100 protein-coding genes and 1 pseudogene (2 of these 101 cut by a window edge) are annotated in these 112,715 nt (G+C 69.6%); 50 read left to right on the top strand and 51 right to left on the bottom strand.

Features of this window, described 5'->3' with window-relative positions; all coding sequences use genetic code 11:
• The 5 genes and pseudogenes from PHN62_RS17405 to PHN62_RS02260 form a co-directional block, all read right to left on the bottom strand.
• A pseudogene (locus PHN62_RS17405) lies at nt 1–792 on the bottom strand (amino acid ABC transporter permease); its annotated part reaches 72 nt to the left of the window's first position; the annotation flags it as partial.
• On the bottom strand, nt 789–1,421 hold the full coding sequence (locus tag PHN62_RS02275) for a GNAT family N-acetyltransferase (RefSeq protein ID WP_300145703.1): 633 nt from the start codon (nt 1,419–1,421) through the stop codon (nt 789–791). The gene PHN62_RS02275 and the pseudogene PHN62_RS17405, both read right to left, overlap by 4 nt.
• Complete coding sequence (locus PHN62_RS02270) at nt 1,418–2,620, bottom strand: M20 aminoacylase family protein (RefSeq protein WP_300145700.1); 1,203 nt, start codon at nt 2,618–2,620, stop codon at nt 1,418–1,420. The genes PHN62_RS02275 and PHN62_RS02270 overlap by 4 nt, the downstream gene beginning before the upstream one ends.
• A complete protein-coding gene (locus tag PHN62_RS02265; protein ID WP_300145697.1) occupies nt 2,617–3,972 on the bottom strand; it encodes an LLM class flavin-dependent oxidoreductase in 1,356 nt (451 codons plus the stop codon). Before PHN62_RS02265 ends, PHN62_RS02270 begins: the two co-directional genes overlap by 4 nt.
• A gap of 31 nt (nt 3,973–4,003) precedes the next feature.
• Nucleotides 4,004–5,002 (bottom strand): MsnO8 family LLM class oxidoreductase, encoded by a 999-nt coding sequence (locus tag PHN62_RS02260; protein WP_300145694.1) that lies wholly within the window; start codon nt 5,000–5,002, stop codon nt 4,004–4,006.
• Between the two features lie 876 nt (nt 5,003–5,878).
• On the opposite strand from PHN62_RS02260, the gene PHN62_RS02255 reads away from it, so the two are divergent.
• The 11 genes from PHN62_RS02255 (at nt 5,879) to PHN62_RS02205 (ending at nt 17,399) form a co-directional block, all read left to right on the top strand.
• Nucleotides 5,879–6,391 (top strand): flavin reductase family protein, encoded by a 513-nt coding sequence (locus PHN62_RS02255; protein WP_300145691.1) that lies wholly within the window; start codon nt 5,879–5,881, stop codon nt 6,389–6,391.
• A gap of 57 nt (nt 6,392–6,448) precedes the next feature.
• Nucleotides 6,449–7,546: an LLM class flavin-dependent oxidoreductase gene (locus PHN62_RS02250; protein WP_300145688.1), complete on the top strand. Its 1,098-nt coding sequence runs from the start codon at nt 6,449–6,451 to the stop codon at nt 7,544–7,546.
• A complete protein-coding gene (locus PHN62_RS02245) occupies nt 7,543–8,748 on the top strand; it encodes an acyl-CoA dehydrogenase family protein (RefSeq protein WP_300145685.1) in 1,206 nt (401 codons plus the stop codon). The genes PHN62_RS02250 and PHN62_RS02245 overlap by 4 nt, the downstream gene beginning before the upstream one ends.
• A 34-nt stretch (nt 8,749–8,782) precedes the next feature.
• A complete protein-coding gene (locus tag PHN62_RS02240) occupies nt 8,783–9,763 on the top strand; it encodes a ketopantoate reductase family protein (RefSeq protein WP_300145681.1) in 981 nt (326 codons plus the stop codon).
• A gap of 53 nt (nt 9,764–9,816) precedes the next feature.
• Nucleotides 9,817–10,350, top strand: a complete 534-nt coding sequence (locus PHN62_RS02235) for a TetR/AcrR family transcriptional regulator (RefSeq protein ID WP_300145678.1) — start codon at nt 9,817–9,819, stop codon at nt 10,348–10,350.
• Entirely contained in the window at nt 10,347–10,961 is a 615-nt protein-coding gene (locus PHN62_RS02230) for a 2-hydroxychromene-2-carboxylate isomerase (protein ID WP_300145675.1), read from the top strand. Before PHN62_RS02235 ends, PHN62_RS02230 begins: the two co-directional genes overlap by 4 nt.
• Before the next feature lie 59 nt (nt 10,962–11,020).
• Nucleotides 11,021–12,397: an FAD-linked oxidase C-terminal domain-containing protein gene (locus PHN62_RS02225; RefSeq protein WP_300145672.1), complete on the top strand. Its 1,377-nt coding sequence runs from the start codon at nt 11,021–11,023 to the stop codon at nt 12,395–12,397.
• Nucleotides 12,398–12,953: 556 nt separating this feature from the next.
• Entirely contained in the window at nt 12,954–14,102 is a 1,149-nt protein-coding gene (locus tag PHN62_RS02220) for an ABC transporter substrate-binding protein (RefSeq protein ID WP_300145668.1), read from the top strand.
• On the top strand, nt 14,099–15,196 hold the full coding sequence (locus tag PHN62_RS02215) for an iron ABC transporter permease (protein ID WP_300145665.1): 1,098 nt from the start codon (nt 14,099–14,101) through the stop codon (nt 15,194–15,196). Before PHN62_RS02220 ends, PHN62_RS02215 begins: the two co-directional genes overlap by 4 nt.
• A complete protein-coding gene (locus tag PHN62_RS02210) occupies nt 15,193–16,059 on the top strand; it encodes an ABC transporter ATP-binding protein (protein ID WP_300145662.1) in 867 nt (288 codons plus the stop codon). Before PHN62_RS02215 ends, PHN62_RS02210 begins: the two co-directional genes overlap by 4 nt.
• A gap of 11 nt (nt 16,060–16,070) precedes the next feature.
• Complete coding sequence (locus tag PHN62_RS02205; protein ID WP_300145659.1) at nt 16,071–17,399, top strand: NtaA/DmoA family FMN-dependent monooxygenase; 1,329 nt, start codon at nt 16,071–16,073, stop codon at nt 17,397–17,399.
• A 69-nt stretch (nt 17,400–17,468) separates the two neighbouring features.
• On the opposite strand, the gene PHN62_RS02200 is transcribed toward PHN62_RS02205, so the two are convergent.
• The 6 genes from PHN62_RS02200 to pstS form a co-directional block, all read right to left on the bottom strand.
• Entirely contained in the window at nt 17,469–18,533 is a 1,065-nt protein-coding gene (locus tag PHN62_RS02200; protein ID WP_300145656.1) for a hypothetical protein, read from the bottom strand.
• A 23-nt stretch (nt 18,534–18,556) separates the two neighbouring features.
• Entirely contained in the window at nt 18,557–19,159 is a 603-nt protein-coding gene (locus PHN62_RS02195) for a 5-bromo-4-chloroindolyl phosphate hydrolysis family protein (protein ID WP_300145653.1), read from the bottom strand.
• Nucleotides 19,156–19,443, bottom strand: a complete 288-nt coding sequence (locus tag PHN62_RS02190; RefSeq protein ID WP_300145650.1) for a hypothetical protein — start codon at nt 19,441–19,443, stop codon at nt 19,156–19,158. The genes PHN62_RS02195 and PHN62_RS02190 overlap by 4 nt, the downstream gene beginning before the upstream one ends.
• A 24-nt stretch (nt 19,444–19,467) precedes the next feature.
• Complete coding sequence (locus tag PHN62_RS02185; RefSeq protein WP_300145647.1) at nt 19,468–20,757, bottom strand: substrate-binding domain-containing protein; 1,290 nt, start codon at nt 20,755–20,757, stop codon at nt 19,468–19,470.
• Nucleotides 20,758–20,998: 241 nt separating this feature from the next.
• Nucleotides 20,999–22,735, bottom strand: a complete 1,737-nt coding sequence (locus PHN62_RS02180) for a Na/Pi symporter (protein WP_300145644.1) — start codon at nt 22,733–22,735, stop codon at nt 20,999–21,001.
• A gap of 108 nt (nt 22,736–22,843) precedes the next feature.
• Nucleotides 22,844–23,923: a phosphate ABC transporter substrate-binding protein PstS gene (gene pstS / locus PHN62_RS02175; protein WP_300145641.1), complete on the bottom strand. Its 1,080-nt coding sequence runs from the start codon at nt 23,921–23,923 to the stop codon at nt 22,844–22,846.
• A 351-nt stretch (nt 23,924–24,274) separates the two neighbouring features.
• On the opposite strand from pstS, the gene fabI reads away from it, so the two are divergent.
• Genes fabI through PHN62_RS02155 form a run of 4 tightly spaced genes read left to right on the top strand, consistent with a single transcriptional unit; the run spans nt 24,275 to nt 30,166 of the window.
• Nucleotides 24,275–25,039: an enoyl-ACP reductase FabI gene (gene fabI, locus PHN62_RS02170; protein ID WP_300145639.1), complete on the top strand. Its 765-nt coding sequence runs from the start codon at nt 24,275–24,277 to the stop codon at nt 25,037–25,039.
• Nucleotides 25,040–25,050: 11 nt separating this feature from the next.
• Nucleotides 25,051–27,552 (top strand): DUF3141 domain-containing protein, encoded by a 2,502-nt coding sequence (locus PHN62_RS02165; RefSeq protein WP_300145636.1) that lies wholly within the window; start codon nt 25,051–25,053, stop codon nt 27,550–27,552.
• A gap of 5 nt (nt 27,553–27,557) precedes the next feature.
• Complete coding sequence (locus PHN62_RS02160; RefSeq protein ID WP_300145633.1) at nt 27,558–28,940, top strand: bifunctional enoyl-CoA hydratase/phosphate acetyltransferase; 1,383 nt, start codon at nt 27,558–27,560, stop codon at nt 28,938–28,940.
• Entirely contained in the window at nt 28,937–30,166 is a 1,230-nt protein-coding gene (locus PHN62_RS02155; RefSeq protein WP_300145631.1) for an acetate/propionate family kinase, read from the top strand. Before PHN62_RS02160 ends, PHN62_RS02155 begins: the two co-directional genes overlap by 4 nt.
• Here the strand turns inward: PHN62_RS02155 and PHN62_RS02150 are convergent.
• From PHN62_RS02150 to PHN62_RS02120, 7 genes are all read right to left on the bottom strand, one after another.
• Nucleotides 30,150–30,728: an SCO family protein gene (locus tag PHN62_RS02150; protein ID WP_300145629.1), complete on the bottom strand. Its 579-nt coding sequence runs from the start codon at nt 30,726–30,728 to the stop codon at nt 30,150–30,152. The genes PHN62_RS02155 and PHN62_RS02150 overlap by 17 nt on opposite strands.
• A 3-nt stretch (nt 30,729–30,731) precedes the next feature.
• Nucleotides 30,732–31,337, bottom strand: coding sequence for an SCO family protein (locus PHN62_RS02145; RefSeq protein ID WP_300145626.1), 606 nt, complete (start codon nt 31,335–31,337; stop codon nt 30,732–30,734).
• On the bottom strand, nt 31,330–31,836 hold the full coding sequence (locus PHN62_RS02140; RefSeq protein ID WP_300145623.1) for a copper chaperone PCu(A)C: 507 nt from the start codon (nt 31,834–31,836) through the stop codon (nt 31,330–31,332). Before PHN62_RS02140 ends, PHN62_RS02145 begins: the two co-directional genes overlap by 8 nt.
• Nucleotides 31,837–31,848: 12 nt before the next feature.
• Nucleotides 31,849–33,453 carry a CopD family protein gene (locus tag PHN62_RS02135; RefSeq protein ID WP_300145621.1) on the bottom strand — a complete coding sequence of 535 codons (1,605 nt, stop codon included), beginning with the start codon at nt 33,451–33,453 and terminating at the stop codon, nt 31,849–31,851.
• Between the two features lie 63 nt (nt 33,454–33,516).
• Nucleotides 33,517–34,038 carry a YcnI family protein gene (locus PHN62_RS02130; protein ID WP_300145619.1) on the bottom strand — a complete coding sequence of 174 codons (522 nt, stop codon included), beginning with the start codon at nt 34,036–34,038 and terminating at the stop codon, nt 33,517–33,519.
• A gap of 34 nt (nt 34,039–34,072) precedes the next feature.
• Nucleotides 34,073–34,465 (bottom strand): hypothetical protein, encoded by a 393-nt coding sequence (locus PHN62_RS02125; protein WP_300145616.1) that lies wholly within the window; start codon nt 34,463–34,465, stop codon nt 34,073–34,075.
• A gap of 445 nt (nt 34,466–34,910) precedes the next feature.
• The gene (locus PHN62_RS02120; protein ID WP_300145614.1) at nt 34,911–35,300 is read right to left on the bottom strand and encodes a hypothetical protein; all 390 of its coding nucleotides are present in this window, start codon (nt 35,298–35,300) and stop codon (nt 34,911–34,913) included.
• A gap of 702 nt (nt 35,301–36,002) precedes the next feature.
• On the opposite strand from PHN62_RS02120, the gene PHN62_RS02115 reads away from it, so the two are divergent.
• The 3 genes from PHN62_RS02115 to PHN62_RS02105 are packed head-to-tail and all read left to right on the top strand — an operon-like array spanning nt 36,003 to nt 44,006.
• Nucleotides 36,003–41,990 carry a hypothetical protein gene (locus PHN62_RS02115; protein WP_300145611.1) on the top strand — a complete coding sequence of 1,996 codons (5,988 nt, stop codon included), beginning with the start codon at nt 36,003–36,005 and terminating at the stop codon, nt 41,988–41,990.
• Nucleotides 41,991–42,034: 44 nt separating this feature from the next.
• The gene (locus PHN62_RS02110) at nt 42,035–43,030 is read left to right on the top strand and encodes a hypothetical protein (protein ID WP_300145609.1); all 996 of its coding nucleotides are present in this window, start codon (nt 42,035–42,037) and stop codon (nt 43,028–43,030) included.
• 46 nt (nt 43,031–43,076) lie between these two features.
• Complete coding sequence (locus PHN62_RS02105; RefSeq protein ID WP_300145606.1) at nt 43,077–44,006, top strand: MYG1 family protein; 930 nt, start codon at nt 43,077–43,079, stop codon at nt 44,004–44,006.
• A 4-nt stretch (nt 44,007–44,010) separates the two neighbouring features.
• Here the strand turns inward: PHN62_RS02105 and mprF are convergent, their stop codons facing one another.
• From mprF to PHN62_RS02055, 10 genes are all read right to left on the bottom strand, one after another.
• Nucleotides 44,011–46,653 (bottom strand): bifunctional lysylphosphatidylglycerol flippase/synthetase MprF, encoded by a 2,643-nt coding sequence (gene mprF / locus PHN62_RS02100; protein WP_300145604.1) that lies wholly within the window; start codon nt 46,651–46,653, stop codon nt 44,011–44,013.
• 112 nt (nt 46,654–46,765) lie between these two features.
• Complete coding sequence (locus PHN62_RS02095; RefSeq protein WP_300145602.1) at nt 46,766–47,674, bottom strand: DMT family transporter; 909 nt, start codon at nt 47,672–47,674, stop codon at nt 46,766–46,768.
• A 179-nt stretch (nt 47,675–47,853) separates the two neighbouring features.
• Nucleotides 47,854–49,482 (bottom strand): hypothetical protein, encoded by a 1,629-nt coding sequence (locus PHN62_RS02090; RefSeq protein ID WP_300145599.1) that lies wholly within the window; start codon nt 49,480–49,482, stop codon nt 47,854–47,856.
• The gene (locus tag PHN62_RS02085) at nt 49,476–50,351 is read right to left on the bottom strand and encodes a tetratricopeptide repeat protein (RefSeq protein ID WP_300145597.1); all 876 of its coding nucleotides are present in this window, start codon (nt 50,349–50,351) and stop codon (nt 49,476–49,478) included. The genes PHN62_RS02090 and PHN62_RS02085 overlap by 7 nt, the downstream gene beginning before the upstream one ends.
• Complete coding sequence (locus PHN62_RS02080) at nt 50,348–51,289, bottom strand: VWA domain-containing protein (protein ID WP_300145595.1); 942 nt, start codon at nt 51,287–51,289, stop codon at nt 50,348–50,350. Before PHN62_RS02080 ends, PHN62_RS02085 begins: the two co-directional genes overlap by 4 nt.
• Nucleotides 51,286–52,269: a VWA domain-containing protein gene (locus tag PHN62_RS02075; protein ID WP_300145593.1), complete on the bottom strand. Its 984-nt coding sequence runs from the start codon at nt 52,267–52,269 to the stop codon at nt 51,286–51,288. Before PHN62_RS02075 ends, PHN62_RS02080 begins: the two co-directional genes overlap by 4 nt.
• Entirely contained in the window at nt 52,269–52,721 is a 453-nt protein-coding gene (locus tag PHN62_RS02070) for a DUF4381 domain-containing protein (RefSeq protein ID WP_300145957.1), read from the bottom strand. The genes PHN62_RS02075 and PHN62_RS02070 overlap by 1 nt, the downstream gene beginning before the upstream one ends.
• Nucleotides 52,722–52,737: 16 nt before the next feature.
• Complete coding sequence (locus PHN62_RS02065; RefSeq protein WP_300145590.1) at nt 52,738–53,691, bottom strand: DUF58 domain-containing protein; 954 nt, start codon at nt 53,689–53,691, stop codon at nt 52,738–52,740.
• 19 nt (nt 53,692–53,710) lie between these two features.
• Nucleotides 53,711–54,709: a MoxR family ATPase gene (locus PHN62_RS02060; protein WP_300145588.1), complete on the bottom strand. Its 999-nt coding sequence runs from the start codon at nt 54,707–54,709 to the stop codon at nt 53,711–53,713.
• Between the two features lie 144 nt (nt 54,710–54,853).
• Nucleotides 54,854–55,171 carry a GNAT family N-acetyltransferase gene (locus tag PHN62_RS02055; RefSeq protein ID WP_300145585.1) on the bottom strand — a complete coding sequence of 106 codons (318 nt, stop codon included), beginning with the start codon at nt 55,169–55,171 and terminating at the stop codon, nt 54,854–54,856.
• 230 nt (nt 55,172–55,401) lie between these two features.
• Between PHN62_RS02055 and PHN62_RS02050 the strand changes: the two genes are divergently transcribed.
• The 15 genes from PHN62_RS02050 to PHN62_RS01980 all read left to right on the top strand — a co-directional run bounded on the left by PHN62_RS02050 (nt 55,402) and on the right by PHN62_RS01980 (nt 67,775).
• Nucleotides 55,402–56,736, top strand: coding sequence for an FAD-dependent oxidoreductase (locus PHN62_RS02050; RefSeq protein WP_300145584.1), 1,335 nt, complete (start codon nt 55,402–55,404; stop codon nt 56,734–56,736).
• Entirely contained in the window at nt 56,720–57,214 is a 495-nt protein-coding gene (locus PHN62_RS02045) for a thiosulfate oxidation carrier protein SoxY (protein WP_300145581.1), read from the top strand. The genes PHN62_RS02050 and PHN62_RS02045 overlap by 17 nt, the downstream gene beginning before the upstream one ends.
• Nucleotides 57,215–57,224: 10 nt before the next feature.
• A complete protein-coding gene (locus PHN62_RS02040) occupies nt 57,225–57,557 on the top strand; it encodes a thiosulfate oxidation carrier complex protein SoxZ (RefSeq protein ID WP_300145578.1) in 333 nt (110 codons plus the stop codon).
• Nucleotides 57,558–57,626: 69 nt separating this feature from the next.
• Nucleotides 57,627–58,451, top strand: a complete 825-nt coding sequence (gene panB / locus PHN62_RS02035) for a 3-methyl-2-oxobutanoate hydroxymethyltransferase (protein ID WP_300145576.1) — start codon at nt 57,627–57,629, stop codon at nt 58,449–58,451.
• A 197-nt stretch (nt 58,452–58,648) separates the two neighbouring features.
• The gene (locus PHN62_RS02030; RefSeq protein WP_300145574.1) at nt 58,649–59,512 is read left to right on the top strand and encodes a sulfite exporter TauE/SafE family protein; all 864 of its coding nucleotides are present in this window, start codon (nt 58,649–58,651) and stop codon (nt 59,510–59,512) included.
• A 160-nt stretch (nt 59,513–59,672) separates the two neighbouring features.
• A complete protein-coding gene (mauB, locus tag PHN62_RS02025; protein WP_300145572.1) occupies nt 59,673–60,956 on the top strand; it encodes a methylamine dehydrogenase (amicyanin) large subunit in 1,284 nt (427 codons plus the stop codon).
• A gap of 10 nt (nt 60,957–60,966) precedes the next feature.
• Nucleotides 60,967–61,527, top strand: coding sequence for a MauE/DoxX family redox-associated membrane protein (locus tag PHN62_RS02020; RefSeq protein ID WP_300145570.1), 561 nt, complete (start codon nt 60,967–60,969; stop codon nt 61,525–61,527).
• Nucleotides 61,524–62,141 carry a methylamine dehydrogenase accessory protein MauD gene (gene mauD, locus PHN62_RS02015; RefSeq protein ID WP_300145567.1) on the top strand — a complete coding sequence of 206 codons (618 nt, stop codon included), beginning with the start codon at nt 61,524–61,526 and terminating at the stop codon, nt 62,139–62,141. The genes PHN62_RS02020 and mauD overlap by 4 nt, the downstream gene beginning before the upstream one ends.
• 30 nt (nt 62,142–62,171) lie before the next feature.
• On the top strand, nt 62,172–62,732 hold the full coding sequence (mauA, locus tag PHN62_RS02010) for a methylamine dehydrogenase (amicyanin) small subunit (RefSeq protein ID WP_300145564.1): 561 nt from the start codon (nt 62,172–62,174) through the stop codon (nt 62,730–62,732).
• Between the two features lie 169 nt (nt 62,733–62,901).
• A complete protein-coding gene (locus tag PHN62_RS02005; RefSeq protein ID WP_300145562.1) occupies nt 62,902–63,783 on the top strand; it encodes a methylamine utilization protein MauJ in 882 nt (293 codons plus the stop codon).
• Nucleotides 63,784–63,795: 12 nt separating this feature from the next.
• Nucleotides 63,796–64,875, top strand: a complete 1,080-nt coding sequence (locus PHN62_RS02000; RefSeq protein ID WP_300145559.1) for a cytochrome c peroxidase — start codon at nt 63,796–63,798, stop codon at nt 64,873–64,875.
• Nucleotides 64,876–64,898: 23 nt separating this feature from the next.
• The gene (locus PHN62_RS01995; RefSeq protein ID WP_300145557.1) at nt 64,899–65,399 is read left to right on the top strand and encodes a hypothetical protein; all 501 of its coding nucleotides are present in this window, start codon (nt 64,899–64,901) and stop codon (nt 65,397–65,399) included.
• A 44-nt stretch (nt 65,400–65,443) separates the two neighbouring features.
• On the top strand, nt 65,444–66,109 hold the full coding sequence (gene napG / locus PHN62_RS01990; protein ID WP_300145554.1) for a ferredoxin-type protein NapG: 666 nt from the start codon (nt 65,444–65,446) through the stop codon (nt 66,107–66,109).
• Nucleotides 66,106–67,008 (top strand): quinol dehydrogenase ferredoxin subunit NapH, encoded by a 903-nt coding sequence (napH, locus tag PHN62_RS01985; RefSeq protein WP_300145551.1) that lies wholly within the window; start codon nt 66,106–66,108, stop codon nt 67,006–67,008. Before napG ends, napH begins: the two co-directional genes overlap by 4 nt.
• A 158-nt stretch (nt 67,009–67,166) precedes the next feature.
• A complete protein-coding gene (locus tag PHN62_RS01980; RefSeq protein WP_300145549.1) occupies nt 67,167–67,775 on the top strand; it encodes a TetR/AcrR family transcriptional regulator in 609 nt (202 codons plus the stop codon).
• Between the two features lie 25 nt (nt 67,776–67,800).
• Here the strand turns inward: PHN62_RS01980 and cobS are convergent, their stop codons facing one another.
• The 3 genes from cobS to cobU are packed head-to-tail and all read right to left on the bottom strand — an operon-like array spanning nt 67,801 to nt 70,056.
• The gene (cobS, locus tag PHN62_RS01975) at nt 67,801–68,556 is read right to left on the bottom strand and encodes an adenosylcobinamide-GDP ribazoletransferase (RefSeq protein WP_300145546.1); all 756 of its coding nucleotides are present in this window, start codon (nt 68,554–68,556) and stop codon (nt 67,801–67,803) included.
• The gene (gene cobT, locus PHN62_RS01970; RefSeq protein WP_300145543.1) at nt 68,549–69,565 is read right to left on the bottom strand and encodes a nicotinate-nucleotide--dimethylbenzimidazole phosphoribosyltransferase; all 1,017 of its coding nucleotides are present in this window, start codon (nt 69,563–69,565) and stop codon (nt 68,549–68,551) included. Before cobT ends, cobS begins: the two co-directional genes overlap by 8 nt.
• On the bottom strand, nt 69,562–70,056 hold the full coding sequence (gene cobU / locus PHN62_RS01965) for a bifunctional adenosylcobinamide kinase/adenosylcobinamide-phosphate guanylyltransferase (protein WP_300145954.1): 495 nt from the start codon (nt 70,054–70,056) through the stop codon (nt 69,562–69,564). Before cobU ends, cobT begins: the two co-directional genes overlap by 4 nt.
• A gap of 73 nt (nt 70,057–70,129) precedes the next feature.
• On the opposite strand from cobU, the gene PHN62_RS01960 reads away from it, so the two are divergent.
• Entirely contained in the window at nt 70,130–70,702 is a 573-nt protein-coding gene (locus PHN62_RS01960; protein ID WP_300145539.1) for a histidine phosphatase family protein, read from the top strand.
• A 7-nt stretch (nt 70,703–70,709) separates the two neighbouring features.
• Here the strand turns inward: PHN62_RS01960 and PHN62_RS01955 are convergent, their stop codons facing one another.
• Nucleotides 70,710–71,834, bottom strand: coding sequence for an anhydro-N-acetylmuramic acid kinase (locus PHN62_RS01955; protein ID WP_300145536.1), 1,125 nt, complete (start codon nt 71,832–71,834; stop codon nt 70,710–70,712).
• 142 nt (nt 71,835–71,976) lie between these two features.
• Between PHN62_RS01955 and PHN62_RS01950 the strand changes: the two genes are divergently transcribed.
• Both PHN62_RS01950 and PHN62_RS01945 read left to right on the top strand, forming a co-directional pair.
• Nucleotides 71,977–73,065 carry a PAN domain-containing protein gene (locus tag PHN62_RS01950; RefSeq protein WP_300145533.1) on the top strand — a complete coding sequence of 363 codons (1,089 nt, stop codon included), beginning with the start codon at nt 71,977–71,979 and terminating at the stop codon, nt 73,063–73,065.
• Nucleotides 73,066–73,235: 170 nt separating this feature from the next.
• Nucleotides 73,236–74,840 carry an ABC-F family ATP-binding cassette domain-containing protein gene (locus tag PHN62_RS01945; RefSeq protein ID WP_300145530.1) on the top strand — a complete coding sequence of 535 codons (1,605 nt, stop codon included), beginning with the start codon at nt 73,236–73,238 and terminating at the stop codon, nt 74,838–74,840.
• A 30-nt stretch (nt 74,841–74,870) separates the two neighbouring features.
• Here PHN62_RS01945 and cysS read toward each other — a convergent pair whose 3' ends face one another.
• Complete coding sequence (gene cysS / locus PHN62_RS01940; RefSeq protein ID WP_300145527.1) at nt 74,871–76,244, bottom strand: cysteine--tRNA ligase; 1,374 nt, start codon at nt 76,242–76,244, stop codon at nt 74,871–74,873.
• 300 nt (nt 76,245–76,544) lie between these two features.
• Here cysS and PHN62_RS01935 point away from each other — a divergent pair, with 300 nt between their 5' ends.
• Nucleotides 76,545–78,203: an electron transfer flavoprotein-ubiquinone oxidoreductase gene (locus tag PHN62_RS01935; protein ID WP_300145524.1), complete on the top strand. Its 1,659-nt coding sequence runs from the start codon at nt 76,545–76,547 to the stop codon at nt 78,201–78,203.
• Nucleotides 78,204–78,306: 103 nt separating this feature from the next.
• A complete protein-coding gene (locus PHN62_RS01930; RefSeq protein ID WP_300145522.1) occupies nt 78,307–78,744 on the top strand; it encodes a hypothetical protein in 438 nt (145 codons plus the stop codon).
• Between the two features lie 4 nt (nt 78,745–78,748).
• Here the strand turns inward: PHN62_RS01930 and PHN62_RS01925 are convergent, their stop codons facing one another.
• Nucleotides 78,749–79,789: an alpha/beta hydrolase gene (locus PHN62_RS01925; protein ID WP_300145520.1), complete on the bottom strand. Its 1,041-nt coding sequence runs from the start codon at nt 79,787–79,789 to the stop codon at nt 78,749–78,751.
• Nucleotides 79,790–79,810: 21 nt separating this feature from the next.
• Nucleotides 79,811–80,758: a glutathione synthase gene (gene gshB, locus PHN62_RS01920; RefSeq protein WP_300145518.1), complete on the bottom strand. Its 948-nt coding sequence runs from the start codon at nt 80,756–80,758 to the stop codon at nt 79,811–79,813.
• Between the two features lie 270 nt (nt 80,759–81,028).
• On the opposite strand from gshB, the gene rsfS reads away from it, so the two are divergent.
• Together rsfS and rlmH are read left to right on the top strand one after the other, a co-directional pair.
• Entirely contained in the window at nt 81,029–81,409 is a 381-nt protein-coding gene (rsfS, locus tag PHN62_RS01915; RefSeq protein ID WP_300145952.1) for a ribosome silencing factor, read from the top strand.
• Between the two features lie 10 nt (nt 81,410–81,419).
• A complete protein-coding gene (gene rlmH, locus PHN62_RS01910; RefSeq protein WP_300145515.1) occupies nt 81,420–81,887 on the top strand; it encodes a 23S rRNA (pseudouridine(1915)-N(3))-methyltransferase RlmH in 468 nt (155 codons plus the stop codon).
• A 406-nt stretch (nt 81,888–82,293) separates the two neighbouring features.
• Here rlmH and PHN62_RS01905 read toward each other — a convergent pair whose 3' ends face one another.
• Complete coding sequence (locus PHN62_RS01905) at nt 82,294–83,781, bottom strand: DEAD/DEAH box helicase (protein ID WP_300145512.1); 1,488 nt, start codon at nt 83,779–83,781, stop codon at nt 82,294–82,296.
• Between the two features lie 391 nt (nt 83,782–84,172).
• Between PHN62_RS01905 and PHN62_RS01900 the strand changes: the two genes are divergently transcribed.
• From PHN62_RS01900 to PHN62_RS01890, 3 genes are all read left to right on the top strand, one after another.
• Nucleotides 84,173–86,176 (top strand): protein meaA, encoded by a 2,004-nt coding sequence (locus PHN62_RS01900; RefSeq protein ID WP_300145509.1) that lies wholly within the window; start codon nt 84,173–84,175, stop codon nt 86,174–86,176.
• A 176-nt stretch (nt 86,177–86,352) separates the two neighbouring features.
• Nucleotides 86,353–86,970, top strand: coding sequence for a glutathione S-transferase N-terminal domain-containing protein (locus PHN62_RS01895; RefSeq protein WP_300145506.1), 618 nt, complete (start codon nt 86,353–86,355; stop codon nt 86,968–86,970).
• A complete protein-coding gene (locus tag PHN62_RS01890; RefSeq protein ID WP_300145504.1) occupies nt 86,967–88,472 on the top strand; it encodes a VOC family protein in 1,506 nt (501 codons plus the stop codon). The genes PHN62_RS01895 and PHN62_RS01890 overlap by 4 nt, the downstream gene beginning before the upstream one ends.
• 68 nt (nt 88,473–88,540) lie before the next feature.
• On the opposite strand, the gene PHN62_RS01885 is transcribed toward PHN62_RS01890, so the two are convergent.
• The 3 genes from PHN62_RS01885 to PHN62_RS01875 all read right to left on the bottom strand — a co-directional run bounded on the left by PHN62_RS01885 (nt 88,541) and on the right by PHN62_RS01875 (nt 93,644).
• Entirely contained in the window at nt 88,541–89,974 is a 1,434-nt protein-coding gene (locus tag PHN62_RS01885) for an NAD(P)(+) transhydrogenase (Re/Si-specific) subunit beta (protein WP_300145500.1), read from the bottom strand.
• A 10-nt stretch (nt 89,975–89,984) separates the two neighbouring features.
• Entirely contained in the window at nt 89,985–91,559 is a 1,575-nt protein-coding gene (locus PHN62_RS01880) for a Re/Si-specific NAD(P)(+) transhydrogenase subunit alpha (RefSeq protein WP_300145498.1), read from the bottom strand.
• A 345-nt stretch (nt 91,560–91,904) separates the two neighbouring features.
• Entirely contained in the window at nt 91,905–93,644 is a 1,740-nt protein-coding gene (locus tag PHN62_RS01875) for a tetratricopeptide repeat protein (protein ID WP_300145496.1), read from the bottom strand.
• Between the two features lie 277 nt (nt 93,645–93,921).
• Between PHN62_RS01875 and PHN62_RS01870 the strand changes: the two genes are divergently transcribed.
• From PHN62_RS01870 to PHN62_RS01840, 7 genes are read left to right on the top strand one after another with little or no spacing between them, the layout of a single operon-like run.
• Entirely contained in the window at nt 93,922–94,932 is a 1,011-nt protein-coding gene (locus PHN62_RS01870) for a MoxR family ATPase (RefSeq protein WP_300145493.1), read from the top strand.
• The gene (locus PHN62_RS01865; RefSeq protein ID WP_300145490.1) at nt 94,916–95,767 is read left to right on the top strand and encodes a DUF58 domain-containing protein; all 852 of its coding nucleotides are present in this window, start codon (nt 94,916–94,918) and stop codon (nt 95,765–95,767) included. The genes PHN62_RS01870 and PHN62_RS01865 overlap by 17 nt, the downstream gene beginning before the upstream one ends.
• Nucleotides 95,754–96,128, top strand: coding sequence for a hypothetical protein (locus PHN62_RS01860; protein WP_300145487.1), 375 nt, complete (start codon nt 95,754–95,756; stop codon nt 96,126–96,128). Before PHN62_RS01865 ends, PHN62_RS01860 begins: the two co-directional genes overlap by 14 nt.
• On the top strand, nt 96,125–97,090 hold the full coding sequence (locus PHN62_RS01855; RefSeq protein WP_300145484.1) for a VWA domain-containing protein: 966 nt from the start codon (nt 96,125–96,127) through the stop codon (nt 97,088–97,090). The genes PHN62_RS01860 and PHN62_RS01855 overlap by 4 nt, the downstream gene beginning before the upstream one ends.
• Nucleotides 97,087–98,049 (top strand): VWA domain-containing protein, encoded by a 963-nt coding sequence (locus PHN62_RS01850; RefSeq protein ID WP_300145481.1) that lies wholly within the window; start codon nt 97,087–97,089, stop codon nt 98,047–98,049. Before PHN62_RS01855 ends, PHN62_RS01850 begins: the two co-directional genes overlap by 4 nt.
• Complete coding sequence (locus PHN62_RS01845; RefSeq protein WP_300145479.1) at nt 98,046–98,645, top strand: hypothetical protein; 600 nt, start codon at nt 98,046–98,048, stop codon at nt 98,643–98,645. The genes PHN62_RS01850 and PHN62_RS01845 overlap by 4 nt, the downstream gene beginning before the upstream one ends.
• Complete coding sequence (locus PHN62_RS01840; RefSeq protein WP_300145476.1) at nt 98,639–99,874, top strand: hypothetical protein; 1,236 nt, start codon at nt 98,639–98,641, stop codon at nt 99,872–99,874. Before PHN62_RS01845 ends, PHN62_RS01840 begins: the two co-directional genes overlap by 7 nt.
• 148 nt (nt 99,875–100,022) lie before the next feature.
• Here the strand turns inward: PHN62_RS01840 and PHN62_RS01835 are convergent, their stop codons facing one another.
• From PHN62_RS01835 to PHN62_RS01780, 12 genes are all read right to left on the bottom strand, one after another.
• A complete protein-coding gene (locus PHN62_RS01835; protein WP_300145474.1) occupies nt 100,023–100,286 on the bottom strand; it encodes a formate dehydrogenase subunit delta in 264 nt (87 codons plus the stop codon).
• Complete coding sequence (fdhD, locus tag PHN62_RS01830) at nt 100,276–101,067, bottom strand: formate dehydrogenase accessory sulfurtransferase FdhD (protein WP_300145949.1); 792 nt, start codon at nt 101,065–101,067, stop codon at nt 100,276–100,278. Before fdhD ends, PHN62_RS01835 begins: the two co-directional genes overlap by 11 nt.
• Nucleotides 101,068–101,108: 41 nt before the next feature.
• Complete coding sequence (gene fdhF / locus PHN62_RS01825) at nt 101,109–104,003, bottom strand: formate dehydrogenase subunit alpha (protein ID WP_300145471.1); 2,895 nt, start codon at nt 104,001–104,003, stop codon at nt 101,109–101,111.
• Nucleotides 104,000–105,526, bottom strand: coding sequence for an NADH-quinone oxidoreductase subunit NuoF (locus PHN62_RS01820; RefSeq protein WP_300145468.1), 1,527 nt, complete (start codon nt 105,524–105,526; stop codon nt 104,000–104,002). The genes fdhF and PHN62_RS01820 overlap by 4 nt, the downstream gene beginning before the upstream one ends.
• Complete coding sequence (locus PHN62_RS01815; RefSeq protein ID WP_300145465.1) at nt 105,523–106,011, bottom strand: formate dehydrogenase subunit gamma; 489 nt, start codon at nt 106,009–106,011, stop codon at nt 105,523–105,525. Before PHN62_RS01815 ends, PHN62_RS01820 begins: the two co-directional genes overlap by 4 nt.
• A 108-nt stretch (nt 106,012–106,119) precedes the next feature.
• On the bottom strand, nt 106,120–106,995 hold the full coding sequence (locus PHN62_RS01810) for a substrate-binding domain-containing protein (RefSeq protein WP_300145462.1): 876 nt from the start codon (nt 106,993–106,995) through the stop codon (nt 106,120–106,122).
• Complete coding sequence (locus PHN62_RS01805; RefSeq protein ID WP_300145459.1) at nt 106,992–107,567, bottom strand: c-type cytochrome, methanol metabolism-related; 576 nt, start codon at nt 107,565–107,567, stop codon at nt 106,992–106,994. Before PHN62_RS01805 ends, PHN62_RS01810 begins: the two co-directional genes overlap by 4 nt.
• Nucleotides 107,568–107,742: 175 nt before the next feature.
• Nucleotides 107,743–109,575 (bottom strand): methanol/ethanol family PQQ-dependent dehydrogenase, encoded by a 1,833-nt coding sequence (locus tag PHN62_RS01800; protein ID WP_300145456.1) that lies wholly within the window; start codon nt 109,573–109,575, stop codon nt 107,743–107,745.
• 207 nt (nt 109,576–109,782) lie between these two features.
• A complete protein-coding gene (fghA, locus tag PHN62_RS01795; protein WP_300145454.1) occupies nt 109,783–110,622 on the bottom strand; it encodes an S-formylglutathione hydrolase in 840 nt (279 codons plus the stop codon).
• Nucleotides 110,622–111,752, bottom strand: a complete 1,131-nt coding sequence (locus tag PHN62_RS01790) for an S-(hydroxymethyl)glutathione dehydrogenase/class III alcohol dehydrogenase (protein ID WP_300145451.1) — start codon at nt 111,750–111,752, stop codon at nt 110,622–110,624. Before PHN62_RS01790 ends, fghA begins: the two co-directional genes overlap by 1 nt.
• A 211-nt stretch (nt 111,753–111,963) precedes the next feature.
• Nucleotides 111,964–112,545 carry an S-(hydroxymethyl)glutathione synthase gene (gene gfa / locus PHN62_RS01785; RefSeq protein ID WP_300145448.1) on the bottom strand — a complete coding sequence of 194 codons (582 nt, stop codon included), beginning with the start codon at nt 112,543–112,545 and terminating at the stop codon, nt 111,964–111,966.
• Nucleotides 112,546–112,652: 107 nt separating this feature from the next.
• Nucleotides 112,653–112,715, bottom strand: the 3' end of a protein-coding gene (locus PHN62_RS01780) for a hypothetical protein (protein ID WP_300145445.1). The gene runs 285 nt beyond the window's last position; the window shows 63 of its 348 coding nt (coding positions 286–348); its start codon lies off the right edge, out of view; its stop codon occupies nt 112,653–112,655.

Here is a 112,715-nt window from a genome sequence, read left to right as displayed (position 1 = left end):
GACCTCCAGATTGCGGCGATAGATGATCTGGATGGTGTAGAACAATTCCGGCAGCGCCAGCACGTAGACCATGGACGTGCCCTTGGCCAGGCCGATGATCTCGTTGAAGGCGGTGGGCAGGATGGCGCGCATCGCCTGAGGCAGCACGATCCGCCGCGCCTGACGACCTTTCGGCAGGCCCAGAGCGGCGGCGGCTTCATGCTGGCCCTGATCCACCGAGAGGATGCCGCCGCGGATGACCTCCGCCGAGAAGGCGCCGAGGTTCAGCGTCAGGCCGATCACCGCCGCGAGAAAGGGCGTGACGAGCGCCGTGGTGGAGTAATCGAAGAGCTTGTAGTCGGTGAAGGGCAGGCCCAGCGAAACCCGCTCGTAGAGATAGCCGAGGTTGTTCAGGATCAGCAGCAGCACGATCAGCGGAATCGAACGGAAGAGCCAGATGAAGCCCCAGGCCGTGGCGGCCAGCAGCGGCGCGCTCGACACCCGCGCCAGAGCCAGCAGCGTCCCGAGCGCGAAGCCGAAGATGGAGCCGAGCAGCGTCAGCAGCAGCGTGCGTCCGAGTCCGGCGAGAACCGGCTCGGCGAAGAACCATTCCGCGAAGACGTCCCAGCCCCAGCGCGGATTCCCCAGCACCGAATTCAGCAGGAGCAGCAGGATCGCCGCGCCGAGCAGGCCGCCTGCGAGTCTTCCGTAATTGCGCGCGGGCACGATGGTCAGGTTACGGAGATCCTGCGGGGCGGAGGCTTCCTGAGCGGCGGAGGAGCGGCTTCGGGGGAAATCTGAAATGCTCGTCATCGGGCTTGGACCTCCAGTCTGGAGCGGGCGCGCAGAGCCGCGAGGGCTTCCGGAGAAACCGTCACGCCGAGTTGCGCGGGAAGATCGGGATCGGGCGCCTTGAGCGGCGCGGAGCCGGGCTTTCCGGCCTCGACGCCGATGTGCTTTTCAAAGGGGAGGGTCTTGTAGAAAGCCGGATCGAGATCGGGCTCGAAGAGCGGCCGATAGCCGTCGGTGAGATAAAGTCCGGCGGCTTCGGGCTGACGGAATCCGGTGGTGAGGTAAACGCGGGTGTAGCCCTGAGCGGCGGCCTGCTCCTCCAGCGCCCGCACGATCCGCCGCGCCAGACCCTGGCGGCGCAGATCCCTGCGAGTCCAGATGCGTTTGAATTCGGCGGCGCCGGGATCGGCGTGACGCATGAAGGCCCCGCCTGCGATGGCCTCGCCATTTCGCAGGAGCAGCAGGAAATTCCCCTCCGGCGGCGCGAAGGCCTCGGGCGGATAGCGGTAGACTTCGGTCTTCGCCCCGTCGCGGTCGAAGAGCGTTCCGTAGCGCGAGTCATATTCGCGGATGAGATCCTCGACCAGAGGCCGGGCGCGCGGATCCGTGGGGCCGCTCTCGATCAGGAGGTCGGGAAGGAGATCGGTCATGCGGGGCTCTCCTGAAGAAAGCGTTCGGCCAGCGCGGCCCAGAAGGTCGCGGCGGGAGCCAGAATCGCGTCGTTGAAGCGGTAGGCGGGGCTATGGAGGGGCGCGCCCTCGCCGATCCCGACGAAGAGATAGGCCCCGGGGCGCGCCTGAAGCATGTAGGCGAAGTCTTCGCTGGCGGTGCGGGGACGGAAATCCGTCAGGACCGCCTCCGGCCCGAGCGCCTCCTCGGCGACCTCCTGCGCGAAGGCGACCTGCGCCGCCGGATTGATCAGGCTCGGGAATCCGGTCTTCAGCCGGACCTCCGCCTCGGCGCCGAAGACCGCCGCCGCGGCCTTGACGACGGCGGGGACGCGCTCTTGCAGGAAGGCGCGGTTCTCCGGGGTGAAGGCGCGCAGAGACAGCCGCAGATCCACGAAGTCCGGGATGACGTTGGCGGCCGCCCCGCCATGGATCGCCCCGACCGTGACCACCGCCATCTCGCGCGGATCGACGTTGCGCGAGACGACCGATTGCAGCGCCGTGACCACATGGGCCGCCGCCAGAACCGGGTCGATGGTTTCATGGGGCTCGGCGCCATGGCCGCCCCGGCCCTGGATGCGGACTTCCGCCAGATCCACCGAGGCCATGGCCGGCCCCGTCACGAATCCGAACTTCCCGACCGGAACGCCCGGCCAGTTATGCAGCCCGAAGACGGCGTCCACGGGGAAGCGCGTGAAGAGCCCTTCCTCGATCATCTTCTTCGCGCCCGCGCCGATCTCTTCGGCGGGCTGGAGGATCAGGCGCAGAGTCCCGGAGAATTCGCCTTCCTCGGCCAGCCAGCGGGCGGCGGCGAGCAGGATCGCCATATGTCCGTCATGGCCGCAGGCGTGCGAGACGCCCTGATTCAGGCTGGCCCAGTCGAGGCCTGTGGTCTCCTGGATGGGCAGGGCGTCCATATCGGCGCGCAGCCCGAGGATGCGGCTTCCCGAGCCGCGCGTCAGGCTGGCGACGAGGCCCGTTCCGGCGATCCCGGAGGCCACGTCATAGCCCCAGCCGCGCAGGAGCCCCGCAAGGCGCTCGCTGGTCTCCTGCTCTTGAAAAGCCAGCTCGGGGCGCTGATGCAGCTCGCGGCGCAGCTCGACGAATTCCCCGATCCGGGCCTCGACGGCGCGGCGACGGCTCAGCGCGCGCGCCGAGAGCGGGGCGAGGTCGCGGCTCATGCGCTGCGGCTCCGGGAGGCTTCGCCCGAGGGCGCCGCATGGCGGCTGACCTTGAAGGGCAGGCCGAGCCGGTCGCGCAGGGTCTCGCCGGGAGCGGCGCGGTCATAGCGGCCCCTGGCCTCCAGTTCGGGCAGGACATGGCGGAGGAAATCCTCCAGCCCCTCCGCCGAGACCGCGAAGCCGAGGATGAAGCCGTCCGCCGCGCCTCCGTCGAGCCAGCGGAGGATTTCCTCCGCCACCTCGGCGCCCGAACCCAGGAAGGCGCTGCGCGGAGAAGTCTCCTCCAGCGCGACCTGACGCAAGCTCAGGCCGCGCGCCCTGGCCCGGGCCTTGATGCGGTCGGTGGTGGAGCGGAAGCTGTTGCGTCCGATTTCGCCGAGTTCGGGGAAAGGCGCGTCAGGATCATATTGCGTGAAGTCGTGATGATCGAAATAGCGCCCGAGATAGGCGAGGGCCTCCTCCAGGCTCACGAGGGCCTGGATCGCGGCGTATTTGGCTTCGGCCTCTTCGCGGGTGGCGCCGGTGATCGGGTGGATCCCCGGATAGATCTTCACCTCCTCGCGGGCGCGGCCATGAGCCACGGCGGCGTCCTGAACGCGGGCGCGGAAGGCGCGGGCCTCCTCCAGATCGGCGGCGTTGGTGAAGATCGCCTCGCCATATCTCCCCGCCAGAGAAATTCCCGCGTCGGAGGCTCCTGCCTGAAAGATCACCGTCTGACCCTGCTTCGAGCGCGGCGCGTTCAGCGGCCCTTCGATCTGGAAGAAGCGGCCTTTATGGTCGAGGCGATGGAGCTTGTCCGGATCGAAGAAGCGCCCCGTCTCGCGGTCGCGGATCACGGCGTCGTCGTCCCAGCTGTCCCAGAGGCCTTGGGTCGCCTGAAGATATTCCTCCGCGATTTCATAGCGCAGGGCGTGTTCGGGGTGAGGCCGCGAGTAATTGCGCCCCGAGCCCTCCAGAGGCGTCGTCACCACGTTCCAGCCCGCCCGCCCGCCGGAGATCAGATCCAGAGAGGCGAATTGCCGGGCCACGGTGAAGGGGTCGGAATAGGAGGTCGAGACCGTGCCCACCAGCCCGATCCGCGTCGTCACCGCCGCCAGAGCCGAGAGGATCGTCAGGGGCTCGAAGCGGTTGAGGAAATGCGGAATGGATTTCTCGTTGATGTAGAGCCCGTCCGCCACGAAGACGAAGGCGAATCCGGCTTCTTCGGCCTTGCGGGTCTGCTCGACGTAGAAGGGGAGATTGACGCTGGCGTCGGCGGGCCCGGAGGGATGACGCCAGGAATTCATGTGGCCTCCGGCGCCATGGAGCATCAGGCCGAAGGAAAGCTTGCGAGGGGCGGTTCCGGCGCTCATGACGCGGTCCTTTGTCTTGAAGATCAGGGGATCAGGCGGCGGCTTGAGCCGGAACGCCCGCCAGAAGCTCGATGGCGGCCAGACGCGGCGCGGCCTCGGCGATGGGGCTGTCGAGGATGAACTCCTTGACCCCGAAGCGGCGGCTGAGCTCGTCGAGCCGCGCGCGGACCTTCTCGGGCGTGCCCACCAGAGCCTCGGGGCGCTTTTCGACGATCTGGAAATCCTCGGCGCCGAGTTGGCGGGCGTATTCCTCCGCGCCCTCCGGCGAGCCGAGATTCACGCCATGTCCGTTCGGCAGGGTGAGGCGGAAGACCCGCGCGCCCTCGGCGAGGCGCTCGGCCTCGGCCTGGCTGCGCGCCACCACCGCCAGAAGCGCCAGCTTGGGGCGCTCGCCCGCAATGGCCTCGTAGGCGGCGAGGCTGCGCTCGACGGCTGCGGGATCGCCGTCGTGATGCCCGGCGTAGGTGAAGCTCCAGCCCAGCCGCGCCGCGAGTTCGGCGCTCTCGACGCTGGCGCCGAGCAGGATGCGTTCGGGGAGGACCTCCGCGCGGGGCAGGGCCTCGGCGGCGGGCGCGCCCTCAGGCGGAGCGCCGCGCAGCCAGGCGTCGAGATCGGTCAGGCGCCTGGCGAAATCCTCACGGGGCGCCGCCGGAGAGGCGAAGCCGCGCAGGGCTTGCGTGCTGAAGGGGAATCCGCCCGGAGACTTGCCGATCCCGAGATCCACCCGCCCCGGCGCGAGACTGGCCAGCACGCCGAAGATCTCGGCGACCTTGTAGGGGCTGTAATGCTGGAGCAGCACGCCGCCCGATCCGATCCGGATGCGCCGCGTCCTGGCGAGGAGATGCGCGGCCAGCACCTCGGGGGCGGCGCTGGCGAGGCCCGGAAAGCCATGATGCTCGGCCAGCCAGAGGCGGCTGTAGCCCAGTTCGTCGGCGCGCCTGGCGTAGGCGACGCTCAGCGCCAGAGCCTCCGCAGGAGAGGCGCCGGGCGCGACGGGGCTTTTGTCCAGCAGGCCGATTTCATATCCCATTTTCGGGTCTCTTTTTCACAAAAAAGCATGAGAGGGAGAATCTGCGTCTGGGGATCTTATGCGGCCGGAAACCCCTGTAAAGAGGGGGAGGCGGCGTCATCCGGCGCGATCAGGAATGTGATCTTCCGGATCATCCATCTGATATTGCTTTATTATCATGGATATTCACGGAATCTCCCGTCGCAGGGCCCCTCTCGGAGAGGCCGCGCCCCGGAGGCGCGAAAAAGCCTGATCTTTCAGAGCGCAGCGCAGCGCAAACCGGAATGAGCGGCGGATCTGATCGTATTTGAAATGATATTTTCGCATGATGAAAGCGGATCAAATCATTGGACGCCCTGCGGCCCTCATGCGATGCGGCAGGATGGACCGTCTCTCCGCAAGCCCTGTCGGGCAGGGCCGGAGACGACCCCGGATTCCCTCCGTCGGGCGATGCGTCCCGGCGAGCGCCCTGACGAGAGATCGCGAGGCGGTCCCCGGAAGGCCGCCGATCCGTCCTGACCGGAGATCTCCGCCGCCATCCGGGATTCCAGAAACCTCCATCTCGAATCCTTCTATGGATCTGACGAAAAAATAGAAAGACAGGTCTTTCTCTTTCGCCCGAATCCCGGCTAGGCTGCCCCCGGCATCCGCAAGAGCATCCGCCTTCCGGAGATGAAACGCCCTGCGCCTCTTGCCTGAAACAGGGCGCGAATTCCCGCCAGACTGGATCCCGTGGGTGAACATTCGAAGAAATTATTCGAGCATGCGAAGATGAATTCGCCCTTCACATCATGATGATCCCGAAACATAAGAAAATGATTTCTAATGATTGGACGAAATGGACGGGATGTCATGTCTGTTTCATCAGCCCGCTCGCAACGACTTCAGGATTCGAACATGAACATATCCGTGACGCCGCCGAACTCCTTCGCCCCTGACGGAGAAGACATGAAGCGCGCCTTGCGGCGTCTGGCCGGCGGCGTCTCCGTCGTGACGACCGGCTCCGGCGACCGGCGCACCGGCGCGACCGTCACTTCGGCGCAATCCTTTTCGGTGGCGCCTCCGGTGATGACGGTCAGCCTGAATCGCGGTTCCTCCGCATGGCGCGAGTTGCGCGAAACCGGAGTCTTCTGCATCAACGCCCTGTCCGAATCGCAGCGTTTCGTCGCGGAACGCTTCTCCGGCCAGGGCGGGATTCAGGGTCCGGCGCGCTACGAAGGCGCGGAATGGACCACCCTCGCGACGGGCGCGCCCGCTCTGATCCATGCGCTTTTCGCCGCCGATTGCGAGGTGGAGGAAATCGTGGAGCGCCATAGCCACGCCCTGATCTTCGGCAGGGTGCGCGCTCTTCGGATCGGCTCCGGCGCGCCCCTGATCTACGCCGAAGGGAGCTACGGCTCCTTCGTCTGACTTCCGCGCGGCTCCAAGCCCCCCTTTCCCCGAACCCGACAGGACCGGAGGCCCTCCATGACCGTCGAATTCATCAGCGCGACCTTTCCGAACGCCTCCAGCGATCTGGATCCCCAGCCGGGCGCGCCCGTCGACCTCGCCTATCTGATCCGCTACGCGCGGGCTCTGGACGACGCGGGCTTCGACTACACGCTTCTGCCCTATCACTCCTCCTCCTTCGACCCCTTCACGCTCGGCGCGACGGTGGCGGCTCATACGAAGCGCGTGCGTCCGATCATCGCGCTGCGTCCGAACACGGTCTATCCGACGGTGGCGGCCAGAGCCCTCGCCACCCTGGACCAGCTCAGCGGCGGACGCGTGGTGGTGCATTTCATCGCGGGCGGCGACGACGTCGAGCAGGCGCGCGAAGGCGACTTCCTGAACAAGGAGGAGCGTTACGAGCGCCTCGAGGAATACATCCGCATCCTCCGGCGGGCCTGGTCCTCCTCGGAGCCCTTCGACTTCGAAGGCGAGCATTATCGCTTCAAGGGCTTCAGCAATGCGGTGCTGCCCGCGAAGCGCCGGATTCCCGTTTCGGTGGGCGGCTCCTCGGATGCGGCCTATCGGGTCGGCGGATCTCTGGCGGACATCTTCGGCCTCTGGGGCGAGCCCCTTGCCGAGACGAAGGAGCAGATCCGGAAGATCCACGCCGCCGCCGAGAAATCCGGCCGCACGGATCGTCCGCGCATCTGGGTGACCTTCCGGCCCATCCTCGCCGAGACCGAAGACCTCGCCTGGGCCAAGGCCCATCGCGTGCTCGACAGCCTGAAGGCCAACGCCGAGAAGAACCTCGCGCGCCGCCCCTTCTCCGAGGGCGCGCCGCAGAACGTCGGCTCGCAGCGCCTGCTGGAGATCGCGAAACGCGGCGAGGTGCAGGACCGCGCGCTCTGGTATCCGACCGTCACGGCCACCAATGCGCGGGGCGCCTCGACGGCTCTGGTGGGCTCGCCGCAGACCATCGCGGAGTCCATCGTGGATTACGTGGATCTCGGGGCGGACCTGATCTCGATCCGCGGCTATGACAACTTCAACGACGCCGTGGATTACGGACGTTACGTCCTGCCTCTGGTGCGTTCGATTCTGGCGGCGCGCGAATCCTCCCAGGCCGTCGCATGAGCGCCCCGGCCAGACGCGCCGCGGCGCGCAGCGGCGGCCTCTCCGCCGAGGACCTGGACGGACTCTCCGCCGCTCTGGCTGCGGCGGCTCCGGCGGCGGACGCCTCGGGCGCCTTCCCCTGGGAGGGCGTGCGGGCCGTCCACGCCAGCGGCGCCCTCGAGGCTCCGGTGGGGCGGCGCTACGGCGGCGCCGGGGCCTCCCTCGTCGAGACCGCGCGGATCCTGACCGCTCTCGGGCGGGGAGATCCCTCCGTGGCGCTGATCGCCGCGATGACGATGTTCACGCATCATCGCCAGGCGGAGGGCGACCTCTGGCCCGAACCGCTGTATCACCGGATTCTGGCCGAGGCGCGCGCGCAGCCGGTGCTGATCAACGCCGCCCGCGTCGAGCCTGACCTTGGCTCTCCGGCGCGGGGCGGCCTGCCGGAGACCATCGCCCGACGCACGGCGCGGGGCTGGTCGATCTCCGGGACGAAACGCTTCGTGACGGGATCCACGGGCCTGACCTATCTGATCGTCTGGGCGCGCACCGACGAATCTCCGGCGCGGGTGGGCAGCTTCGTGGTTCCGGGCTCGGCGCCGGGGATCGAGGTCCGCGAGACCTGGCGCAGCCTCGGCATGCGGGCCACCTGTTCGCATGACGTGGAGTTCTCGGAGGTCGAGATTCCGCATGAGGACGTGCTCGGCCTCGTCGAGAGCGGCCTCGGCCAGCAGGACAACCGGCTCGGCGCCGCCTCCGGCCTGGCTCTGACGGCGCTCTATCTCGGGGCGGCCCGGAGGCTTCAGGAGGGCTTCCTCCGCTTCGCGCATGAGCGGGTTCCGGGGAATCTCGGCCATCCTCTGGCGCGGACGGAACGCTTCATCGGCCTGGCGGGCGAGATCGATCTCCTGATCTCGGGCGCCGAACAGCTGATCTTCCAGAATCTGGAGCAGGCCGCCGATCAGCCCGAAGCCCTCTTGCGGGCGCGGATTCTCGCCGGACGCCAGATTCTCGGCGCGGCGCGTCTGGCGGTGGGGGCTCTGGGCAATCCGGGCCTGAGCGCCGACAATGATCTGGAGCGCCCCTTCCGCGACCTGCAATCCACGCTGGTCCATGCGCCTCAGGAAGACGTGGTGCTGGCGATGCTGGGACGGGCGTCCTTCGCAGCTTCGGCGCCTCCTCCTCAGGCTCTTCCCGCGAGCCGGATCGGGCTCACGGCGTGACCTTCCTCCCGGATCCTTCTCAGGAGTTTCCCCTATGACCCGTCATGTGATCATCGGCGCGGGCGCCGTGGGCGCGAGCCTCGCCGCGCAATTCGAGGAAGCGGGGGTTCCTTACGCCCTCGTGGGGCGCGGCGCCCAGATCGCCCATATCCGGGCTCAGGGCCTGACCTATCGGCGCCCTTCCGGCGCGCGCGATCTGCGGCTGAACGCCTTCGACGCGGAGGAGCCTCCGGAGCTTTCGGCCGGAGACGTCCTGCTGCTCACGGTCAAGACCCAGGACGTGGAGGCGGCGACGGCCTTCTGGGCGCGGCGTCCCCTGCGCGAGGGCGGAACGGCGGGCGGAAGCCTGCCCATCGTGACCTTCCAGAACGGCCTTGCGGCGGAGACCATCGCGCTGCGCCGCTTCGCGCGGGTCTACGGCGCCAGCATCCTGACGCCCTCCGTCTACACGCAGACGGGCGAGGTCTCCTGTTTCGGACATCCCCAGGCGGGCGTCGTGACGCTCGGGCGCTATCCCGGCGGCCTCGACGCCCTCGCCGAGGGCCTCGCCGCGGATCTGGTCAAGGCGGATTACATCGCCGAGGCCCGCGCCGACATCCCGCGCTGGAAGGCGGCCAAGCTGCTGCACAACGTCAGGAACGTGGTCGAGCTCTTCGACGCCGATCCCGAAAGCGCGGCGGCCTTCGGCGCGGCGCTCTCGGAGGAGGCGGCGCGGGTGCTCAGGGCGGCGGGCCATGAGGTCTCCGATCCCTCGGAGCGGCGCGTGAGCCTTGCGGGCTGGTCGAAGGCTCCGGGATCTCCTTCGGGACAATCGACCTGGCAGAGCGTCGCGCGGGGCGCGCCCCACGAGGTGGATTATCTCAACGGCGAGATCGTGCTTCTGGGGCGTGCGCATGGCGTCGGGACGCCCTATAACGCGGCGGCTCAGGAGGCGGCGGCGGAGCTGACCCGCACAGGAGCGGATTTCGGCGCCTTGCGCGCCCTCGCCGACCGTTTCGCGCAGGCGGCGGCCTGAAGCTTCAGTGCAGGACATTCATGAGATCTCCCGTCCGAGAAGGCATTCTGAGCGTGGCCGGCGCCCTGTTCTACCGGGAGGGCGTGCGGGCCGTCGGCGTGGACCGCATCATCGCGGAGGCGGGCGTGGCCAAGGCCACGCTCTACCGCCATTTCCCCTCGAAGGAGCATCTGGTCGCCGCCTGTCTGAGCGAGCGCCACGAACGCGTGCTGGAGGCGCTGAAGGCGGCTCTGGAGGGCGTTTCGGGGCCTCGGGCGCGGCTGGGCGCGATCTTCGACCAGTTGCGCGCCAAGGCCGACGCTCCGGAGTTCCGCGGCTGCGCCTTCGCGCTGGCCGTCGCGGAGCATGGCGAATCCGAGCGCGTGTCGGCCATCGCGCGGACGCACAAGACGGCGGTGCGCGAGATCTTCGCCCGCATCCTCTCCGAGGCGGGGATCTCCTCGCCCCGGACGGCGGGGCATCTGGCCCTGCTCTACGAAGGCGCGCTGGCGAGCGTGGCGGTCCATCGCGATCCGTCATTCGTCGAGACCTCGCGGGACTGCGCGCTCGACGTCCTCGAATGGTCTCTCCAACAGAAGCAGACATGAAAGCGAAGCCCATGGCGGTCATCGGATATTTCTTCGGTCTGGGGTCTCCCTGGGCCTATCTCGGGCTCGACCCTCTTCTGGAGCTTTCGGCGCGTTACGGCGCGCGCCTCGATCCTCGCCCGATCTCCCTGATCGAGGAGAACGGGGGGATCTACTCCCGCAACCGGCCCGAGGTCCGCCGCGCCTACTGGTTCAAGGATCTGCGCCGCTGGGCCGAGCTCCGCGGCAAGACGCTGAAGCTCGAAGGGCGGACGGGGCTCTCCGATCCCTCTCCGGCGAATTTCGTGGTTCTGGCGGCCCTCGCGCGCGGCGAGGACTGGATCGCTCCGACGCGGATCCTCCAGAAGGCCTTCTGGGAGGAGGGCCTCGACATCGGAGACGCTCGGGTCCGGAGCGGCCTCCTGAGCGCGGCTGGCCTTGACGCCGAGGCCCTCGAAGCCGAGGCTCGGGGCGAGCGGGTCCGGAAGGCCTGGAGCGAGAACCTCGACCTGGCCCGTTCGGCGGGAGTCTTCGGGATTCCGACTCATCTTCTGGAGGGCGAGCTCTATTGGGGACAGGACAATCTGTTCTTCCTGGAGCGCCATCTGTCCCGCGTCGCGAAAGCCGCCTGAGGCGGCGCCTTCGACCCTTTCCGGGCTTGTCCCGACCGGCGCCGGGGAGGGCGCGGAACATGAGCGATCTTCCTGCGGATCTGGCGGCGGCTCTGGCCGCGCGCTTCGGCGAGGGCTTCACGACCGCCGCCGCGGCGCGCGCGCAACATGCGCATGGGGAGTCCCATCACCGGGGGCCTCCGCCGGACGGCGTGGTCTTCGCCCGCTCCACGGAGGAGGTCGCGGCGCTTCTGTCGCTCTGCGCGGCCTTCCGGGTTCCCGTGATTCCCTTCGGCGCCGGGAGTTCTCTGGAGGGGCATCTGATCGCGGTCCGCGGCGGGATCTCTCTGGATCTGACGCGGATGGACGCCATCCTGCGGGTCAGTCCGGGGGATCTCGACTGCACGGTCCAGGCGGGCGTGACGCGCGAGCGGCTCAATGCGGATCTGCGCGATCAGGGCCTGTTCTTCCCCATCGATCCGGGCGCCGACGCCACCCTCGGCGGCATGACGGCCACGCGGGCCTCCGGCACCAACGCCGTGCGTTACGGGACCATGCGCGAAAACGTGCTGGCCCTGACCGTGGTGCTGGCGGACGGCCGGATCATCCGCACGGGCTCTCGGGCGCGCAAGTCCTCGGCGGGCTACGATCTGACGCGGCTCTTCGTCGGCTCGGAGGGCACGCTGGGGGTGATCGCCGAGATCACCTTGCGTCTGCACGGGATTCCCTCCCGGATTTCGGCGGCGCTCTGCTCCTTCCCGGATGTGGTCCAGGCGGTGGAGGCCGCCATGGCGATCATCCAGCACGGGATTCCCGTCGCCCGCATGGAGCTGATGGACCGCGGCCTGATCGCCGCCGTGAACCGCCATGCGCGCCTCGACCTGCCTCTGCGCGATACGCTCGCCTTCGAGTTCCACGGCTCTCCGGCGAGCGTCGCCGAGCAGGTGGAGCTTGCGGGCGGGATCGTCCGGGAGTTCGGCGGCGAAGACTTCGCCTGGGCCGCCTCGCCCGAGGAGCGCAACCGCCTCTGGAAGGCGCGGCATCAGGCCTATCATGCGGTGGTCGGGCAGAGGCCGGGCGCGAAGGGCTGGACTTCGGACGTCTGCGTGCCGGTCTCGGAGCTGGCGGGGAGCGTCCTGCATGCGCGGGCGCTCCTGGAGGGCTGCCCTGTCCCTGCGGCGATTCTCGGCCATGTCGGCGACGGGAATTTCCATGTCGTCTTCGCCGTGGACCCCGACAGCCCGGAGGAGATGGAGGCGGTCGCGCGGATCAATTCGAGCATGGTGCGCCGGGCCGTCGAGGTGGGCGGCACCTGCACCGGCGAACATGGCGTGGGTCTGGGCAAGGCGGCCTATCTGCGCGAGGAGATGGGCGAGGCGGTCGAGGTCATGGCGCGCCTGAAGAAGGCCCTGGATCCGGAGGGGATTCTGAACCCCGGCAAGATCTTCGATCTCTGAGAGGCTGCGCGGGGCGGAAGCCTTGCGGCTCCGGGCCGGGACTGCCGTCCCGACGCGGAGACCCCCGGATTCGCGCCGCGCGCATGGGACATCCATCTCGAATCCGTCTATGGATCTGACGAAAAATAGAAAGACAGGTCATTCTCTTTTCGCCTGAGTCCCGATAGACTTCCTCTCGACGCTTCCCGGACCCTGTCCTGCGGATCTCCGGAGCGCGCATGTCCGATCCGGGGTCCGGCGGGACATGATCTTCAGAAAAACGGATGAAATTCACAGAGCGAACGGGACATATTCCCGGGCGTCGCGTCCTTGTATTCTGAATTCATCTTTCGTGATCTGAATAAATAAGAAAATCATTTCTAATTATTGGACGATCTCCCGGAGTGAATATTTCATGTCAGGGAGTTCAGAGCGGGTCTTCCGGAAGCTCCGGATCTCCCCTCCGCCAGAACCGGAGGGACCGGCCAGGCCCTCGGCGCCGCGCCGGAGCCCCGGAGGACGCCCGAACCCAAGCCCATCGCCTCCGCAGGATGCAGAAGACAGGGATATTGACATCATGATCTCCACCACCCGGCGAGACCTGGGTCTCGGCAAAAGACTGCTTCTGGCGCTCAGCTGCTCGGCGCTGCTCGCCGGAGGGGGCGCGGCCCCCGCTCTGGCCGAAGAGGACGACCGCCCCGAGACGATCATCATCGACGAACTGGGCCGCGAAGTGACCCTGCGCACGCCGATCCGGGCGGTCTATCCGGATCTCTGGTATCAGGCCGAGATCACCCGCGCCATCGGGGCGCTGGATACGATCGTCGCCATCGACCAATCGTCGAATCCGGAGAAATCCGAGCCCAACCGCGCATATTTCGCCAATCTGGCGGGGCTGCCCGACGTCGGCCATTACAACGAGCCCAATTGGGAGGCCATCGTGGCCTCCGGCGCCGAAGTCTATTTCGGCCGCCGCAACTCCCCCTGGCAGGAGGCCGTGCGCAAGCTGGAGCCTTTCGGCGTCAAGGTGGTGGTGGCCAGCGTCTGGGATCCGAAGGTCCTGCGCGCGCAACTGCCCAACATCGGCGTCATCTTCGGCAAGGAGGAGGGCGCGGCGCGTCTGGCGGGCCTCTACGACGAGATCGAAACCCTGCTGACCGAGCGTCTGAAGGATGTGGAGCGCAAGACGGTCTTCTTCGAGAACAACGCCGCCGCCGTCACGGTGGTGGCGGGCTCGGGCTGGCATGACACCATCCTGCTGGGCGGCGGAATCAACATCTTCAAGGATGTGAACATCGGAGATTCGAGCAGCGCCTCGGTGCATCAATATACGGTCGATCCGGTGGAGGTCATCACCCGCGATCCGGACGTCATCGTGCATCTGGGCGTCGACGGCCAGGTCCAGGGCTATCAGGGCTGGAGCCGCGAACTGGCCGAGGCTCAGGCGCGCCGGGTCGCGGAGCGTCCGGGCTGGAGCGGCATCAAGGCCGTCGAGGACGGCGAAGTCTACGTCGTCAACAATTTCTTCTACTCGGCGCTGGGCAAGCAATATGGCGCGCTGATCCTGGCCACCTGGCTCTATCCCGAGAAATTCGCGGATGTGGACGTGGACGCGCTCTTCGCCCAGTGGCTCGAGCTGCAAGGCGTGGAGGCGCGTCCGGTTTCGGATTACGTCCACCGCATCGGCCAGCCGGCCCCCGCCATTCAGGCCGGAGCCCTGCGATGACGAGTTCCGCCGGAACCGGTCGGGCGGGAGGTCCGCGCCTCGCGGCCCCGCCCCGACGCGACCGCTACGCCTTCCAGAACGCGGCCATCGCGCTGGGACTGGCGGCCGTGGTCTTCGCCGCGATCACCGGGGTGCGGGTGGGAAACTCCGGAGTGGGCTTCTCCGACGTCCTCCAGATCCTGTGGTCGAAGCTGACCTCGAATCCCCCCACGGACCGCGCCCAGCTTCAGGCGCACAACATCATCTGGGAATTGCGGGTGCCGCGCGTGGCGCTCGCCGTTCTGGGCGGGGCGGCTCTGGCCGTCGCGGGGGTGCTGTTTCAGGGCTTGCTGCGCAATCCTCTGGTCAGCCCCTATACGCTGGGCATCGCTCCGGCGGCGGCTTTCGGCGCCTCCATCGCCATCGTCCTCTTCGGAGGCTCGGTGCATGGCGGTCCGGCGCCTCTGGTGGTGGGAGCGCTGTTCTTCGCCTTCCTCAACACCGCGCTGGTGCTGACTCTGGCCTCGGCGCGCAACCTGAACCCCACCACGCTGATTCTGGTCGGGATCGCCCTGTCCCAGCTCTTCGGAGCCCTGACGGCCTGCATCCAGTATTTCGCCGAAGACGAGGTTCTGGCCGCCATCGTGCGCTGGACCTGGGGCTCGGTGAACAACTCCGCCTGGTATCAGGTGCTCGTGCTTCTGGCGCTTGTGGTGGCGGTCTTTCCCTATGTCCGGCTGCGCAGCGGCGTGATCAACGCCATCGCCTTCGCCGGGGACGATCCCGCCAAGAGCCTCGGGGTTCCGGTCTCGCGGGTGCGGCTGGAGTGCATCGCCATCGCCGCCACGCTCACCGCCGTGACCATCGCCTTCACCGGGATCATCGGCTTCGTGGGTCTGGTGGCGCCGCATATCGCGCGTCTGGTGGTGGGGGCGAACCATCGGTTCCTCATTCCCTTCTCCGCGATCACGGGGGCGCTCCTGCTGATCGTGGCGGATTCGCTGGGTCGGCTGGTCATCGCGCCGGGAGTCATTCCGGTGGGCATCATCGACGCCCTCGTGGGGGCTCCGATCTTCCTCTACCTCATCATCACGCGTCAGAAGGCTGTAGAATGACCCTGAGCATCTCCTCGCTTGTCGTGGGATACGGCAAGAAGACCATCATCAGACAGGCCAGCCTCGACGTCGCCAGAGGCGAGGTCGTCGGGCTTCTGGGCTCCAACGGAGCGGGCAAGTCCACGCTGATCAAGGCCATCGCCGGGATCAACCGGCATGGCGCCGGCTCGATCTCCTGGGAGGGGAGGACCGATCTCTCCAGCCTGCCCCGGCGCGAGCTGGCGAAGATCGTCGCCTATGTGCCCCAGAGCATCGGGCTGTCCTTCTCGCTGGACATCCGCGAGGCGGTGCTTCTGGGCCGCACGCCCTATTTCGGCGCCCATCCCCGCGAAGAGGATTGGCGGCATGTCGAGGAGGCCATGCGCCTCGTGGGGCTGGAGGAGCTGGGCGAACGCGCCGTCACGGAGCTGTCCGGCGGCCAGGGACAACGCGTGCTGATCGCCCGGGCTCTGGCGCAGGATCCGCAGGTGCTGCTGCTGGACGAACCCACCAGCGCGCTCGACATCCGCTACCAGTGGCAGACGCTGAACGTGCTGCGCAAGATCGCCCGCGAGCGCAACGTGGCGGTGATCGTCTCGATCCACGACCTGAACCAGGCGGCGCGCTTCACGGATCGGGTGGTCTTCCTGCATCAGGGCGAGGTGCTGGCGGCGGGGCGTCCGGCGGAGGTCTATTCGCCCGAACTGATCCGCAAGGTCTACGGCGTGGAGGTGGAGCTCGCGCATCATCGCGGCTTCGTCCAGGTCCATCCGCTGGAGGAGGAGGCTCCGGAGTCCTTCGCTCCGGTCGAGGCCATCCCCTTTCCCCTGCGCCCGGCCCCCGCCGCGGCGACGGCGCGTTTCGCGCAAACCTCTTACGCGTAAGGAATCCGGTCATGGCGGATACATGGAGCGGACGCAGCAGCGGACGCGGCGAAGGTTTCGTGCTGGGCCTGCTGCTGGGCGGCACGGGTCAGGCGCGCAAATCCGGGACGCACGGGCGCAACGACGATCTCACCGACATCTCCCTGTACATCGAGCAGGCGAAGCAGGCCGAGGCGGGCAAGATCCACACGATCTTTCTGGCGGATTCCCTCGTCGCCAGCGAGAAGGCCCCGAGGCCGGGCCTGGAGCCGGTGACGCTGCTCAGCGCCCTGGCCACCCGGACCTCGCATATCGGGCTGGTGGCCTCGGTCTCCACCAGCTTCACCGAACCCTACAACGTCGCGCGGCAGATCCTCTCGCTGGACCACATCTCGGGCGGAAGGGCGGGCTGGAACCTCGTCACCTCCTCCGCCGGAGAGCGCAACTTCGGCAAGGAGCTGCCCGCTCATGACGACCGCTACGCCATCGCCTCGGAATTCGCCGAGGTGGTGCGCGCCCTCTGGGAGAGCTGGGATCCCGACGCCGTCAGCTATGACGGCGAAGGCCGCCAGATCGTCGCCCCCGACAAGGTCCGCCGCATCGACTGGCGCAGCGAACATTACGCCGTCGAGGGGCCGCTGAACCTCTCGCGCAGCCCTCAGGACAGGCCGATCCTGGCTCAGGCGGGCTCCTCGCCCAAGGGCAAGGAGCTGGGCGCCCGCGTGGCGGACGTGATCTTCACCACCGGCCTGACCGAGATCGAGCCCTCGATCCGGGTGCTGCGCGACTACAAGACCCTCGCGCAGGCGCATGGCCGCTCGCCGGAGCGGATCAAGGTTCTGCCCGGCGTGGCCCCTGTCATCGGCTCGACCGACGAGGAGGCGCGCCGTCACTGGGAGAAGATGATCGAGACCATCGATTTCGAGGAAGGACGCCAGTCGCTCGCGGGGCAGTTCGGCGGAATCGACCTCGAAGGCGTGGATCTGGACGCGCCGATTCCTCTGGACAAGCTGCCGCAGACCGAAGCCATCCAGGGGCGTCAGTCGCGGTTCGGCGTCTTCCGCAAGCTGATCGAGAGCGGCCAGGTCCGCACGGTGCGCGACCTCATCATCTATCACAGCAGCGGAGCGGGGCACTGGTTCCCCATCGGCTCGGTGGAGAACGTCGCCGACCAGCTCCAGGAGAGATACGAGCGCGGCGCCGCCGACGGCTTCAACATCCTCGCCTTCACGCTGAAATATGATCTGGGGCTCTCGGCGATCACCGACCACCTGATCCCCGAGCTTCAGCGTCGGGGGGTCTATCATCAGGACTACGCCCACAACACCTTGCGCGGCAATCTCGGGCTTCAGGAGGCCTGAGGAGCGCGCAGGCGGGACGACGCTCCGGAGGGGGCGTCGTCGTCCGGCGCGGCTGCGCGGGAGGGCGCTTCAGGGCGCGTGGCGCAGGGCCTCGACGAGATCGAGCGTCGCCTCCGCCGAGGGCATGGGCGCGACGGCCGTGATGGTCTCGGGCAGGCGCGCGAGCCGCAAGGCCGCCGGATCGTTCGTCACGCCGATCAGGCCCGTGCGGAAGCCGTGATCCGACCAGGCGACGTCCTGGACCTCCTTGCTCCGCAGGATTCCGATCAGCCGCTGACAGGCGGGCGTCATCGCGATCATGGGATGCGAGGCGAAGACCGTCGGCTCCGGATAGATCACCCGGATCCGCGCGCGGATCAGATCGGCGGCGTCGGCGTTCTGCGCCACGAACTCCACGAGCTGATTCTCGTAGCCCGAGATCAGGGGCCGCGCGCCCATCCCCTGGGTCAGGAACCCCTCGAACATCGGGCCGGAGGACGTCTCCATGTAGCCCATGGCGTCGAAATAGGCCTTGATCGCCGGAGTCAGCGCGCGCATGCGCTCGCGGTCGGGCGGCTCGCCGCCGTTCATGCCGATGGCCAGCAGGCCCGCCCAGAGATTCCCCGAATTCGAAATGGCCGGATCCGTCGAGAGAACCCGGAAAGGCCCGAAGATCGGCAGCTTGAAGTCCTCGCGCCAGCGGGCGCCCTCCATGATCCTCCCGACGATGGCGACCGTGTCGCCGTAGAGGAAGCCGCCGCGCTCCTCGACCAGTCCGGCGGAGGTCAGGGCCGTCGCCGCCTCGTCCCAGGCGAAGAGCACGATGGGCGAGGAGAAGATCGTCTCCACCGCCACGGGGCGCTTGCCCGACAGACGCGCGATCTCCGCCGCCACGGCGCTCGAAGGCCAGATGCAGTCCTTGCCGGCCACGTCCAGGGTGGTGGCCATCTCGATGGAGCCCGCCCTCTGCAGCGACAGCGTCACGCCTTCCTTCGCGAGGATCTCCTTCAGCCGGGGATTCTCCAGAAAGGCCGTCTTCTCGCCGCCGTAGACCATCGAGACCGCCAGAGGCTCCGGGCCGCGCCGCTGGGTCAGGAAGACCGTCGCCGCAGCCACGAGGCCGAGGATGAAAAGGCCGAGAAGGGTGCGTTTCATGATGACAGAGCCTCCGCGCCGCGTCAGCGCCTGATCTGGAAGGACAAGGCCTCGACTTCGGCCTCGAGCAAGGTGAGATCCTTGCTCAGGGCCGCCCGGCCCAGGGAGTCGACGGCGGCGGGATAGGCCGCGATCTGCTCGCGCAGAACCGAAATGCGCGATTCGAGCGCCGGATCTCCGGAGCGTCCGAGCCGCAGGAAGGATTCCATGCTCTCGACCATGCGCGGCAGGAAGACCGCGATGAAGCGGCGCAAGGCGCGCAGATCGGAGGGGTCTTCGTTCAGGATGCGCTCCAGCTCCTCGACCCGGCCCGCGAGGGATTCGGCGAGTCCCCGATCCTCGACGCGGAGGGCGCCCGAGGCGGCCGCCCGCAGACGCTCCGAGGCCTCGCCGAGCTTGCGCCGCGCCTCCTGGAGATCGGCCGCCGAGACGTGATCGGCCACGAAGATCTCCGAAGGCGCCTTGCGCGTCGGGATGAGCGCCAGAAATCCGGCGTAGAGCCCCGCCGCCAGAACCAGAGCCGCCCAGGGCGAAAGCTTCAGCCCCAGATAAAGACCGAGGAAGCCCGCCGCCGCCGCCGCCGTGGCCAGAACATGACGCGCTCCATCTGGAAGACCCTGGTTCAATTATAGCCCTTCACGCTGCGCAAGGCCTCCGTCAGCCCGCGGTCGGCGCGGAAGACGCGGCCCACGGTTTTCCGGGCGAGTTCGTTCAACTGGGCGAGGTCGGCCTTTCCGAAGGCGATGGAATGGATCGGAGCCTTGGCCTCCAGCCCTCCGGCGGCCAGAAGGCGCATGAACTCCGGCGCATTGGCCGGATCTGCGACGCCGTCGGTCATGGCCACCACGGCGGGCAGATGGGTCTTCAGCAAGCCCTCCTTCTCCGCGGCGTCGAGGAGGCCCCAGGCCACCAGCAGCGCTCCGTAGAGATCGGTTCAGCCGCCCGCCTCGAGGGCCTCCACCTCGGAGAGCAGCGCCCCGAGCACCTTGGGGTCGTCGCCCTCGGCCTCCAGAGGCGCGCCGGGGCCGCTGGCGAAGGGAATCACGATGGTCACGTCGCGCGCCGAAGGCTGGAGCAGCGACAAGGCCGCCTGCTCCGGATCGAGCGCCATGGTCATGGCCCGCTTCAGCTCCGCCAGAGGCTCGCCCTGCATCGAGCCGGAGACGTCCGCGAGCCAGATCGTCAGGGAGGGTTTGCGGAGTTCGCTCTGATAGAGCCGCAGGGCCTCGCCGACCGCCTCGCCCTGAGGGAAGGGAATCGGCGACAGCACCCGCGCCGGATCCACGCCCCAGTCGCGCCGCCAGATTCCGCCCTCCGGCGCCTGGGCTCCGATCAGCCCCGCGCGCCATCCGGTCTCGACGATGCGTTTCTGAATCGCGGGGGAGAGCAGGAACTCCTGAAGCGCGAGGAAGCGCGCTTCCTGGGCCGCGTCGCCGCGATCCACATAAGCGAGCGTGCTGTCGGCGATGGCGAGGCCGTCCGCAGGATAGACGAGATGCAGCGGCTCGGCGCCGCGCGCGGTCAGCTGGCGGTCGGCGTCGAGGATCAGCGCCTCGTAATTCACCATGGAGTCATAGGCGTCGAAGCTGGCGATCAGGCTGTCCTTCAGCCAGTTCGAGGAGCCCGAGGAGCGGTCCACGCCCGCGAGGAATTCGCGCGTCCGCTCCTGAACCTCGGGGTCGCGCAGATGCTTCGTCTCGATGAGGTCCGGCCCGCCCGCGAAGGCGTGCAGGAAGCCGAAATAGGCCGAAGCGCCGGAATTGGACTGCGTCGCCGAGGTCATGGCGAGCCGCATCTCGCCCGAGGAGACGGCTGCGCCGATCTCCGCCACCGGGATTTCGCGGTCGCCGGTCCAGCCGAGCTTCTGCGCGATGGAGCGCCGCACCCCGAAGACCACCGGACTGCGCGCGATGGACTTCGCATGACGCGTCACGCGGGATTCGTCGCCGAAGGAGATCCAGAGCGAGGAGGCGGGCCAGACGGCGTCGAACTCCATGGCGCGCCCCGCGCCGAGCGCCTGGGCGATCTCCACCGAGCCGCGCGAGACCAGATCCACCCGCACGCCGCTTTCCCGCGACCAGTCGTCGAGCAGCGGCTTGAAGGTCTCGGCCTCGGAGCCCGCGAGGATGCGCAAGGCCTCTTCCTGCTTCGGCGCGCGGCCGGAGAGGGCGTAAAGCGCTCCGGCGGCGGCCAGCAGGACCAGAAGGAAGAGGAGCTTCTTCATGACGGGTCTCCGGAAGACGCGGAAGGCTTCCGGCGGGCGCTCGCGACGCCGGAAGGACGGATCCGAAGCCTGCGCGGATCGGCGCGGGAGATCCGGCGGGGCCTGGTCGTCGTCATGTTCTCAGACTTCATGGCCGGATCATGCGACGGACAGGCGACGGTTTCATGACAGACCCGACATGAAGCCGCCCGCCTCCTTGCGGAGACGGGCGGCGCAGAATCGCGGATGGAGAAGCTTCGGATCACTCGGCGGGGACGGCGTCGAAGCCCGGATCCTCGTCGCGGCGGGGGTCGGCCTGCGTCCGCGACTGGGCCCGCGTCAGGATCGCCTGACGGTTCACCGAAGCGCGCTCGGCGGCGATGCGCTGGATCAGAAGCTCCGCGCGCTCCACCGAGCCCAGAAGCGCGAGGATGGTTCCGCGCTCTCCGGCGCCGGCGTCGGGGCCGAGCGCCAGAGTGCGGGCGCGCAGCTCCTCGATCTCCGGGAAGCTCCCGTGATGGCCCGGAGGCATCACCGGATCCGGCACGCCGTAGGTCGGCAGGATCGGGCGCAGCGCGGCGTCGAGACGGTTCAGCGCGGCGTCCACGATCACCTGAGCATGAGGCCCGAACTTCTCGCGCTTCACGCGGCGCGCCACCTGATGCATCGACTCGGTGAGGGCGGCGGTGAAGTCGGCCTCCTCGATGAGGCTGGCGATCAGGTCGAGCTGCTCGTAGGGCAGATCCTCCTTCATGAGGTTCGCCGTATAGCTGCGGATGTCGCGGCTGAGGATGTCGGTCGCGAGGTAATGTTCGCCGGGGTCGGCGGGCGCCTTGCGGTCGCCGCGGGCGATGTTCAGGAACATGGCGCCGGCCTGCAGATGACGCGAGGTCTCCTGCTGCACGGCGGGGACGGCCTCGGCGAAGTCGTCGGCGAGCTTCTGGTTGAGGAATTTCGGGATCGAATAATCCTCGACGTCCTCTTCGTCCGTGCGCCCGACGTTCGAGAGCACCCGCTCGAAGACCCCCACGAAGGGGAACAGAAGCAGCGTGTTGAAGATGTTGAAGACCGTCGAATAGAGGCCCACCGCCACCGGAACCAGCGGGAAGGTCTCGTGGCCGTTGACCATCACCGCGACCGAAGGATCTCCCATCCCCAGCGCGCCCATGCCCCACTTCAGCACGCCGATGGAGACGAAGAACAGCGGCACCGTGATGCACACGCCGATCAGGTTGAAGGAGATATGCGCATAGGCCGCGCGCTTGGCGTTCTTGGAGAGGTTGAGCGAGGCCATCCAGGAAGTGATGGTCGTGCCCAGATCCGCGCCCAGCGAGAAGGCGACGGCGGTCTGCCAGTCGAGCACGCCCGCCGCGCCCAGACCCATCACGATGCCGATGGTGGCCGAAGAGGAGTGGATCAGCGCCGTGATGCTGGCCGCGATCAGCACGCACTTGATCAGGTTGAAATAGGAATCGGCGTGGAGCGTCTGGAGAAGCTCCATGACTTCAGGCATGTTGCGCAGGGGGCGCAGACCGCCGGTCATGAGGTTCAGGCCATAGAAGATCAGCGCGAAGCCCATGCAGGTCAGGGCGATGTTGCGGGTCTTCTCCTTCTTGCCGAAGCAGTAGACCAGCGCGAAGATCCCCGCGAAGATCAGTCCCAGAGGCCCCAGCGGCAGCGCGATCAGGCCGTTGCCCAGCGTGGTGCCGATGTTCGCGCCCATGATGACGCTGATGGCGGGCCTCAGGGCGACCACGCCCGCGTTGACGAGGCCCACCACCATCACCGTCATGGCCGTGGAGGACTGGATGACGCCCGTGATCAGCGTTCCCGCCATCACGCCCTTGATCGGCGTGCCCGCCGCCTTGGCGAGGAAGGCGCGCATCCGGTTGACCGAAAGGGCCTGAATGCCGTTGGCCATGAACTCGAGGCCGAGCATGAAGAGCCCGAGCCCTCCGATGACCGGGACGAGGATGTCCTTGAAGATGTCGATTTCCATGAAGTCTCTCGCTGTTGAGAGGCGGCTCTCGCGAGCCTGAGGCGCCTTCCGCAGGAGGGGTCGGCCCCCTCCGGGCGAAAGGCGGCCGGAACGGCGGAAAGGGAGGACTCAGCGCACGGCCGGGGGGACGACGCTCGCCCACCAGGCTTCGTTCTCGCCGACGAGCCGCGGCGGAACGGGGATGTAGCCGAGGGCCTCGGCTTCGTCGGCGCCCTGGCTGAAGGCGATGTGGAAGACGTCGAAGACGCGCCGCAGACGATGCGCGCCCCGATCCTGCGGCAGGACGGCGTAGGTCGCCACCGCCACCGGATAGGCGCCCGCGCCCGCCAGATTGGTCGTGTCCGCGAGGAAGCCGCGCTCGGCGCTCCAGTCCACGCCGTCGAGTCCGGCGCGGAAGCTCTCCGGGCCCGGCGCGACGAACTCGCCCGCCTGGTTCAGGAGCGCCGCCATGGGAAGCCCCTGACGCAGCGCCTGGCCGTATTCCAGATAGGCGAGGCTGTTGGGCGTCGCGGCGGCCAGAGCCGCCAGACCGCCCGAACCCTTCTGTCCGCGCCCGACGGGCCAGGCGATCAGCAGATCCGAACCCGCCTTTTCGGCCCATTCCGGGCTCGTTTCGGAGAGGAAGCTCGTGAAGACCTGCGTCGAGCCCGAGCCATCGGCGCGATGCAGCGCCGCGATCTCGGCGTCGGGCAGCTTCAGGCCGGGGTTCATCTCCGCGATGGTCGGGTCGGACCAGCTCGTGATCTCGCCGAGGTAGATCCCCGCCAGCACCGGACCCGAAAGCCGCAGCTCGCCCGAGGGAATCCCCGCCAGATTGGCCGTCGCCACGATCCCGCCCATCACGATGGGGAACTGGATCCAGCCGCGCGCCTTCAGCTCCTCGACGGTCAGCGGCGCCTCGGTGGCGGCGAAGTCCACCTCGGGCTGAGCCAGGCGCATCACGCCCGACAGGGAGCCGATGGGTTCGTAATCCACGCGCCAGTCCGGCGAGACGAAGTCGCCGCCGTCGGCGCGCAGGGCCTCGTAGTCGCGCGACCAGCGCTGGATGGCCGGAGCCGCGAAGGTCGAGCCGGCGCCCTGGATCGGCGCGGCCTGAAGGTTCGTCGCCGCCAGAGCCGCGGCGAGGCACAAGGCCCCCGCCAGACCTGTCTTCGCACCTGATGTTCGGAGGCCGTGGGCTTCGATCATGACCGATCTCTCCTTGCGTCGCCGGGAAGGCCGTGGGCCTGCGGAGGACGAAATCTTTCCGGAGATCGAACGGGAGGACTCGCCCCCAAGGAAGAGATCTTAAAAAAAGATTAATCCCGCTCCATCCGGCGCTCTGGCTAGCACTGGTCCTTGAAGGAGCCGCGACGGATTTCCTTCAGAACGATGACAGACGGAACGGAAACTTCCGGCGGCCGACCGGCGCGGAGGACGCGTCTGCGGGGCCGCTCCGATATTTCGCAGCTGCAACATGAAATCGCCGCGAAACTGAGATCAGATCGCCACAAGCCGCCTCCTAAAGCTCTGGAGATCCTGAAAGGACGGGAAGACCCCATGTTTTCGCTCGCAGGCCGCAAGGCCCTGATCGTCGGCGTCGCCAACCGGGACTCCATCGCCTGGGGATGCGCCCGGGCTCTGCGCGCGCAGGGCGCGGATCTGGCCGTCACCTGGCTGAACGACAAGGCCCGCAAGCATGTCGAGCCCCTCGCGCAGGAGCTGGAGGCCGAAATCGTCGGGCCGCTGGACGTCTCCAGGCCCGGCGAGACCGAGGAGATCTTCGAGAGGATCGAAGAGCGCTGGGGCAGGCTCGACGTCCTGCTGCATTCCATCGCCTTCGCGCCGAAGGAGGATCTGCACGGACGCGTGGTGGATTGCTCCGCCGGAGGCTTCGCCCAGGCCATGGACGTGTCTGTCCATTCCTTCCTGCGCATGATCCGTCTGGCGGAGCCGCTGATGAAGACGGGCGGCGTCTGTCTTTCGGTGTCCTTCTTCGGCTCCTCGCGGGTGGTGCGCCATTACAACATGATGGGCCCGGTCAAGGCCGCGCTCGAAAGCGCGACCCGCTACGCCGCCGCCGAGCTCGGGCCGAAGGGGATCCGGGTGCATGCGCTCTCGCCGGGGCCTCTGGCGACGCGCGCCGCCTCGGGCATAGACCATTTCGACGACCTCCTCGCCGAGGCCGCCCGACGCGCCCCCACGCATCAGCTCGCCACCATCGCGGACGTCGGGGCCATGGCCGCCTTCCTCGCCTCCGACGCGGCGCGCAATCTGACCGGCGGCGTCCATGACATCGACGGCGGCTACTCCATCACCGCCTGAAGGAGACGGACATGTCCAGCATCTTCGATCTGCTCGATCCTGCGGCGCATCCCTTCGCGGAGCGCATGGAGGCCGATCTCCAGGGCCGGATCGACCGCGTCACGGGGAGGGCCAGGGCCGAAACCGACGGCGTCGCCCGCTCCGCCGAGATCCTCGCGACGGCGGCCGCGCGCCATGTCCGGCGCATCTCCGGCACCCACGCCGAGCGCCTCCGCGAGGGGCTCGAACAGACGAGGGCTCTGGCCGGAGCCCTGCGCGAGGCCCGCGGCTCGGGCGGGCTCGGGGCGCATCTCTCGGAATATCTGCTCGACGCCGCCCAGCGCGCCGCCCTGACCGCCGACGCCCTGCGCAAGCGCGGAGACATCTTCCTGGAGCATGAGGCGGCGGATTGTCCGCCGGTGCTGATCTACGGCCACGAGACGATCATGGAAGGGAAGGATCTGCCTTTCCCCTCCAATTACAAGCTCCTGCGGATCCTGCCGCCCGAAGGCGTCGTCATCGGCGAGACCCGCCGCCCCTATGTCGTCATCGATCCGCGCGCGGGCCATGGCCCCGGCATCGGCGGCTTCAAGCCGGACAGTCAGGTCGGCGTGGCGCTGCGCGAGGGCCATCCGGTCTATTTCGTCTCCTTCGGCCGCAGGCCGGAGCCGGGGCAATATCTCTCGCACGTCACGCGCGCCGAGGCCGCCTTCCTGCGCGAGATCATGCGCCGTCATCCGGATTCTCCAAAACCCGTGGTGATCGGCAATTGCCAGGGCGGCTGGGCGACGCTGCTTCTGGCGGCCCTCAATCCCGATCTGACCGGACCCATCGTGGTCAACGGCGCGCCGGTCGCGCCCTGGGCGGGCAAGGTCGGACAGGATCCCATGCGCTACAAGGGCGGTCTGACGGGCGGAAGCTGGGTCGCGATGTTCTTCGCGGATCTCGGCGGCGGAATCTTCGACGGCGCCCATCTCGTGCGCAATTTCGAGATGCTCAATCCGGGCCGCACGCTCTTCCGCAAATACACCGACCTCTTCCGCGACGTGGACGACTGCGAAAGGACCTTCCTCGATTTCGAACGCTGGTGGGGCGGATTCTTCCTGCTCACCGAGCGCGAGATCCGATGGATCGTCGAGCAGCTCTTCGTCGGCAACCGCCTCGTGAAGAACGAAGCCCGCCTGGAGCCCGGACGCCCCATCGACCTGAAGGCCATCCGCGCGCCGATCATCGTCTTCGCAAGCCAGGGCGACAACATCACGCCGCCGCAACAGGCGCTGAACTGGATCGCCGAGACCTACGCCGACGCCGCCGAGATCCGCATCCGCGGCCAGCGGATCGTCTACATGCTCCATGAGGAGGTCGGGCATCTGGGAATCTTCGTCTCCTCGAAGATCGCCCGCAAGGAGCACGCCCAGGTCGCCTCGACGCTCAAGACCATCGAGGCCCTCGCGCCCGGACTCTACGAGATGCGCATCGAGGAGATGGTCGAGCAGAACGGCGAGAAGCGCTTCACCGTCAGTTTCGTGGAGCGCAGTCTCGACGATCTGCGCGCCCTGGACGACGGCTTCTCCGACGAACGCCCCTTCGCCGCCGTGGCCCGCCTCTCCGAGGCTCAGGCCCAGCTCTACGACGGCGCCCTGAGGCCCTGGATTCAGGCCATGGTCACGGATTCCTCCGCCGAGCTGGGCCGGGCGACGCATCCTCTGCGTCTGGAGCGGGCGCTCGTCTCCTCGCGCAATCCGGCTTCCCGGATCGTGGTCCGGCTCGCCGAGCAGGCCCGCGCGACCCGCGCCAGAGCCGCGCCGGAGAATCCCTTCCTCGCCGCCGAGGCGCTCTGGGTCCGCAACGTCGAGCAGAGCATCGACCTCTGGCGCGATCTGCGCGACATGGCGCAGGAGCTGACCTTCTTCAGCCTCTGGGGTTCGCCCTGGGCGCGCTTCTACGGCCGCAACCACGAAGCCCGCCGCACGCTCAAGACCGCCGACGAACTGCGCGGCCTGCCCGAGGTGGTCGAGACGCTGGCCGGGATCGGGAAGGGCGGCCTGCCGGAAGCCGTCCTGCGGATGCTGGTCCTGCTGGCCGAGGAGCGCAGGCAGGTGCGCCGCGACCGTCTGGAGCGTCTGTCGCGGATGCTGGAGGAGGAGGAGCCCTTCGCCTCGCTCGGCGCCGAGCGGCGGGCGCGGATCCTCCAGAGCCAGACGCTGATCGCCGCCTACGAGCCCCTCCGCGCCGTCGAGACCCTGCCCGCGCTGCTGCCCGGACGCGCCGAACGCGAACTCGCCCTGAAGGCGGCGCTCTACGTGCTCGGGCCCCTGAAGGAGGCGACGCCTCCGGCGCTCGCTCTGCTGGGGCGCATCGCGGAGGCGCTCGGGCTGCCCGAGGCGCTCGAAGATGTGACCGAAAGCCCGCTGGCCGGATTCGCCTTCCTCGACGACAAGAGGGCGGCCGAGGCTCTGCTCCCCATCGGGCCCCCGCCCGCCGAGCCGTCTCCCGCCGGGCTTCCGTCCGCCGCGCCCCTGAACGAGGTCTGACTCCGATGCGTCTTGTGAACCGCACCTACGACGAGATCGAGCCCGGCGATTCCGCCGAGCTCCGGCGGCTGCTGACGCCCGACGACCTCTATGTCTTCGCGGCCAGCTCGGGGAACTTCAACCCGATGCATCTGCCCAACGCCGACACCGACGGCGACGGACATCCCGAACAGATCGCGCCGGGACTCTTCGTGGCTTCGCTGATCTCGGCGGTTCTGGGGACGCAGCTGCCCGGACCGGGCGCGCTCTATCGCCGCCAGAGCCTCGAATTCCTCGGCTCCGCCCATCCGGGCGACGAACTGCTCTGCCGCGTCGAGGTGCTGGAGAAGCTGCCCGAAGGTCTGGTCCGTCTGGCGGTCTCCGCGACGAAGGCCGCCGACGGCGCGCCGATCCTCACAGGGGTGGCGGAGCTGCTTGCGCCTCGGGTCAAGTTCGACCGCGACGACGTCGAGGTGCCGGGGCTGATCGTCCAGCGTCACCGCCATTTCGAGGCTCTGGTGGAGCGCGCCCGCGCCCTGCCGACCGCGCCTGTGGCGGTGGTCTGCCCCGACGACGCCAATTCGCTCGGCGGAGCGCTGCTGGCGGCGAAGGAAGGGATCATCCTGCCGATCCTCGTCGGCGAGGCTTCGGCGATCCGCGCGGCGGGCGAGGCTCTGGGGGCGGATCTCTCGGGCTTCGAGATCCTCGACGTCTCCGGCGACGTCGAGGCCGCGACGGCGGCTTGCGGCCTCGTGCACGAGGGCCGGGCGGCGGCGGTGATGAAAGGCCACCTCCACACCGACGACCTGCTGCGGGCGCTGCTCGACAAGGCCACGGGCCTGCGCGCCGGACGCCGCTTCACCCATGTCTTCGTGATGGACGTCCCCGGCCGCCCCGAGCCGGTGATGGTCACCGACGCCGCGATCAACATCGCGCCGGATCTCGCGGCCAAGGTGGACATCTGCCAGAACGCCATAGACCTCGCGCTGTCGCTCGGCATGGAGCCGCGCGTGGGCGTGCTCTCGGCGGTGGAGACGGTGAATCCGGCGATTCAATCCTCGCTCGACGCGGCGCTGCTCTCGAAGATGGCGGATCGCGGCCAGATCAAGGGCGGCCTGGTGGAGGGCCCCCTCGCCATGGACAACGCCGTCGACATGGGCGCCGCCCGCACCAAGGGACTCAAGGGCGGCGTGGCCGGTCAGGCCAACATCCTCGTGGCGCCGAACATCGACGCGGGCAACATGCTGGCGAAGCAGTTCTCCTTCATCAGCCACGCCGAGGGCGCCGGTCTGGTGCTGGGGGCGCGGGCGCCGGTGATCCTCAATTCGCGTTCGGACAGCCCCATGGCGCGGCTGGCCTCCTGCGCGGTGGCGGCTCTGCATCACGCCCGCAAGGGAGGCGCGACATGACGCAGGATCAGGCGCATCAGGCCTTTCTGGTGCTGAATGCGGGCTCCTCCTCTCTGAAGGCGGCGCTCTACGGCCCTGAGGGAGAGGATCCCCTCGTCTCGGGACAGGTCGAGCGCATCGGCCCCGAGGGCGCGCTGAAGCTCAGGACGGCGGCGGGCGAGATCCTGCCCCCGCCCGAGGGCGCCGACCTGACCAGCCATGCGGGCGCCTTCGCGGCGGTCATCGCGAGTCTGCGGGCGGCCTGGCCCGATCTGCGCCTGGCGGCCATCGGGCATCGGGTGGTGCATGGCGGCGCGGCCTACACCGCGCCCGTCCGGCTGGACGCGCAGGTCATGGAGGATCTGGCGAAGCTCTCGCCTTTCGCGCCCCTGCATCAGCCGCATAATCTGGCGGGGGTGCGTCTGGCGATGGAGGCCTTTCCGGAGGCTCCCCAGATCGCCTGTTTCGACACGGCCTTCCATCGCGGACAGCCCTTCGTCAACGACACCTTCGCGATTCCGCACCGCTATTACGAGAAGGGCGTGCGCCGCTACGGCTTCCACGGCCTGAGCTACGACTACGTCACCGGCGAACTGGAGCGCCTCGCGCCGCATCTCATGTCCGGACGCGTGGTGGTGGCGCATCTGGGCAACGGCGCTTCGATGTGCGCGATCTATCGCGGACGCTCGGTGGCCTCCTCCATGGGCTTCTCGGCTCTGGACGGCCTGCCCATGGGCACGCGCTGCGGCCAGGTGGATCCGGGCGTCCTGCTCTACATGCTCGATCAGGAGAAGCTCGACACCGCGCAGATCCGCCAGATCCTCTATAACGAATCCGGGCTTCTGGGCCTTTCGGGCGGGCTCTCCAACGACATGCGGACTCTGGAGGCCGCCGACACCCCCGAGGCGCACCGCGCCATAGACTACTTCGTCTTCCGCATCCAGCGCGAGCTCGGGGCCATGGCGGCGGTGATGGGCGGCGTCGACGCCCTGGTCTTCTGCGGCGGCATCGGCGAGAATTCGCGCATGGTCCGGCGGCGCATCTGCGAGCGGCTCGGCTGGATGGGAATCGAGATCGACCACGGGCTGAACGCCAGAAGCGCCACGATCATCTCTTCGGAGTTCGCGCGGACCACGGTGATGATCGTCCCGACCAAAGAGGAGCTCGTGATCGCCCGGGCCGCCCGCGCGGCGGCCCAAGGCGTCGCGGGCGCCTCCTCCGCAGGAGAGGCTACATCAGCGCCTTGATCTTCCCGACCGCCTCCGCCTCCGAGGCCCTCCAGGGGATGGTCCCCATGAAGCGCCCCTCTCCGGAGAACATCAGCACCGAAGAGCTGTGGTCCATGGCGTAATCGCCCTTCTCGTCGACCTGCCCCTTGCTCGCGAAGACGCGGAAGGCCCGCAAGGCCGCCTCGATCTCCGGGCGCGGGCCGGTCACGCCGAGGGCCCCCGGCAGCCAGCCGACATATTCCGCCAGAACCTCCGGAGTGTCGCGTTCGGGGTCCACGGTGATGAAGAAGGTGCGGATCTCCTTCCCGGCGAGATCCCGCCAGTCTCCAATGTCGGCGAGGGTGGTCGGGCAGACGTCCGGGCAATGGGTGAAGCCGAAGAACACCAGGGAAGGGGCTCCGCGCAGATCGGCTTCGGTGAAGGGGCGGCCCTCATGGGTCGTGAGCCGATAGGCGCCGCGTCCCAGTTCGTCGGCGGCGAGGGGCTGGCCTCTGGGCGCCCCGAACCAGACCCAGGCCACGGCCGCCAGGGCCAGAACCCAGAGGCCGATGGTCAGGGTGCGAAAAAGCGGATTGCGCATGGTTCAGCCTCCCATGATCCGGCGCAGGCTCTCGGCGGCCTTCGCGGAATCCGTCTGATAGCTGAAGATCCGGTTGTAGCGGCCTTCCCTGTCGAAGAGCATGACGTAGGCGCTGTGGTCCATGGTGTAGTCTCCTCCTTCGAGGGGTCGGCGCGAGGCGATGATCTTGAAGGCGTCGAGGGCTTCGGCCAGAGCCTCGGGCGTTCCGGTGACGCCCACCGCGCCCGGCAGCCAGCCGACGTAATCGGCGAGGGCCTCGGGGGTGTCGCGTTCGGGATCCACGGTGATGAAGAAGGTGCGGATCTCCACGCCCGCGATCTCCTGCCAGTCGGCGATGTCGCCGAGGGTGGTCGGGCAGACGTCCGGGCAATGGGTGAAGCCGAAGAACACCAGGGAGGGCGCTCCGCGCAGGGTCTCCTGCGTGAAGGGCTCGCCCGAGGTGGTGGTCAGCCGATAGGCGCCCTGGCCGATCTGGTCGGCGACGGAGGGCGGACGCGGCGCGCCGCCTCCCGCGACGAAGAACCAGGAGACGCCCAGTCCCGCCGCCAGAACCGCCCCCCAGAGCGCGACCCGCAGGGCGCGCAGGCCCGTCTTTCCGGCTTCAGTCATGGCCTTTCCCCTCCTGACCTCCGTGGGCGCCGCTGTCCGGATGGCTGCGGGCGTTCATCGCGAGGATCTCGAAGGAGACGGGGATTTCGCCCGCCTTCTCGAAGACCAGCGTCAGGTCGAGAGTCTCGCCCTTCACGAGCGGCGCGGTCAAGCCGTTGATCATGATGTGATATCCCCCAGGCGTCAGGGAGACGCTGTCTCCGGCGGGAATGGGCAGGCCTTCCGGCAGCGGGCGCATGGACATCACGCCCTCCGCATGGGCCATCTCGTGGATCTCGGCGGAGTCGCCCACCGGCGACTTCACCGCCAGCAGCCGGTCGTCCTGGGCGCCGGGGTTGGCGATGGTCAGATAGGCGCCTCCCACCGGAGCCTTGGGCAGGGTCGCGCGGATGAAGGCGCCCGAGATCTCCAGAGCGGCGGGGGCATGGGCGTGGCCGGCCTCCTGCGCGAAGGCGGGCCCCGCGAGGAGGAGCGTCAGGGAGAGAAGCAGGGATTTCATGACAGGATTCCTTCAGGGGATGACGATCTCGCCCGCGATGCGGACGCGCTTGAAACGGGTGAGGCGGATCTCCAGATCGAGACTCCAGGTTCCGCGATGGGGCAGGATCAGCTTCTCGACCCGCCAGAGGCCGTCTTCGCCGCGTTCGGCGGTCCAGGTCCGGCGGTTGAGTCCATGGCCTTCATGCGCGAGGCCCAGCGTGATCCCCAGGGGTTCGGCGGGGATCATCTCGCCGTCATAGGGGAGGATCTCGACGCCGATCTGGCCGGGGCTTCCCGGCGTGAAGGTCACGTCGGCCATGGCCTCGCCGGTCCCGAAATGCGTCGTGACGGCGGGCGCGGGCGCCGCCGCCAGATCCGCCAGAGCGCGCGGCGGAGGCGTGAACCTCCAGCCCGCCGCCAGAGCCAGCACGAGCAGGACGAGGCCCGTCTCCAGACGGATCGAGCGCCCGAGCCGCGCGGCCGCCCGAGCCTCGCCCGCCAGGGCGGGCCTGGTCAGCGCGAGGCGGTTCCAGGCCGCCAGAGCGAAGACCAGAGCCAGAATCGCCAGCTTCGCCGCCAGGATGAGCCCATAGGGCGACGTCCAGAGCGCCGGATCGGGCCCAAGCTGGATCGCGGCGAGGCCGAAGCCCGTCCCGGCCAGCAGGACCACGGCCCAGGGAATCGCTCCGGAGAAGCGCCCGAGCGCGAGGGCGCCATCCTCCCGCCGCATCCAGAGCGCCAGAGGAATCAGGGCGCCGAGCCAGAAGGTCAGGGCGAGGGCGTGCCCCGCGACGAGAGGTCGGGTCAGGGCCTGAGGCGCGGCGGCTGCGGCGTGTCCGCTGGCGGCGGCGCCGAGGGCCAGAAGGCCCGCCGCGAGCCATCCGGCCGCAGGACGCCGCCTTCCGGCGAGGGCGACGGCTCCGGCGAGGATCCCCAGGGCGACGGTCGGGCCGAAGCTGGTCGACCAGCCCGCCGCCCAGGGCGCGCGGCTCGCCAGAGCGGAGAAGCCCAGGCCGAGGGCGTCGAGCCCATGCAGCCCGAGGAAAGCCGCCGAAGCCGCCATGCCGATCAGGGTCAGCAGACGGATGGGCGCTTCGGCCTCGGGAGGCGTCCCCGCGAAGGCGCGGAACAGCGCCCCCCCGATTCCGAGCGTCAGGCCGATGAGCGTCAGGGCCCGCGCGGCCCAGATCGCGCCGCGCAGGGCGGGGTCGGCTCGCGCGGCCTCCCGCGCGCCCGAGGCCGCGCCGGTGATCTCGCCGATGGAGAAGAGCAGGGCCCCCGCGATGGGATGGCCGTCGTCCGAGACGACGCGCCAGCTCAGGACCTGGGTTCCGTTCCGGTCCGGAGGGAAGGGGATGCGCAGCTCGGCGCCGCCCGAGGCTCCGGAGGTCAGGTCGAGCGCCGCGCCCTCCTGGCCGGTCAGCCGCAGGGAGAGGGGCCGCACCGGCTCGTTGAACTTCAGGATCAGATGCGGGGGCGGAGTCCGCAGCAAGGCTTCATCCGCCGGAGAGGTCGAGAGCAGCATGGCGTGCGCCTGGGCGGCGGCGGGCGCAAGCAGCGACGCAAGAAGGAAGGCCAGCAGGGAAAGCCAGCCGGACAGCCCTCGTCGCAGGGCCGCAAGAGCAGGGGGGAGCATGAAGGCGCCTCCGGTCTGGGGGGAGGGCGGCTTGCGCCGCCCTCCGGGGAGATCGGAACGGACTCAATGCGCCGAGGCGGCCGCCGGAAGCAGCTTCACGCCCGGCGCCGGGGAGCCCTCGCCGCCATCCGTGTCGATCCAGGCCTCTTCGCCGTTGGCGCATTCCTGCACCACCGGGAAATGGAGGGTCGAGCCCGCTTCGAGCTCCGTGGCGAAGGCGCCCCGGAAGACGAATTCGCCATACCAGGCGTCGGGCAGGTTTCCGCCCGACCAGACGATCTCGCGGACGCCCTCGGTCACCTGGCTGTCGCGATGGGTCACGGGGGCGTCATAGGCGCCGGTCACGGTCTCCAGGGTCCAGCCCGCGAGGGGCATGGGCTTCACGTTGACGAAGCCCTGCGGGATCTGCACCCGCAGGGTGTGGGTGGCCTCGGCGCCGCAGCCATGCGGCACGCGCACCACCGCGCGATAAGTGGAGCCCACGGCGGCTTCGCCCTGTTCGAGGGTCACATGGGCCAGGGCGGGCGCGGCGCTCGCGGCCAGAAGGCAGAAGGCGAAGGCGGAGTTCGCGAAATTGCGGATCATCGTCATGTCTCTCTGTGGAGATGGAAGGGGAAGGTCAGGCGGATCGCGCGCGGAGGGGCGGCGCGCGCGCCTGCTTTCTCCCGCGACGCCGGAGGCGCGGCGCGGGCCTCGAGAGAGACGACAGGCTCGGGATCGGAAGCGGGAGAGGAAGGAGCCGCAGGCCCGTGACGTCGGGCGGCGCGGCCAGCGCATGAGCGAAGGCCTGAGCCGGACAGAGAAGCGGCGAGGCGCCGTCCTCCAGCTCCGTTCCGTCGGGCAGACAGAGCGTCCAGTCGGAAAGGCCGCGCGCTCCGGCGAGGCGGAGCTCGCCCCCCAGACGCGAAACCTGATGCAGAGGCGCCAGCAGAACCAGCAGCCAGAACGCCAGCAACGCCAGAGCGCGGCCGACATCCCGACGCAGGGCGCGCGCCTCCGCAGAGCGGCTCATGCGCGCGCTCCGATGGGTTCTCCGGCGGGCGTCGCGCGGGAGCGGGCTTCGGGGCCCGGGGGCCCGGAGGCGGACGGGGGAGAGGCGGGCAGGGGAATCGTCATCATGAATCCTGAGGCGAGGCGTCGTCGGAGCCCGAAGGCCGCGATGCAGGGCGCATGCCGCGCCCCCGAGGGGCGACGGTCTTCAGGCTCCGGAACATCCGACGCCGCGCCATGGCCTCGGCCATGGGGGGAGGGAGCCGCCCCGGATGGAGGAGGCGCGGCGTCTGCGGCGAAGAGGGAGGGAGTCCCCTTCCGCCGGATTCCGGAGGATGTCGGGAGCAGGGGGCCGGAAGGGAGGATCCGGATCATCCCGGGCTTCGCCGGAGGGGCGGCGCGCGGGGAGGGCCAGACGGAGCAGCCTCGGGGCGAAGCCCGGAGCGCGTCGGCGTCGGCGCAGGAGTTCAGGAGAAGGCGGGAGGGGCGCGCGACTGCGCGAACATGTGAGGCGCGGGCCCATCGGGCGGACGCGCCCTGATCTGGTCCCAGACCATGTGGGCGGGCGGCAGAAGCTCGATCTCCGCGATTCCGGTCATGGGCGGGATCAGGCCGAGCTTGCCGATCCCCTGGAGGGGGCAGACGACCGCCGCCTGATCCGGATCCCCGGGGTCGGCGTCGGCCGGATTGCAGAGGGTCCAGACGACCGCCGCCTCATGGCCGCGCGCGGCGAGCTCCCGCATGAGGCTGGAGGTCTGATGCAGCGGCGCGAGGAGCGTCAACGCCCAGACGGCCAGAACGGCGAGCGCCGATCCGACTTCCCTGAACGCCGAGATCCGACCGCGTCTGTTGCGCATCTTTCCCCCTTTCGGGCAGGATAGCCGTCCGGCGAGGCGTTGCAAGGGGTTCCGGGCCGGGGGTTCGGGCGGCTTTCGGGGCGTTTCGCCGCAGATCCTTCCTCGGGCTCCGGCGAAGGCCCGGGCGCGGCGGCCCTCCCGCCAGAGTTCGGGGAGCGGGCCTGCGCAGGGCGCCTCCCCTGCCGGAGACTGCTGCGCAAGGATAGAGGAATTCGAAGGGATCTCAAGGAGATCCTGCGAGACGAACCGGGACTTCTCCGCTATCGTCGCTTTCCCGGAAGCCAGAGCCGGAACCGGATGGACGTCAAGGGGGCTTGCGCCGTAAGCAGAGATTCATACACCCGTTGTAGGGCTGGGATCGGGCGTCTCAATCGGCGAGGACGGACCCCGCGCATCCTGCGGCTTGCGTCGGGGACGGCGGGACAAGACGCGAAATCGCAAGTCGCCTTCTTCTGACCGGCCATGTCCTTGAACTCCAGGCGCGAGGGTGCGTTGAGAAACGCGGATTCGAAACAGAACGACAAGAAGGCGGCAATCATGAACGCACGCGCTCCGGACGCCGGATCCTCACGACATGCGCCCTCCCAGGGAGAGGAGCCCGCTCCGCCGAGCGGGCCCCATCCAGGCGCCGAGGCGCTGATCCGGGGCTTTCCTCAGGCCGTCGCCGCCCGGAGGAAAAAGGGGGACAAACGCCTTGACGTCGTGGCGCGTCTCGACGTCGAGGCCCTTTGCGCCGTCAGGCCGCCGGAGGGCGGGGCCTCCTTCGAGACGGCCGCCCTGGACGGGCTGGATCAGGAGCTGATCCGGCGCATCTTCCAGATCGATCCGGCCGAGCGGCGGAAATGCGCCTCCGTCTTCGCCTCCTGGATCGATCCGGCCTCGATCATGAACGACGATCTCTTTTACGCCGCGCTCGCCCGGCGGATCTCCGCGGGAGATCTGGAGCCCCTGCGCAGATATGAAGCCCTTCAGGCCGACCGGAACCGGCGCCGCAAGCGCTTCTCCATGAGGATCACCCGTCATCTGAATCTGTTCCGGATCGGCGTGGGCGCTCCGGGCGCGGGAGGGCTGAAGCTTCCGGTCTGCGCCGGAGAGGCCTTCGATCCGGCGGTCCTCTACGAGCGGGCGAAAGCGGACATCGAGAAGAACGCGACGCATCGGCTCCTCTGGAAGGTCTTCCCCTCCCTGCTCGAACCCGTCGAGGCGGAGCCGGAGAAGGAGGGGCCCGAACCCGATCCGCAGGAGTCCCTGCCGCAGGAGCCGGAGGCCATGAGGGAAGAAGAGCCGGAAGAGGAAGTGGAGGTTGCGGAGGGCTGGACGGGCCTCGCCGGAAACCTGCGGTCCAGCCTCGAACGGCTGACCTGGCCGGACCCCGTCGCCGCCCGCGAGATCCTCGCTCTGGCGCAGGAGCTCCTCGACGCCTGCGAGGACGACGCCCGGCGAGGGCTCCAGATGCGGCGCGAGGCTCTGGGCGAGCGGCTGGCCGGATCCGGCCTGGCCTTCGTCCCGATTCTGGCCGGGATGGGAGAGGAAGGGATCTCCGGACTCGAGGCGCTCGTCTCGGCCTTCGGGGAGGCTCGGGAGGGCTGCGAGGCCGCCGCCGCCGAAACGGCGCGGATCAAGCATCTGCTCGACCTGGCCAATGATCAGGATGATTTCGACGAGATCGAACGTCTCTCCGCCTTGCGCCGGGGCTCCGCCGGAGAGCTCGCCGCAGCCGAGGGCGCGCGCGACGCTCTGCGCGCGCAGATCCTCGCGGTCTTCGGAGAAACAGAGGCTGACATCGTCTCCGAGGCGGGCCCCGAAACCGGCCTCGACGTCGCGTCGCGCCATGAGGAGGAGCCTCCCGAGGAAGAGCTCCCCGAGAGGGGGGCGCCTGTCGACCTCGCCGCTCCTCCTCCCGATTCCGGACCCGCTTCCGGAGAAATCGAGGCCTCGGGGCCCGAGGCCGGAGAGGCGCCGGAAACCGCGCCTCCGGCTCTTCCCGAGACCATCGCCGAGATCGCCGAGATCATCGCCGAGGCCCCTCCCGAAGCCGCCGCCGAGGCTGCGGAGGAGGAGGCGCCCGAAGTCTTCGAGGCCCTGGCCGAACCTCCGGCCCTCCTCCCGGAGGCGGCGGCTCCTGAGCCTCCCGATGCGACGGCCGAGGAGGCGCCGCAGGAGTCCGACGGCCCGGCTCTCCTCCCGGAGGATCCCCCTGCGGCCCCGCTCTCGACGGAGGAGGCCCTCGCGCTTCGCCTGTCGCGCGGAGAAACCGCGCTCGCCTGGCATCTGGCCCGGCTGATCGGGCGGACAGGAGAGACGCCGCCTGTTCCTCCCTCGGTTCTGGAAGCCCTGGTTCTGGCTCCCACCGTCCAGGACGCCGAATATGCGCCCGACACCCACGAGCGCTCGGTCTCCCTGGAGGAGGCGCTCCAGGAGGCGCCCGCCGCTCCGGCTCCGGAAGCTTCTGCGACGCTTCTGATGGCGGCTCTGCTGCGGCCGGCCTTCTTCACCCCGGATTTCGACGCGCGCCGTCGGCTGGCCGACCTGCCGCATCTGGGAGACGCGGCGCTCTGTCTGAATCTGGCGGGGGCGCTTTCGGGGCTGGAGCATCGTTTCCGGCTCTCCACCGAGGATCTCGCCGAACTGGCGGGGCTCGACCGCGCCCGAAGGCTGCCCGCCGCGAACCGGACCCTGCGCGACTGGCTCGCGGCCGCGCGCCGACGTCATCATGTCCATTCCGCGAGCCGCCAGATCCTCTACGGAGAGCTCGACCCTCTGGGCGATCTGGGCGGCGCGATGGAGGCCGCGCTGGCGGGTCGTCCCGACGCGGAGGCCCTCGTCGAGGCCGCCATGGGCCGCATCGCCACCCGTCAGGACCGCGAGGAGCTCGTCTTCGCCCGCGAACAGAGGCTCGGGCGGCCCGCCCGGGACCGGATCGACGGCCACGCCCTCGCCTGGATCACGGATCATCTCGCGGAGGCGGCCGCCCTGCTCGCGGCCTGGCTGGAGGCCTCCCGATTCGACCAGGGAGCCTCCCGGAGCGACAGGGCGCAGCTTGCGAACGGCGTCCGGCAGGTGCGCAGGGCCGCCGAGGCCGCGCGCGCCGTCCTGCGCGACGCCCCCCCGCACGACGATCCCTTGCAGCGCGCCGCGCGTCGTCGGCTGCTCGCGGCCATCGAGGATCTGCTGACTCTGATCTCGGGCGGCGGCGTCTGGAAGGCCGCGCCGACCCGGGCGGCGCTCTTCGAGGAGCCGCTCCTGCGCCTGCCCGGCGGCTGTCAGGACTGGACCGGCGCCGAGTCCGCCATGGAGCCCGCCATGGAGCCCGCCATGGAGGAGGAGCGGCGCGCCAGAGACGAACGCCTGTGGGAGGCCCTGCATCTGAGGGACGCCCTCGCGCCGGACGACCGCGCCGCCTTCGAAAGGCATCGGCGAAACGCCGCGATCCTTCCGGCGCGCGCCCTGCTCGCCCGGATGCGCACGGCGGATCCGGAGCAGGCGGCCGCCCTCGCCCTGCTGGAGGACCAGCTGAACGGCGAGGATCTCCCCGGAGCCCGCAGGAAGGCGAAGGACAGGGTCCTGCGGCTGCGTCAGGATCTGACGAGCCTCGCCCATCTGGACGTCGGGCTTCTGCGGGCTCAGGAAGGCGCGCTCGCGCGGCTGGAGGCCGTCTTCGCGGCCCTGTCGCGCAGTCCGGAGGAGGGCGAGGTCTCGCTCCCCGCCCTGAACCGCCTGCGCGCGGCGGAGGTTCCGCCCGATTTCCCCGAACTCGACGAGGCGCTCCGGAGCCTCGAAGCCGGTCGGGATCTGCTGCGCGCCCATGTCCGGCGGGTCCAGTCGGAGGCCCTGGAGGCGCTGCGCGCCGATCCCCGGAAGGCCGCCTCCGCGGAGGCGCTTCTGGCCGCCGTCGAGCGGCTCGATCCGACGCATCTGGACGCCGCGATCGCCGATCTGCGCGGCGGCAGGGAGTCCTTCCCGCCCGAGGCCGATCCTCCGGACGGCTTCTCCCGGTTCTTCCCGGAGTTCGTGGAGCAGGTTTCGCGGCGTCCTGCGCCGCTTCCGGTGGTGTCCGACGCCATCCGCGACGGCGCGGCGGTCGGGCCGCTCGACTTCTCCCGGCTCTCTCCCGAAGCGGGGCGCCGGGCTCAGGCCCTGCACAAGGGCTGGCTCGACGCCGCCAAGGCCTTCCGCGTCACCGATCCCCGTCGTCTGGGCGAGGCCCTGAAGGGCTTCCTTCAGGATTTCGGCGCGGATTCGGTGCGGATCGAGTCCGAAAAGGATGAAATCCCCGGCAAGCTGCGCGTCTTCCGCCTGACCTGCGCGCCCTGGCGCAGCGAGGGATGTTTCGTCCCTCCCATCTATGGGAGCCTGGCTCAGGGCCGTTACGCTCTGGCGGCGGTCTCCGGAGAGGCCGCCTTCGAGGAGGTCGAGAGGCGCCTGTCGCGGCTCGGCCGCAGCCGGCCGACGCTCGCGTTGGTCTTCGGGCCTCTGGACGTCCATCGGCGGCGCCGTCTGGCCCGGCTGCTGCGGCGCGAGGGCTCCTGGACGCTCCTGCTCGACGAGACGATGCTGAATCACATCCTCATGGAGGGCGCCGCGCCGCTCGATTCCTTCCTGACCGCCGCCGCGCCCTTCAGCGGGCTCCGGCCCTACGAGACCGGTCCGGGGCGTATCTCGCCGGAGGTCTTCGTCGGCCGCGAGGAGGAGATGCGCCGCGTCGCCGCCTGCGAGGGCGGGGGCTGGCTGGTCCATGGCGGGCGCAGGATGGGCAAGTCGGCGCTGCTCGACCGGATCGGGGGCGAGCATCACCGGCCCGACGAGGGAAAGATCGCCTTCGCGCTGGAGATCGCCCAGATCGGCCGGGCGGGAAGCCCCGCCTCGGACATCTGGACCATCCTGGCGAACCGTCTGCGTCAGGAGCGCGCCTTCGCGCGCGTCGAGGGCGATCCGGACGAGATTCTCGGCGCCGTTTCGGCCTGGCTCGCCGAAGCCCCGGAGCGCCGCCTCCTCGCCATGTTCGACGAGGCGGACAGCTTCCTGAAGGCGGACCAGGCGGACGGCCATCCGAACCTGACGCGGCTGAGGCGGGCGGCGCAGGACGGCGCATGGCGCTTCAAGACCGTCTTCGCCGGTCCCGGCGATCTGCGGCGCCTGGCCCGGACGGCGGAGGCTCCGCTTCCGGCTCCGGAGGAGGCCGTCTTCGTGGGCCCCATGAACCGCAGGCCCGAAGATCGCGCCGCGCTGCGCCGACTGGCCGTCGCGCCCATGCGCGCGGCGGGCTTCGAATATGAGAGCCCGGAGCTGGTCGACGCCCTCCTGGCCCGCGCCAATCACGTTCCCGCGCTGGTTCAGGTCTTCTGCCGAGAGGCGATCGAGGGGGCGGGAAGCCGTCCGGAAGATCTGTCGGGCGAAGGTCCGCGCTGGCGGCTCGGCCGGAGCGCCCTCTTCGAGGGCGAGGCGGCGGAGCGCATCGAGCAGGAGATCCGGTCCGGCTTCCAGATGACGCTGAATCTGGATCCGCGCCATGACCTGATCGCCAGATCCCTCGCCCGACGCCGCCTCGAATCTCCGGAGACGGACCGCGCCGTCATGGAGAACGGGCTGACCCTCGGCGAGATCGGCGAGATGATCGCCGAATGGCGGCCCGCCTCCTGGCCCGCGCCCTCGGAGGAGGAGCTGGGCGAGCTGCTCGCGGAGATGGCGGGGCTCGGGGTGCTGACCGATCACGGCTCGGGACGCTTCAGCCTGCTGAACGCCCGCATCGCGCAGATGCTGGGCGGCCTCGACCAGCTGGACGACGACATCCTCGCCCTCAGCCAGCGGGAGGAGCCGCCGGAGCATGACGCGGCCCTGCTCCACCGCAGCCTCGCGCCGGAGGCGCCCGGCGAACGCGCGCCCCTCTCCGACCGAAGGCTGGAGGAGCTTCTCGACCACGGGAAGCCGGGATTGCGGATCGTCGAGGGCTTCGCCGCCGTGGCGGGGGAGGGCCTCGGCCGACGCCTCTGCGCGGCGGCGGCGCAATGGAGGACCTATCTGAAGATCCGCCGCTTCGAGAAGCAGCAGGACGACCGCCCTCCGGGCAAGGACGTCCTGGCCTGGATCAACGGCCTCGGACGGACGCAGCAGGGCCTGCTGGTGCTCGACCGCCCCTGGGATCAGAAGCTCGCCGCCGCCCTGAGCCGCCGCGAGGAGGTCGAGGAAGGTCGGCTCCTGCCGATCTGGGTCCGGCCGGATCCGGCGGAGGCCGTCCAGGAGCCCGCGACGGTCTTCCGGGCGGGCGTCTGGAGCGAAGCCATGTTGCGGCTCTGGTTGCTTGAGGAAGGGTTGTTCGTCTACGATGAACCCGAACTGCGTCGCGCGCTCGTCTCGGCCACGGGGCTGGCGCCCCGACGGATCTTCGGGATCAGGCCCGTTCTGGCGCGGAGTCTCGCTCTGGGCGCGGCGCGGCGCCGGAGCGCCGTCGAGGCCTGGACGGCGGATCATCCCCTCACGGCGGAGGAGGCGGGAGTCGGAGCGGAATTCGCTGCGGCGCTGGATCTGCTCCTCCTCGCGGACGAGGGGAGCCCCGCCGACCGCGCCGAGATCGACGCCGGAAACACAGGCGCCTCCGGGGCGTTCGAGCGGCTGGAGCTGGCCTTCTCCGACGGGAAGGGGGGTCTGTCGCCGACTCCTCTGGGCCGCCTGATCGGAAGGAGCTTGTCATGACGCCCTAGACTCTGCCAGCGAGCGAGATTCTGTTCGCCGAAGGTTTGCGGCGTCTGAAGGAGAAGGGCGTTGCGCTCTTCGCGCATGATCCTGCGGCGCCTCCGGGGCTGGAGGAGGAGTTGCGGGCCCGTCTGCGCGCCTCCTCCAGAGACGTCGAGAGGGTGGATCCGGGCCATGGGGCTCCGGTCGAGGAGCTGGCGAAGGCGCTGCACGGGCCTCCCGGATTGAGCGAACTGGCCGCCTCCGCCTCTCTGGAGCGCACCACCGCCCTGATCGACGGGGGGCGCATCGTCGACGCGCGCCGGGCTCAGGCCTGGAGCGCCTTCCTCAAGCGCTTCAGCGTGGAGCGCGCGCGTCTGGGGGGCGGTCTGGCTCTGGCGGTGGTCTCGGCGACGCCCGCCGTCGCGCCGCATGGCCCCGAGGATCTCCTGAGGTGGTCGCGGAACCTGCGCCGCTCGGATTGCATGATCTGGGCGGACCAGCATCTCCCCGACGACCGCGACGGTCTGGCGGCCTCGCTGGCCGCGAATCTGGCGGTGGAGCTCTGCGGCTGGCGGTTCGATCTGGCGAAGGAGCTGGTCCGCGCGGAGGCGCGGCATCTGGCCGATCCTCTGGCCTGGCTCAAGGGGCGGCCCGAAAAGCCCGAGCCGCGCGCGCTGCCCCTCAACGGGAGCGAATTTCCCTGTCCGCTCCACCTGCTGGGACAGGACGTCGAGGAATTGCGGCGACGGCTCTGGCGGGCGCATCTCTCCACCCTCTTCCCGATGCTGGAGGATGAGCGGATCGCGCTCGTCCGGACTCACCGGAAGCTCCTGCGCGTCGACGACCGCATGCGCGAACAGGGCGTGGAGGGCGTGGAAGGCATCGAACTGGGCCCCCTGCGCTGGCAGCTTCAGCAGCGCCTCGACCCGAGGGAGCGCCAGAGCCTCGACCCGCGTCTGGACCGGATGGTCTCGGTGCGCAACCACCTCGCCCACCGGCGGCCCGCGCAGGCGGAGGACGTGGCCTTCCTGCTGCGTCTGCGGGACAAGGCCTCCTGAACCGCCGCCTTCGCCCTCCTCCTCCCGAATTTCGCGAGACCCTTCCATGACTCCTGATTTCCTCGTCACCCATTCCGGCGGCTTCCATGCGGATGAACTGCTCTCCACGGTCGTCCTGACGCGGGTCTTTCCCGAGGCGCGCCTGGTGCGCAGCCGGGAGAAGGCCTGGACCGCGCCCGCTCCGGACCGCATCGTCTACGACGTCGGCGGCGCCCATGACGGAGAGCTGACCTTCGACCACCATCAGAGCGGAGCCCCTCTGCGCGAGGATGGTCGGCCCTTCAGCTCCTTCGGGCTGATCTGGCGGCGCTTCGGCGCGGATTACCTGCGCGCGATGAGCGTTCCCGAGCGGGATCTCGCGGCGATCCATGCGGATTTCGACTCCGGCTTCGTCCTGCCGGTCGATCTGATGGACAACGGCGCGCTCAGCCCTTCCGAGGCCGGGCCTCTTCTGGCGGGTCTGACGCTGCCGGTCCTGCTGGAGACGCTGAAGCCGGTCTTCGACGAGACCGCCCCCGACGCCGAGGACCGCGCCTTTCACGCGGCTCTGGAGATCGCCCGGCGCTTCGTCGAGGCCGCGATCTCGCGCAAGGCGGCCAGTCTGCGCGCGCGGGCGAGCGTGCTGGAGGCCGTCGCCGGAGCGGGCGCAGGCCGGGTTCTGGAGCTGCCTCGGGGCATGCCCTTCCAGTCGGCGCTGGAGGAGAGCGGGGCGGATCATCTGCTCTTCGTGGTGCATCCGCGCGACCGGGACTGGGCGCTGACGGGCGTCCGCCTGAGGGGGGGCGGCTTCGCGCAGCGCGCCGATCTGCCCGAGGCCTGGGCGGGTCTCACCGACGCCGCTCTGGAGGCCGTCAGCGGCGTCGAGGGGGCGCGGTTCTGCCACAAGGCCCGCTTCATCGCCGTCGCCGCGACCCGGGAAGCGGCTCTGGAGATGGCGCAGATCGCCGTCCGGGAGGCGGAGCGGGTCGCCTCCTGAGTCCTCAGGGCGATCCCGGATCGGGGATCGCCGTCTCGCGCGGCCCGGCCTCGCCGCCGATCAGCCGCGCCGCGTCCCCGAGCGCCGAGAGCGGCGGGGCCTCGGGCGGGGCGGCGAAATAGCGCGGACGCCAGACCGGATCGAAGCCCGCCTTGAAGGCGCGCAGCTCGGAGACCGCCGCGTGATGGGCGCCCAGCCGGTAGATCCGCGCGCCGAAACGATCCCAGACCCGCTTGCGCCTCTCGATCTCGCGGCTGGCGCCGGGCGTCGAGGCGGGGGCGCCGCCCAGCGAGAAGCGCTTCACGCCCTCCGCCTTCAGCCAGGCCATGGTCTCGACGCAGAGGAAGGCCAGAGCCTCCGGCGGGGCCTCGGGCGTCAGACGGAGCATGTCCGTGGTCGCCTCGCCCGCGCGCTCGATCACCAGCAGATTGGCGAAGCCCACGGGCCGACCCTCCAGCCGCAGCAGCGCCACCGGCCAGCGCTCCAGCCAGGCGGGCGAGAAGCGGCCCATGGAGAAGCCCTTCTCCCGCAGACCCCGCGCCGTCAGCCAGGCCGAGGAGATCCCCCGCAGCATCTCGATGCGGGCGGCGTCGTGAGGCGGGCGCAGGATCTCCAGCGCGAGGCCCTTCTCCCGGGCGCGGAGGCGGGCGGCGGCCAGTTCGCCCTGGGGCCGGAAGCTCTCCAGATCCACCAGGGCCTCTTCCCCCAGGAGATGCGGCGTCAGGCCCAGCTCCCACATGAGCGGGGCGTCCCGGGGGCCGAAGTCATGGAAGACCGGACGCGCCCCCGCCCGTCGCGCCGCGTCGACGAACCGGAAGGCGGCTTCGGCGGCGGCGCCCGGCTCGCCCACCGGCCCCCCCCAGGCGATCCAGGAGCCTCCCGACTCGCCGAAGGCCACGAAGGCCCTCTCATCCTCCGAGAAGAGCAGCGTCTTGTCGCCGGTCAGCGCGAAGGCCGCCTCCGGATCGCCCCAGTCGGCGACGATCTGGGCCGCCTTCTCCAGAGCCGCCCCTCCCGGAGCGCGCGGCCGGAACCGCGGCGAGCGCAGCAGCAGCACCAGCGCGAAGACCCCGATGGTCAGGCCCCCGACCAGCCCCGCGCGCAGGGAATCGGGCGCGCCCTCGTTGGCGGCGAGCTGCCACCAGAGTTCGCGTTCATGGGCGCCGCTGCGGTTGACCAGAAACAGCGTGAAGGCGAAGGAGGCCGCCGCCGAAGCCACCAGCAGGATCCATCCGGGCGTGAGCGCGGCGTGGGTCAGGGTGGTGCGCCGCCGGAAGACGCGCCGGAAGGGCGTGAGGATCGCCACGGCCAGGATCAGGGCGGCGGCGCGCTCCATGTCGCCGTCGCGGACGATCTCGACCCCCGCCCCGAGCGCCATGGCGCCCACCGCCATCCAGAAGGCCCCGAGGCTCCGCCGCGCCACGCCCAGAGAGACCACGATCAGCCCCGCCCCCAGAACGCTCGACAGCAACGCCGGGACTCCCGGCAGGAAGGCGAGGGGGAACAGCGTCTCGGCGGCTTCGGCGGCCTCGCTGGCGGGAGGGATCAGCGCCGAGACGCTCATCCACAGCCCCGAGCCGAAGATCATCGCCGCCAGAACCAGAGGCGCCAGAGGCGCCAGCGCCCGCATGGCGGGCTCGACGGCGGCCAGAGCCCGGTCGGACCGCGTCTCCGCCGAGCGCCCCAGCGAGCGCCAGAACTCGTAGATCGCCAGAAAGACCAGAGCCAGCGTGAAGGGCAGCAGATAATAGATCAGCCGATAGAGCAGCAGCGCCGCCGCCACCTGCTCGGTGGGCGCGCCCGAGGGCAGGGCGGCCAGCATCACCGTCTCGAAGACGCCGACGCCTCCGGGCACATGGCTGACCACGCCCGCCATGGTCGCCGCCGCGAAGATCGCCAGGAAGGTGAAGAATCCGAGCCCCGTCTCGGGCAGCAGCAGATAGAGCGTCAGGGCGGAGAATCCGATGTCGCCGAGGCTGAACAGCACCTGGCCGCCGAGGATCGGCAGAGAAGGCGCCCTCAGGTCGAAGCGCCAGATCTTCAGGGACTTGCCCGAAAGCGAGGCCCAGATCAGCGGCGCCAGGATCGCCACGATGGAGGCCACGGCCAGCATCCGCACCATCTGCGGCCCGAAGGGCAGCAGCGCCGCCAGAGCCTGGGGATGGGCCGCCAGAGCCGTCAGCCCGACCAGCGTCGCGGCCACCCCGAAGGAGACCGCCGTGAAGGCCGAGACCGCCGCCACGTCGTAGCCGTCGAGCCCGAGGCCGGAATAGACCCTCCAGCGCACGGCCCCCCCCGAGACCGCCGAAAGCCCGATGGTGTTGCCGAAGGCGTAGGCCATGAGGCTGCCGGTGAGCACCACGGGAGCGGGCAGGGGCTTGCCGATGTAGCGCAGCGCCGACCAGTCGTAGCCCACCAGCGCCAGATAGGCGCAGAGCGTCGCGCCGGCGGCGGAGGCGAGCGTCCCCCAGGGCGTGGAGCGGATCTGCGCCGTCACCTGGACGAAATCCACCGGCGCCAGAAGCTTGTAGAGCGCATAGAGCCCCAGCCCGAACAGCCCCGCCGCAAGGACATAGGGAAAGAGGGTCCGCGCGCGGCTCCAGAGGCCCGAGGATGCCGGGCGGGGGGCGGGGTCTTCGGAAGGCATGGAGGCTCCGGGAAGGGCGGGGGCGGTCGCCTTCTATATCAGACGCCGCAGGGCGCGGCGCAACCGCGCCCTTCGTCTGGCGGATGGCGGCCGGGGCTTTGCGGCGGCGGGCTCAGGAGAGCTTGCGCCGCTTCAGCCGCCACTCCCCGACGATCACGCCCGCCACCACGAAGGCCGCGCCCAGAATCGCGAGGCCCGGCAGGCGCTCGCCCGCGATCCGCCCGAAGATCCCCGCCCAGACCGGCTCGCCCGCGTAGATCAGCGTGGCCCGCGTCGGCGAGACGGATTTCTGCGCCCAGTTCATCGTGAGCTGGATCACCGCGCTCGCGACCGCCATGGCGGCGGCGACGCCGATCAGCGTCCACGAGAAGTCCGGCGGAGGCTCGCCGGTCGCCAGGCCGCCGAAGCCCGAGAAGACCGCAGCCGCCAGAAGCTGCACTCCCGTGACGCGCCGGGCGTCCACCGTCGGGGCGTAGCGGCTGATGAGGATGATCTCCAGCGAGATGGCCGCCGCCCCGATCAGGGTCATGGTCTCGCCATGGCCGAGCGAAAGGCTCCCCGCCTCCGGCCCGGCGAGCAGCGTCAGGCCGAAGAAGGCCAGAGACACGCCCACCCAGTTCATCAGGCTCGGCGGACGCCCGAGGATCGCCCATTGCAGCAAGGGCACGATGGGCACGTAAAGCGCCGTGATGAAGGCGGACTTGCTGCTCGGGATGGTCTGGAGCCCCACCGTCTGGAGGCTGTAGCCCACGGCGATGGCCGCGCCTATGGCGCATCCGGCGAAGAGCTCGTGGCGCGTCAGGCCGAGCATGCTCCGCCAGGAGACCGCCGCAAGCAGCAGCCCCGCCAGAGAAAACCGCAGCGCCACGAACCAGAAGGGTCCGCTCAGCGTCATGGCGTGCTGGACCACGAGGAAGGTCGAGCCCCAGACGATCGTGACCACGATCAGCGCGATCTCCTGCGGATTCAGCCGGAAGGGGCCCGAAGCCGGAGGCGGCGCGGCGGGATCGGCGGCGGTCATGCCCGGGCCCTCCCCTTGAGGAAAAGCCGGAAGGCGCGCGGGCCGGAAGGCCTCCGCGCGGCGGAGCGGAAGAAAGGGGCGGACATGGAGAAGCCTCGACGGGGAGATTGCGCCGAGACGATGGATCGGGAAGCCCGGAAAAGTCAAGGGAGGCCGCCCGAGCAGGGCGGCGCTTCGCCTCAGAGCGGCGGCAGAAGCCCCGGTTCGGCGGTGCGGGCGCGGGATTCGACGGCGCGCGTCAGAGCCTCGAACTCGGCGCGCAGCCCGGACCAGTCCGGCGTGCGGCCCTGATGGGCGTCCTCCTCGAAGCGGGCGCGCAGGCCTCCGGCTCCGGCTCCGGCCCGAGGGTCGCGGCTCAGGGCGCGGAGGGCCTCATGGAGCGCGGCGGCGTCGCGACGCCGGAGCGCCCCCCGCACCGCCCTCAGACGGGCGCGCAGATCCGGCGGCCCCTCGAGGCCGCGCCGCCGCCTGAGGAGCGGCCAGAGCAGAGCCCCCAGAGCCGCCAGAAGCGCCGCTCCGATCCCCGCGCGAGCCTGAAGGCTCAGGCCGCCGAGCAGTCCCGTCCGGCTCCAGGCGCCCGCCGCGAGTCCCGGATCGACGGCTTCGCGGGCGGCGGCGATCTTCGCCTCGCCGATCTCCAGCCGACGCGGCGGCAGGACCGCTTCTCCGGCCCGGCCCGAGGCGCCGTCCCACCAGCGCAGACGGATCGTCTCCAGCACGACGGGGCCGGGGCGCAGGGGCCTCAGCCGGTAGCGGAAGATCGCGGTGGCCTCCGAGCCCTCTTCGCCGATGCGGTTGACGCGCTTGTGCCCGATGCGCGTGACCTCCAGGCCGGGGACGCGGGACATCTCCACGTCGGGGATCTGCTCGGCGAGGGCGTTGCGGGCGGTGACGCGGATCTGACGCTCGATCTCCTCGCCCGCGGAGAAGGCCGCCGGATCTCCCCCCACCCATTCCTCCGAGAGGGTCAGGCCGTCGGCGACCAGCCACCATTGCGAGGGCGCGAATTCGGCGCGCTTCACCGCGAGCGTCGTCTCCTCGCCGATGAGGTCCACGATGGCGCGCTCCACGCGGGATTTCGCCACGATGCCGGTGAACCGCGCCCCCCCCAGAACCTGAGGCCCCGAACGCTGCGGATAGAGCAGATAGCGCCAGGAGATCGTCGCGCGCGGATCGCCTGCGGCGTCGCGTCCCTGGGCGCGCTGCTGCACGAAGACCGGCGCCACGCGGAATCCCGTGAAGTCGGGCAGCTCCAGCTTCTCGTCGGAGAGCGGATAGCGATAGGCCAATTCCAGATCGAGGATCAGCTGTTGCTGGACCCAGGGGTTGGCGCCGGAGAGCTTCTGCGTGAACCGGATGTCCTGATCGGTGGGGCGCCAGGCGGCGCGGGCGGGCGGCAGGATCTCGACCGCCAGACGGTTCGAGACGATTCCGCCGCTCTCCAGCGGCCCGAAGACCGCCGGTCCGGCTTCGCGGGGCGTGATCTCGATGCGGTGGGTGTGCAGCTCCACGACCTCGCCGTTGATCACCCGCAGACGGGTGCCGAAGGTCTCGCGGCCCAGATCGCCGATCTTCTCCAGAGAGGAGAGGTCGAGCGACTCCTTCTCCGGCCCGACATATTGAATCTGGAGGATCACCGCCTCGCCCTGATAGATCTCGTCCGAGGGCAGGGCGAGTTCGATGAAGGCCTCGCGCAGGGCGGCGGGAGAGATCTCCCGATCCTGGGCCCGCGCGGAGACGGCGAAGACGGCGAAGAGGACGCAGGCCAGAAGCGCCAGCGCCGGAAACCTGAACATCCGGATCACCATGGGTCCTCCGAATCCGGGGGGGCCTCGCCGACGGCCTTGCGGCGGCGGAACTCGCGGGCGATCCGGGCGGCGAGGAACTGCGCCGGATCATCCGTGATGCGCTGGAGCCATTGCTCCGTCGCCTGCTGCGCTTCCAGCTTCTGGCGGAGCGTCTGGTTGTCCAGCTCCTCTTCGCTGGAGGCCTCGGAGGCTTCGCCCGCCTTGGCGCCTTCGCCGCCGCCCTGCGATTCCTCGCCGCGTTCGGCGTGCTGGCCGCTTTCCTCGCCGCGCTCGCCGCCTTCCTCGCCGGAAGCCGTCTCCTCCGAGCCGCCGCGCTGGGCGGCCTCGCCGGGATCCTCCGAACCGGCCTGAGTCTCGCCTCCGGCGCGTTCTTCGGCGTCTTCGGCCTTTTCGCCTTCGCCGCGGGCTTCCTCGGCGCTGCGCTGGCCGCGATCCTCCATCTGCTCCATCTCGCGGGCCTGCTTGTCGAGGGTGAGCGGGTCGTAGCGGTCGCGCTCCTCCAGAGCCGCCCGCACGAGCTCGGCGTTGAAGGCGGCGTCTTCGAAATCGGGCTTCAGCTTCAGGGCGCGCTCATAGGCCTCCAGAGCCAGTTGCAGCGATTCCAGCCGCGCATAGGCGTTGCCGAGATTATAGGCCGCATCGGCGCCGGGGAGTCCCGCGAAGATCTCGGCGGCGCGCCAGTGCTCGCCCGCGCGGTAATGGGCGACGGCCTTCCATGCGGGGTCTCCGAAGAGGGCCGCCGCCTCGGCGGGCCGTCCTTCGAGCAGAAGCCGATAGGCGCGGGCGTCGTCGGGCGGCGGAGCCTCCTCCGCCCGGAGCGGAACCGCCGGAACCGCCAGAAGCGCGAGAAGCAGGAAACGCAGCCTCATGCGCGGGCCCTCCGGAAGAGCAGCAGCGTCAGCGGCAGGGCCAGCAGCAGCAGCCAGTGCGAGAGATTGCGCCAGCCCTCCGTGCTGACCGGCAGCCGCAGGAAATCGCCGCGCGGCGGAGCGTCCAGCGCCAGGGGCCGGAGGTCGAAGACGCCGAGCGCGTCGGGAGTCAGGACTTCGCCGCCGCCCGCCCGCGCCAGAGCCTCCAGCCGGGCCGGGTCCACGGGCGAGGGATCGACCGTCTCCGGCCGCGCCATGCGCAGGAGGTCCAGCCGCGCGCCCAGAGCCGCCAGAGCCCGCGCCTCGCTCTCGGCGGCCGGAGAGGCGCCGCCGCCGTCGCCGAGGACGAGGACCCGCGCGGCGGAAAGGGCGTTGGCCTCGATCATCCCCCGCGCCAGAGCCAGAGCCCGCCCCAGATCGGAGCCCTCGGTGGGCAGGATCTCGGGCTCCAGCGCCGCGAGGAACTGGCGGATCTGGCTGCGCTCCACCGCGAGGGGCTGGGCGAGGTAGGCGTCTCCGGCGTAGAGGATCAGCGCCGCCGGACGCGCTCCGGCTTCGTCGATCAGGCGGGCCGCCGCCGCCCGCGCCGCCGCCAGACGACTCGGCGGCAGATCCGCCAGAGTCATCGAGCGCGAGAGGTCGATCAGGAGAATCAGGCCTTCGGTGGGGCGATAGGCTTCGCTCTCCTCCGGAGAGCGGGGCAGGGCGGGACTCGCCAGAGCGGCGCAGAGCAGCCCCAGAACCAGCCATGTGGGATCCCGCCCGCCGCCGGGCCGAGCGCCGGGCCGCAGAAAGCCCAGAACCGGCCCCGAAAGGACTTTCGGCCAGTCGTCGCCGCGCAGGAGCCGACTCGGGACGATCCAGCGCAGGAGACAGAGTCCTCCCGCCAGCAGGAACCACGGATGCAGGAAGACCAGAGGCGCGAGGAAGGCCGTCATGCGGGCCTCCGCGCGCGCAGATGGAGCAGCCCCAGAAGCAGCAGAAGCCCCGCCGCGAGGCTCAGGGGCCAGTTGCGCAGATCCTGACGCAGCGTGAAGGGCGGGGCCTCGGCCTGAGTGGCTTCGATCCGGCCGATCTCGTCATAGACCGCGCCCAGTTCGGCGGTGGTGCGGGCGCGGAAGAACTCGCCGCCGCTGGCCTGCGCGACGCGTTTCAGCGTCTCCTCGTCGAGATCCGCCGAGGGGTCGATGGGATCGCGGGAGTTCGGGTCGCGCTCGCTGCCCAGCCCGATGGTGTGGATGTGCAGGCCGAAGCTGCGCGCCAGAGCGGCGGCGGCCTCGGGTTCGGCTTCTCCGGCGTTGTTGGCGCCGTCCGAGAGCAGCACGAGGGTCTTTCTGCGGGCGGGATCGTCGCGCAGCTTGAGGATCGCGAGGCCGATGGCGTCGCCCATGGCGGTGGTGCGCCCGGCCATGCCGATCTGAGCCTCGCGCACCGCCTGAGCCGCCGCCGAGAGGTCATAGGTCACGGGCGCGGCCGAAAAGGCCTGATCGCCGAAGAGGATCAGCCCCACGCGGTCGCCCTCGCGGGCGCGGACGAACTCCGTCGCCACGGATTTCACCGCCGTCAGACGATCCACCGCGCGCCCGTCGAGCTGGAAATCCTTGCGCTCCATGCTGAAGGAGAGGTCCATGGCGAGGATCATGGCCCGGCCCGTGGCGGGCTGGATCTCGGCGCCCGCGATCCGCGAGGGCTGCGCCAGAGCCCCCAGCAGCGCCAGCCAGGCCCCCCAGAGCAGGAGCAGCGCCAGACGTCCGCCGGAAGGCGCGCTCGGGGCGATCTCGTCGAGGGCGGCGCGCAGGCGCGGCGGCGGCTCGATTCCGGGCTCTCCGCGCGCTTCGGCCCCGGAGCCCCCCCGCAGAAGCAGCAGGGGCAGAGGCGCCAGCAGAAAGACCCAGGGCCATGCGAAGCTCAGGTTCATCAGGCGATCCTCCTGCGGGCCAGAGCCGCCAGCCCTTCGAGGATCGGCCCGGCGGGCGGCGGATCGGCGGCGTAAAGCTCCGCGCCGAAGACGCGTCCCGCGCCCGAGGTGAAGAAATCCGCGCCGAAGATCTCGTCGAGGCGCTGGAGCCAGGGCTCGCCCGTGAGTCGGGCGGCTTCGGGCCCCGCGCTCTTCAGCGCCACGCGCCGCAGGAGCCGCGCCGCCTCGGTCAGAGCCTCCGGCCTGCCGCCGGGCTGGGCGGCGAGGGCGGCGAATTGCGCGCGGGCCTCGCGCCGCCAGTCGCGGCTGCGGAGCCGCAGCGCCAGAAGCGCGCCCAGAGCCGCCAGAGCCAGAGCCGCCAGGATCAGGAATCCCCAGGGGACCGGCGCCGCCGTGGGGATGGGCGGCAAGGCGAGATCGCGCATGCGCTCCAGAAGCTCTTCGGTCTCCATCACGGGGCTCCCTTCATCACAGGGCGCCTTGCGCGACGAGGGCGGCGTAGGCCTCCTGCGGCGTCGTCGGGACGACGAAAGGCGTCCCCGCCCGCCTCAGGGCCCCTTCCAGGGCCGCGCTCCGGGCCGCGAGCTTCTCGCGCAGGAGGGCGCGGGCGCGGGAATCGAGCCGCGCCATGCGCTCGCCTTCCGGAGTCCGGTAGCGGTAGACGCCCGTCTCCAGCCCCTCGCGTTCGAGGGGATCCTCGACGAGGACCGCCGCGAGGCGTCCCCTTTCGCCCGCCTCGCCGAGCGCCGCCTCGAAGCCTTCGCCGGGATCGTCCATCCCCGTGACCAGCACGAAGACTCCGAAGCCGCGTCCGGCGCGGTTGAGAACCCGCGCGAAGATCTCCGTGAGCGGCCGGACGGGAGGCTTCTCCGCGCGGCGGCGCAGGCCCAGAGCGAAGCCCTCGGCCAGGAGATGCGCCCCCGCCAGAGCCCCCTGATCGCCGTTGCGGGCGGCGGAGACTTCGAGATCGAGATCCGTGAAGGCGACGGCGGCGGTGCGGTCGCGCGCGGCGGCGAGCCCCCAGAGCAGGGCGGCGCCCGCCTCTCCCGCCGTCACGGCCCGCAGGCGGCGCGAGCCGGTGAACATGCTCGCGCGGAAATCCACGACCACCGTCGCCCCGCGCTGCCGCTCCTCGCGATACATGCGCGTATGGGGCGCGCCGGTGCGGGCGGTGGCCTTCCAGTCGATGCGGCGCAGGTCGTCGCCGGGGGCGTAGAGGCGCAGATCGTCGAATTCGAGCCCCTGCCCCCGACGGCGCGTGCGGGTTTCTCCCGAGAGCTGGGTGATGGCGCGCAGGCTGCGGGAATCGATCCGCGCGGCCTCGGCGCGCAGGGCGATCAGCCGTTCCAGCGGCAGCGCGACGGCCTCCGCCGCCCGAGCCTCCCGGGCTTCCCGCCGGGCCTCTGTCGTGAATCCCCACATGCCGAAGCCCTCCTGCGGATCAGAGGACCGGCGTCCGCTGAAGGATCGCGGCCATGACGCCTCGCGCGGTCTTGCCTTCGGCGCGGGCGCGGTAGCTCAGCCCGATGCGGCCCGAAAGCGCGTCGAGGGCCAGCTCCTCGACGTCGGCGGGCAGCACGTGGTCCCGCCCGAGCAGCCAGGCCCGCGCCTGAGCCGCCGCAGCCAGACCGAGAGACCCGCGCGGACTCGCCGGATGGGCGATGTCGGCGGCGGCTTCTCCGGCGGCGCCGACGCCGCGGGTGGCGGCCACCAGCCGCACGATGAAGTCGCGGACGGCGGGCGAGACATGCACCTCGGCGGCCGCCTGTTTCGCGGTCAGGACGGCGTCGAGGTCGATCAGGGCCCGGGCCTTCGGCTTCTCCGCCTCGCCGAGCCGCTCCTCCAGCGCGAGGTCGAGGATGGCGCGCTCTTCGAGGGCGTCGGGCATCTCCAGCGTGACGTAGAACAGGAAGCGGTCGAGCTGCGCCTCGGGCAGAGGATAGACGCCTTCATGCTCCAGAGGATTCTGCGTCGCGGCCACGAGGAAGGGCGGCGCGAGCCTGCGCGTGACTCCGCCATGGGTGATCTGGCCTTCGGCCATGGCTTCGAGCAGGGCGCTCTGCACCTTGGGCGGCGCGCGGTTGATCTCGTCCACGAGGACGACGTTGTTGAACAGGGGCCCCTCGGAGAATTCGAAGCTTCCGGTCTGGGGCCTGAGCACGTCGGCGCCGGTGAGGTCGGAGGGCAGCAGGTCCGGAGTGGCCTGGATGCGGGCGAAGCGCGTCGAGAGGGTTTCGGCGAAGAGCTTCACCGCGCGGGTCTTGGCGAGTCCCGGCGCGCCCTCGACGAGCAGATGTCCGCCCGCCAGCAGCGCGATCAGCAGCCGGTCGATCAGGGCCTCGCGCCCGACGAGGCGGCGCAGAAGCTCCGTGCGGGCCTGGGCGAAGGCGGCCTGGACGTCGGTCTGCGCATGAGCGGCCCGCCGAAGCGAATCCTGCATGGGGGGTCTCCTCCGGAGCCGCTTTATGGGGTGGCGGCGCGTCGGATGCGGCGGAGCGGCGCGCTTGAAGGCCACCATGGACCAATCCCCGCCCCGACGCATTGCGACCAAAGTTGAAATCCGGGCGCCTCCTTCAGCCGCGTTTCAGCCGCGCGAAGGCTCTTCTCCCGGCGCGGTCGTGAAGAGATCCGACCATTCGGGATGGCGCGCATATTGGCCGCGCACATAGGGGCAATAGGGGATGATGTGGAATCCCTCCTTGCGGGCGTCGGCCAGCAGGGCGTCGAGCAGGGCGCGGGCGACGCCCTCGCCCGCCATGCTCTCGGGGACGCCGGTGTGGTCGGCGCTGAGGCGGCCGGGGCCCCGGCGGGTGAAGGTCAGTTCGCCCTCGCCCTCGACGCCCTCGATGCGGGCGACGTAACGGCCATGACGGGCGTCGGTTTCTTCGCGCAGGACCTGCATGACGATTCTCCCTGGACAGGCGGCGTGAGGCTTCAGTGATGCCCCGGGACCGCGCCGCCGTCGACTCCCGACCGCGCTTGCCTTCTCATGCCCGATGAGGCAAAGCTTGTGAGGATTCCGGATAAGTCTCCGGAATCTTCGCTGGCCGGTCCGGTCGCGTTCCTCGACATGTCTTTCCCGTCGGCGTCGCGGTCGGTCATCGGCTCAAACAGAACCCGCGGGAGGGCCTCATGATCAAACGTCGCAGCTTTCTGATCGGAGCCGCCGCCGGGGCGGGAGTCCTGGGCCTGAACGGAGGCCGTCTTCTGGCCGCGCCCTCGGTGCTGAGCTCAAGCGTCCAGCTCATGCCGCGCGAGGGCTCGGGGCCGCGCATCGTGATCTGCGGCGGCGGCTGGGGCGGCCTGACCGCCGCGCGCCACCTCCGCGAGGAGATCCCCGAGGCCGACGTCATCCTGCTGGAGCGCAACCCCTTCTTCTGGTCCTGCCCGATGAGCAACAAATGGCTCATCGACGTGGTGGACACCGCCTTCCTCACCCATGACATGCTCGCGCCCGCTCAGGCCCACGGCTACAAGCTCGTGCATTGCGAGATCACCGAGATCGAGCGCGACAAGAAGCAGGTCCGCACCTCCCGGGGCGTGGTGGATTACGATTACCTCATCCTCTCGGGCGGCATCCGCAATGATTACGAGGCCTGGTTCGGAAACGATCAGACCGCCATCGAACAGACGCGCCGGAACTTCCCTTCGGCCTATATTCCCAGCTCGGAGCATATCGCGCTCAAGAACAAGCTGAAGAACTTCAAGGGCGGCGTCATCGTCATGACCCTGCCGCCGCCGCCCCATCGCTGCCCGCCCTCGCCCTACGAGCGGGCCTGTCTCATGGCCTGGCACATCAAGACCAATAACATCCCCGGCAAGATCCTGATCCTGGATCCGAAACCCCGGATCGCGCCCATCGGCGCGGGCTACAAGGCCGCCTTCGACGAGCTCTATCCCGACATCATCACCCATGTGCCCAACGCCAGAGTGAAGTCGGTGGACCCCTTCAACAAGCGCATCAGCACCGAAGCCGGAGACTTCGACTTCGACGACGCCGTGCTCATGCCGCCGCATCAGGCTTCGGACCTCGTCTGGCGGGCGGACCTCATCGGCAAGGACGCCGAAGGCAAGCCCACCGGCTGGGCCGACATGCATCCGCGGCTCTACCACGCCAATTCCGACGAAGACGTCTACATCGTCGGCGACAGCATGGGCGCGATCTCGCCGCAGTTCGGGCATTACCCCAAGAGCGGCCATGTCGCGAACTACATCGCGAAGATCGTCGCGCGCAACATCGCCCAGCGCGTGCGCGGCGAAGAGGTCGTGGCGGAGTTGCCGGACAATCTCTGCTACATGCTGGTCAACGGCGATCCGCTGGAGGCCATTTCCGTGGAGTTCCTCTATGACGTCGGCCCCGACGGGCTGGTCCGTCAGACCCAGATCGACATCGACGTGCGCACGCCCGATCTGATGGATGAGGATTTCGTCTGGATCAAGGGAATGTTCGATGACTTCCTCGTTTGAGCCCGATCGTCGCCGGGTGCTTCTCGGCGCGGCGGGGGCGGCTCTGGGCGCGGCTCTGCCGCTGTCCGGGGCCCGCGCCCAGGAGCTGGCCACCACCGCCGAGGCTCAGCCCGACGCCGCCGAATCCGACCGCATCGCGGCGGAGTTCCTCGGCGGCGTCGCGCCTCTGGCCGAGGGCCTGGCGATGGAGCTTCCCGCCACCGCCGACAATCCGGCCGCCGTGCCTCTGCGGGTCCATGTGACGGAGGCCCTCACGGAGGATCTCTGGTGCGAGGAGCTGATCATTCTCGCCGAGCTGAATCCCCTGCCTCTGGCCTGCCGCTACCGTTTTTCGGCGGCGACGGGCGCGGCGGACGTGGCGCTCCGGCTGCGGCTGATCCGGAGCATGGAGGTGCGGGCTCTGGCCCGCCTGAGCGACGGCCGCGTGCTGGAGGCCCGCGCCGCGGTCGAAGCCGGCGTCGGCGGATGCGGCATGTGAGGAGGCGAAGATGAGCAGACCCCCGAGACTCTGGATCAGTTCGGCGACTCCGGCCAAGGGCGAGATCATCCGCGTCCGCGTCCAGATCCAGCATGTGATGGAGAGCGGCTTCCGCCTCGACTGGAACGGCGCGCCTCTGGAGCGCAATCTCCTGACGCGCTTCGAGGCCCGGCTGAACGAAACCCTGCTGATGGAATGGGAGCCGGGCGCCTCGATCTCGCAGAATCCCTATGTCGAGTTCGCCTTCGCCGCCCGCGAGAGCGGAACCCTGCGGATGCTCTGGCTCGACGACCGGGGGATGCGGCTCGAAGCCGAGCGCGAGATCATCCTGTCGCCCGCCTGAGGCGGTGCGCGCGCGCAGATCCTGTGCTAGTCCTCCCGACGCGGAGCAAAAGCGGGGAGGACCAGCGGAATGAGCGCGCAGCCGAAAACGAAAGGGCGGATCACGCCTCAGGACGTCCGCGCCCTGAAGGGCGCGGCGCCGGTCGTCTGTCTGACGGCCTACACCACGCCGGTGGCCAGACTCGCGGATGCGGATTGCGACGTCGTGCTGGTCGGCGACAGCCTCGGCATGGTGCTGCATGGCCTGCCCTCGACGCTGGGCGTCACCATGGAGATGATGATCCTCCATGGCCAGGCCGTGGCGCGGGGCCTGTCGCGGGCCTGCATGGTCGTGGACATGCCCTTCGGCTCCTATGAGGAGGGGCCGCAGCAGGCCTTCCGCAACGCCGCCCGGATCATGGCCGAAACCGGCGCTCAGGCGGTGAAGCTGGAGGGCGGGCTCCACATGGCCGAAACGGTGGCCTTTCTCGTGGCGCGCGGGATTCCGGTGATGGGCCATGTCGGGCTGACGCCTCAGGCGGTGAACGCGCTGGGCGGCTACAAGCTCCAGGGCAAGGGCGCCGACGCCGGACGCGTGCTGCGCGACGCCGAGGCTCTGGCGGAGGCGGGCGCCTTCTCGGTGGTGCTGGAGAAGATCCCCGCCGCGCTCGGAACCCGGATTTCGGAGCGCCTGCCGGTTCCGACCATCGGCATAGGCGCGGGCGTCGGCTGCGACGGACAGGTTCTGGTGATCGACGACCTTCTGGGGCTCTTCGAGGATTTCCGGCCGAAATTCGTCAAGCGCTACGCCGAGTTCGGCCGCGACGGACGCGCCGCCGTGGCGGCCTACGCCGCCGAGGTCCGCGCGCGGATCTTCCCCGCGCCCGAGCATGGATTCGCCGATCCGGGCGCCTGATCCGGAAGACGGGAAGGCGCGCAAGCCGCAAGCCGCAGGCTCCGCGCCTTCGGACCGCGCCTCCCTAAAAAGGACTAGACGAAGCCCGGACGCGACGACTTGTCACGCTCCTGCTTTTGCGCCTTAATCCGACCAGATGGACTCAGTGAACAACAACCGAGCCACAGGGAAGAGAAACGCCGAAAGGAGGTTGCGGCATGACCGTCTCCGACAGGATATCCATTTTCGAAATCGCCTCCGCGCCTGACGCGCCCGCCCATGCGGTCGCCGATTGCGCCGTGTTTCCCGAGGCCGCGCCGCGCGGGAGACGTCTGCTCATGCTTCTGGGCGCCGCGGGCGTCGGGATTCTCGCGGCGGGGGCCGCGCATCTCGCGGGCGGCGCGCCGCAAGGGACGCGCGCCGCGCTCGGCGCGGGGATTCTCGCGGGCGGACTGCTCTCGACCTGGTCGCCCTGCGGCTATTCGAGCCTGAGCCTGCTGCGTCCCGTGGGCCGCCCCACGGCGCGGGCGCGGCTCGCCTTCCTGCCGACCCTGGCCATGCACGCCCTGGGCTATGCGCTGGGCGCCGGGATTCTCGGCGGCGGGCTGGGTCTCGCGGGAGGGCTTCTGGGCTTCTCCGGCGCGGGATTCTGGTCCGTTCTGGCTCTGGCGCTGGCGGCCCTGCTCTACGGAGCGCATCAGTTCGACTTCCTGCGGGTTCCCTATCCGCAGCGCCGCGCGCAGGTGCCTCATGACGCCCGGAACCGCTTCTCCATGGAGACGGTGGGGCTGCTCTACGGCTTCTCTCTGGGGCTGAACTATCTGACCTACGTCCAGACGCCGATCCTCTATCTGGTCACGGCGCTGGCCTTCGTCAGCGGCGATCCGGCGACGGGGATGCTGATCTTCGCGATCTTCAATCTCGGGCGTTTCCTGCCCATGCTGGCCAATCTGACCGCCGCCTCGGACATGCGCATCCAGATGTGGCTCGCGCGGCGACAGGAGAGCGCGGCCATGCTCGACGGGGCGATTCTCGTCTCCGGCGGCGCGGCGGCGCTCTGCGGGCTTCTCGCCTTCGCCTGATCCGATCCCTTCGCCTGATCTTCGGGCGCCCTCTCTCCGTCTGTCCTGCAGTCGGCGCCGGAGGGCGTTCCCCCGGCGAGGCCCCCGGGAGGGCCTCGCGGACGGATCGCGTCCGCGGAATCTCCCGCAATCCCACAAGCCATATTCAGGGAGGTCGAAGATGACCCGCCTTCTCACGAACCTGCGCGAGACGACCGCCTTGCGGCGTCTGCTTGCGGGCGCCGCTCTGGGAGCCGCCGCCTTCTGCGCGCCCGCCTTCGCCCAGACCGCCGCCGCCCCCGAAGCCCCTGCGGCGGCGCTCACCGAGGGCCAGCGCGGCGCCGCCGAAGCCGCCGCGCGCCTCGCGGAGGGCCTGGCCACGGGGCGTCCCGGCGCCGAAACCGACGATCCGGTCATTCTGGAGGCTCCCGAGCCCAACGCCCGGCGCGTCTATGTGAACGATCCGGCGCATTTCGCCGCGATCACGCAGCAATTCGTCATCGACGGCGACAGCGGACGCATCCTCGGGATGATCGACGGCGGCTTCCTGCCCAATCCGGTGGTGGCGAGCGACGGCTCCTTCTTCGCTCAGGCGAGCACGGTCTTCAAGCGCGTGGCCCGCGGCCAGCGCGAGGATTACGTCGAGGTCTTCGACGCCAGGACCCATTACCCCATCGCCGACATCACCCTGCCCGAAGAGCCGCGCATGCTCGTGGGCACCTATCCCTGGATGACGGCCCTCACCCCCGACGACAAGACGCTGCTGTTCTACCGCTTCTCGCCTTCGCCCTCGGTGGGCGTGGTGGATCTGGAGGCGAAGGAATATCGCGGGATCTTCGACGTCCCCGACTGCTACCACATCTTCCCGGTCTCGGCGGACACCTTCTACATGCACTGCCGCGCCGGAACCATGGCGAAGATCACCATGGGCGAAGGCGAGCCGCAGATCTCGGAAAGCGAGGTCTTCCACACCGAAGAGGAATACCTCATCAACCACCCGGCCTATTCGCCGAAATCCGGACGCCTCGTCTGGCCCGCCTATGACGGCAAGCTCTTCCAGGTCGACCTGACGACCGAAGGCGCGAAGTTCCTGCCGCCCCTCCAGACCTTCACCGACGCCGAAAAGGCCGAAGGCTGGGCGCTCGGCGGCTGGCAGCAGGCGGCCTATCACCGCCCGAGCGACCGCATCTACATCCTCGCCGACCAGCGCGCCCAATGGCGTCACAAGACCTCCAGCCGCTTCGTCTTCGTGGTCGACGCCAGGACCGGACAGCGGATCAAGCGGATCGATCTCGGATATGAGGCCGATTCCATCAACGTGAGCCAGGATTCGCCGCATCAGCTCTACGTGCTCTCGACGGGCGAGAAGGCCATGCGCGTCCTCGATCCGGAGACCGGCGCAGTCCTGCACCGCATCGATCAGCTCGGGCATGGCCCGCAGGTGATCACCACCGCCGATTATTGAGGAGGCGCTCATGTCGCTCCTCAGCGAGCCCATGTTCGGCGTCTTCGCGCGGGGTCTTCTGGCGGCGGTCTTCGCCTCCGCCGCGGTCTCCAAGATCGGACGCGCCGAAGAGTTTCACGGCGTGGTGCGCAATTTCCGCATCGGGCCGGAGGCGGCGGCGAAACCCGTCGCCCTGGTCCTGCCCTGGGCGGAGCTGGCCGTGGCGCTGGCTCTGCTCGCGCCCTGGACGGTCGTCTCCGGCGCCTGGGGATCGGCGGTCCTGCTGGTCCTCTTCGCGGCGGCCATGGCGCTGAACCTGCGACGCGGAAGGCGGGCCATAGATTGCGGCTGCTTCCGCGCGGGCCTGCGCCAGACCCTGAGCTGGGGCCTCGTGGCGCGCAATCTCGGCCTGACGGCTCTGGCGGTCTGGCTGGCTCTGGCGGCTCCGGCGATGGCCGCGCCGGGGATCTTCGATCTTCTCTTCGGCGCCGCCGCCGCCGGACTCGCCTTTCTGATCTACGTCGGCGCCGCGCTGCTGGGAGGGCTTTCCGCCTCCCGCGCCTCCGCCCCAACCCATGGAGCCGGAAGATGACCCTTCAGATCCTGATCGCCTCCAACATCCTGCTGTGGCTTTGCCTGATCGGGCTCGGGCTGGTGACCTTCGGCCTGCTGCGTCAGGTGGGGCTGCTCCACGAGCGTTCGGCGCCGATGGGGGCCATGATCACCGACCACGGGCCGGACATCGGCGATCTCGCGCCGCAATTCGACCTCGTGGACTACTTCAACCAGCCGGCGCGCATCGGCGGAGAAAATCCGAAAGGCCGCCTCTCGCTGCTGATGTTCACGGCGCCGAGCTGCCCCGTCTGCGAGAAGATGTTCCCCATCCTCAAGTCCATCGCCGACGCCGAACGCCTCGACGTGACCCTGATCAGCGACGGCCCCGCCGACGAACACGAGCGCTTCCTCGCGAAGCATCGTCTGGGCTCGCTGCGCTACGTGGTTTCGGCCGAGGTGGGCATGCGCTTCCAGGTGGGCAAGATCCCCTATGGCGTGCTGCTCGATTCCTCGGGCGTGATCCGCTCGAAGGGCCTCGTCAACACCCGCGAGCATCTGGAGAGCCTGCTCGAAGCCGACAAGACCGGCTTCGCGTCCCTTCAGGAGCTCATCGCCGACTACAAGGACAAAGCCGCCGTGCGCGCCGCCTGAGGCCTGACGAGCGGGAGGGAGGATAAAACCATGCTCAAGAACTCCAGATTCGACGATCTCTTCGAGGCGCTGTCGCGTCGGGTGGCGAGCCGCACCAGCCGTCGCGGATTCATCGGCCGGGTGGGCGCCGTGGCGGCGGGCGTCGCCGTCTCGCCGCTGCTGCCGGTGGATCGCCGGGGGCGCGTCAGCCGCGCCGAGGCCGCTCCGGCGGCGGGAGACGCCCGCGCCAAATGGGTTCCGCAGGACAACGACATCCACGCCTGCGACTACTGGCGCCATTGCTCCATCGACGGCAACATCTGCGCCTGTTCGGGCGGATCGCTGACCAACTGCCCGCCGGGCACGCAGCTGGCGACCAGCTCCTGGGTGGCGAGCTGCTACAACCCCACCGACGGCAACAGCTACATCATCGCCTATCGCGACTGCTGCGGAAAGAACGTCTCCAACCGCTGCCCCTGCCTCGTGACCGAAGGCGAGCTGCCGGTCTACCGGCCCGAATTCGCCAACGACATCATCTGGTGCTTCGGGGCCGACAACGACGAGATGACCTATCACTGCACCATCGCGCCGATCATCGGCAAGGCGGGCTAGAGCGTTTTCCAGCGAAGCCGACAGGCTTCGCGTCGCGAAAACGCGACCAGAAAGGAACCTGGAGCCTTTGAACGACCTGACAAGGTCGGGAAACGCTCCAGGGGCCTGAATCCGGCGCGGCGGCTTTCTCCCGAGAGCCGCAGCGCCTCCCATCCCCGAGGAGGCGCCCATGTGGATCCCTTACGGACTCTCGGCTCCGCTCAAGGCGGAGACCTCCCGCGCGACGGTCGAGGCCTCGGAGCGCGATTCCGGGCCGCGTCCGATGCTGATCGGGTTCTTCCTGAGCGACCCGGTTTCGCGGGGCCGCGAGATCGACGCCGCCTCCGCCTCCATGGGCGAGCCTCTGGAGCTGGTCCTCGAAGGCCATGAGGCGAGGCTCAGCCTGCATGGCGGAGAGGCGGGCAAGATCAACGAAGCCGTCTACCAGATCACGGCCCGCAGCCTCGCGGAGGCCCTGGAGATCGGGCGGCGCGATCTGGAGGCGCGCCTGAGCCGCTGGGCGCTCCAGATGGGGCGCGGCGCCTCGGTGGCGGGCTGGCGCGTCGCCGATCCGACTCACGGGGCGGTCTGGCGCTGCGCGCCCTTCCGGCCCAGCGCCCTGGACCTCGACCCCGCCGCGCTGGACTCCGCGCCGCCCGAGGCCGCGCCCTTTCTGGAGCTGTATCGTCGGGCGCGCAACGCCTCGGATCCCGCCTGGCGTCTGCTCTGCGCCTGCGGGATCCTCCGGGCCTGGCGCGCGGGCGAAGCGCCCTTCGACGCCGGGTTCGCCCAGAGGCGCGTCGGATTCCAGGATCTGCTCCAGAGCGGCGCGCTGGTCTGCGCCGGAGATCTGCGCGACCAGCCGCTGGAGGCGCTCATGACGCGGCTGGAGGCTCTGCGCGGCGAGATCCTGCGGATGCTCGAAGCGCCGGGAGAGGCGGCGTCCTTCTCGCCCGCCGCGAGCGAATCCCTCGCGCAGATGGCCAATCTGGCCGATCTCCTCGCCCGCGAAGGGCTGCGCGGAGCCCTGGGCCTCAAGGCCGGGGCGCCCGCCGCCGCCGCGGCCTCCTGAGGAGCGGCGGCCATGGACAGGCGCCTTCCGATGATCGCTCTGGGGTTCGCCGCGCTCCTCCTCGGCCTGGGGGCGCGGGCCGAGGAGCCCGCCGCGCCGATCGCGCCGCCCCAGGGCGAGGAGCTGGAGAAGCTCAAGGCCGCCTTCCGCCGCCCGGAGGCGCCGCCGCCCGCGCCGAAGCGCAATCCGCCGACTCCGGAGAAGATCGCGCTCGGCGAGACGCTGTTCTTCGATCCCCGTCTGTCGCGCGATCAGGCGCAATCCTGCGCGAGCTGCCATGATCCGGACCGCAGATGGTCGGACGGACTCGCCCGCGCCAGCGGCTTCCAGGGCGAGAGGCTCCCCAGGCGCACGCCGGGCCTCATGAACGCCGCCTGGGGCCTCGCCTTCCAGTGGGACGGCCGCGCCGAGACCCTGGAGGCTCAGGCCCGGATGCCCATCACCGCGCCGAACGAGATGAACATGGACATGACGCTGCTGACGGAGCGTCTGCGGGCGGTCGCGGGCTATGCGCCCCTGTTCGAAGCCGCCTTCGGGCCCGCGCCGGAGGACGGCGCGCTCATCGACGAGACCCGCATCCTCGACGCCCTGGCCAGCTTCCAGCGCAGCCTGGTTTCGGAACGCGCCCCCTTCGACGCCTGGATCGAAGGCGAAGAGGAGGCCATCGGCCCCGAAGCCCGACGCGGCTTCGCCCTCTTCGCCGGACCCGCGCGGTGCTCGGCCTGCCACAGCGGCTGGCGCTTCACCGACGACAGCTTCCACGACATCGGCCTGAAGCTCGATCCCGAGGCCGCCGAGCCCGATCTCGGGCGGGGGGCCTTCGTCCCGCCGGAGGTCGTCGGGCTGCGCCACGCCTTCAAGACGCCTTCGCTGCGCGATCTCGCGCCGGAGGGCTTCCACATGCATGACGGCTCGCTGCGCGGGATCGCGGCCGTGATCGACCATTACGTCGAGGGCGGCGAGAAGCGCGAAAGCCTCTCCTTCGAGATGCGCCCCGTCCCGCTGGCGGCGCAGGAGCGCGCCGATCTCGTCGCCTTTCTGGAATCGCTCGCGGCGCCCGAAGCGCCGAGGGCTCCGCCCCCCATCCCCTGAGGGGCTTTCGAGGAGTTGTCGTCATGGCCCTGTCGGGGTTCTTCATGCGGGTCGAGGTGGCGGCGCTGGCCGCCGTCCTGTCGCTGGGCTTCGCGGCCTCCCGGGCGCAGGGCGCCGGGGAGAAGCCCGTCGCCGGGGAGATCTGCGCGACGCGGGCCGAGGCGCCCGAGGCCGCCGGAGCCCTCCCTGAATCCTCCGCAGAAGCCTCGGCCGAAGCCCCCTCCGGGACGGAGGAGGCCGAGGCCGCAGGCGCGCCCCGCAGCTTCACGCTGATCATCCATCACACCGAGCTTGAACAGGTGGAGTTCGAGACCCGGGCCGGAGACGAGCTGATCTTCCGCAACACCGGCGACATCGCGCATAATCTCTACCTGACCTACGAGGACGGAACGGTGGAGACCCTCCACACCCAGCCGCCCGGAACCGAGAAGCGGACGATCCTCAAGGCTTCCGGGCGGGTGCTGGTGCGCTGCTGGATCCATCCGATCATCCGCCTCGAACTCGACGTCGCCGCGGCGGAGTGAGCTTCGCCGCGATCCGCAACCCCCGACCCCTCGCGAGGCCCGCCATGGCCGTCAGACCCTCTCCTTCCCGACGCGACGTTCTGGCCGACGGAGTCAAGGCGGGCGGCGTCGCCTGCGTGGCGGCTCTGGCTCTGGCGGCCCATGTGGAGGAGGCGCAGCAGGCGAAGGCCGCCTCGGCGATCCGGCCTCCGGGGGCGCTGAAGGAGCCGGAGTTCCTCGCGGCCTGCGTGCGCTGCGGACTCTGCGTGAACGCCTGCCCCTACGACACCCTGCGCCTCGCGGAATGGGCCGAGGACGCCCCCCTCGGGACGCCCTATTTCATCGCCCGCGAGATCCCCTGCCACATGTGCCCGGACGTCCCTTGCGCCAAGGCCTGCCCGACCGGCGCCCTCGACCGGAACATCGCGGGCATCCGTCAGGCGGACATGGGCGTGGCCGTGCTGGTGGGGCACGAGACCTGTCTGAACTACAAGGGCATGACCTGCAGCATCTGCCATCGGGTCTGTCCGATCCGCAACGAGGCCATCACCCTGGAGGCTCAGGTGATCCGGGGCCGCAAGATGCTGATTCCGGTCGTCCATTCCGACCGCTGCACCGGATGCGGCATGTGCGAGAAACATTGCGTCATCGGCCATGCGGCGATCCGGGTGCTGCCGCGCGCCCTCGGTCTGGGAGGCGGCGGGCGCAATCCCGCCGGACGCGCGTCGTGAAGCCCCGGCCCGGCTTCCGGCTCACGGCGGAGAGCCGCGCCCTCGGGATCGAGGCGAAGGGCGTTCTGCGCGCCCACAAATGGTGGCTTCTGCGCCGGACGACCCAGGTCTGCGTGATCCTGATCTTCGCGCTGAGCCCCGTCGGCGGCTACTGGATCGCGCGCGGAGACTTCGCCTCCAGCCGGATTCTGGGCCTGGTCTCCTTCAGCGACCCCTACATCTTCCTCCAGACCCTGGCGGCGGGGGCCGCGCCGGTGGGGGCGGCCCTGACGGGCGCGCTGCTCGTCGGGCTGCTCTATCTCGTCGTGGGAGGTCGGGCCTATTGCAGCTGGGTCTGTCCGGTGAACGTCGTGACGGACGCCGCCCACTGGCTGCGCGAGAAGCTCGGCGTGACGCGCGACCGCAAGCTGGATCGGCGCACGCGGCTCTGGATCCTGCTGGCGACCTTCCTTGCGGCCTTCGGCTCCAGCGCCGTGGCCTGGGAGTTCGTCAATCCGGTGAGTCTGCTGCAAAGGGGGCTGATCTTCGGCATGGGCCTCGGCTGGGCGGTGATCCTCGCGGTGTTCCTGCTGGATTTCGCGATCACCCGGCGCGGCTGGTGCGGCCATCTCTGTCCGGTGGGAGCCTTCTACGGGCTGATCGGCAAGGTCAGCCTGACGCGCGTCTCCGCCGCCCGCCGCGAGGACTGCACCAACTGCGGCGCCTGCTTCAACGTCTGCCCGGAGCCTCATGTGATCACGCCCGCGCTCAAGGGCGAGGGGACGCGGCTGGTGCTCTCGGGGGATTGCGTCAACTGCGGCGGCTGCATCGACGTCTGTCCGGTGGACGTCTTCGAGATGGCGAGCCGGGCGCGGCTCCTGAACGAAAGGCGCGACGCGGCGCAACTTTCGGGATCTTGAAGGCCCTCCGCCGCGCGGAGGATTGCCCCCGCGCCGGAAAGGGCGCATGGTGCGCCCCCCGCGGACGCATCAGGGCTGCTCAGGATGATGATTTTCAGGACGTTTTTCGATCAGGTCGAATCGTCCGCAGGCTTCTCCTCCCGCATGGAGAGCCTCCCGTGACCCGCCGCAAGGAGATCGACCGCGAACGCGTCCTCGACGCCGTCGAGGAGGTGATCATGGAGACGGGCGGACTCGGCCTGACCCTCAACGCCGTGGTGGAGCGGGCGGGAATCAGCAAGGGCGGGCTGGTCTACAACTTCCCGACCAAGGACGCCCTCGTGGCGGCGGCCATGGCCCGCGAGATGGCCCGCTTCGACCGTCTGCTGGAGGAATCCCCCGACCAGACGACGCCGGGCCGCATGCTGGGCTATGCGGACGCGATCCTCAACCGCGAGGACGACGCCTCCATGCGCAAGACCTCGACCCTGCTGTCGGCGCTGCTGCATGCGCCCGATCTGCTCGGCCCGGCCCAGGGGTTCTACGACCGGCTCTTCGCCGAGCTCGAACCGCGCACCGAGGCGCAGAAACGGACGCGTCTGGCGATCCTGGCCGTCGAGGCGGTGTTCTGGCTGCGGGGCATGGGGATCGCGAAGGCCTCTCCGGAGGTCTGGCGCTCCATGCTCCAGGACGCCCATGACATGATCCGCGACGCCGCGGCGGAGCCTCCGCCCAAACGCCCGCGCCGCAAGGCTCCGGCTCCGGCCGCCGGAGAGCCGAAAGGCTGAGCCGACGGGCCGAGGCGGCGGGTTCTCACTGCGCCGCCAGGACGATCCAGAGCGCGATTTCGCCGATCTGCTGGGTCGCGCCGAGGCTGTCGCCGGTGAAGCCGCCGATCTGGCGCAGGGAGAGCCAGCGCACCGCGAAGACCGCCAGAACCAGCGCCCCGATCAGCGCAAGGGTCAGCCCGAGCGAGCCCGGCAGAAACAGCAGCGCTCCCAGGCCGATCCCCGCCGAGACGAGGACGCGGCTCCAGGAGACGTCCGAGGCCATGGCGGCGAGGCCGTCGCTGCGGGCGGGGGGCGTCAGGCGGATGGTCAGCGGCACGAGGGCGCGGCTCGCGGCGCCGAGCGCGATCAGCGCCAGAGCCCCCGAAGCGGCGTCGGGGGCGGCGGCGATCCCGCAGGCCCGCAGCGCCAGAGCCGTGACCAGCGCCAGCGAACCATAGGTTCCGATGCGGCTGTCGCGCATGATCTCCAGCTTGCGTTCGCGGGTCCAGCCGCCGCCGAAGCCGTCGGCCATGTCGGCGAGGCCGTCCTCGTGGAAGCCGCCCGTCACGAGGAAGCCCGTCGCCAGAGTCAGAAGCGCGGCCATGAAGGGCGGCAGGACTCCGAAGCTCGCCCAGAAGACCGCCGCCGGAATCAGCGCCGCCAGAATCCCGACCAGCGGAAAGGCCCAGGCGGCTTCGGCCTCGGGGACGGGCGCCTTCATGCGTCCGGCGGGCAGGCGCGTCAGCAGCATGAGCGCCGCCTGAACCTCCGCGAGGCGACGTTTCAGGAGTTCAGGCATCCGAGACGCCCGCCTCGGCGAAAGTCGCCATGCCGTCGTGACAGGCCAGGGCCGCCCTCAGCACGCCCAGCGCCAGAGCCGCCCCCGAGCCCTCGCCCAGCCGCATCCCGAGCGCGAGCAGAGGCTCGCCCCCCATGGCTTCGAGAAGGCGCCTGTGGCCGGGCTCCGCCCCGAGATGCCCGTAGAGGCAATGCTCCAGAGCGCCGGGAAAGCGCGCCAGAGGCGCCGCCGAAGCCGTGCAGATGAAGCCGTCGAGAATCACGGGAATGCGGGCCTCGCGCGCCGCGAGGATCGCGCCGCAGATGGCGGACTGTTCGCGTCCGCCGAGCGCCGCCAGAACCGCCAGAGGATCGCCCAGAACCGCCTGATGCCGCTGCGCGCCCGCATCGACCACCCGCGCCTTGAGCGCCACGCGCTCGGCGTCGGCTCCGGTTCCCGGCCCGACCCAGTCTTCGCTGCGCCCGCCGAAGATCCCGCGCGCCAGAGCCGCCGCCACGGTCGAATTGCCGATCCCCATTTCGCCGAGGATCAGCACGTCCGCCTTTGGATCGACCGCCGCCGCGCCCCGCGCCATGGCGTCGAGGGTTTCGGCCTCGCTCAGGGCGGGGTTTTCGGTGAAGTCGGCGGTGGGCTGGTCGAGATCCAGCTCGATCACGTCGAGATCCGCCCCGACCACGCGGCAGATCTGGTTGATCGCGGCGCCTCCGGCGCGGAAATTGGCGGTCATCTGGCGCGTGACCTCCTGAGGGAAGGGATTCACCCCCTGGGCGCAGATCCCGTGATTCCCCGCGAAGACCAGAGCCTGAGCCTTGTGGATCTTCGGACGCTCCTCGCCGCGCCATCCGGCCATGAAGACCGCGAGATCCTCCAGCCGCCCGAGGGATCCGGGAGGCTTGGTCAACCGCCCCTGACGCGCCTGCGCCGCCGCTCTGGCCGCCGCGTCGGGGGCGGGGAGAGCGGCCAGCCGGAGGCGCAATCCGGCGAAGGAGGCGGGAAAGTCTTGCGTCATTTGACCCTCATGGGCAGGCCGGAGACCACGAAGACCACTTCCTCGGCGGCCTCTGCGATGATCTGGTTCATGATCCCGGCGGCGTCGCGATAGCGGCGGGCGAGGGCGTTCTCGGGCACGATTCCCATGCCCACCTCATTGGTCACGAGGATGACCGGGCTTGTCTGGAGCTTCAGCGCCGCCGCCAGAGCCCCGACCTCCGCCCGCCAGTCCCGATCATGATGCATGAGGTTGGAGAGCCAGAGCGTCAGGCAGTCGATGAGCCGCGCGCCGCCGCCGTCGGTGGCCGCCAGAGCCCCCACGAGATCAAGCGGCGCCTCATGCGAGAGCCATCTGTCGTCCCGCCGGGCCTGATGCAGCGCGATGCGCTCGGCCATTTCGGCGTCGAGGGCTTCGGCGGTGGCGATATGCACGGGGCGTCCGGGCGCGGCCAGAGCCAGCCTTTCGGCGTGCAGGCTCTTGCCCGAGCGCGCGCCGCCTGTGATGAGCATGGCCGTCACGCGAATCTCCTTTATGCTGCGGCGCAGGAAATCAGGCTTGGGCGGGATTGGAAAGAGGCGGGTCATGGAGATCTTCATCATCCGCCACGCCCCCACAAGAAGCGACGGCGGGCTTGCGGGGCGTCGCGACCTCCCTTGCGACCTGCCCGGCCCGGAGCCTCTGACGGCGATCCGGGCGGCCCTGGGCTGCTGGATCGGGGCGCCGGACCGGCTGTGGGTCAGCCCGGCCCTGCGCTGCCGGACCACCGCCGAGGCCCTGTTTCCGGGGCTCTCCGCCCGCGAGGATCCGCGCCTCCGGGAGCAGGATTTCGGCGCCTGGGAGGGTCTGCCGCCCGCTGAAATCCCGGATCTCGGGCCTTTGACGGGGGCGGCTCTGGCGCGTCACCGGCCTCCGGAGGGCGAGAGCTTCGCCGATCTCTGCGCAAGGCTCCGTCCGGCCCTGAAGGAGGCCGCGCGGGAGGAGGGACGGCTCGTCATGGTGGCTCATGCGGGGACGGCGCGCGGCGCTCTGGCGCTGGCGCTGGGGTCTCCGGGTCGGGCGCTGGGTTTCGAGATCGCGCCCCTGTCGGTCACGATGCTGCGGGCGCTTCCGGGAGGGCTCTGGTCGGTGGGCTTCGTGAACCGCCTCGCCCCTTGAGGCGCGTCTAATCGGCTTCCGCCAGGCGCCCCCCCGCCAGGGGATGCGGCGCGCCGGTGGTCTCGGGGAAGCTGATCGGCAGGCCGCGCAGAGTCCGGGCCGCGAGGAAGGCGAAGCATTCCGCCTCCACCATGTCGCCGCGCCAGCCGAGATCCTCGGCGCGCAGAGCCTCGACGCCCGCCCGCTCCGCGAGGGCCTCCATGATCGCCGGATTGCGCCGCCCCCCGCCCGAGACGATCAGACGGCTCGGGCGCTGCGGCAGATGATCCAGCCCGAGCCCGACCGTCGCCCCGACGAAGGCCGTCAGCAGCGCCGCTCCGTCCTCCGGCGAGAGCCCTTCGGCCATGGCGGCGGGGAAGTCGAAGCGGTCGAGGGATTTCGGCGGCGGCGCCGCGAAGAAGGGATGCTTCAGCAATCCGGCCAGACGCGCTTCGTCCACGCGGCCCTTGCGCGCGAGGGCGCCGTCCTTGTCCATCTCGCCGAGCCCATGGCCGCGCACCCAGTCGTCGATGGGGGCGCTGGCGGGTCCGGTGTCGCAGGCGAAGAGCCTGCCGTCCGGGGCGCGCCAGCTGAAATTCGCCACCCCCCCGAGATTCAGCACCGCCGTCTCCGGCCCGCAGACGGAGCGCTCCAGAAGCGCCGCGTGATAGACCGGCGCCAGAGGCGCGCCATTGCCTCCCGCCGCCACATCGGCCGAGCGGAAGTCGTAGACCACCTTCGTCCCCCCGAGCATCCGGCTCATCAGCCCGCCGTCGCCGAGCTGGCGCGTGCGGCCGGGGAGGCCGGATTTCGGCGCCCGATGGAGCACGGTCTGTCCGTGGAAGCCCACCGCCCCGAGCTTCGCCATGCCCGGCCCCTCCTCCTCGACGAGGGCGCGCACGGCCTCGGCCTGGGCGCGGGTCAGGCGCTCCTCGGCCTCGCGGAAGATGGCGGGCTCGGGGCCTTCGAAAGCCCAGAGCCGCGCCGCCGCGAGCGTCTCGGCCAGCAGCGCGCGGGTGGAGGCGTCGTAGGGCGCGAGCCGCGCCGGTCCGAATTCGAAGATCCGCTCTCCGTCGGTGCGGAGAAGGGCGGCGTCGATGGAACCGTCCAGCGAAGTTCCCGTCATCAGTCCTGCGGTCCAGATGGGCTCCATGGCGTCTTCTCCCCGATGGCTTTCCCATTAGCTAGGGGTTCTGCGGGGCGTCGCGCAAGCTCTTCTCCCGAAGGGCGCGTTCCCTCGCGCGGCGGGATCTGTCAGGATGCGCGCGGATCGACAACAGGGAGGAGGAGGGCGCATGGCCGGTCGGATGAGATGGTGGCGGCGGTTGGGGCTGGCCGCGCTGGTCGTGGCGGATGCGGGAGCCTCATGGGCGCAGAAGCAGGAGGAGGGTTCGGTCTTCGTCTTCGAGAGCCGCACGCTCTATCCCGGCGCCGAATGGATGGCCGACGTCGGGCTGGAGCCCACCGGCGATCTCTCCGGCGATTCCCGCGGCGATCTCCGGAGCTTCGCCTTCCCGCCCGAGGGCCGCGCTGAGGCCTGCGCGGCGGTCTGCGCGGCGGATTCCGTCTGCGCCGGCTGGCGCTACGAGCCGCCGGAGGTCTCCGGAGCGGGAGCGGCGGCCTGCTTCGCCTTCGAATATCGCGCCGAACTCGACTACGCCTATCATGATCCGGTCGAGGGCTGGGCCTCGGGGCTCAAGCCCGACGCGGTGCGTCTGGTCCGGGCCTGGCCCGAGGAGGAGGCCGAGGAGATCCGGGACGAGGCCGCCACGACGCCGCTCCGGCTGGCGCCGCCGCCCGGCCACGAGGACCGGCCCGTGATCTGGTCCGCCGAGCCTCTGGAGAAACAGGCCTTCGAGGCCATGGCCATGCCCTATCCCGCGCTGGGGGATTTCGAGACCGCTCTGGAGCCGGGGCTCTGGCGGGTCTGGGGCGAGGGCGCGGGGTTTTCTCTGGCGGGCGAGATCCGCGTGGGGGCCGACGCCGGAGCGCGCTTCGTGATTCCCCTCGACCCGACGCCCTTCGACCTCTCGACGCCGGTCTTTTTCTGCGACGGCCCGGAGATCTGCGCCTTCGAGGACGCCCTGACCGGTCTGGCCTTCTCCCTGCCGCCCGGCTGGAGCGCGGGGCCTGCGTGGTTTTACGAGACGGCGGGCGGCGCGCGGGCTTCTCTGCCGACGGTGGAGTTCCACGCCTCGGCGGAGGGCGGCGAGCCTCTGGCGTCGCTGAATCTGCGTCAGGCGGGGCAGGGCGGGCGCTGCCTCGATCTGGAGGCGGGGCGGCTCTGTCTGCATGACCTCTCGGCGCCCGGCGGAGCGGCGGGCTTCGAGCTGCTCGCCGCGACCGTCAAGCCTGGCGCGCCCTGGCTCGGGCCGCAGGAGTAGCGGCGAGGCCACGCGCGCCGAGCCTTGCGCCGCCCTCTCTTGCGCTGGGGGCGGCGGAGGCCTATTTCTTCGCCGTCAAGCGCGCGATCCTCGCGCCACTGGAGTTCCCCGACCGATGATTCTGATCCCTTTCCCCCAAATCCCTGCGGTTTCCGGAAAAGGATCTTCTCATGTCGGCTTCGGCGATTCTCTCTCACCTCTCCTGGGTTGCGCCTGACGGGCGTCCGGTCCTCTCCGATCTGAGCCTTGTCCTGCCTGCGGGGCGTTGCGGCCTCGTGGGACGCAACGGCGTGGGCAAATCCGTGCTGATGGATCTCGTGGCGGGGCTGAAGCGCCCGTCCTCCGGGAGCCTCCGCGTCGAGGGCCGCGCGGCGCATCTGCGGCAGGCCTTCGCCCCGACCGAGGGCGAGACTCTGGCGGATCTCTTCGGCCTGAGCGCGGATTTCGCGCGGCTCGCCCGCGCCGAGCGCGGAGAGGCCTCGGAGGAGGATCTGTTCTCCGCCGACTGGACGCTGGAGGCGCGTTTCGCCGAGGCTCTGGCGGAGGTCGGGCTCGAGGCGCCGCCGGATCGGCTTCTCTCGGAGCTTTCGGGCGGTCAGCGCACGCGGGCGCGTCTGGCGGCCCTGAGCTTCGGCGAGCCGGATCTCCTCCTGCTCGACGAGCCCACCAACAACCTCGATTCCGAGGGCCGGGCGGCGGTGCGGCGGCTTCTGGCGCGCTGGCGCGGGATGGCTCTGGTGGTCAGCCATGACCGCGCGCTGCTGGAGGAGATGGACAGCATCCTCGAACTGACCAGCCTCGGCGCGACGCTCTGGGGCGGCGGCTGGAGCTTCTATCGCGCGGGCAAGGCTCAGGCTCTGGCGGCGGCGGAGCAGGATGTGAAATCGGCGCTCGCGCGTCAGGAGGAGACGGAGCGCAAGGCCCAGACCTCCCGCGAGCGCAAGGAGAAGCGCGACGGCGCAGGCGCCCGTTCGCGGGCCAAAGGCGGGACGCCGAAGATCCTGCTCGACGCCGCCAAGGGGCGCGCGGAGGCCTCGGGCGGCGCGGGGGCGCGGCTGGCCGAGCGCCGGACCGCCGAGGCCGCGCGGGAGGTCGAGGCGGCGGAGGCCAGGCTCGAACGCCTGCGGGCCCTGAGCTTCACGCTGCCGCCGACGGGGCTTCCGGCGGGGCGCCGCGTGCTGCGGGCCGAGGATCTGACGGGCGGGCCGCCGACGGCTTCGGGACCGCTGATCCGGGGCGTTTCCCTGGAGGTCTTCGGGCCGGAGCGCCTCGCGCTGACGGGTCCGAACGGGGCGGGCAAGACGACGCTCCTGCGGCTGCTGGCGGGAGAAGAGGCGCCTGTCTCGGGCCGCGCTGAGGTCTTCGTCGCGGCGGCCTGTCTGGATCAGAACGTCGCGATCCTGCGGGAGGACGACAGCCTTCTGGAGAACTTCCGTCGTCTCAATCCCTCAGCCGATGCGAACGCGGCTCATGCGGCTCTGGCGCAGTTCCTCTTCCGCAACGAGGCGGCCTTGCGCCCCGTGCGGAGCCTCAGCGGCGGGCAGCGTCTGAGGGCGGGTCTGGCCTGCGCGCTGGGCGGAGCCTCTCCGCCGCAGCTCCTCTTTCTGGACGAGCCGACCAATCATCTGGATCTCGAAACCATCGAGGTTCTGGAGGCCGCCCTCGGCGCCTATGACGGGGCTCTGATCGTCGTCAGCCATGACCCGGCCTTTCTGGAGGCTCTCGGCGTGACGCGGCGTCTGCGGCTGGAGCCGGGCGGGATCCTGGCGGAGTAGGGGGCGTCCCGAAGAACGCCCCCCGATCTCTCAAGGCTGGGGCAGACGCGCCGCGTCGAATTCCGGCGAGAGGCTCCATTCCGCGCCCTGGGGTTTGTCCGTGACGACCACCCCCGCCGCCTTGAGCCCGTCGCGCAGGGCGTCGGCCCTGGCGAAGTCGCGGGATTTCTTGGCCTCGGCGCGGGCTTCGAGCAGAGCCTCGATGCGCGCGGCTTCTTCCGCTCCGGCTTCGGGGAGGACGTCCCATCCGCCCATTTCCGGCGTGAGCAGCCCCATCAGCGCGGCGCCCGCCTTCAGCCCCGCCCCGTCGCCCGCGTGAGCGAGCTTGTGCAGCTCGGCGATGGCCAGCGGCGTGTTGAGGTCGTCCGCCAGAGCCGCCAGAACTCCGGCGGGAGGCTCGGCGGCGGGCGCGGCCTCTCCGGCGATGCGGCGCCATTTCTCCAGCGTGCGGCGGGAGTCCTCCAGCAGACGCTCCGTCCAGTCGAGCGGCTGGCGGTAATGGGCCGTCAGCAGGGAGAAGCGCAGGACCTCGCCGGGAATCCCCTTGTCGAGCAAGGCGCGCGGCGTGATGAAATTGCCGAGGGATTTCGACATTTTCTCGCCGTCGATGGTCAGGATGCCGTTATGCATCCAGACCCGCGCGAAGCCGCTGCCCGGCCTGGCGCAGAGCGATTGCGCGCATTCGTTCTCGTGGTGGGGGAATTGCAGGTCGATGCCCCCGGCGTGGATGTCGAAATCCGTCCCGAGCAGCTCCTCCGACATGGCCGAGCATTCGATGTGCCAGCCCGGACGCCCGACGCCCCAGGGGCTGCGCCAGCCGGGTTGATCGGGCGTCGAGGGCTTCCAGAGCACGAAATCCATCGGATCGCGCTTGTAGGGCGCCACCTCGACCCGCGCCCCGGCGATCATCTCCTTGAGCGAGCGCCGCGACAGCCGCCCGTAGCCCGGATCGGAGGGGACATGGAACAACACATGCCCTTCCGCCTCATAGGCCGCGCCATGGGCGATCAGCTCGCCGATCATCCGGACCATCTGCTTGATGTAGGCCGTGGCGCGCGGCTCATGGTTCGGGCGCAGAGCCCCGAGCGCGTCCATGTCCTGATGAAACCAGCCGATGGTCTGCTCGGTGATGTCGTAGATGCTGCGGCGGGTCTCGGCGGCTCTGGCGTTGATCTTGTCATCCACGTCGGTGAAGTTCCGCGCATAGACGACCTGCTGCGGCCCATGGACATGGCGGAGCAGCCGGAACAGCACGTCGAAGACCACCACGGGCCGGGCGTTGCCCATATGCGCGCGGTCGTAGACGGTCGGCCCGCAGACATACATCCGCACGCGCTCGGGATCGAGCGGCGCGAAGGGGGCTTTCTCGCGCGTGAGGCTGTTGTGAAGCTGCAAGACGACCATGAAGGATTCTCCTGCCGCAAGGGACCGGAGGCGCTGTCACGGAAAATCAGGACGAAGAAGCCCCGCGCGCCGAACCGGTCAGCGGCGGCTACAGAAGGATGAAGCAGAGGCGGGCTGTTTCGTCATGGCCCCGAGCATGCCCGCAATCGGCGACGCCCGTCAAGCGGGAATGAGGCGGCGAAAGGAGTTGACCCAGAACGTCGCTGCGTCAGCGTTGCTCTGGCGCGGCCGGATCGGTAATCTTCTGTCGTCAGCAAGGACGAATCCGGGCGGACAAGCCCATAAAGGAGGTCTCAGCCAATGGCGAGCGACGTCGAACGCGAAGCTATGGAATATGACGTCGTCATCGTGGGCGGAGGCCCCGCCGGATTGTCGGCGGCGATCCGGCTGAAGCAGATCGACGAGAACCTTTCGGTCTGCCTCGTGGAGAAGGGGTCCGAGGTCGGGGCGCATATCCTTTCGGGCGCGGTGATCGACCCCATCGGGTTGAACCGGCTCCTGCCCGACTGGCGCGCGGCGGGCGCTCCCCTGCGTACGGAGGTGACGGAGGATCAATTCTACGTCCTCGGCCAGGACGGCGAGATCCGCGTCCCGAATCTGCTGATGCCGCCGCTGATGAACAATCACGGCAATTACATCGTCAGCCTGGGCGAGGTCTGCCGCTGGCTGGCCGAGCAGGCCGAGGGCCTCGGCGTCGAGATCTATCCGGGCATGGCGGCTTCGGCGCCGATCTTCGGCGAGGGCGGCGAGCTGGTCGGCGTGGTGGCGGGCGAATTCGGCCTGGCTCATGACGGAACCCCCGGCCCCGATTATCAGCCCGGCATGGAGCTGCGCGGCAAATATGTCCTCATCGCCGAGGGCGCGCGGGGCAGCCTCGCGAAGATCCTGATCGCGCGCTACAGGCTTCAGGAAGGCCGCGAGCCGCAGAAATTCGGCCTCGGCATGAAGGAGCTCTGGGAGGTCAAGCCCGAGAACTTCCATCAGGGCCGCGTGACCCACACCATGGGCTGGCCTCTGCCCAGGCGCACGGGCGGCGGCAGCTTCTGCTATCACTTTGAAAAAAATCAGGTCTATGTGGGCTTCGTGGTCCATCTGAACTATCCGAACCCCTATCTTTCGCCCTATGAGGAGTTCCAGCGCTTCAAGCGCCATGAGCTCATCCGCCCGCTGCTGGAAGGCGGAAAGCGCGTGGCTTACGGCGCGCGGGCCATCACGGAAGGCGGCTGGCAGTCTCTGCCGAAGCTGGTCTTCCCCGGCGGGGCCCTGATCGGCTGCGCGGCGGGCATGGTCAACGTGCCGCGCATCAAGGGCTCGCATAACGCGATGCTCTCGGGCGCCTACGCCGCCGAGGCCGCCGCCGCCGCCCTCGCCGAGGGCCGCGCGGGCGACGAACTCGGCTCCTACGTCGAGGCCGTGCAGGGCAAGGGCAGCCCGATCCGCAAGGACCTTTACCGCGTGCGCAACGTCAAGCCGCTCTGGTCGAAGCTGGGCCTGACGCTCGGCGTGGGTCTGGGCGGGGCGGACATGTGGCTCAACCAGATCTTCGGGACCAGCCCCTTCACGCTCAAGCATGGCAAGACCGACGCCGAGGCCACCGAGCCCGCCGCCAAGCACAAGCCCATCGCTTACCCCAAGCCCGACGGCAAGCTGACCTTCGACCGCCTGACGAACGTGTCCTTCAGCTTCACCAACCACGCCGAGGAGCAGCGTCCGCATCTGCTGCTGAGAGACCCGAGCATTCCGATCAAGGTGAACCTGCCGATCTACGCCGAGCCCGCGCAACGCTATTGCCCGGCGGCGGTCTACGAGGTGGTGGGCGCCGACGGGCCGGATGCGCGTTTCGTGATCAACTTCCAGAACTGCGTCCACTGCAAGACCTGCGACATCAAGGATCCTTCGCAGAACATCGACTGGACGACGCCTCAGGGCGGCGAGGGCCCGAACTACCCGAACATGTGAGGCGTCTGCGCCTCTCCCTTCCGGCGGGAGGGGCGCAGAAGACGGAGCCTTAATCCTCCGGCGGATAAGACGAAGCGGGAAGCGGCGATCCGGAGGAGCGCGCATGTGGTCTTCGTCGGCGCCCCTCGGGCGAGGGCGTTTCTTTCTCTATACGATCTTTCTGGGCCTGCTCGAATTCTTCAACATTCCCGAATTCGTCCTGAGGCTGCTCCTCGGCATGAAGCGCGACGGGAGCCTGGATCTGGAGCGCCTCGCGCTCGTCGGGGGGATTCTGCTCCTGAGGCTCTCCACCATCTGGATGCAGGGCTTCTTCGCGGCGCGCCGAAGCCTCGACGCCGGATTGAGTCCGCATGTGGTCGGCGCCTATGTCGGGGCGATGCTGCTGGACCTCGCTCTGGAGGTCTGGGGGCTTCTGGGCGGCGGCGGACTCTTCTGGAGCCTGCCTCAGCCTTACATGGAGCGCAGTCTGATCGGCTTCGTCCTGTTCGGCTTCTGGATCCGCTTCTGGACAGCGACGCCTGCGAGATGGGTGGTCCCCTGAGGCCTCAGGGCGCAGAGCCGCCGAAGAGCGGCGGCAGCTTCTCCGAGGCTGCGCCCGCCTCCATGTGGCGGCGCAGGAAGCGGGCGGCGCGGTCGATGGCCTCCGCGGCCTCGGGGGCCCAGGGCGCCGCGATCTGGAACACATGCGGCAGGCCGCGCCAGAGGATGAACTCGGCGGCCACGCCCTGTTCGCGCAGACGCCGGACCATGCGCAAGGCGTCGTCGCGGAGAATCTCGATGTCGCTGACCTGGATCATCACCGGCGGCCCGCCCCTGAACTCTCCGTAGAGCGGCGAGGCGCGCGGATCCGAGGGATCGGCGCCCTGGAGGTAGCTCTCCACCACCTCGCCGATGCGCTCCGCCGGAAGCAGCGGATCGAGATGGGCGTTCTCCGCGATGCTCGCGCCCGAGAGCATGAGGTCCGTCCAGGGGCTGAACAGCGCCAGAGCCGCAGGCTCGGGCAGGCTCCGCGCGCGGATCTCCTGGAGCAGTCCGAGACAGAGCCCTCCGCCGGCCGAATCTCCCGCGAGCCCGAGGGTCTTCGGATTCACGCCCTCCGCGAGCAGGCGCTCGTAGACCGCGAGGGCGTCCTCCAGAGCGGCGGGGAAGCGGTTCTCCGGCGCGAGGCGGTAATCCGGCGCGCAGACCCGCGCCTTCGCGTCGCGCGCGAGGCGCCAGGTGATCGAGCGGTGAGTCCGGGGAGAGCCCATGACGTAACCGCCGCCATGCAGGTAAAGGATCGTGTTGAAGGGCTTCACCGGCCCGTCCTCGACCCATTCCACGGGAATGCGCCCGCCCGGCCCCTCGACCTCCTGATGGGTCAGCCTCAGCCGCCAGAAGGGCGCCGGAGGCACCAGGGCGCGCGTGCGGAAGGCGAAGCGTCGGCGGGCCTTCTGCGGGGTCTCCACTCTGGCGGCCTGACGCTTCGAGGTGTTCTGGAGCACGAAGCTCAGGACGGCGTTGCGCGTCCGGCCGAAGGCGCCGGGCTCGCGGGTGAGGTCCTCGCCGGAGTCCCCGGTCACGTCCAGACCGCGCGCGTCCTCCATGGCTTCGTCTCCTGTCTGGGCTCAGCCTTGGGCGCGTCTGTGTTCGATGGCGTCCCAGATGAGGCCGAAGCCGTCGATCCCGTCGAAACGCGACATCTGCCAGACGCCCGTCGGCGAGGTGACGTTGATCTCGGTGAGGTGGGTTCCGATCACGTCGATCCCGACGAAGATCTGGCCCTTCTCCTTCAGCAACGGCCCGATGGCTTCACAGATCTCGTGGTCGCGCTTCGTGAGTTCAAGAGCCGCCGCCCGCCCGCCGACATGCAGATTCGAACGCGTCTCATTCTGCGCCGGAATGCGGTTCACGCCGCCGACCGCCTTGCCGTCGATGAGGATGATGCGCTTGTCGCCCTCGCGCACGGCGGGCAGATAGCGCTGCGCGATGAAGGGATCGCGCGTCATGCCGGTGTAGAGCTCATGCAGCGAGGGCAGGTTCACGCCGTCGGCGTGGACGCGGAAGACTCCCGCGCCGCCATTGCCGAACAGGGGCTTGACGATGATCTCTCCATGCTCCGCCTGAAAGGCCTGAAGCTCCTTGAGATCGCGGGTGATGAGGGTCGGGGGGGTGAGGTCCTTGAATTGCGTGACGAGCAGCTTCTCGGGGTAGTTGCGCACCCAGAAGGGATCGTTGACCACCAGGGTCTTCGGATGGACCAGCTCCAGGAAATAGGTGGTCGTCAGATAGGACATGTCGAAGGGCGGATCCTGACGCAGCAGGATCACGTCGAAATCCGAGAGGGGCCCGAAGCGCTCCTCGCCCAGTTCGGCGTGATCGCCCTGGACCGCCCGCACCTTCAGCCCCCGCGAACGCGCGACGGGGACGCCGTCCTTCAGCGACAGCTGACCCGGCGTGTAATAGCTCAGGCGATGCCCGCGCTCCTGGGCCTTGAGCAGCAGGCCGAAGGTGGAGTCCTGCGTGATGTCGATGGGGCCGATGGGGTCCATCTGGACGGCGACGTGAAGGCTCATGAGGATCTTCCGAAAGGGGGGCGGAGACAGGCGAATCCGGCGCAGATTATCCGATCGGGCGCCCCGCGCCAGAGAATAGAGGCCCGGGCTTGAGCGCCGCCGCGCTTGGGGCTATCCTGAGGGGGATTCCGCAACCTCCGCCTCCGCCCGCCGATTCCCGGCTCGCGCGAGCGGCTTTCATGGAGTTGCAAGCTGAACGTGCAAACGCCGACTGATTCCGGCCCCGCCGCCGAACCCCTCTCAGCCGCCGGAGAGCCTCCCAAGCCCGAAATCGCGCCGGAAGAGCTGCTCGCGGCCGCGCTGGAGGCGATGGACGACGACAAGGCCGAAGACATCGCAGTCATCGACCTGCGTCGGAAAACCCCCCTCGCCGACTACATGATCATCGCCAACGGCCGCTCGACGCGCCATGTCACCACCATCGCCGAGAAGCTCATGGAGCGGCTGAAAGGCAAGCTCGGGCTGGTGGCGCGCGCCGAAGGCGTCGAGGGCGGCGACTGGGCGCTGGTCGATGCGGGGGACGTGATCGTGCATGTCTTCCGCCCCGAGGTGCGCGACTTCTACACCCTGGAGCGCATCTGGCTGGGGCCGGACGAGGAGCCGCTCGAGCGGCGCAACGTGACCTCGAAATTCGAGCCCGGGGAAGAATGAGCCGCATCTCATGCGGCTGACGATCCTCGCTCTCGGGCGGGCGCGTCCGGGGCCGGAGAAGACTCTGACCGAGGATTACCTCCAGCGCCTCGCGCCCATGGGGCGAGGCGTCGGCTTCGGTCCGGCGCGGCTTCTCGAACTGGAGGCCAGGTCGGGCCGTCGCGAGGAGGAAAGCGCGCTGCTGCTGGAGCGCGCGCCGTCGGGCGCGAAGCTCGTCGCGCTGGACGAGCGCGGCGAGACTCCTTCAAGCCTCGATTTCGCAAGAAGGCTCGGGCGCTGGCGCGACGGGGGCGCGGCGGAGGCCGCCTTCCTCATCGGCGGCGCCGACGGCCACGCCGAGATCCTGCGCGAGCGGGCGGACTGGGTGGTGTCGCTCGGACGCCTCACCTTGCCGCACATGCTGGCCAGAGCGGTGCTGGCCGAACAGCTCTATCGCGCCGCCTCGATTCTCGCGGGCCACCCCTATCATCGGGAATGAGGCGCCGCCTCTCGCCCCCGTCTCGGGGCGCGGCGAGCCCCTGAAATTTCCTGGACCCGGAGCTTGAACAGCCCGGATTTCAGGATTTTCACGCCTGAACCCCGGCGCGATCCGGGAAAGCCTCTCCCGCAAGAAGCAGGCTCTCGCGCAGGATTCCAGGTCGACCCGACCTGACGCCCGGAGACCGCACCTGAGCTGAGGCGGCGATCTTCCGCCTTTCGTCAGGGGGCCGACCCGAGCGCAGCAGGATCAGGCGTTTCCTCCGGGCTTCCGCAAGCCATGGATCGGGCGGCGCTCCAGAGCCCTTTCCCAGCCTCGGAGCCTGGCCTGAAACAGGAGAGCGCCGCCCTCGCGGGCGACGCTCCCAATTTTTCCTGAGGCCGACCAACCCCCGAACCTGAAAGGCTCAGGCGGCGATCTCCTCGCCTTCGTTCTCCTTGCGCCGGGCGGGAACGGGCGTCGGGATGAGCATGAAGGCCGGGACGTGATCTCCGAAGCCGAGGACGTTCTCGTCGGCTTCCTCTTCCTCATGGCGCCGACGTCCGCGGCCTCCCCTTTCGGGGCGGTCGTTGCGGTCGCGGACTGGCGGCGCGGCGCGCGGATCGTTCCGGGGCTCGTTGCGGCGCGGACCGCGCGACTCGCTCTCGGCGGGCCGACGGCGGGATTCGTTCCGGGGACGGCGATCCTGGGATTCGGCGCGGGGCGCCTCCTCGACCGTCTCGGGTTCGACGGCTTCGGCGCGGGCCTTGCCGGGAGCTTCGAGGCGCGGAATGGGCTTCTTGATCAGATCCTCGATCTGTCCGATGTATTTGGCGTCGCTGGGCAGCACGAGGGTGTAGGCCGTGCCCGAGCGTCCGGCGCGGCCGGTGCGGCCGATGCGGTGGACGTAATCCTCGGGATGGGTCGGGGCGTCGAAGTTGAACACATGGCTGACGTCGGGGATGTCGAGCCCGCGCGCGGCCACGTCCGAAGCGACCAGAAGCTGGATGGCGCCGTTGCGGAAGCCGTCCAGCACCCGCATGCGCACATGCTGGTCGAGGTCGCCATGCAGCGCGCCGACCGAAAAGCCGTGCATTTCGAGCGATTTGTAGAGAACGCCCACGTCGCGCTTGCGGTTGCAGAAGATGATGGCGTTGCGCAGCTTGTCGCCTTCGCCCTTGAGGATGGCGCGCAGCACGTCGCGCTTGCGCTTGGCTTCGGCCTCGCGGCCGCCGCCGCCCTCGACGGAACGCAGCCCCTGGGTCACGGTCTCGGCGGTGGTGGCGGGACGCGCCACCTCGACCCGCACCGGCGCCTGGAGGAACTCGCTCGTCAGCTTGACGATCTCCGGCGGCATGGTGGCCGAGAAGAACAGCGTCTGGCGCGTGAAGGGCGTGAGCTTGAAGATGCGCTCGATGTCGGGGATGAAGCCCATGTCCAGCATGCGGTCGGCTTCGTCCACGACCATGATCTGCACGCCGGTCAGCATGAGCTTGCCGCGCTCGACGTGGTCCAGCAGGCGTCCGGGCGTGGCGATCAGCACGTCCACGCCGCGGTCGATCAGCTTGTCCTGCTCGTTGAAGGACACGCCGCCGATCAGCAGGGCCATGGTGAGCTTGTAATGCTTGCCGTAGGTCTCGAAGTTCTCGGCCACCTGGGCGGCCAGTTCGCGCGTCGGCGCGAGGATCAGCGAACGCGGCATGCGCGCCTTGGCGCGGCCCTGAGCCAGACGGGCGATCATCGGCAGGGTGAAGGAGGCCGTCTTGCCGGTGCCCGTCTGCGCGATGCCGAGGACGTCCCGGCCCGCCAGCGCATGCGGGATGGCCTCGGCCTGAATGGGCGTCGGCTCCTTGTAGCCCGCATCCGCGATGGCCTGAAGGAGCGGAGGAGGCAGATTCAGTTCGTCAAACGTCATTGACCGCTTAAACTCATCTTGAAATGGCGCCTCGCAGGTCATTGGACTGCGGCGCATGGGCAACATGCGCCCTGACGCAGGGAATGTCAAACCTTCGCTGCGGCGCAAGGGAGGCGCAGAGGGCTCTGAGGCCTTTCGTCGCTCGGGGCGCGCAAGGGAGAGGCGGAGGATCGGGGCGGCCTCTCCGGTCGGGATCGGGGCGGAGGCGCAGAGGAGGGGCGCGCGCAAGGCCTTTCGGGTCTGATTCGGCGATTTGCGCATCATCCCTTCGTCCTGAGGCCCGCTTGAGACTTAATATTGCTTTTGCGCTGCGGCGAAGGATGGGTATAGTCGCGCCAGACCCCATGCCGCGCGAGGCCGCGCCCTCGCGCCAATTCTGGAATCCGAGTCCATGTCCGACGCCGCTCCCAAGCCGACCGCCACCCGCGACGCGCCCTGGCTCATGCGCACCTACGCCGGCCACTCCACGGCGGCGAAGTCCAACGCGTTGTATCGCAGCAATCTGGCGAAGGGTCAGACGGGCCTCTCCATCGCCTTCGACCTGCCGACCCAGACCGGCTATGATTCCGACGATCCTCTGGCGCGCGGCGAAGTGGGCAAGGTGGGCGTTCCGGTCAGCCATCTGGGCGACATGAAGGCCCTGCTCGACGGGATTCCGCTCGACCGCATGAACACCTCCATGACGATCAACGCGACGGCCCCCTGGCTGCTCGCGCTCTACATCGCCACGGCGGAGGCTCAGGGCGTCGATCCGAAGAGCCTTCAGGGCACCACCCAGAACGACCTGATCAAGGAATATCTCTCGCGCGGCGCCTATGTCTATCCGCCGGTTCCCTCGATCCGGCTGGTGGGCGACGTCGCCGCCTACACCCTCACCGAGGTTCCGAAATGGAACCCCATGAACGTCTGCTCCTATCACCTCCAGGAGGCGGGCGCGACGCCCGAACAGGAGCTCGCCTATGCTCTGGCGACGGCCATCGCGGTTCTGGATTCGCTGAAGGCCCGCAAGGAGATCCCCGCCGAGACCCTGGGTCAGATCCTCGGGCGGCTCTCCTTCTTCGTGAACGCCGGGATGCGCTTCATCACCGAGATGTGCAAGATGCGCGCCTTCAGCGAACTCTGGGAGGAGATCGCCGAAACCCGCTATGGCGTCACGGACGAAAGGCTGCGGCGTTTCCGTTACGGCGTGCAGGTCAACAGCCTCGGCCTGACCGAGCAGCAGCCCGAGAACAACGTCTACCGCATCCTCATCGAGGCCCTCGCGGTGACGATCTCCAAGAACGCCCGCGCCCGCGCCCTCCAGCTTCCCGCCTGGAACGAGGCTCTGGGCCTGCCGCGTCCCTGGGATCAGCAATGGTCTCTGCGCATGCAGCAGATCCTCGCCTTCGAGACGGATCTCCTCGAATATGGCGATCTCTTCGACGGCTCGCCGGTGGTGGCCGCCAGGGTCGAGGAGCTGAAGACCGGCGCCCGCGAGGAGCTGGCCCGCATCGAGGAGATGGGCGGCGCGCTCAACGCTCTGGATTACATGAAGCGGCGCCTGGTGGAATCGAACGCGGCGCGTCTGGCGCGGATCGAATCCGGCGAACAGATCGTCGTGGGCGTGAACAAGTACACTTCCGGCGAGCCCTCGCCGCTTTCGGGCGGAGACGGCGCCATCCTCGTGGTGGATCCGGCGGTGGAGGCCGAACAGATCGCCTCGCTCAAGGCCTGGCGCGCCCAGCGCGACGAGAAGGCCGTCCAGGCCGCCCTCGCCGAGCTGAAGGCCGCGGCGAAGGAAGGCCGCAACGTCATGCCGCCTTCGATCATCGCGGCGCGGGCGGGCGCCACGACGGGCGAATGGGGCGGAGCGCTCCGCGAGATCTTCGGCGAGTTCCGCGCGCCCACGGGCGTTTCTGCGGCCTCCTCGGCCCCCACCACCGATCTCGTGCGCATGAAGGCCGTGCGTCAGCGCGTGGAGGAGGTTTCGGGCGCGCTCGGACGGCGCATCAAGATGCTGGTCGGCAAGCCGGGCCTCGACGGCCATTCCAACGGCGCCGAACAGATCGCGGTGCGCGGCCGGGATTGCGGCTTCGAAGTCGTCTATGAAGGCATCCGCCTGACCCCCGCCCAGATCGTCAACTCGGCGCTCGAAGAGAGCGTGCATGTGGTGGGGCTCTCGATTCTCTCGGGCTCGCATCTGGCGCTCGTCGAGGAGGTGCTGGAGCGCATGAAGGCTCTGGAGATGAACGACGTCATCGTGATCGTGGGCGGCATCATCCCCGATTCCGACGCCGAGCTTCTGCTGAAATCCGGCGTGACGCGCGTCTATACGCCCAAGGACTTCGACCTCACCAGGATCATGAGCGAGATCGTGGACATGGTCGAGGCTCAGGCGGCCAGAGCCGCCGCCTGACCCTTCCCGCAGGAGATTTCAGAAAGCCCGCTCCGGAGCGCCGGGGCGGGCTTTTCCTGTTCAAGGGGCCGGTCCGAATCTGACTGTTTCTCGGCTTCGGGTTGTCCGCCTCTGGAGAAAGCCGCATAAGCTTTCCCATATCCCTGACGACAAAACCGAATCCGGAGGAAATCCCCATGACCACGTTGTTTTACGCGCCCGGCGCCTGCTCCCTCGCGCCGCATATCGCGCTGGAGTGGATCGGCGCGCCCTATGAGGCGCATCGGGTGACCTATGGCTCGCCGGAGCTCGTCGCCGTGAATCCTTCGGGCGCCGTGCCCGCGCTCAAGGAGGAGGACGGCTGGATTCTGACTCAGGCGGGCGCGATCCTCGAATATCTGGCGGCCAGGCATCCCGAGGCGAAGCTTGCGGGCGGCGAGGGCCTGCGCGCGGCGGCCGAGGCTCACCGCTGGTCGAGCTTCTTCACGGGGGATCTGCATCCCTCCTTCTACCCGGTCTTCATGCCCGACCGCTACACCACGGATCGCTCCGAGGCGGGGCTCGCCGCGACCCGCGCGGCGGGGCTTGATCTGGTGCGCAAGCGCTTCAAGATCCTCGACGCCCATCTTCAGGGCCGCGAATGGATCCTTGAGGGCCGTTCGGTCATGGACGCCTACGCCTTCCCGATGATCCGTTGGGGCCGGGCCAAGCTGCCCGAGGGCATGGGCGCCTATCCGAACGTCATGGCGCTGCATGACCGCCTCGCCGCCGACGAGAAGGTGAAGACGGTCCTCGCGCGGGAAGCCGCGAAGTGACCAGCGGGATTCATCACGTCACGCTGGTGACGCGGCGGGTTCAGGCCAATGTGGATTTCTACGTCGGATTTCTGGGCCTTCGCCTCGTCAAGCGGACGGGCGGCTACGCCGACCCGACTCAGCTGCATCTGTTCTACGGCGACCGCACAGGCTCGCCGGGGACGCTGCTGACCTTCCTCGTCTGGGAGGACGGCGCCTCGGGCCGCGCCGGACATGGCCAGGTGGGCGAGGTGGCGCTCTCCGTGCCGAAGGAGAGCCTCGGCCATTGGCTGACGCGGGCCATGGAGCATCGCGTTCCGCATGAAAGTCCGGGCCGCGAATTCGGCGAGACGGTCTTGCGCCTGAAGGATCCGGACGGCGTGATCGTCAAGCTGGTGGGCGTGGAGGCGCCGGAAGGCGCGGCGCCGGAGCCGATCCGCATCCGGGCCGTGACCCTGCTGACCGAAAAGCCCGAGGAGACCGCCGCTTTCGTGGCGCGCTTCGGCTATCGGGCGGGGCCGCGCGAGGGCGCGATTCAGCGGATGATCTCGGAGACCGACGCTCTGGACGTCCGCGACGCCACCGGCTTCTATCCGGGCGTGGCGGGGACGGGGGCGGCGGATCACGTCGCCTTCCGCGCGCCGGACGAAGCCGCCGTGCGGGCTCTGGCGGCGGAGTTCGCGGCGGAAGGCGCGGAGACCTCCCTTCGCGACCGGCAATATTTCTTCTCCTTCTATGTCCGCGAGCCGGGCGGCTCCCTGATCGAATGCGCCTCCGACGGGCCGGGCTTCCTGCTCGACGAGCCGGAGGAGAGCCTCGGGACGCAGCTGTTCTTCCCGCCCCGCGCCGCAGGCGTCGAGGATCTGGCGGCGATGCTGCCGCAATTCGCCCTGCCCGGCGAGCCGCGGCGGCCTCGACGGGATCTGCCCTTCGTGCATCGTTTCCGCGATCCCGAAGGCGCGGAGCCCGACGGCTCGACGCTGATCCTGCTGCATGGCTCGGCGGGGATGGAGGCGGATCTGATGCCCTTCGCCGCGCGGGTCGCGCCGCGCGCCACGCTGCTCGGGCTGCGGGGCCGCAGCACGGAGGAGGGAAGCCATCGCTGGTTCCGGCGTCTGCCGGGGCGGCTCTTCGATCAGGCCGACCTCCGCGCCGAGGCTGAGGCTCTGGTCTGGACGCTGGAGGAGGCGCAACGGGCCTATGGGCTGGATCCGGAGCGCGTGGCGGTTCTGGGCTGGTCCAATGGCGCGAACATCCTGGGCGCGGCCATGCTGCTGCATCCGGGCGCGATCCGTCGGGCGGCGCTTCTGCGTCCGCAGATGGTGCTTGAGGCCGATCCCGGCGCGGCGCCCGCGCCTGCCGAAGCGCTTCTGCTGACCGGCGCGAGCGATCCCTCCGCGGAGCCTCTGGCGGAGGCTCTGAGGCGGGCGGGGGCCTCGGCGGAGCTTCGGCAGGCCGCCTTCGGGCATGCCCTGACGCCCGGCGACGAAGAGATCCTGCGGGAATGGCTGAAGCCCGCTTGAGGCGATCCGACATGCAAAAGGCCCGGAGGTTTCCCTCCGGGCCTTTTCTCATGTCCCGGGCGGAAGGATCAGGCGATCTTCGGCAGGAGCTCGTCGATGGACTTCTTGGCGTCGCCATAGAACATCCGCGTGTTGTCCTTGTAGAACAGCGGGTTCTCGATGCCCGAATAGCCCGTTCCGGCGCCGCGCTTGCTGACGAAGACCTGCTTGGCCTTCCAGACTTCGAGCACGGGCATTCCGGCGATGGGCGAATTCGGGTCCTCCTGCGCGGCGGGGTTCACCACGTCGTTGGAGCCGATGACGATGGCGACGTCCGTCTGCGGGAAGTCGTCGTTGATCTCGTCCATCTCCAGAACGATGTCGTAGGGGACCTTGGCCTCGGCGAGCAGCACGTTCATGTGGCCCGGCAGACGCCCCGCCACCGGATGGATGCCGAAGCGCACGGTCTTGCCCTTGGCGCGCAGACGCTTGGTCAGCTCGGAGACCGACTGCTGCGCCTGAGCCACCGCCATGCCGTAGCCCGGCACGATGATGATGCTGTCGGCGTCGTTCAGAGCCGCCGCCACGCCGTCGGCGTCGATGGCGATCTGTTCGCCGGTGATCTCCATGGCGGGGCCCTTGGTCCCGCCGAAGCCGCCGAGGATCACCGAAACGAAGGACCGGTTCATGGCCTTGCACATGATGTAGCTCAGGATCGCGCCCGAAGAGCCCACCAGAGCGCCCACCACGATCAGCAGGTCGTTGCCGAGCGTGAAGCCGATGGCCGCCGCCGCCCAGCCCGAATAGCTGTTGAGCATCGAGACCACCACGGGCATGTCGGCGCCGCCGATGCCCATGATCAGGTGCCAGCCGATGAAGCCCGCGATCACGGCGGTCAGGATCACGGTCCAGAGGCCCGCGCCCGAAAGATACATGATCCCGAGGATCACGCAGAGCGCCAGAGCGCCCGCGTTGAGCATGTGGCCGCCCGGAAGCTGCTTCGGCTTGCCGTCGACCTTGCCCGCGAGCTTGCCGAAGGCGATGACCGAACCTGTGAAGGTGATCGCGCCGATGAAGACGCCGAGGAAGACCTCGACCTTCATGATGTTCAGCTCGACGCCGCTCTTGTGGGCCAGCACGCCCGCGAAGCCGGTGAGAGCCGCGCGCGCCTCGGCGCCGAGGCCCGCGACATGGCGCGCCTCCATCTCGGCGTTGAGCGCGATGAACACCGCCGCGAGGCCCACCAGCGAATGCATGGCCGCCACGAGCTGGGGCATCTCGGTCATGCCGACACGCTTGGCGAGCATCGCGCCGCCGACGGCGCCCGGAACCGCCATGAGCAGCACCAGCCAGGCGCCGCCGACTCCCGGCGTCAGCAGGGTGGCGAAGAAGGCCAGCGCCATGCCGACCACGCCATACCAGACCGCGCGCTTGGCGCTTTCCTGATTCGAAAGTCCGCCCAGCGAGAGGACGAACAGCACCGCCGCCACGACATAGGCGGCTGAAACCAATCCCAAAGACATTCCCGCCCCCTTACGACTTCTGGAACATGGCGAGCATCCGGCGCGTGACCATGAAGCCGCCGACGATGTTCACGGCGGTCATGAGCACGGCCAGAGCCGCAAGGATCTTCACGAGCGAGACGTCCGAGCCGATCTGGAGGATCGCGCCGACGATCACGATGGAGGAGATCGCGTTGGTCACCGCCATGAGCGGCGTATGCAGCGAATGGGCGACGTTCCAGATCACCTGGAAGCCCACGAAGACCGCCAGAGCGAAGACGATCATGTGTTGCATGAAGCTCGCCGGAGCGAAGCTCCCGAGGATCAGCAGGAAGCCCGCCATGGCCGCCAGCAGGCCGACCTGATTGCGCGTGCTCTTCTTGAAGGTCGCGACCTCGAGGGCGCGCTTCTCCTCATGGGTCAGCTCCTTGGGCTTCTCCTTGGGCTTCTGCGCGGCGATGGCCTGAATCTTCGGCGGCGGCGGCGGGAAGGTGATCGCGCCGTCATGAGTCACGGTGGCGCCGCGGATGACGTCGTCCTCCATGTTCTGCACGACCTGGCCGTCCTTGCCGGGCGTCAGATCGGACATCATGTGGCGGATGTTCGTCGAATAAAGGCTGGAGGCCTGAGAGGCCATGCGGCTCGGGAAGTCGGTGTAGCCGACCACGGTCACGCCGTTGTCGCTGACGATCTTCTGATCCGGAACCGTCAGATCGCAGTTGCCGCCGCGCTCGGCGGCGAGGTCCACGATCACCGAGCCCGGCTTCATCGCCTCGACCATGTCCTTCAGCCAGAGCTTCGGAGCGTCGCGGCCGGGGATCAGCGCGGTGGTGATGACGATGTCCATCTCCGGGGCCAGCTCGCGGAACTTCTTGAGCTGGGCCGCGCGGAACTCCGGAGAGGAGGGCGCGGCGTATCCGCCGGTGGCGGCGCCGTCGGTCTGGCTCTCGGCGAAGTCGAGATAGACGAACTCCGCGCCCATCGACTCGATCTGCTCGGCCACTTCGGGCCGCACGTCGAAGGCGTAGACGATGGCGCCCAGCGAAGTCGCCGCGCCGATGGCCGCCAGACCCGCCACGCCCGCGCCCACCACCAGCACCTTCGCCGGAGGCACCTTGCCCGCCGCCGTGACCTGGCCGGTGAAGAAGCGGCCGAAATTGGCGCCCGCCTCGATCACCGCGCGATAACCCGCGATGTTGGCCATGGAGGAGAGGGCGTCCATCTTCTGGGCGCGCGAGATGCGCGGCACCATGTCCATGGCGATGACGCTGGTCCCGATCTCCTTCGCCTGCTCCAGAAGCTCCTTGTTCTGGGCCGGATAGAAGAAGGAGATCAGAAGCTGTCCCTTGCGGGTGAGCTTCAGCTCCTCCGGAGTCGGGGGGCGCACTTTCGCCACGACATCGGCCTGAGCGTAGAGCTCCGCCGCCGCGGAGACCACGCGCACGCCCGCCTTCTCATAAGCCGCATCGGAGAATCCGGCCTTCGCGCCCGCGCCCGATTCGATCAGGCATTCATAGCCCAGCTTCTGAAGCTGCAAGGCGCTGTCGGGCGTCATCGCCACGCGCGATTCGCCCGCAAAGCTCTCCTTCGGCGCCCCGATCTTCATGAGGTCTTCCTCTGCATTTCTGATCCCCCAGTCGCTCCGCCGCGATGCGGAGGTCGATTTTCGCACGAGACGACGCCCCGAATCCGCGATCTCCCGGCGCGCGCGGGAGGACCGGACCCCCGAAGGAGGCTCCGGCGCCGGGGCGCGACGGGAAGACGAGGGCGGAGGCCGCCGGACGCATGACGCCTATACATCCGGCGCGTCCGGTCGAGGTCAAGCCCGCCATAGAGCCTATTGGGGGCTGGAGGAAAGATTTTCGCCCGATTCAGGCTCCCGGAGACGCCTGGCGGCCTCTCGGGCGCAGGGCCGCCCTGCGGAGGCTCCGAATCGGGTCGGGGGGCGGCCTCAGGAGGGCGGGCCGCCCGCGAGCAGCCGCTCGATGGCGGCGAGGCTGCGCTCCTGCAGGGGCGACAGGCGCTTCTGCGCCGCGAGAGGCCGCAGGATCTCGCGCGCCCGCAGGTAATGGCCGCGGGCCTTGTCGGGCTCGATCTGGGCGAGGCGCAGCAATCCGGAGACGGCTTCGACGGCGGCGTCCTGACGCTCCGGCCCGCTCCGGGCGAGGCGTTCGTCCAGATCGACGCCCTCCCGGAAGCGGCGTCCGGCTTCGGAGAGGTCGCCTTCGGCCACGGCCAGTTCGCCCAGCCGCTTCACCACGGCGCCGAGGGCGCCCAGAGCCGCAGGCGAATCGGGATCGGCGGCGTTCAGACGCCGCGTCAGATCCAGCCCCGCCTCGAAGCGCCTGCGGGCCTCGGGGAGATCTCCCTCGGCGAGGGCCAGATTCCCGATCTTCCGGTGCAGGCCGCTCAGGCTGCGCGCCGAATCGGAGGGCGCGGCGCCGGCCATGTCTTCGAGGATCCCGGCGGCCTCCGCGAATTGCCGACGCGCCACGGTGGGATAATCCAGCGCCACCGCCAGATCCGCCAGCAGCTCCAGGGAGAAGGCCAGCTCCAGCCTTTCCCGCAGGCTGTCGGGCGCGGCCTGCGCGAGCCTCCGGGCGACGGTCACCCGGGCCTCGTGGCGCTTGCGGGCCTCGACGAGATCGCCCCGCAGCTCCGCCATGCGCCCGAGCCGGGTCTGGACCTGGCCGAGATCGCGCTGAAGCGGGAGATGGGCGGGGTGGGCTTCTCCCAGATTGCGGGCCAGCCTGAGGGCGCGCTCGTAGACGGCTTCGGCTTCGGCGGCTTCTCCGGCTCTGGCGGCGGCGTCGCCCAGCCGGAGGGTCGCGAGGAGCAGGCCGCGCTGAGCCTGAGGATCGGCGGGCTTCTGCGCGGCCATTCCGGCGGCGCGGTCGAGCGCCTCCCCGGCCAGCAGGCGCAGTTCGGCGGGCTCTCCGGCCAGAGCCCCGAGCCCCAGACGCCCTTCGACCGCCGCGAGGCGTCCGGAATCGGTGCGGGCGGCCTCTTCGGCGCGGGTCAGGGCGGCGAGGGCCTCGGGGCCGCGCCCCAGATGCGCCTGAGCCCGCGCCAGAAGAAGCCAGGGCCAGACCTCGGCCTCCGTCTGTTCGGCGGCCTCCTGGAGCAGGGCCGCGCCGCGTTCGGGATCGCCGTCGGGGAAGATCAGCGCGCCGAGGATCAGGGCGGCCTCGCGGGATTCGGGGCTGTCTTCGGGGGCGGCTTCGTAGGCCGCCTCCGCCAGAGCCGAGAGGGCGGCGAAATCGCCCGTCTCGGCGCGGCGGACCGCCGCCTTCAACAGGGCGTCCTGACCGCCTTCGGCCTCGGTCCGGAGCGCGTCGAGCATCTGGCGCTGGAGATTCGCGCCGCCCGAGATCGCGGCGAAATGCGTCCCGAGCAGCTCCTCCGAAGCGCGGAGGCTCAGGCGCGGGGCCGAGGCGGGAATGGAGCCCGTGGCCAGATCCTCCGCGAGCGCCGCCCCAGGCGACTCGCCGCGCGGCTTCGCCGCCAGAAACAGCGCGCCCGAAGCGAGGCAGACGAAGGCGCAGGCGGCGCCGATCTGCGCCCAGAACAGCGGGTCGCGCCGCTTGCGCCGGGGCCTGGTCCGGGCGGCGCGGGGCTTCGCGCTTCCCGGAGTCCGGAGCGTCTCCCTCGGTTTTTCGCGTCGCCCGCGCGGCGGTTTCCTGTCGGTCATGGTCGATCTTCCTCAGCGCGTCGCGGGGCCGTGATCTTCGGCGCGGAGTCAGAATCGCCTCATCTTCGTAAAGGATGCGCTAGCGGTTGTGGGAAATCCGGCGCTTTCCTGCGCAAGGAGGCGCGAGAAACGGCTCCGACGCCCGTTTTCTTGTCTCCTTCTTAAGGTTGATGCGGCCCGGACGCGCGGCGGGTGGCGCCCGGCGCAGGACGGCGCCAGGATGCCGGGACAAAGGGCCGCAGAACGCCCGTCGTGAAGAAATTTCGGGAGGAACCCCATGGACGCCGCCACGGACGCCGTGAAGGCGCCCGCCGCCGCCGAGGCTCCGGCGCGGCTGGCCGCATGGATTCGCGAAGGCCTCGTCGGACACGAACATCTCGTCGAGCGCCTGATGATCGCGCTTCTGGCGGGCGGGCATGTGCTGATCGAGGGGCCGCCGGGCCTCGCCAAGACCCGCGCCGTGCGCCGCCTCGCCGAAGGGCTGGATCTGGGCGCGGAGGCGGGAGAGGCCGGAGGCTTCGCCCGCGTGCAATGCACCCCCGACCTCATGCCCTCCGATCTGATCGGCGCCCAGGTCTTCCGCCGCGCCAGCGAGGAATTCGACTTCGTCCAGGGGCCCTTGTTCCACTCCCTCCTTCTGGTGGACGAGATCAACCGCGCCCCGCCCAAGACGCAATCCGCCCTGCTGGAGGCCATGGCCGAAAGCCAGGTCACGGCGGGCGGCGTCACGCGGCGCCTGCCCGATCCCTTCATGGTGGCCGCCACCCAGAACTCCATCGAGCATGAAGGCACCTTTCCCCTGCCCGAAGCGCAGCTCGACCGCTTCTTGCTGCATGTGAAGCTGGGTCTGCCCGGCGCCGAGGCCGAAAGGGCGATTCTCGACCTCGTGGAGACCGAGACCCGCGCCGACCAACCTGCGCCGCCGCCCCTGCGTCTGACCGCCGGGGAGATCCGCGCGGCCAGAGCGGCGGCGGCTCGCGTGCATCTGGCGCCGCCGCTCAAGGATTACATCGTGCGCCTGACCATGGGCGCCCGCGAAACCGAGGGCGGGCCTCTGGAGGGGCTGATCGCCCATGCGGTTTCGCCGCGCGGGACTCTGGCTCTGGCGGCGGCGGCGCGGGCGCGGGCTCTGCTGCATGGCCGCGCCCACGCCCTGCCCGAGGATGTGGAGGCCCTCGCGCCCGACGCTCTGGCCCATCGGCTCATCCCGAGCTGGCGCGCCTCCGCGGAGGGGGTGGATTCCCGCGAGATCGTCGCGCGGCTGCTGGCCCATGTCCGGCCTTACTGAGGTCTCCGCCGAGGCGCTCATGGCGCTGAGGGGGCGGGCTCTGGCGGGGCGCCGCGAGGCTCCGGCTCTGGCGCGGCGTCCGGGGAGCGCGCCCGCCCGTCCGCGCGGACAGGGCCACGAGATCCGCGAGCTCCGGCCTTACGTCGAGGGCGACGACCCCCGCTGGATCGACGCCGCCGCCACCGCCCGCAGCGGCGCGCCGCAGGTCCGCGCCTTCCATGAGGACCGCGACCGCGCCCTGACCCTCATCGCGGATTTCCGGCGGCCGATGCTCTGGGGCGTGGCGCGTTTCCGCTCCGTGGCCGCCGCCGAGGCGCTGATGGTCGAGGCCTGGCGCGCTCTGGAGGAAGGCGGAACGGTCGCGGCGGCGGCGCTCACCGAAGCGGGGCTGCTCTGGCGGGCTCCGGCGGGACGGGCGCGCGGGGCGGCTCTGGTCGCGGGATTCCTGGAGCGGGCCCATGCTTCGGCTCTGGCGGCGGCGGCGCTCATGGAGGATCCGCAGCCGCGCGAGCTGGCGCCGGATCTTCTGCGGGCGGCGCGTCTGGCGCCCCGGGGCGCGAGCCTGCTGCTCGCCAGCGCCTTCGACCGCCCCGGCGCGAGCCTCGACGCGGCCTTCGGCGAGATCCGGCGGCGGGGGCCCTTGCGGGTTCTGCTCGCGACGGAGGAGTTCGAGCGCGCGCCGCCTGCGGGGGTGCTGCCTTATCTCGATGAGGCGGGAGAAGCGGGATTCGGGCGCTTCGACGGGCTTCCGGCGCGTCTGGCCGCGCTGAAAGGCTCTCTGGAGCGCCAGGGGCTGCAAGTCTCCGAGATCGGAGGCCCCGATGGAGCCGCTTGATCCTGTCCGCGACCTGCATCCGCCGCGCCTGCCGGAGGCCTTCGCGGGGCTCGGCTGGCCGGAGATCGCCACGGCCTTCGGACTGGGGATTCTGGCGGCGCTGCTGCTCTTCGAGATCGCGCGGCCCTGGCTGAAGCTCAGGCGGCGGGCGCGTCTGGAGGATCGTCTGGCGGCCCTGCGCGACGCCCCCGCCGAGACGCGGATTCTCGGGCTGATGGAGATCGCCCGCAGCCTCGACCGGACGCCGCCCGAGGATCTGCGCGCGGCGCTCTACGCCCCCGCCGGAGCCTCGGAGCGCGCGGCTCTGGCGGATCGTCTCGAAGCGGCCCTGCGCGCCCTGAGGAAGAAGGCGCCGCCATGACCGCAGATCTCGCCTTCTCGACGCCCTGGGCCTTGCTGCTGGCGCCTCTGGCCTGGGCGGTCTGGCGCTGGGCGCCGCCCCGCGCGGCGACGGCGGGAGCTCTGGAGCTGCCCGAGAGGCTGGCCTCGGCGGCGCGGCCCTCAGGTCCGGCGGGCGAGGGCGGAAGGGGGGCTCTGGCGCTCCGGATCCTGCTGTGGCTGGGGCTGGTTCTGGCTCTGGCGGGGCCGCAGCGTCTGGAGACGGCGCCCGACGTCAGCGCCTCGGGCCGCGACATCATGCTCGCGCTGGATCTCTCCGGCAGCATGCTGATCGAGGATTTCGACCTCGACGGCGAACGCGTCTCGCGGCTGGAGGCGGTCAAGCGCGTGGCCGCGAATTTCGTCGAGCGGCGGCGCGGAGACCGCGTCGGGCTGACGCTCTTCGCGGATCGGGCCTTCGTGGCGGCGCCTCTGACCCATGACCTCGCGGCGGTGCGTCAGGCGGTGGAGGAGGCCCAGATCGGTTTCGCCGGACGCGCCACGGCGCTCTCCGAAGGGCTCGGGCTGGCGCTGAAACGGGCGGTGGCCTCCGATTCGCCGAGCCGCGTCGTGGTGCTGCTCTCCGACGGGCGCGACACCAGCCGTCGCATCGAGGCGGAGCAGGTGGCGGCTCTGGCGGCGAGCCACGGCGTGCGCATCCACACCATCGCCCTCGGGCCGGAGGATCTGGAGACCCGCCCCGCCTCCCGCGACGCCGTGGATTCCGCCGCCCTGCGTCTCATCGCCGAGGAGAGCGGCGGGCGCACCTGGCGCGTGCGCGGCATGGAGGATCTCGAAGCCATGGCCGAGGAGCTGGACCGGCTGGAGCCCAATCCCTCCGGACGCCCGCCGGTGACGGCGGCGCGGCCGCTCTGGATCTGGCCCGCCCTGGCGGCTTTCCTGGCGGCTCTGGGGCTGGGGATCTTGCGGGAGGCGCGGCGATGACCGGCGATCTTCTCTGGCTGAGGCCCTGGTGGCTGGCGGCGATTCCCCTGCTGGCGGCGGCGGGCTTCTGGATCTGGCGCAGGCGTCGCGCGGGGGCCTGGGCCGCCCTCCTCGCGCCGGAGGTCCGCGCGAAGCTCCAGGAGATGGGCCGCTTCGCCCCCGGAGGCCGCGACCTCGCGGTTCTGGCGCCTCTCGCGGCGGCGGCTCTGACCGCCCTCGCGCTGAGCGGTCCGGCGCGGCTGCGGCTGTCCGAAACGAGCTATGAGCGCGTGGACCCGATCCTCATCGCCTTCGACCTCTCGCCTTCGGTGGCGCGCGGCGAAAACCTCGCCGACGCCCAGGCCGCCGCCGCCTGGATCCTCGGCCGCGCCGAGGGCCGCCCTGTCGGCCTGATCCTCTACGCCGCCGACGCCTATCTGGCCAGCGCCCCCACCACCGACGCCGCTGCGCTCGAAACCCTCATCGGCGCTCTGGGCCCCGACACCATGCCCGTGACCGGCAGCCGTCCGGATTTCGCGTTGAATCAGGCGCGAGCGCTCTTCGGCGAGGCGGGGGCGGCGACGCGTCCGGGACTTCTGGGCGCGGACGTCGTCTTCATCAGCGACGGGGCGGGGATCGGCCTCCACGCCGAGGAGGAGGCCGCGCGGCTCAAGGCCGAGGGCGCGCGGGTCTGGGCTCTGGGTCTGGACCGCCCGCCGCCCGAAGGCGCGCCCCCCGCCGATCCCGAGGCCTTGCGGCGTCTGGCGGCGGCGGGCGGCGGCGGCTTCGCTCCGGCGCGCGATCCCGGCGCCGCGATGGAGGCGATTTCCCGGGCGCGACGGGGCGTCCTGGCGCGGAGTCCGCTGGCGCCTCAGGCCTTCGAGGATTTCGGGCGCTGGATTCTGCTGGCGGCTCTGCCTTTCGCGCTGATCCTCTTCCGGCGCGAGGCTCCGATCCGCAGGGGGAGGGACGCGTCATGAGGCGTTTGCGGCTCTGGCTGGCTCTGGCGGGGACGGCGGCTCTGGCGGCGGGCGGCGCGGCGGGCGCCGGAAAGCTGGCTCTGGTCCTCGGGGCGCCGGGTTTGGCGGCGAAGCTGATCTCCGATCCGGCGACGCGCGGCGCGGCGCTCTATCAGGCGGGAGACTACGCCGCCGCCGATCGCGCCTTCGCGGAGGCCGGGCGCAGCTCGACCTACAACCGGGGGCTCTCTCTGGCCGCGACGGGGCGTTACGCGCTGTCGGTGGCCTATTTCGACGCGGTGCTCTTCGCCAATCCCGTGGACGCCCAGGCCCGCGACAATCGCGCGGTGGTTTCGCGTCACGCTCCGGTCGTGGTCGGCGAGAGCGACGGCAAGGGACGCATCGCGGTGAAGGTGGCGCAGCCCTCGGGGCCTCCGGTCGAGAGCTTTTCGCATCTGCGCAAGCCTCTGGACGAGGGCGGCCGCGTCGCGGACGACGCCTGGCTGGACGGCCTCGCCGATGATCCGGGCGAGTTCCTGCGTCTGCGTCTGGCCGACGAGAACCAGCGCCGGATTTCTCTGGGCTTCGTGCCCCATGAAGGAGGCGATCCATGGTGAGGCGCGCTGTTCTCTTCCTGGCGCTCTTCGTCTCCGCCGCTCGGGCCGAGGAGGGCCTCGGCGAAAAGACCCTGAGCTTCGTTCCGCATCCCACCTCCTCCTCGATCATTCAGGGCGAGATGGTGCTCGCCACCCTGCGCGGAGTCTATGACCGCAAGATCGCGCTGGAGAAGATGACCCTCTCGCCCTCGGCGGATTTCGACTGGATCCAGCTGGGTCCGGACGTCTGGCGCGAGGAGCGCGTCGAGGGCCGCTCCTTCCTGACCTTCGAGCGGCCTCTGGCGATCTTTCCGAAACATGGCGGCCTCTCGAATTTCGGGCCCGCCGAACATGACCTGACGATCATCACCGCCGCCGGAGATCGTCAGCCGATGAAGGTCAGGGCCCAGCCTCTGACGCTTTCGGTCTCGCCCATGCCCGAGGAGCCCATCGACAGCCCCCATGGGATGCATGGCCTGACGCCCTATGAACGCGAAACCGCCTGGCGCTTCGCCTCTTCGCGGGTGGAGGCCGAGGAGAGCTTCAGCGCCGATCCCTCCGCGCTGAAGGACGGCGAGACCGTGACCCGCACCGTGACCTTGCGGGCCTGGGGCGTCCTGCCGGAGATGCTGCCGCCGCGTCCGGCCATCGACGAGGAATGGCTCATCACCTTCACCACGCCCACCGAGCGCCGCCTTGAGCGCACGCCGGAAGGCCCGATCTCGACGGTGGTCTGGCGCTGGAGTTTTCGTCCTGAAACCGGCGAGCCCGGCGTGATCAAGGCGATTCCCATTCCCTTCTTCAACACCCTGACCCGCGAGATGGACCGCATCGAGATTCCCGCCATGCCCATCGGCTACGCCAGCTTCGCCAGCTCGCAGATCCAGGGCGGGGAGACTTCGCCGGCCAGTCGCCGGGGGACGGTTCTGGCCTTGCTGCTCGGCATGGGCGGAGGCCTGGCGCTTCTGGCGCGGAGCTACGCCCCGGAGCAGGCGGGGGCTCTGGGTGCGGCCTGGACGCGGCTGCGCCGGAGGCTCGCGCCGGGGCCTTTGCTGCGGCTCAGGGCGGCGGCGCGCGGCGGCGATCTTCTGGCCTTGCGCGGCGCGGCGGAGGCCTGGCTCTCGGCGCGCGAGGCCCGGAGTCCGGCGCGTCTGGCGCGTCTGGAGAGCCTCGACCGGGCGATCTACGGCGGCGGCGCGGAGAATTTCGACGCCGCCGCCTTCCTGAAGGGGTTTTTGCGCGGGCGCTGAGCATTTTCCAGCGAAGCCGAAGGCTTCGCGTCGTGAAAATGCGACCAGATGAAAGGCCGATGCATTTTCCAGCGAAGCCGAAGGCTTCGCGTCGCGAAAATGCGACCAGATGAAAGATGGGAGCCTCGGGAGGACGCTTCAGGAAGGCTCAGGCGCCTTCGGGCGGGGGCTTGCGGATGAGCGGCGCGGCCTCATGCACGAGCGGGCGCAGAGCCTCCGGCTGTGCGGCCAGAAGCTCGAAGAGCTTGCGCCTCATGCGGGGCTCCCAGAAGTCGTTGATGTGCGAGGCCAGCCCTTCGGCGGGCACGAGGTCGCGCCGCGTCTCCATGGTCCTGGCGATCTGGTTGGCCATGTGGATCAGGCGCGCCGCAGGATCGGCGTGATGCTGGGCGTCGGAGGCTTCAGAGGACATGGGCCGGGTTCTCCAGCAGGATGCGGCGCGGATGGGCGAAGATCTCGAAGCGGTCGTCCCGGGCGAGGGCGGCCAGCGTGAGTCCCGCCTCTTCGGCCATCGCCACGGCGGAGGCCGTCGGGGCGGAGACCGCCAGGATCACCGGCGCGCCCAAAGCCGCCGCCTTCTGCACCATGTCGATGGAGACGCGGCTCGTCAGGACCAGAGCCCCCGGGACGCCCTCTCCGAGGCCGCGCCGCGCCAGAGCCCCCGCCAGCTTGTCGAGGGCGTTATGGCGGCCGACGTCCTCGCGCGCGAGGGTCAGGCCTGCGCCCGTCTCCCAGAAGCCCGCCGCATGGACCGCCCGCGTAACGTCGTGCAAGGGCTGATGGGCGCGCAGGGCCTGCATGGCTGCGAGGATCTCCTCCGGACGGATGCGGAAATCGGAATCCGGCGCGCGGCGCGGCTTGCGGGCGGCCTCTTCGAGGCTGTCGATGCCGCAGAGCCCGCAGCCCACCGGCCCGACCATGCTCCGCCGACGTGCGGTCAGGCGCTCGCCCGCCGCATCCTTCAACCAGATCTGAAGGTCCACTCCGAGCGTCGTCGGCAGGACCGTGACGCTCTCGATCTCCTCGGGGCGGGCGATGCCCTCGGTGAGGGCGAAGCCATAGGCGAAATCCTCCAGATCCTGCGGAGAGGCCATCATCACCGCCTGGGTCGAGCCGTTGAAGCTCAGGGCGATGGGGGTCTCTTCGGGCAGGAGGCGTTCGCTGCTCGAAACCGCGCCGCCCGCGACGATCATCCGGGCGGCGGGGCGATGGGTTTTCGGAATTCCCTCGGACATCATTCCGCCGCCGGGAGAATCCGCCGGGCGGCCTCGGCCTGAAGGTTGTATTCCTTCTGCCATTCCGAAGGCCCGTTCGAGGGCGAGATCTGCACCGCCGTCACCTTGTATTCGGGGCAATTGGTCGCCCAGTCGGAGAAATCCGTGGTGACGACGTTGGCCTGAGTGTCGGGGTGATGGAAGGTGGTGTAGACCACCCCCGGCGACACGCGGTCGGTGATCTTGGCCCGCAAGGAGGTTTCGCCCGCCCGCGAGGCCAGACGCACCCAGTCGCCCTCGCGGATGCCCCGCAATTCGGCGTCATGAGGATGGATCTCCAGAAGATCCTGATCATGCCACAGCACGTTGTCGGTGCGGCGGGTCTGAGCGCCCACGTTATATTGCGAGAGGATGCGGCCCGTGGTCAGCAGCAGCGGATAGCGCGGCCCGGTCTTCTCGTCGGTGGGGATGTATTCCGTGCGGATGAACTTGCCGCGTCCGCGCACGAAGCCCTCGACATGCATCAGGGGCGTGCCTTCGGGCGCCTCTTCGTTGCAGGGCCACTGCACCGAACCGAGGGCGTCGATCTTCTCGTAGCTCACGCCCGCGAAGCTCGGGGTGGTGACGGCGATCTCCTCCATGATCTCGCGGGGATGCTGGTAGCTCCAGCCCGCGCCCATGGCGTTGGCGAGCATCTGGGTGATCTCCCAGTCGGCGTAGCCGTTGCGCGGAGACATGACCTTGCGCACGCGGTTGATGCGGCGTTCGGCGTTGGTGAAGGTGCCGTCCTTCTCCAGGAAGCTGGAGCCGGGGAGGAACACATGGGCGTAATTGGCCGTCTCGTTGAGGAAGAGGTCATGCACGATGACGCATTCCATCGCCGCCAGACCCGCCGAGACATGGCGCGTGTCCGGATCGGACTGAAGGATGTCCTCGCCCTGGCAATAGAGGCCCTTGAAGGTGCCTTCCACCGCCGCGTCGAGCATGTTCGGAATGCGCAGGCCGGGTTCCGGGTCGATGGTCACGCCCCAGAGCGATTCATAGACGGCGCGGGCGGCCTCGCCCTTCACATGGCGATAGCCGGGAAGCTCATGGGGGAAGGATCCCATGTCGCAGGAGCCCTGGACGTTGTTCTGTCCGCGCAGAGGATTCACGCCCACGCCGGGGCGTCCGATGTTGCCGGTCAGCATGGCCAGATTGGCGATGCCGATGACGGTGGTCGAGCCCTGGGAATGCTCCGTCACGCCGAGGCCGTAGTAGATGGCGGCGTTGCCGCCCGTGGCGTAGAGCCGGGCCGCCTTGCGCAGCTCCTCGGCCGGAACGCCCGTGAGCATCTGGGTGGCTTCGGGGCTATGGCGCGGCTCGGCGACGAATTCGACGTAATCCTGGAATTCGTCCCATTCGCAGCGTTCGCGGATGAAGGCCTCGTCGAAGAGCCCTTCCGTGACGATCACATGGGCCAGAGCCGTGACCACCGCCACATTGGTTCCGGGGCGCAGGGGCAGGTGATGCGCCGCCTTGATATGCGGCGACTTCACCAGATCCGTGCGGCGCGGGTCCACCACGATGAGCTTGGCGCCCTGACGCAGGCGCTTCTTCATGCGCGAGCCGAAGACCGGATGGGCGTCGGTCGGATTGGCGCCGATCACGAGGATGACGTCGCTCTGCTCGACGGAGTCGAAATCCTGCGTGCCCGCCGAAGTGCCGTAGGTCTGGCCGAGGCCGTAGCCGGTCGGGGAATGGCAGACGCGGGCGCAGGTGTCGGTGTTGTTGTTGCGGAAGACGGCGCGGGTCAGCTTCTGCACCAGATAGGTTTCTTCATTGGTGCAGCGCGAGGAGGTGATCACGCCGATGGACTGACGCCCGTATTTTTCCTGAAGCCCGCGCAGGCGGTTGGCGGCGAAGCTCAGGGCCTCTTCCCATGAGACTTCGCGCCAAGGCTCGTCGATGGTCTCGCGGATCATCGGATTGAGGATGCGGTCCTTATGGCTGGCGTAGCCATAGGCGAAGCGGCCCTTGACGCAGCTATGGCCGCGATTGGCCTTGCCATGCTTCCAGGGCACCATGCGCACGAGCTCGTCGCCGCGCATCTCGGCCTTGAAGCTGCATCCGACGCCGCAATAGGCGCAGGTCGTGATGAGCGAGCGGTCGGGATCGGGCGTGCCGATCTCGATGACCGATTTTTCCTGAAGCGTGGCCGTCGGGCAGGCCTGCACGCAGGCGCCGCAGGAGACGCAGGCCGAAGACAGGAAATCGTCGAAGACGGCGCCCGCCGAAACCCGGCTGTCGAAGCCGCGCCCCGCGATGGTCAGCGCGAAAGTGCCCTGAACCTCCTCGCAGGCCCGCACGCAGCGCGAGCAGACGATGCATTTCGAGGGATCATAGGTGAAATAGGGATTGCTCTCGTCCTTGGGCAGGAAGAGCGGATTGGCCTCGCCGCCATTGGCGCGGGCGCGGAAATGGGTGTCTTCGGCTTCATAGCGCACTTCGCGCAGGCCCACGGCGCCCGCCATGTCCTGCAATTCGCAATCGCCGTTGGCCGAGCAGGTGAGGCAGTCGAGCGGATGGTCGGAGATATACAGCTCCATCACGCCCTTGCGGAGCTGCTTCACGCGCTCCGTCTGGGTGTGGACCTTCATGCCCGGCGTCACCGGCGTGGTGCAGGAGGCAGGAGTCCCCGCGCGGCCCTCGATCTCCACGAGGCAGAGCCGACAGGAGCCGAAGGACTCGAGGCTGTCGGTGGCGCAGAGCTTGGGCACCGCGATTCCGGCCTCGGCGGCGGCGCGCATGACGCTCGTGCCTTCCGGGACCGTCACGTCGAAGCCGTCCACGCTCAGGGTGACCATCTTCCTGGACCGGGAGGCGGGCGTGCCGAAATCGCGGTCGGTCAGGTCGGGGATGATGAGGTCCTTCATTCCGCAGCCTCCTGAGCGCGCGCGAAATCTTCGGGGAAATGAGTCAGAGCCGACATCACCGGATAGGGCGTGAAGCCTCCCAGAGCGCAGAGGGAGCCGGATTTCATCGTCTCGCAGAGGTCTTTCAGAATCCCCACCGCGCGACGGTCTCCGCGCGCGATGCGGTCCACGGTCTCCACGCCCCGCACGGCGCCGATGCGGCAGGGGGTGCATTTGCCGCAGGATTCCACCGCGCAGAACTCCATGGCGAAGCGGGCCATCTGGAGCATATCGGCCCGGTCGTCGAAGACCACAAGGCCCGCATGGCCGATCAGACCGCCCTGTCCGGCGTATTCCTCATAGCCGAACGGCGTCTCGAAGAGCGCCTGCGGGAAATAGGCCCCGAGCGGCCCGCCGATCTGCACCGCCTTGACGGGGCGTCCGGAGGCCGTTCCGCCGCCGATGTCCTCGACGATCTCGCGGAGGCTCAGGCCGAAGGCGGTTTCGAACAACCCGCCATATCTGACGTTCCCGGCGATCTGGAGCGGAATCGTGCCGCGCGAGCGGCCGATCCCGAAATCCTTGTAGAACTGCGCGCCCCGCGCGAGGATGATCGGGACCGTCGCCAGAGAAATGACGTTGTTGACCACCGTCGGCCGCCCGAGGAAGCCTTGCAGCGCCGGGAGGGGCGGCTTGGCCCGCACGATCCCGCGCTTGCCTTCGAGCGAATTCAGCAGCGAAGTCTCCTCGCCGCAGACATAGGCCCCGGCGCCCACGCGCACCTCCATGTCGAAGGCGCGCTCCGAGCCCAGCACCGAACGCCCGAGCAATCCGGCGGCCCGCCCGATCTCCACGGCCTTGCTCATGACGTTCACGGCGTCGGGATATTCCGAGCGGATGTAGACGTAGCCCTGTTCGGCGCCCGTGGCCAGGCCCGCGATGATCATGCCCTCGATGAGGGTGAAGGGATCGCCCTCCATGATAATGCGGTCGGCGAAGGTGCCGCTGTCGCCTTCGTCGGCGTTGCAGACGATGTATTTCTTCGGCCCCGGAGCCTCCGAAACCGTCTTCCACTTGATTCCGGTGGGGAAACCGGCGCCGCCGCGTCCGCGCAGACCCGACTCCGTCACCTCCTGCACGAGGGCGGGCTTCTCCATCTCCAGAGCCCGGCGCAGACCCGCGAGGCCCTCGTGAGCTTCGTAATCGGCGAGGTCCAGCGGGTCGATCACGCCGCAGCGGGCGAAGGTCAGACGCGTCTGGCGCTTCAGCCAAGGCAGATCCTCGGTGCGGCCCAGCGCCAGAGGATGGGCGGCGGGGTCGTCGAAGAAGGCGGACACGGCTTCGGGCGTCATGGGGCCGAAGGCGAAGCGGCCTTGCGGCGTCGCCAGTTCGAGCAGAGGCTCCAGCCAGATCATGCCGCGCGAGCCGTTGCGGATCAGCTCCAGCGCGATGCCGCGTTTCTGCGCCTCGGCCTTCAGCGCGGCGGCGACCTTCTCGGCGCCCAGAGCCTTGGCGGCGGCGTCGGCGGGAAGATGGAGCTTCATGCGCGCGCCTCCTTCAGCAGGGCGTCGAGGGAGGCCTCGTCCAGCCGCGCCCGCAATTCGCCGTCGAGCATGGCGGCGGGCGCGCAGGCGCAGAGCCCGAGGCAGAAGATCGGCTCCAGAGTCACGCGGCCGTCGGCGCTGGTCTCGCCCCAGTCGAGCCCGAGCTTCGCGCGCGCCCGCTCGCCCAGAGCCTCCGAGCCCATGGACTGGCAGGCCTCGGCGCGGCAGATCTTGAGCACATGGCGTCCGGCGGGGAGCTTGCGGAAGTCGTGGTAGAAGGAGATCACGCCATGGACCTCCGCGCGCCCGAGGTTCAGCCCTTCGGCGATGACCTGCACGGCGTCTTCGGGCACATGGCCGAATTCCTGCTGGATCTCGTGAAGGATCGGCAGAAGCGGGCCTTCGCGTCCGGCGTTGGCCGCGACGATCTCCGAAACCCGCGCGCTGACGGCCGGGCCGCTGGCTGGCGAAGAGATGAGGGTCACGCTGGGAATCCTCCATGGTCCTGAAGCCGGACCATTCTCTCCGGGCGGATCAGGGTTGCAAGTCATCTCTCCGGCGGAGGAGGAGGCTCCTCCGCCTGCTCCGCCTCCTCAGGTGGGCGGCGTGAAAGGCGCCGAGCGCCGCGGGGCGGCCTGAGGCGGCTCCTTGAGCTTCGCGCCGTAATCGTCGAGGATCGGGACGCCCGCATCGATCAGGATGCGGTCGATCTCGGCCTGATTGCGACGGATGATCGAATTGAGCTCATGCTTCCATTCGAGTTCTCCGGCCCGCACGCCCATGGTGATGCGGTAGAAGAGCCTCGGGGTCGCGGTCTCGCCGAGCAGCGGCCGGGCGGTCAGGCCCTCGCGGGCCTTGACCAGCGGCCCGCCGATGGGCCCCCAGAGGATCGCCGCGTCGATCTCGCCCGCCTCCAGATCGTCGAGCATCTGGGCGGCGGGATTCTCGACGCGCCGGTCCACCACGAGGTTGTAGCCTCTGGCCAGGCCGATCATGCCGCGTCGGGCCAGATGGGTGGCGGGCGGAGATCCCGCCACCACGCCGATCCTCTTGCCGTCGAGGCGGGGGTCCGAGAAGGTTTCGGCGCCGGCGAGATCGCTGGCGTCGCGGGTGATCAGGACATGGGTCGAGGTGTAATAGTGATTGGTGTTGAGCACCAGATCGTCGCCCTGGGCGTAGCCCATCACCACGTCGCAGCGTCCGGCCTGGAGCGTCTGGCGGATGAAGCCGGTGACCATCGGGAACCAGGTGTAGCGGACCGGCGTCCCGCGCTTCTCGGCGACGAGATCGGCGATCCTGTTCTCGAAGCCCGTCTCCTCGCGGTTCGACATGGGCGAATTGGCCGGATCGGCGCAGACCCGCAGCGTGTCTCCGGAGACGAGATCGGCCACCTGCGCCCGGGCGGGTCCGCAAAGACCCGCCGTCGCGCCCAGCGCCAGAAGCAGCCTGCCGAGCGGTGTGCGTGTCATCCGTCCATGCACTCCTTTTCCGCGGCGTCGAATTCGGGGCTCTTGGCCTCGCGCTTGGCGGGACGTCCGCGCGGCAGGGCGTCCATGCCGCGGGCGCGCAGGTAGCTGTAGATGTCGTCGAGGTAGCACATGACGTTCTTGTTGGTGCCGAAGGCGGGCATCACCGAATTGCCGCTGGCGCCGGTCACCTGCCGGCCGCTCGCGACCACCTCGACGAAGGCGTAGTAATCGAGGTTCAGCGCCGAGTTCTTCAGCGCCGGGGCGTAGGTGGAGCCTTCGCCGTCGGGGCCGTGGCAGACGTGGCATTCCGCATGATAGCGCCGGAAGCCCGAGAAGGTCGGCCAGTCGACTTCGCCCTTGTCGTTGATGTTGAAGGTGGGGATGTCCTCGGCGTTGAAATAGCGGACGCCGTCGTTCGATGCGGCGGCGACGTCGACGTCCTCGCGGTGCTTCTGCTCCGCCGTCGCCGCGCCCGCCGCCAGAACGCCCGCCAGGGCGAGCCCCAGAGCGGCGCCGGACCACGACGCGCGTCGGGTCGAAGGGGTCATGAAGCTGAGGCTTTTGAAAGCCATTCGCGAATCCTCCCGGAGTTTCTGATTTTGTCGAATGCTAAGCCCTGATCATGGCCGGGCGAAGTCAGCCTTTCGGGGGGCGTTCGGCGCGCGAAGGTCGGGAGCCCCCACAAATGCGGACGCCGCCTCCTTGCGGAGGCGGCGTCGCGCCAGGGATCGTGATCCGCAGGTCGGGTTAGTTGGCGGCGGGCAGCGCGAAGACGGTGAGCTGTCCGCCGAGCGCCGTGTAGTCGGAGAGCGCCGCATAGCCGCCCACGGCGCCGAGGCCGTCGTTGGCGTTGGTCAGACCGGCCGCCAGGCCGATGCCCGCCCAGCCGCCGACGCCCGAGAGCACGCCGATGTACTGCTTGCCCTTGTGCTCGTAGGTCATGACGTTGCCGATGATGCCCGAGGGGGTCTTGAAGCGGTAGAGCTCTTCGCCCGTCTTGGCGTCCACGGCCTTCAGATAGCCTTCAAGGGTGCCGTAGAACACGATGTCGCCGGCGGTGGCCATCGCGCCCGACCAGACCGAGAAGCGCTCCGGCAGAGACCAGACGATCTTGCCCTCGGTGGCGTCCCAGGCGATGAAGTTGCCCATGCCGCCGTGGCTGTCGGGGGCCGGATACATCGCGAGGGTCGCGCCGACATAGGGCTGTCCGGCGGTGTAGCTCACGCGGAAGGGCTCGTAATCCATGCAGACGTGGTTGGTCGGCACGTAGAACAGGCCGGTCCTGGGCGAGAAGGTGGTGGGCTGCTGGTCCTTGGAGCCGAGCGCCGCCGGACAGATGCCCGTCGAGTTCACGTCCTCGCCGTTCTGCTCGGTGGAGAATTCGGCCACGACCTGCGGACGGCCGTAGGTGGCGGAGGCGGGGTCCATGTCGACATGGGTGGCCCAGTTCACCGCCGGATCATATTTCTCGGCCACGAGCAGTTCGCCCGTCAGACGGTCGAGGGTGTAGCCGAAGCCGTTGCGGTCGAAGTTGACGAGCAGCTTGCGCTCGACGCCGTCGATCTCCTGATCGACGAGCAGGTTCTCGTTGATGCCGTCGTAATCCCATTCGTCATGGGGGGTCTTCTGGTAGAACCAGCGCGCCACGCCGGTGTCGGGATCGCGGGCCATGATGGTCATGGACCACTTGTTGTCGCCGGGGCGCTGCGAGGGGTTCCAGGTCGAGGGGTTGCCGGTGCCGTAATAGACGAGGTCGGCTTCGGGGTCATAGGTGAACCAGCCCCAGGTCGTGCCGCCGCCGATCTTCCACTGATCGCCTTCCCAGCTCTCCAGCGAGGAGTTCGCGCCGATGGGCTTGCCGAGGACGGTGGTCTTCTCGGGATCGACGAGCATCTCGTCGTCGGGGCCGGTGGAGTAGGCGCGCCAGGCCATCGAGCCGTCGGAGACGTTGTAGGCGGTCACATGGCCGCGCACGCCGTATTCGCCGCCCGAGATGCCGACGATGACCTTGTCCTTCACCGGCAGAACGGTGGTGGTGTTGGTCTCGCCCTTGGCGGGATCGCCGTTGACGACGCTCCATTTCACGTCGCCGGTCTTGGCGTCGAGGGCCACGAGGGTGGTGTCGGCCTGATGCAGGAACAGCACGCCGTCGGCGTAGGCGAGGCCGCGATAGACGGTGTCGCAGCACATCACGCCGATGACTTCCGGATTCTGCTGGGGCGTGTAGCGCCAGAGGATGCGGCCGTCGTCGTTCAGGTCGAGGGCGTAGACGATGTTCGGGAAGGGCGTGTGGACGTACATCACGTCGCCCACCACCAGCGGCGAGCCCTCATGGCCGCGCAGCACGCCGGTCGAGAAGGTCCAGGCGACCTGGAGGTTCTTGACGTTCGCGGCGTTGATCTCTTCGAGCTCGGAATAGCGGATGCCCGCGTAATCGCCGAGCTGCATGGTCCACTGCTTGGGATCGTCCTGGAGCGCCAGCAGGCCGTCGTTCGCGAGGGCGGGGCCGAAGAAGGACGTTCCGGCGATGGTGGCTCCAAGGAATGCGGCCTTGAAGGCGCGCATGGCGGATCTGGTCATGGATCTCCCTCCGAGAGGCGCGAGCCGAAGGGTCGCGCGAGCGTTCCTGCCTGTGAAGCCGCCCGCCTTCCGGAGAGGCTTGTCCATGCGACTTCTTATTCTTTTCTTATTTGAATCCGTAAATTCCCCCGCGTCAAGGCGAAGGGCCGCGCTTCCCCCCAAAGTATGAAGGAAGGCGCGGCCCCTGTCTGATCTGCGCGGGCGCGCTCAGAGCGCGGCGAGCTTCTCCGCATGCCAGCGCACATGATCGGCCATGAAGCTGGAGACGAAGAAATAGCTGTGGTCGTAACCCGCCTGGATGCGGAAGGTCATCGGCTGACGCCGCTTCGCCGCCGCCTCGGCCAGAGCCTCCGGCTTGAGCAGGTCGAGGAACTGGTCCGCGCCGCCCTGGTCGATGAGGATCTCGCCCGGATAGCCCTTCTCGCGCATGAGCAGGGTCGAATCATGGGGCCGCCAGAGCGTTTCGTCGGCGCCGAGATAGGCCGTGAACTGCTTGCGTCCCCAGTCGGAGGCGGTGGGGTGGGCGATGGGCGCGAAGGCCGAAACCGAGCGGTAGACCTCGGGGAAGGTCATCGCCAGGGTCAGGGCGCCATGGCCGCCCATCGAATGCCCGGTGATCCCCTGAAGCTCCCGGATGAGCGGGAAATTCGCGAAGACCACTTCGGGCAACTCGCTGACGATGTAGGTCCACATGTTGAAATGCGGCGCCCAGGGGCTTTCGGTCGCGTCCACGTAGAAGCCCGCGCCCTTGCCGAGATCATAGGCGGCGTCGTCCGCGACGCCCTCGCCGCGCGGCGAGGTGTCGGGGAAGATCAGCGCGATCCCCTGTTCGGCGGCCCAGGCCTGGGCTCCGGCCTTGGTCATGGCGTTCTCGTGGGTGCAGGTCAGCCCCGAGAGATACCACAGCGCCGGAACCGGCCCCGCCTGAGCGGCGGGCGGCAGATAGACCGCGAAGATCATCTCGCCGCCGGTGGCCTCGGAGGCGTGGGCGTAGACGCCCTGCACGCCGCCGAAGGCGCTGTTCCTGGAAATGGTCCTGAGGCTCATCAGTAGACCACCACCGAACGGATGCTCTCGCCGGTATGCATCAGGTCGAAGCCCTTGTTGATGTCCTCGAGCTTGAGGATGTGGGTGATCATCGGATCGATCTGGATCTTGCCGTCCATGTACCACTCGACGATCTCGGGCACGTCGGTGCGTCCGCGGGCGCCGCCGAAGGCCGAGCCCTTCCAGACGCGGCCCGTGACCAGCTGGAACGGACGGGTCTGGATCTCGGCGCCGGCCGGCGCCACGCCGATCACGATGGACTGGCCCCAGCCGCGATGGCAGGCCTCCAGAGCCTGACGCATCACCTTGACGTTGCCGGTGCAGTCGAAGGTGTAGTCCGCGCCGCCGATCTGGTCGAAGGGCGTCTTGGTCATGTTGACGAGATGCTGGACGATGTCGTCCTTGATCTTCGTCGGGTTGACGAAGTGGGTCATGCCGAAGCGTTCGCCCCAGGCCTTGCGGTCGTCGTTGATGTCGACGCCGATGATCATGTTCGCGCCCGCGAGCTTCAGGCCCTGGATCACGTTCAGGCCGATGCCGCCGAGCCCGAAGACCACCGCCTTGGCGCCGATCTCGACCTTGGCCGTGTTGATCACCGCGCCGACGCCCGTCGTCACGCCGCAGCCGACGTAGCAGACCTTCTCGAAGGGCGCGTCGTCGCGGATCTTGGCGAGGGCGATCTCCGGGAGCACCGTGTGGTTCGCGAAGGTCGAGCAGCCCATGTAGTGGTAGATCGGGGTGCCGTCGAGCATCGAGAAGCGCGTGGTGCCGTCGGGCATCAGGCCCTTGCCCTGGGTGGCGCGGATCGCCGTGCAGAGATTCGTCTTGCGGCTCAGGCAGGAGGGGCATTCGCGGCATTCCGGCGTATAGAGCGGAATCACGTGGTCGCCCGGCTTCAGCGAGGTCACGCCGGGGCCGACCTCCAGAACCACGCCCGCGCCCTCATGGCCGAGGATGCAGGGGAAGATGCCTTCCGGGTCGGCGCCCGAACGGGTGAAGTCGTCGGTGTGGCAGATGCCGGTGGCCTTGATCTCGACCAGGACCTCGCCGGCCTTGGGGCCTTCGAGGTTGACTTCCATGATTTCCAGAGGCTTGCCCGCTTCGAGGGCGACGGCGGCGCGAGTACGCATGATCTTCTCCTTGGAGGTCTTCTGATCGGATCTTTTCAGGACGGATGAAAGGAAGGCCGCCCCCGGAGCCGGGCTTCGGCCCGAGGCCTCCGCTCCCTCTCACAGGAGAGGGGGCTCCCGCAAGAGCGGGCTGCGCGGATCGGACCCGGAAAAAAGGGGAGGGCTCCGGAGCGGCGCGAAGGCCGCCCCGAAGCCCGCGAGCTTCGCCGGATCAGGCGGGCAGGGCGCCCGAGGCCTTGGCGGTGTGGGTGGCGATGGCGTCCATCAGCGGCGGCGAGAGCGCGTCATAGGGCTCGAGGCCCAGCTCCTTGAGGCGACCGCGGATGCCCGCCATGCGCGAGGGATCCACGCCCGACTCGATCACCGAGGAGACGAAGGCCGCGAACTCGGCCGGAGACCAGCCCGCCTGCTGCGACAGCTCGGTGTGCACGAAGTCCAGCCCGTAGAAGGGATGGGACGTGTTCTCGATGCGGCCGTACATGTGGGCGCCGCAGCCGGTGCAGGCGTGGCGCTGGATCGGCGCCGCCGCGTTGACGACGCTGAGCTTCTGCGCGTTGGCGGTGACGGTCACCTTGTCGCGGCCGACGACCGCGACCTGCGAGAAGACCGCGCCCTGCGGCTTCCAGCATTTCGTGCAGCCGCAGACGTGGTTGTGGGCGGTCTGGCCGTCGACGCGGACCTGGACCTTGTCCGTGGCGCATTTGCACTCGAGGGTGCCGCCCGCGAAATTGGCCAGCCCCGGCTTGACGCCGCTGTCCACGGCCGGATGGATCTTCACGTTCTCGTAGGTCATCTGGATTTCCTCCCCAACAAGACTTCGCCCGGAGGATAAGCCGCGCCGGAAGGGGCGGCGATTCAGCCAAAGGGAGGAAGGCCGGACGAAGTCCGGCGATGGGGCGCTCAGAAACAGACGATCTCCGCCTCGGCCTGAGCCCGCCGCAGAGGCGCCGCCAGATGGGTCGC

The sequence above is a fragment of the Neomegalonema sp. genome (genome assembly GCF_028688855.1).
In the GTDB taxonomy this organism is placed as follows: domain Bacteria; phylum Pseudomonadota; class Alphaproteobacteria; order Rhodobacterales; family Rhodobacteraceae; genus Neomegalonema.
This window is presented reverse-complemented; position numbering and strand designations above follow the sequence as displayed.

Bases quoted from the DNA above. Each gene is read 5' to 3' on its own strand.
- PHN62_RS02250 (WP_300145688.1), top strand. From the start codon at position 6,449: ATGACCGTCGAATTCATCAGCGCGACCTTTCCGAACGCCTCCAGCGAT.
- PHN62_RS01875 (WP_300145496.1), bottom strand. From the start codon at position 93,644: ATGACCGACAGGAAACCGCCGCGCGGGCGACGCGAAAAACCGAGGGAG.
- PHN62_RS02075 (WP_300145593.1), bottom strand. From the start codon at position 52,269: ATGAACCTGAGCTTCGCATGGCCCTGGGTCTTTCTGCTGGCGCCTCTG.
- PHN62_RS01805 (WP_300145459.1), bottom strand. From the start codon at position 107,567: ATGGCTTTCAAAAGCCTCAGCTTCATGACCCCTTCGACCCGACGCGCG.
- mauA (WP_300145564.1), top strand. From the start codon at position 62,172: ATGCTCAAGAACTCCAGATTCGACGATCTCTTCGAGGCGCTGTCGCGT.
- cobS (WP_300145546.1), bottom strand. From the start codon at position 68,556: ATGCCTGAACTCCTGAAACGTCGCCTCGCGGAGGTTCAGGCGGCGCTC.
- fdhD (WP_300145949.1), bottom strand. From the start codon at position 101,067: ATGATCGTCGCGGGCGGCGCGGTTTCGAGCAGCGAACGCCTCCTGCCC.
- cobU (WP_300145954.1), bottom strand. From the start codon at position 70,056: ATGCTCATCACAGGCGGCGCGCGCTCGGGCAAGAGCCTGCACGCCGAA.
- PHN62_RS02205 (WP_300145659.1), top strand. From the start codon at position 16,071: ATGGCGGATACATGGAGCGGACGCAGCAGCGGACGCGGCGAAGGTTTC.
- PHN62_RS02160 (WP_300145633.1), top strand. From the start codon at position 27,558: ATGCGTCTTGTGAACCGCACCTACGACGAGATCGAGCCCGGCGATTCC.
- panB (WP_300145576.1), top strand. From the start codon at position 57,627: ATGAGCGCGCAGCCGAAAACGAAAGGGCGGATCACGCCTCAGGACGTC.
- PHN62_RS01835 (WP_300145474.1), bottom strand. From the start codon at position 100,286: ATGTCCTCTGAAGCCTCCGACGCCCAGCATCACGCCGATCCTGCGGCG.
- PHN62_RS02000 (WP_300145559.1), top strand. From the start codon at position 63,796: ATGGACAGGCGCCTTCCGATGATCGCTCTGGGGTTCGCCGCGCTCCTC.
- PHN62_RS02185 (WP_300145647.1), bottom strand. From the start codon at position 20,757: ATGAAGAAGCTCCTCTTCCTTCTGGTCCTGCTGGCCGCCGCCGGAGCG.
- PHN62_RS02040 (WP_300145578.1), top strand. From the start codon at position 57,225: ATGAGCAGACCCCCGAGACTCTGGATCAGTTCGGCGACTCCGGCCAAG.
- PHN62_RS01925 (WP_300145520.1), bottom strand. From the start codon at position 79,789: ATGGAGGACGCGCGCGGTCTGGACGTGACCGGGGACTCCGGCGAGGAC.
- rlmH (WP_300145515.1), top strand. From the start codon at position 81,420: ATGCGGCTGACGATCCTCGCTCTCGGGCGGGCGCGTCCGGGGCCGGAG.
- fabI (WP_300145639.1), top strand. From the start codon at position 24,275: ATGTTTTCGCTCGCAGGCCGCAAGGCCCTGATCGTCGGCGTCGCCAAC.
- PHN62_RS02260 (WP_300145694.1), bottom strand. From the start codon at position 5,002: ATGGGATATGAAATCGGCCTGCTGGACAAAAGCCCCGTCGCGCCCGGC.
- PHN62_RS02135 (WP_300145621.1), bottom strand. From the start codon at position 33,453: ATGCTCCCCCCTGCTCTTGCGGCCCTGCGACGAGGGCTGTCCGGCTGG.
- gfa (WP_300145448.1), bottom strand. From the start codon at position 112,545: ATGACCTACGAGAACGTGAAGATCCATCCGGCCGTGGACAGCGGCGTC.
- PHN62_RS01870 (WP_300145493.1), top strand. From the start codon at position 93,922: ATGGACGCCGCCACGGACGCCGTGAAGGCGCCCGCCGCCGCCGAGGCT.
- PHN62_RS02255 (WP_300145691.1), top strand. From the start codon at position 5,879: ATGAACATATCCGTGACGCCGCCGAACTCCTTCGCCCCTGACGGAGAA.
- PHN62_RS02005 (WP_300145562.1), top strand. From the start codon at position 62,902: ATGTGGATCCCTTACGGACTCTCGGCTCCGCTCAAGGCGGAGACCTCC.
- PHN62_RS02200 (WP_300145656.1), bottom strand. From the start codon at position 18,533: ATGAAACGCACCCTTCTCGGCCTTTTCATCCTCGGCCTCGTGGCTGCG.
- gshB (WP_300145518.1), bottom strand. From the start codon at position 80,758: ATGAGCCTTCACGTCGCCGTCCAGATGGACCCCATCGGCCCCATCGAC.
- PHN62_RS01855 (WP_300145484.1), top strand. From the start codon at position 96,125: ATGACCGCAGATCTCGCCTTCTCGACGCCCTGGGCCTTGCTGCTGGCG.
- PHN62_RS02050 (WP_300145584.1), top strand. From the start codon at position 55,402: ATGATCAAACGTCGCAGCTTTCTGATCGGAGCCGCCGCCGGGGCGGGA.
- PHN62_RS02150 (WP_300145629.1), bottom strand. From the start codon at position 30,728: ATGCGCAATCCGCTTTTTCGCACCCTGACCATCGGCCTCTGGGTTCTG.
- PHN62_RS01895 (WP_300145506.1), top strand. From the start codon at position 86,353: ATGACCACGTTGTTTTACGCGCCCGGCGCCTGCTCCCTCGCGCCGCAT.
- PHN62_RS01865 (WP_300145490.1), top strand. From the start codon at position 94,916: ATGTCCGGCCTTACTGAGGTCTCCGCCGAGGCGCTCATGGCGCTGAGG.
- PHN62_RS02060 (WP_300145588.1), bottom strand. From the start codon at position 54,709: ATGCAGGATTCGCTTCGGCGGGCCGCTCATGCGCAGACCGACGTCCAG.
- PHN62_RS02070 (WP_300145957.1), bottom strand. From the start codon at position 52,721: ATGGAGACCGAAGAGCTTCTGGAGCGCATGCGCGATCTCGCCTTGCCG.
- PHN62_RS02245 (WP_300145685.1), top strand. From the start codon at position 7,543: ATGAGCGCCCCGGCCAGACGCGCCGCGGCGCGCAGCGGCGGCCTCTCC.
- PHN62_RS02125 (WP_300145616.1), bottom strand. From the start codon at position 34,465: ATGAGCCGCTCTGCGGAGGCGCGCGCCCTGCGTCGGGATGTCGGCCGC.
- PHN62_RS02225 (WP_300145672.1), top strand. From the start codon at position 11,021: ATGAGCGATCTTCCTGCGGATCTGGCGGCGGCTCTGGCCGCGCGCTTC.
- PHN62_RS01935 (WP_300145524.1), top strand. From the start codon at position 76,545: ATGGCGAGCGACGTCGAACGCGAAGCTATGGAATATGACGTCGTCATC.
- PHN62_RS02120 (WP_300145614.1), bottom strand. From the start codon at position 35,300: ATGCGCAACAGACGCGGTCGGATCTCGGCGTTCAGGGAAGTCGGATCG.
- fdhF (WP_300145471.1), bottom strand. From the start codon at position 104,003: ATGAAGGACCTCATCATCCCCGACCTGACCGACCGCGATTTCGGCACG.
- PHN62_RS02130 (WP_300145619.1), bottom strand. From the start codon at position 34,038: ATGATCCGCAATTTCGCGAACTCCGCCTTCGCCTTCTGCCTTCTGGCC.
- PHN62_RS01800 (WP_300145456.1), bottom strand. From the start codon at position 109,575: ATGACCAGATCCGCCATGCGCGCCTTCAAGGCCGCATTCCTTGGAGCC.
- PHN62_RS02065 (WP_300145590.1), bottom strand. From the start codon at position 53,691: ATGTGGGGATTCACGACAGAGGCCCGGCGGGAAGCCCGGGAGGCTCGG.
- PHN62_RS01960 (WP_300145539.1), top strand. From the start codon at position 70,130: ATGGAGATCTTCATCATCCGCCACGCCCCCACAAGAAGCGACGGCGGG.
- PHN62_RS02085 (WP_300145597.1), bottom strand. From the start codon at position 50,351: ATGAGGCTGCGTTTCCTGCTTCTCGCGCTTCTGGCGGTTCCGGCGGTT.
- PHN62_RS02180 (WP_300145644.1), bottom strand. From the start codon at position 22,735: ATGGAAATCGACATCTTCAAGGACATCCTCGTCCCGGTCATCGGAGGG.
- cysS (WP_300145527.1), bottom strand. From the start codon at position 76,244: ATGGTCGTCTTGCAGCTTCACAACAGCCTCACGCGCGAGAAAGCCCCC.
- PHN62_RS02030 (WP_300145574.1), top strand. From the start codon at position 58,649: ATGACCGTCTCCGACAGGATATCCATTTTCGAAATCGCCTCCGCGCCT.
- PHN62_RS01955 (WP_300145536.1), bottom strand. From the start codon at position 71,834: ATGGAGCCCATCTGGACCGCAGGACTGATGACGGGAACTTCGCTGGAC.
- PHN62_RS02095 (WP_300145602.1), bottom strand. From the start codon at position 47,674: ATGACCGCCGCCGATCCCGCCGCGCCGCCTCCGGCTTCGGGCCCCTTC.
- PHN62_RS02220 (WP_300145668.1), top strand. From the start codon at position 12,954: ATGATCTCCACCACCCGGCGAGACCTGGGTCTCGGCAAAAGACTGCTT.
- PHN62_RS02145 (WP_300145626.1), bottom strand. From the start codon at position 31,337: ATGACTGAAGCCGGAAAGACGGGCCTGCGCGCCCTGCGGGTCGCGCTC.
- PHN62_RS01820 (WP_300145468.1), bottom strand. From the start codon at position 105,526: ATGAAGCTCCATCTTCCCGCCGACGCCGCCGCCAAGGCTCTGGGCGCC.
- PHN62_RS02275 (WP_300145703.1), bottom strand. From the start codon at position 1,421: ATGACCGATCTCCTTCCCGACCTCCTGATCGAGAGCGGCCCCACGGAT.
- PHN62_RS02270 (WP_300145700.1), bottom strand. From the start codon at position 2,620: ATGAGCCGCGACCTCGCCCCGCTCTCGGCGCGCGCGCTGAGCCGTCGC.
- PHN62_RS02055 (WP_300145585.1), bottom strand. From the start codon at position 55,171: ATGCAGGTCCTGCGCGAAGAAACCGACGCCCGTCATGGCCGTTACGTC.
- PHN62_RS02105 (WP_300145606.1), top strand. From the start codon at position 43,077: ATGACTCCTGATTTCCTCGTCACCCATTCCGGCGGCTTCCATGCGGAT.
- PHN62_RS01930 (WP_300145522.1), top strand. From the start codon at position 78,307: ATGTGGTCTTCGTCGGCGCCCCTCGGGCGAGGGCGTTTCTTTCTCTAT.
- PHN62_RS01905 (WP_300145512.1), bottom strand. From the start codon at position 83,781: ATGACGTTTGACGAACTGAATCTGCCTCCTCCGCTCCTTCAGGCCATC.
- mauD (WP_300145567.1), top strand. From the start codon at position 61,524: ATGACCCTTCAGATCCTGATCGCCTCCAACATCCTGCTGTGGCTTTGC.
- fghA (WP_300145454.1), bottom strand. From the start codon at position 110,622: ATGAGCCTCAGGACCATTTCCAGGAACAGCGCCTTCGGCGGCGTGCAG.
- PHN62_RS02155 (WP_300145631.1), top strand. From the start codon at position 28,937: ATGACGCAGGATCAGGCGCATCAGGCCTTTCTGGTGCTGAATGCGGGC.
- cobT (WP_300145543.1), bottom strand. From the start codon at position 69,565: ATGACGCAAGACTTTCCCGCCTCCTTCGCCGGATTGCGCCTCCGGCTG.
- napG (WP_300145554.1), top strand. From the start codon at position 65,444: ATGGCCGTCAGACCCTCTCCTTCCCGACGCGACGTTCTGGCCGACGGA.
- PHN62_RS02020 (WP_300145570.1), top strand. From the start codon at position 60,967: ATGTCGCTCCTCAGCGAGCCCATGTTCGGCGTCTTCGCGCGGGGTCTT.
- PHN62_RS01810 (WP_300145462.1), bottom strand. From the start codon at position 106,995: ATGACACGCACACCGCTCGGCAGGCTGCTTCTGGCGCTGGGCGCGACG.
- PHN62_RS02165 (WP_300145636.1), top strand. From the start codon at position 25,051: ATGTCCAGCATCTTCGATCTGCTCGATCCTGCGGCGCATCCCTTCGCG.
- PHN62_RS02215 (WP_300145665.1), top strand. From the start codon at position 14,099: ATGACGAGTTCCGCCGGAACCGGTCGGGCGGGAGGTCCGCGCCTCGCG.
- PHN62_RS02230 (WP_300145675.1), top strand. From the start codon at position 10,347: ATGAAAGCGAAGCCCATGGCGGTCATCGGATATTTCTTCGGTCTGGGG.
- PHN62_RS01790 (WP_300145451.1), bottom strand. From the start codon at position 111,752: ATGCGTACTCGCGCCGCCGTCGCCCTCGAAGCGGGCAAGCCTCTGGAA.
- PHN62_RS01860 (WP_300145487.1), top strand. From the start codon at position 95,754: ATGGAGCCGCTTGATCCTGTCCGCGACCTGCATCCGCCGCGCCTGCCG.
- mauB (WP_300145572.1), top strand. From the start codon at position 59,673: ATGACCCGCCTTCTCACGAACCTGCGCGAGACGACCGCCTTGCGGCGT.
- PHN62_RS01900 (WP_300145509.1), top strand. From the start codon at position 84,173: ATGTCCGACGCCGCTCCCAAGCCGACCGCCACCCGCGACGCGCCCTGG.
- PHN62_RS01845 (WP_300145479.1), top strand. From the start codon at position 98,046: ATGAGGCGTTTGCGGCTCTGGCTGGCTCTGGCGGGGACGGCGGCTCTG.
- PHN62_RS02265 (WP_300145697.1), bottom strand. From the start codon at position 3,972: ATGAGCGCCGGAACCGCCCCTCGCAAGCTTTCCTTCGGCCTGATGCTC.
- PHN62_RS01995 (WP_300145557.1), top strand. From the start codon at position 64,899: ATGGCCCTGTCGGGGTTCTTCATGCGGGTCGAGGTGGCGGCGCTGGCC.
- PHN62_RS01840 (WP_300145476.1), top strand. From the start codon at position 98,639: ATGGTGAGGCGCGCTGTTCTCTTCCTGGCGCTCTTCGTCTCCGCCGCT.
- PHN62_RS01885 (WP_300145500.1), bottom strand. From the start codon at position 89,974: ATGTCTTTGGGATTGGTTTCAGCCGCCTATGTCGTGGCGGCGGTGCTG.
- PHN62_RS02090 (WP_300145599.1), bottom strand. From the start codon at position 49,482: ATGGTGATCCGGATGTTCAGGTTTCCGGCGCTGGCGCTTCTGGCCTGC.
- PHN62_RS01945 (WP_300145530.1), top strand. From the start codon at position 73,236: ATGTCGGCTTCGGCGATTCTCTCTCACCTCTCCTGGGTTGCGCCTGAC.
- PHN62_RS02045 (WP_300145581.1), top strand. From the start codon at position 56,720: ATGACTTCCTCGTTTGAGCCCGATCGTCGCCGGGTGCTTCTCGGCGCG.
- pstS (WP_300145641.1), bottom strand. From the start codon at position 23,923: ATGATCGAAGCCCACGGCCTCCGAACATCAGGTGCGAAGACAGGTCTG.
- PHN62_RS02210 (WP_300145662.1), top strand. From the start codon at position 15,193: ATGACCCTGAGCATCTCCTCGCTTGTCGTGGGATACGGCAAGAAGACC.
- PHN62_RS01850 (WP_300145481.1), top strand. From the start codon at position 97,087: ATGACCGGCGATCTTCTCTGGCTGAGGCCCTGGTGGCTGGCGGCGATT.
- PHN62_RS01880 (WP_300145498.1), bottom strand. From the start codon at position 91,559: ATGAAGATCGGGGCGCCGAAGGAGAGCTTTGCGGGCGAATCGCGCGTG.
- PHN62_RS02080 (WP_300145595.1), bottom strand. From the start codon at position 51,289: ATGACGGCCTTCCTCGCGCCTCTGGTCTTCCTGCATCCGTGGTTCCTG.
- PHN62_RS01950 (WP_300145533.1), top strand. From the start codon at position 71,977: ATGGCCGGTCGGATGAGATGGTGGCGGCGGTTGGGGCTGGCCGCGCTG.
- mprF (WP_300145604.1), bottom strand. From the start codon at position 46,653: ATGCCTTCCGAAGACCCCGCCCCCCGCCCGGCATCCTCGGGCCTCTGG.
- PHN62_RS02240 (WP_300145681.1), top strand. From the start codon at position 8,783: ATGACCCGTCATGTGATCATCGGCGCGGGCGCCGTGGGCGCGAGCCTC.
- PHN62_RS02140 (WP_300145623.1), bottom strand. From the start codon at position 31,836: ATGAAATCCCTGCTTCTCTCCCTGACGCTCCTCCTCGCGGGGCCCGCC.